The sequence below is a fragment of the Streptomyces sp. NPDC033178 genome (assembly GCF_055577685.1).
In genome coordinates this window covers 56,446-148,428 of record NZ_JBVIPT010000018.1, presented here as the reverse complement: position 1 = coordinate 148,428, position 91,983 = coordinate 56,446, and the positions used below count along the sequence as shown (strand labels likewise).

General features: G+C 69.4%; 86 protein-coding genes and 3 pseudogenes (1 of these 89 only partly in view). 46 read left to right on the top strand and 43 right to left on the bottom strand.

The genetic code is table 11. The annotated features are described in order from the left end of the window. Positions 1-171 precede the first annotated feature (171 nt). Complete coding sequence (locus ACZ5VQ_RS36855) at positions 172-1,452, top strand: MFS transporter (RefSeq protein WP_469108757.1); 1,281 nt, start codon at positions 172-174, stop codon at positions 1,450-1,452. Positions 1,453-1,617: 165 nt separating this feature from the next. Here ACZ5VQ_RS36855 and ACZ5VQ_RS36850 read toward each other — a convergent pair whose 3' ends face one another. The 8 genes from ACZ5VQ_RS36850 to ACZ5VQ_RS36815 all read right to left on the bottom strand — a co-directional run bounded on the left by ACZ5VQ_RS36850 (position 1,618) and on the right by ACZ5VQ_RS36815 (position 8,441). Beyond that, positions 1,618-2,142, bottom strand: coding sequence for a flavin reductase family protein (locus tag ACZ5VQ_RS36850; protein ID WP_469108756.1), 525 nt, complete (start codon positions 2,140-2,142; stop codon positions 1,618-1,620). Then, complete coding sequence (locus tag ACZ5VQ_RS36845; protein ID WP_388368890.1) at positions 2,142-2,630, bottom strand: NADPH-dependent FMN reductase; 489 nt, start codon at positions 2,628-2,630, stop codon at positions 2,142-2,144. Before ACZ5VQ_RS36845 ends, ACZ5VQ_RS36850 begins: the two co-directional genes overlap by 1 nt. Before the next feature lie 228 nt (positions 2,631-2,858). Further along, entirely contained in the window at positions 2,859-3,683 is an 825-nt protein-coding gene (locus ACZ5VQ_RS36840; protein ID WP_469108755.1) for an aldo/keto reductase, read from the bottom strand. Positions 3,684-3,719: 36 nt separating this feature from the next. Further along, complete coding sequence (locus ACZ5VQ_RS36835) at positions 3,720-4,526, bottom strand: siderophore-interacting protein (protein ID WP_469108754.1); 807 nt, start codon at positions 4,524-4,526, stop codon at positions 3,720-3,722. Between the two features lie 23 nt (positions 4,527-4,549). After that, a complete protein-coding gene (locus tag ACZ5VQ_RS36830) occupies positions 4,550-5,122 on the bottom strand; it encodes a TetR/AcrR family transcriptional regulator (protein ID WP_469108753.1) in 573 nt (190 codons plus the stop codon). Between the two features lie 132 nt (positions 5,123-5,254). Continuing rightward, positions 5,255-6,769 carry an aldehyde dehydrogenase family protein gene (locus tag ACZ5VQ_RS36825; RefSeq protein WP_469108752.1) on the bottom strand — a complete coding sequence of 505 codons (1,515 nt, stop codon included), beginning with the start codon at positions 6,767-6,769 and terminating at the stop codon, positions 5,255-5,257. Between the two features lie 255 nt (positions 6,770-7,024). Beyond that, entirely contained in the window at positions 7,025-7,624 is a 600-nt protein-coding gene (locus ACZ5VQ_RS36820) for a TetR family transcriptional regulator (protein WP_469108751.1), read from the bottom strand. Between the two features lie 118 nt (positions 7,625-7,742). Next, complete coding sequence (locus ACZ5VQ_RS36815) at positions 7,743-8,441, bottom strand: TetR/AcrR family transcriptional regulator (RefSeq protein WP_469108750.1); 699 nt, start codon at positions 8,439-8,441, stop codon at positions 7,743-7,745. 215 nt (positions 8,442-8,656) lie between these two features. Here ACZ5VQ_RS36815 and ACZ5VQ_RS36810 point away from each other — a divergent pair, with 215 nt between their 5' ends. The 5 genes and pseudogenes from ACZ5VQ_RS36810 to ACZ5VQ_RS36790 form a co-directional block, all read left to right on the top strand. Next, complete coding sequence (locus ACZ5VQ_RS36810) at positions 8,657-9,979, top strand: cytochrome P450 (protein WP_469108749.1); 1,323 nt, start codon at positions 8,657-8,659, stop codon at positions 9,977-9,979. A gap of 15 nt (positions 9,980-9,994) precedes the next feature. Next, positions 9,995-10,570, top strand: coding sequence for an aldehyde dehydrogenase family protein (locus ACZ5VQ_RS36805; protein ID WP_469108748.1), 576 nt, complete (start codon positions 9,995-9,997; stop codon positions 10,568-10,570). Beyond that, positions 10,501-10,776, top strand: a pseudogene (locus ACZ5VQ_RS36800) (SDR family oxidoreductase); the annotation flags it as partial. The gene ACZ5VQ_RS36805 and the pseudogene ACZ5VQ_RS36800, both read left to right, overlap by 70 nt. Before the next feature lie 42 nt (positions 10,777-10,818). Continuing rightward, a complete protein-coding gene (locus ACZ5VQ_RS36795; protein WP_469108747.1) occupies positions 10,819-11,016 on the top strand; it encodes a ferredoxin in 198 nt (65 codons plus the stop codon). Position 11,017: 1 nt separating this feature from the next. Continuing rightward, a pseudogene (locus ACZ5VQ_RS36790) lies at positions 11,018-11,542 on the top strand (NAD(P)/FAD-dependent oxidoreductase); the annotation flags it as partial. Here the strand turns inward: ACZ5VQ_RS36790 and ACZ5VQ_RS36785 are convergent. The 5 genes from ACZ5VQ_RS36785 to ACZ5VQ_RS36765 form a co-directional block, all read right to left on the bottom strand. Then, the gene (locus ACZ5VQ_RS36785) at positions 11,472-12,161 is read right to left on the bottom strand and encodes a TetR/AcrR family transcriptional regulator (RefSeq protein WP_469108746.1); all 690 of its coding nucleotides are present in this window, start codon (positions 12,159-12,161) and stop codon (positions 11,472-11,474) included. The pseudogene ACZ5VQ_RS36790 and the gene ACZ5VQ_RS36785 overlap by 71 nt on opposite strands. Positions 12,162-12,254: 93 nt before the next feature. After that, positions 12,255-13,580 carry a Gfo/Idh/MocA family protein gene (locus ACZ5VQ_RS36780; RefSeq protein ID WP_469108745.1) on the bottom strand — a complete coding sequence of 442 codons (1,326 nt, stop codon included), beginning with the start codon at positions 13,578-13,580 and terminating at the stop codon, positions 12,255-12,257. After that, positions 13,577-14,152 (bottom strand): hypothetical protein, encoded by a 576-nt coding sequence (locus tag ACZ5VQ_RS36775; protein ID WP_469108744.1) that lies wholly within the window; start codon positions 14,150-14,152, stop codon positions 13,577-13,579. Before ACZ5VQ_RS36775 ends, ACZ5VQ_RS36780 begins: the two co-directional genes overlap by 4 nt. Before the next feature lie 7 nt (positions 14,153-14,159). Beyond that, positions 14,160-15,026 carry a carbohydrate ABC transporter permease gene (locus tag ACZ5VQ_RS36770; RefSeq protein ID WP_469108743.1) on the bottom strand — a complete coding sequence of 289 codons (867 nt, stop codon included), beginning with the start codon at positions 15,024-15,026 and terminating at the stop codon, positions 14,160-14,162. Beyond that, positions 15,023-15,988 (bottom strand): carbohydrate ABC transporter permease, encoded by a 966-nt coding sequence (locus tag ACZ5VQ_RS36765; protein WP_469108742.1) that lies wholly within the window; start codon positions 15,986-15,988, stop codon positions 15,023-15,025. The genes ACZ5VQ_RS36770 and ACZ5VQ_RS36765 overlap by 4 nt, the downstream gene beginning before the upstream one ends. Positions 15,989-16,236: 248 nt before the next feature. Here ACZ5VQ_RS36765 and ACZ5VQ_RS36760 point away from each other — a divergent pair, with 248 nt between their 5' ends. The 3 genes from ACZ5VQ_RS36760 to ACZ5VQ_RS36750 are packed head-to-tail and all read left to right on the top strand — an operon-like array spanning position 16,237 to position 19,896. Next, positions 16,237-17,562: an ABC transporter substrate-binding protein gene (locus ACZ5VQ_RS36760; RefSeq protein ID WP_469108741.1), complete on the top strand. Its 1,326-nt coding sequence runs from the start codon at positions 16,237-16,239 to the stop codon at positions 17,560-17,562. Between the two features lie 24 nt (positions 17,563-17,586). Then, a complete protein-coding gene (locus ACZ5VQ_RS36755) occupies positions 17,587-18,915 on the top strand; it encodes an enolase C-terminal domain-like protein (protein ID WP_469108740.1) in 1,329 nt (442 codons plus the stop codon). A gap of 30 nt (positions 18,916-18,945) precedes the next feature. Further along, positions 18,946-19,896, top strand: a complete 951-nt coding sequence (locus ACZ5VQ_RS36750) for a glycosyl hydrolase (protein ID WP_469108739.1) — start codon at positions 18,946-18,948, stop codon at positions 19,894-19,896. A gap of 44 nt (positions 19,897-19,940) precedes the next feature. On the opposite strand, the gene ACZ5VQ_RS36745 is transcribed toward ACZ5VQ_RS36750, so the two are convergent. Beyond that, entirely contained in the window at positions 19,941-20,945 is a 1,005-nt protein-coding gene (locus tag ACZ5VQ_RS36745; protein WP_469108738.1) for a LacI family DNA-binding transcriptional regulator, read from the bottom strand. A 285-nt stretch (positions 20,946-21,230) separates the two neighbouring features. Between ACZ5VQ_RS36745 and ACZ5VQ_RS36740 the strand changes: the two genes are divergently transcribed. The 8 genes from ACZ5VQ_RS36740 to ACZ5VQ_RS36705 all read left to right on the top strand — a co-directional run bounded on the left by ACZ5VQ_RS36740 (position 21,231) and on the right by ACZ5VQ_RS36705 (position 31,399). Next, positions 21,231-22,118 carry an alpha/beta fold hydrolase gene (locus tag ACZ5VQ_RS36740; RefSeq protein ID WP_469108737.1) on the top strand — a complete coding sequence of 296 codons (888 nt, stop codon included), beginning with the start codon at positions 21,231-21,233 and terminating at the stop codon, positions 22,116-22,118. A gap of 58 nt (positions 22,119-22,176) precedes the next feature. After that, entirely contained in the window at positions 22,177-23,010 is an 834-nt protein-coding gene (gene hpaH, locus ACZ5VQ_RS36735) for a 2-oxo-hept-4-ene-1,7-dioate hydratase (RefSeq protein ID WP_469108736.1), read from the top strand. Next, entirely contained in the window at positions 22,997-23,764 is a 768-nt protein-coding gene (locus tag ACZ5VQ_RS36730) for an aldolase/citrate lyase family protein (protein WP_469108735.1), read from the top strand. Before hpaH ends, ACZ5VQ_RS36730 begins: the two co-directional genes overlap by 14 nt. Before the next feature lie 39 nt (positions 23,765-23,803). After that, positions 23,804-25,261 (top strand): aldehyde dehydrogenase, encoded by a 1,458-nt coding sequence (locus ACZ5VQ_RS36725; RefSeq protein WP_469108734.1) that lies wholly within the window; start codon positions 23,804-23,806, stop codon positions 25,259-25,261. 60 nt (positions 25,262-25,321) lie between these two features. Then, positions 25,322-26,191 carry a 3-carboxyethylcatechol 2,3-dioxygenase gene (locus ACZ5VQ_RS36720; protein ID WP_469108733.1) on the top strand — a complete coding sequence of 290 codons (870 nt, stop codon included), beginning with the start codon at positions 25,322-25,324 and terminating at the stop codon, positions 26,189-26,191. A gap of 332 nt (positions 26,192-26,523) precedes the next feature. After that, positions 26,524-27,888 (top strand): TetR/AcrR family transcriptional regulator, encoded by a 1,365-nt coding sequence (locus ACZ5VQ_RS36715; RefSeq protein ID WP_469108732.1) that lies wholly within the window; start codon positions 26,524-26,526, stop codon positions 27,886-27,888. A gap of 585 nt (positions 27,889-28,473) precedes the next feature. After that, a complete protein-coding gene (locus ACZ5VQ_RS36710; protein WP_469108731.1) occupies positions 28,474-30,054 on the top strand; it encodes an AMP-binding protein in 1,581 nt (526 codons plus the stop codon). 199 nt (positions 30,055-30,253) lie between these two features. Further along, positions 30,254-31,399, top strand: a complete 1,146-nt coding sequence (locus tag ACZ5VQ_RS36705; RefSeq protein ID WP_469108730.1) for a thiolase C-terminal domain-containing protein — start codon at positions 30,254-30,256, stop codon at positions 31,397-31,399. A 652-nt stretch (positions 31,400-32,051) separates the two neighbouring features. Here the strand turns inward: ACZ5VQ_RS36705 and ACZ5VQ_RS36700 are convergent. The 4 genes from ACZ5VQ_RS36700 to ACZ5VQ_RS36685 form a co-directional block, all read right to left on the bottom strand. Next, the gene (locus ACZ5VQ_RS36700; RefSeq protein WP_469108729.1) at positions 32,052-32,975 is read right to left on the bottom strand and encodes an SDR family NAD(P)-dependent oxidoreductase; all 924 of its coding nucleotides are present in this window, start codon (positions 32,973-32,975) and stop codon (positions 32,052-32,054) included. Between the two features lie 65 nt (positions 32,976-33,040). After that, complete coding sequence (locus ACZ5VQ_RS36695; protein ID WP_469108728.1) at positions 33,041-33,463, bottom strand: Zn-ribbon domain-containing OB-fold protein; 423 nt, start codon at positions 33,461-33,463, stop codon at positions 33,041-33,043. Position 33,464: 1 nt separating this feature from the next. Next, complete coding sequence (locus ACZ5VQ_RS36690; protein WP_469108727.1) at positions 33,465-34,274, bottom strand: enoyl-CoA hydratase/isomerase family protein; 810 nt, start codon at positions 34,272-34,274, stop codon at positions 33,465-33,467. A 46-nt stretch (positions 34,275-34,320) separates the two neighbouring features. Beyond that, positions 34,321-34,509 (bottom strand): hypothetical protein, encoded by a 189-nt coding sequence (locus ACZ5VQ_RS36685; RefSeq protein ID WP_469108726.1) that lies wholly within the window; start codon positions 34,507-34,509, stop codon positions 34,321-34,323. Positions 34,510-34,770: 261 nt separating this feature from the next. Between ACZ5VQ_RS36685 and ACZ5VQ_RS36680 the strand changes: the two genes are divergently transcribed. Together ACZ5VQ_RS36680 and ACZ5VQ_RS36675 are read left to right on the top strand one after the other, a co-directional pair. Beyond that, a complete protein-coding gene (locus ACZ5VQ_RS36680; RefSeq protein ID WP_469108725.1) occupies positions 34,771-35,550 on the top strand; it encodes an enoyl-CoA hydratase/isomerase family protein in 780 nt (259 codons plus the stop codon). A 434-nt stretch (positions 35,551-35,984) separates the two neighbouring features. Then, positions 35,985-37,637, top strand: a complete 1,653-nt coding sequence (locus ACZ5VQ_RS36675; RefSeq protein WP_469108724.1) for a bifunctional 3-(3-hydroxy-phenyl)propionate/3-hydroxycinnamic acid hydroxylase — start codon at positions 35,985-35,987, stop codon at positions 37,635-37,637. 118 nt (positions 37,638-37,755) lie between these two features. Here ACZ5VQ_RS36675 and ACZ5VQ_RS36670 read toward each other — a convergent pair whose 3' ends face one another. The 3 genes from ACZ5VQ_RS36670 to ACZ5VQ_RS36660 form a co-directional block, all read right to left on the bottom strand. Then, positions 37,756-38,709 carry a zinc-binding dehydrogenase gene (locus ACZ5VQ_RS36670; protein ID WP_469108723.1) on the bottom strand — a complete coding sequence of 318 codons (954 nt, stop codon included), beginning with the start codon at positions 38,707-38,709 and terminating at the stop codon, positions 37,756-37,758. Positions 38,710-38,861: 152 nt separating this feature from the next. Then, positions 38,862-39,434, bottom strand: a complete 573-nt coding sequence (locus ACZ5VQ_RS36665) for a cysteine hydrolase family protein (RefSeq protein ID WP_469108848.1) — start codon at positions 39,432-39,434, stop codon at positions 38,862-38,864. A 124-nt stretch (positions 39,435-39,558) separates the two neighbouring features. Then, entirely contained in the window at positions 39,559-40,683 is a 1,125-nt protein-coding gene (locus tag ACZ5VQ_RS36660) for a M24 family metallopeptidase (protein WP_469108722.1), read from the bottom strand. A 291-nt stretch (positions 40,684-40,974) separates the two neighbouring features. Here ACZ5VQ_RS36660 and ACZ5VQ_RS36655 point away from each other — a divergent pair, with 291 nt between their 5' ends. The 3 genes from ACZ5VQ_RS36655 (at position 40,975) to ACZ5VQ_RS36645 (ending at position 43,960) form a co-directional block, all read left to right on the top strand. Next, the gene (locus ACZ5VQ_RS36655; protein WP_469108721.1) at positions 40,975-41,889 is read left to right on the top strand and encodes a LysR family transcriptional regulator; all 915 of its coding nucleotides are present in this window, start codon (positions 40,975-40,977) and stop codon (positions 41,887-41,889) included. A gap of 127 nt (positions 41,890-42,016) precedes the next feature. Continuing rightward, complete coding sequence (locus ACZ5VQ_RS36650) at positions 42,017-42,532, top strand: flavin reductase family protein (RefSeq protein ID WP_469108720.1); 516 nt, start codon at positions 42,017-42,019, stop codon at positions 42,530-42,532. 63 nt (positions 42,533-42,595) lie between these two features. Continuing rightward, positions 42,596-43,960 carry an NtaA/DmoA family FMN-dependent monooxygenase gene (locus tag ACZ5VQ_RS36645; protein ID WP_469108719.1) on the top strand — a complete coding sequence of 455 codons (1,365 nt, stop codon included), beginning with the start codon at positions 42,596-42,598 and terminating at the stop codon, positions 43,958-43,960. 186 nt (positions 43,961-44,146) lie between these two features. Here ACZ5VQ_RS36645 and ACZ5VQ_RS36640 read toward each other — a convergent pair whose 3' ends face one another. Beyond that, positions 44,147-44,338: a ferredoxin gene (locus ACZ5VQ_RS36640; protein ID WP_388368768.1), complete on the bottom strand. Its 192-nt coding sequence runs from the start codon at positions 44,336-44,338 to the stop codon at positions 44,147-44,149. A 254-nt stretch (positions 44,339-44,592) separates the two neighbouring features. Here ACZ5VQ_RS36640 and ACZ5VQ_RS36635 point away from each other — a divergent pair, with 254 nt between their 5' ends. The 3 genes from ACZ5VQ_RS36635 to ACZ5VQ_RS36625 all read left to right on the top strand — a co-directional run bounded on the left by ACZ5VQ_RS36635 (position 44,593) and on the right by ACZ5VQ_RS36625 (position 47,640). Beyond that, positions 44,593-45,456: a mycofactocin-coupled SDR family oxidoreductase gene (locus tag ACZ5VQ_RS36635; protein WP_469108718.1), complete on the top strand. Its 864-nt coding sequence runs from the start codon at positions 44,593-44,595 to the stop codon at positions 45,454-45,456. 15 nt (positions 45,457-45,471) lie between these two features. Next, positions 45,472-46,290 carry an NAD(P)-dependent oxidoreductase gene (locus tag ACZ5VQ_RS36630; RefSeq protein ID WP_469108717.1) on the top strand — a complete coding sequence of 273 codons (819 nt, stop codon included), beginning with the start codon at positions 45,472-45,474 and terminating at the stop codon, positions 46,288-46,290. A 132-nt stretch (positions 46,291-46,422) separates the two neighbouring features. Then, the gene (locus ACZ5VQ_RS36625) at positions 46,423-47,640 is read left to right on the top strand and encodes a cytochrome P450 (RefSeq protein ID WP_469108716.1); all 1,218 of its coding nucleotides are present in this window, start codon (positions 46,423-46,425) and stop codon (positions 47,638-47,640) included. A gap of 23 nt (positions 47,641-47,663) precedes the next feature. Here ACZ5VQ_RS36625 and ACZ5VQ_RS36620 read toward each other — a convergent pair whose 3' ends face one another. After that, positions 47,664-48,470 (bottom strand): FadR/GntR family transcriptional regulator, encoded by an 807-nt coding sequence (locus tag ACZ5VQ_RS36620; RefSeq protein ID WP_469108715.1) that lies wholly within the window; start codon positions 48,468-48,470, stop codon positions 47,664-47,666. A 315-nt stretch (positions 48,471-48,785) separates the two neighbouring features. On the opposite strand from ACZ5VQ_RS36620, the gene ACZ5VQ_RS36615 reads away from it, so the two are divergent. Next, complete coding sequence (locus tag ACZ5VQ_RS36615) at positions 48,786-50,018, top strand: CaiB/BaiF CoA transferase family protein (protein WP_469108714.1); 1,233 nt, start codon at positions 48,786-48,788, stop codon at positions 50,016-50,018. A gap of 66 nt (positions 50,019-50,084) precedes the next feature. Here the strand turns inward: ACZ5VQ_RS36615 and ACZ5VQ_RS36610 are convergent, their stop codons facing one another. Next, positions 50,085-50,378, bottom strand: a complete 294-nt coding sequence (locus ACZ5VQ_RS36610) for a hypothetical protein (RefSeq protein ID WP_469108847.1) — start codon at positions 50,376-50,378, stop codon at positions 50,085-50,087. A gap of 736 nt (positions 50,379-51,114) precedes the next feature. On the opposite strand from ACZ5VQ_RS36610, the gene ACZ5VQ_RS36605 reads away from it, so the two are divergent. Both ACZ5VQ_RS36605 and ACZ5VQ_RS36600 read left to right on the top strand, forming a co-directional pair. After that, positions 51,115-51,693 carry a TetR/AcrR family transcriptional regulator gene (locus ACZ5VQ_RS36605; RefSeq protein WP_469108713.1) on the top strand — a complete coding sequence of 193 codons (579 nt, stop codon included), beginning with the start codon at positions 51,115-51,117 and terminating at the stop codon, positions 51,691-51,693. Positions 51,694-52,135: 442 nt separating this feature from the next. Beyond that, the gene (locus tag ACZ5VQ_RS36600; protein WP_469108712.1) at positions 52,136-53,290 is read left to right on the top strand and encodes an FAD-dependent monooxygenase; all 1,155 of its coding nucleotides are present in this window, start codon (positions 52,136-52,138) and stop codon (positions 53,288-53,290) included. Between the two features lie 161 nt (positions 53,291-53,451). Here the strand turns inward: ACZ5VQ_RS36600 and ACZ5VQ_RS36595 are convergent, their stop codons facing one another. The 3 genes from ACZ5VQ_RS36595 to ACZ5VQ_RS36585 form a co-directional block, all read right to left on the bottom strand. Then, the gene (locus ACZ5VQ_RS36595) at positions 53,452-54,927 is read right to left on the bottom strand and encodes an aldehyde dehydrogenase family protein (protein WP_469108711.1); all 1,476 of its coding nucleotides are present in this window, start codon (positions 54,925-54,927) and stop codon (positions 53,452-53,454) included. Positions 54,928-55,157: 230 nt separating this feature from the next. Continuing rightward, positions 55,158-56,186 (bottom strand): acyl-CoA dehydrogenase family protein, encoded by a 1,029-nt coding sequence (locus tag ACZ5VQ_RS36590; protein WP_469108710.1) that lies wholly within the window; start codon positions 56,184-56,186, stop codon positions 55,158-55,160. Between the two features lie 13 nt (positions 56,187-56,199). Further along, complete coding sequence (locus ACZ5VQ_RS36585; protein ID WP_469108709.1) at positions 56,200-57,372, bottom strand: acyl-CoA dehydrogenase family protein; 1,173 nt, start codon at positions 57,370-57,372, stop codon at positions 56,200-56,202. Between the two features lie 431 nt (positions 57,373-57,803). Here ACZ5VQ_RS36585 and ACZ5VQ_RS36580 point away from each other — a divergent pair, with 431 nt between their 5' ends. The 5 genes and pseudogenes from ACZ5VQ_RS36580 (at position 57,804) to ACZ5VQ_RS36560 (ending at position 63,264) form a co-directional block, all read left to right on the top strand. After that, on the top strand, positions 57,804-59,192 hold the full coding sequence (locus ACZ5VQ_RS36580) for a thiolase family protein (protein WP_469108708.1): 1,389 nt from the start codon (positions 57,804-57,806) through the stop codon (positions 59,190-59,192). Continuing rightward, a complete protein-coding gene (locus tag ACZ5VQ_RS36575; RefSeq protein WP_469108707.1) occupies positions 59,189-60,085 on the top strand; it encodes an alpha/beta fold hydrolase in 897 nt (298 codons plus the stop codon). Before ACZ5VQ_RS36580 ends, ACZ5VQ_RS36575 begins: the two co-directional genes overlap by 4 nt. A gap of 2 nt (positions 60,086-60,087) precedes the next feature. After that, positions 60,088-60,414 (top strand): annotated as a pseudogene (locus ACZ5VQ_RS36570) (2-oxoacid:acceptor oxidoreductase subunit alpha); the annotation flags it as partial. Between the two features lie 259 nt (positions 60,415-60,673). Then, entirely contained in the window at positions 60,674-61,594 is a 921-nt protein-coding gene (locus ACZ5VQ_RS36565) for an LLM class F420-dependent oxidoreductase (RefSeq protein WP_469108706.1), read from the top strand. Between the two features lie 119 nt (positions 61,595-61,713). Further along, complete coding sequence (locus tag ACZ5VQ_RS36560) at positions 61,714-63,264, top strand: class I adenylate-forming enzyme family protein (RefSeq protein WP_469108705.1); 1,551 nt, start codon at positions 61,714-61,716, stop codon at positions 63,262-63,264. Between the two features lie 66 nt (positions 63,265-63,330). On the opposite strand, the gene ACZ5VQ_RS36555 is transcribed toward ACZ5VQ_RS36560, so the two are convergent. Continuing rightward, the gene (locus ACZ5VQ_RS36555; protein ID WP_469108704.1) at positions 63,331-65,475 is read right to left on the bottom strand and encodes an acyl-CoA dehydrogenase; all 2,145 of its coding nucleotides are present in this window, start codon (positions 65,473-65,475) and stop codon (positions 63,331-63,333) included. Between the two features lie 503 nt (positions 65,476-65,978). Between ACZ5VQ_RS36555 and ACZ5VQ_RS36550 the strand changes: the two genes are divergently transcribed. The 5 genes from ACZ5VQ_RS36550 (at position 65,979) to ACZ5VQ_RS36530 (ending at position 69,715) form a co-directional block, all read left to right on the top strand. Then, positions 65,979-66,815, top strand: a complete 837-nt coding sequence (locus ACZ5VQ_RS36550; RefSeq protein WP_469108703.1) for an SDR family NAD(P)-dependent oxidoreductase — start codon at positions 65,979-65,981, stop codon at positions 66,813-66,815. Positions 66,816-66,919: 104 nt separating this feature from the next. Then, a complete protein-coding gene (locus ACZ5VQ_RS36545) occupies positions 66,920-67,711 on the top strand; it encodes an SDR family NAD(P)-dependent oxidoreductase (protein ID WP_469108702.1) in 792 nt (263 codons plus the stop codon). A 31-nt stretch (positions 67,712-67,742) separates the two neighbouring features. Further along, positions 67,743-68,201 carry a nuclear transport factor 2 family protein gene (locus ACZ5VQ_RS36540; protein ID WP_469108701.1) on the top strand — a complete coding sequence of 153 codons (459 nt, stop codon included), beginning with the start codon at positions 67,743-67,745 and terminating at the stop codon, positions 68,199-68,201. Positions 68,202-68,358: 157 nt separating this feature from the next. Next, positions 68,359-68,928, top strand: coding sequence for a DoxX family protein (locus tag ACZ5VQ_RS36535; protein WP_469108700.1), 570 nt, complete (start codon positions 68,359-68,361; stop codon positions 68,926-68,928). A 289-nt stretch (positions 68,929-69,217) separates the two neighbouring features. Further along, positions 69,218-69,715 carry a PaaI family thioesterase gene (locus ACZ5VQ_RS36530; protein WP_469108699.1) on the top strand — a complete coding sequence of 166 codons (498 nt, stop codon included), beginning with the start codon at positions 69,218-69,220 and terminating at the stop codon, positions 69,713-69,715. 579 nt (positions 69,716-70,294) lie between these two features. On the opposite strand, the gene ACZ5VQ_RS36525 is transcribed toward ACZ5VQ_RS36530, so the two are convergent. The 6 genes from ACZ5VQ_RS36525 to ACZ5VQ_RS36500 form a co-directional block, all read right to left on the bottom strand. Then, on the bottom strand, positions 70,295-71,122 hold the full coding sequence (locus ACZ5VQ_RS36525) for a crotonase/enoyl-CoA hydratase family protein (protein ID WP_469108698.1): 828 nt from the start codon (positions 71,120-71,122) through the stop codon (positions 70,295-70,297). Positions 71,123-71,197: 75 nt separating this feature from the next. Beyond that, complete coding sequence (locus ACZ5VQ_RS36520; RefSeq protein ID WP_469108697.1) at positions 71,198-71,503, bottom strand: hypothetical protein; 306 nt, start codon at positions 71,501-71,503, stop codon at positions 71,198-71,200. 14 nt (positions 71,504-71,517) lie between these two features. After that, the gene (locus tag ACZ5VQ_RS36515; protein ID WP_469108696.1) at positions 71,518-73,032 is read right to left on the bottom strand and encodes a class I adenylate-forming enzyme family protein; all 1,515 of its coding nucleotides are present in this window, start codon (positions 73,030-73,032) and stop codon (positions 71,518-71,520) included. A gap of 238 nt (positions 73,033-73,270) precedes the next feature. Then, the gene (locus tag ACZ5VQ_RS36510) at positions 73,271-74,041 is read right to left on the bottom strand and encodes an SDR family NAD(P)-dependent oxidoreductase (protein WP_469108695.1); all 771 of its coding nucleotides are present in this window, start codon (positions 74,039-74,041) and stop codon (positions 73,271-73,273) included. Between the two features lie 709 nt (positions 74,042-74,750). Continuing rightward, entirely contained in the window at positions 74,751-75,185 is a 435-nt protein-coding gene (locus ACZ5VQ_RS36505) for a MaoC/PaaZ C-terminal domain-containing protein (RefSeq protein ID WP_469108694.1), read from the bottom strand. Beyond that, entirely contained in the window at positions 75,182-75,631 is a 450-nt protein-coding gene (locus ACZ5VQ_RS36500; protein WP_469108693.1) for an FAS1-like dehydratase domain-containing protein, read from the bottom strand. Before ACZ5VQ_RS36500 ends, ACZ5VQ_RS36505 begins: the two co-directional genes overlap by 4 nt. Positions 75,632-76,459: 828 nt before the next feature. On the opposite strand from ACZ5VQ_RS36500, the gene ACZ5VQ_RS36495 reads away from it, so the two are divergent. From ACZ5VQ_RS36495 to ACZ5VQ_RS36485, 3 genes are all read left to right on the top strand, one after another. Next, the gene (locus ACZ5VQ_RS36495) at positions 76,460-76,852 is read left to right on the top strand and encodes a Zn-ribbon domain-containing OB-fold protein (protein ID WP_469108692.1); all 393 of its coding nucleotides are present in this window, start codon (positions 76,460-76,462) and stop codon (positions 76,850-76,852) included. Next, positions 76,849-78,033 carry a thiolase family protein gene (locus ACZ5VQ_RS36490; protein WP_469108691.1) on the top strand — a complete coding sequence of 395 codons (1,185 nt, stop codon included), beginning with the start codon at positions 76,849-76,851 and terminating at the stop codon, positions 78,031-78,033. Before ACZ5VQ_RS36495 ends, ACZ5VQ_RS36490 begins: the two co-directional genes overlap by 4 nt. A 121-nt stretch (positions 78,034-78,154) precedes the next feature. Further along, positions 78,155-79,369: an amidohydrolase family protein gene (locus tag ACZ5VQ_RS36485; RefSeq protein WP_469108690.1), complete on the top strand. Its 1,215-nt coding sequence runs from the start codon at positions 78,155-78,157 to the stop codon at positions 79,367-79,369. A gap of 177 nt (positions 79,370-79,546) precedes the next feature. Here the strand turns inward: ACZ5VQ_RS36485 and ACZ5VQ_RS36480 are convergent, their stop codons facing one another. Continuing rightward, on the bottom strand, positions 79,547-80,323 hold the full coding sequence (locus ACZ5VQ_RS36480; protein WP_469108689.1) for a hypothetical protein: 777 nt from the start codon (positions 80,321-80,323) through the stop codon (positions 79,547-79,549). 621 nt (positions 80,324-80,944) lie between these two features. On the opposite strand from ACZ5VQ_RS36480, the gene ACZ5VQ_RS36475 reads away from it, so the two are divergent. Both ACZ5VQ_RS36475 and ACZ5VQ_RS36470 read left to right on the top strand, forming a co-directional pair. Beyond that, positions 80,945-81,163 carry a hypothetical protein gene (locus tag ACZ5VQ_RS36475; RefSeq protein ID WP_469108688.1) on the top strand — a complete coding sequence of 73 codons (219 nt, stop codon included), beginning with the start codon at positions 80,945-80,947 and terminating at the stop codon, positions 81,161-81,163. Further along, entirely contained in the window at positions 81,160-81,948 is a 789-nt protein-coding gene (locus ACZ5VQ_RS36470; RefSeq protein WP_469108687.1) for an SDR family NAD(P)-dependent oxidoreductase, read from the top strand. The genes ACZ5VQ_RS36475 and ACZ5VQ_RS36470 overlap by 4 nt, the downstream gene beginning before the upstream one ends. A 219-nt stretch (positions 81,949-82,167) precedes the next feature. On the opposite strand, the gene ACZ5VQ_RS36465 is transcribed toward ACZ5VQ_RS36470, so the two are convergent. The 4 genes from ACZ5VQ_RS36465 to ACZ5VQ_RS36450 all read right to left on the bottom strand — a co-directional run bounded on the left by ACZ5VQ_RS36465 (position 82,168) and on the right by ACZ5VQ_RS36450 (position 86,243). After that, the gene (locus ACZ5VQ_RS36465; RefSeq protein WP_469108686.1) at positions 82,168-83,370 is read right to left on the bottom strand and encodes an NAD(P)/FAD-dependent oxidoreductase; all 1,203 of its coding nucleotides are present in this window, start codon (positions 83,368-83,370) and stop codon (positions 82,168-82,170) included. A gap of 1 nt (position 83,371) precedes the next feature. After that, a complete protein-coding gene (locus ACZ5VQ_RS36460; RefSeq protein WP_469108747.1) occupies positions 83,372-83,569 on the bottom strand; it encodes a ferredoxin in 198 nt (65 codons plus the stop codon). A 502-nt stretch (positions 83,570-84,071) separates the two neighbouring features. Further along, on the bottom strand, positions 84,072-84,890 hold the full coding sequence (locus tag ACZ5VQ_RS36455) for a coniferyl-alcohol dehydrogenase (RefSeq protein WP_469108685.1): 819 nt from the start codon (positions 84,888-84,890) through the stop codon (positions 84,072-84,074). Between the two features lie 57 nt (positions 84,891-84,947). Continuing rightward, complete coding sequence (locus ACZ5VQ_RS36450) at positions 84,948-86,243, bottom strand: cytochrome P450 (RefSeq protein ID WP_469108684.1); 1,296 nt, start codon at positions 86,241-86,243, stop codon at positions 84,948-84,950. Between the two features lie 222 nt (positions 86,244-86,465). Here ACZ5VQ_RS36450 and ACZ5VQ_RS36445 point away from each other — a divergent pair, with 222 nt between their 5' ends. Further along, a complete protein-coding gene (locus ACZ5VQ_RS36445) occupies positions 86,466-87,071 on the top strand; it encodes a TetR/AcrR family transcriptional regulator (RefSeq protein WP_469108683.1) in 606 nt (201 codons plus the stop codon). 33 nt (positions 87,072-87,104) lie between these two features. Here the strand turns inward: ACZ5VQ_RS36445 and ACZ5VQ_RS36440 are convergent, their stop codons facing one another. Beyond that, entirely contained in the window at positions 87,105-87,737 is a 633-nt protein-coding gene (locus ACZ5VQ_RS36440; protein ID WP_469108682.1) for a TetR/AcrR family transcriptional regulator, read from the bottom strand. 187 nt (positions 87,738-87,924) lie between these two features. Between ACZ5VQ_RS36440 and ACZ5VQ_RS36435 the strand changes: the two genes are divergently transcribed. Further along, positions 87,925-88,689, top strand: a complete 765-nt coding sequence (locus ACZ5VQ_RS36435; RefSeq protein WP_469108681.1) for an SDR family NAD(P)-dependent oxidoreductase — start codon at positions 87,925-87,927, stop codon at positions 88,687-88,689. Positions 88,690-88,854: 165 nt separating this feature from the next. Next, positions 88,855-89,472 (top strand): mycofactocin system transcriptional regulator, encoded by a 618-nt coding sequence (mftR, locus tag ACZ5VQ_RS36430; protein ID WP_469108680.1) that lies wholly within the window; start codon positions 88,855-88,857, stop codon positions 89,470-89,472. Here the strand turns inward: mftR and mftF are convergent. The 3 genes in view from mftF to mftD are tightly spaced (at most 41 nt apart) and all read right to left on the bottom strand, a layout consistent with a single transcriptional unit that may run on beyond the window. After that, a complete protein-coding gene (gene mftF, locus ACZ5VQ_RS36425; protein WP_469108679.1) occupies positions 89,469-90,884 on the bottom strand; it encodes a mycofactocin biosynthesis glycosyltransferase MftF in 1,416 nt (471 codons plus the stop codon). The genes mftR and mftF overlap by 4 nt on opposite strands. Beyond that, on the bottom strand, positions 90,881-91,660 hold the full coding sequence (gene mftE / locus ACZ5VQ_RS36420) for a mycofactocin biosynthesis peptidyl-dipeptidase MftE (protein WP_469108678.1): 780 nt from the start codon (positions 91,658-91,660) through the stop codon (positions 90,881-90,883). Before mftE ends, mftF begins: the two co-directional genes overlap by 4 nt. 41 nt (positions 91,661-91,701) lie before the next feature. Further along, on the bottom strand, positions 91,702-91,983 hold the 3' portion of the coding sequence (gene mftD / locus ACZ5VQ_RS36415; protein ID WP_469108677.1) for a pre-mycofactocin synthase MftD. The gene runs 918 nt beyond the window's last position; the window shows 282 of its 1,200 coding nt (coding positions 919-1,200); the start codon falls outside the window, past its right edge; the stop codon is at positions 91,702-91,704.

Here is a 91,983-nt window from a genome sequence, read left to right as displayed (position 1 = left end):
CGCACGCATCCCGTTTTCTCTGTCCTTTCTCCCCCCCCCCCCCCCCCTCCACCCCCCCCCCCCCCCCCCCCCCCCCCCCCCCCCCGACGCACGCACGGAGGAACGACACAGGGGACCGACACAACGGCACAGGGCACCGACATGGGGGACCGAGCCGAGAGAGGCCGACGCATGACCCGCACTCCTGCCCGCGATTCCGACGTGGGCAGCCCCAATGTCCCCAACGCCCGCAACGCGCCCGCAGTTCCGATCGGGCCGGAGGCGGGCCGCTACGGCTGGGTGGTCGTCGCTCTGGCGTTCACGATCCTGAGCCTCGTCGGCGGCCTGACGTTCTATGCGATGTCGGCGTACATCAATGCGCTGGTGAGCGAGCGCGGTTTCTCGCTCCAGGTCGCGTCCGCGGGCCCGACGATGTCCGCGGTCTTCGGCGGGTTCGGCGGCCTCGCCACCGCGCGGTTGATGAGGACGGTGTCGACTCGTCTCATCATGGCCGTCGGCGCGCTCGGTCTCGGCGTTTCGGTGTTCGGCATTGGATCCAGCCACGCGGTCTGGCAGTTGTGGGGTGCCTTCGCGCTGTCCGGCTGGTTCAGCGCGATGACCTCGGTCATCCCCGTGTCGTCGTTGGTCGCCCGATGGTTCCCCGACGCCCCGGCCCGCCCTCTCACGCTCGCCATGACCGGCCTGTCGGTCGGCGGTGCCGTCGTCCCGCCCGCGGTACTGGGGGTACTCGGCGCGTACGGCCTGACCATCGGCAGCGCCGTCCTCGGCGGCACTGTGGTCGTGCTGATCGCCGTGGCGGTCGTCTTCGTCAAGGAGCCGCCCGCGCGCCCGGCTGTCGCCGCGTCCGGCGTCGTCCCCGGCGAGCGTCCCTCGCTGACCGAGAAGCGTTTCGTCCTGCTCTTCCTCGGGATGACCTGTCTGTTCCTGTCTCAGGTCGCCACCACGGCACATCTCGTCCGGCTCGCCGAGGAGGACGGCATTGGGGGAGCGGCCCTCGCCGTGTCGATCCTGGCGCTCGGCAGCTTCAGCGGCCGGATCGTCGGCATGCCGCTGCTGCCGCGGATCGGCCTGCGCAGGCTCGCCGTCGGCGTGGGCACGGTCCAGGCGGCAGGGCAGCTGGTGCTGTCCCTTTCCCACACGGAGGTCCAACTCTGCGTGGGCACGTACCTCCTGGGACTGGCCATGGGCAACGTCTCGATCCTGCAGTCCCTGTTCACCATCGAGGCGTACGGCCTCGATGCCTACCCGTGGGTCCTCTCCCGGTTGAGCCTGGCCGACCCGATCGGCGCGGGCCTCGGTCCGCTGCTGGTCGGGCTCATGCACGGCTGGTTCGACGGCTACCAGTGGGCGCTGATCACGATGGGCGTCCTCTCGGCGCTCGGCGCCGTCGGCCTCTTCCTCACCGGCGTCGACAGCCCGTCCAAGCTGCGTCGCAGGCACGGGCGGCGTTAGCCGTCGCCGCGGGGCATGAACGAGGAGCGGGGGGGGGGGGGGGGGGGGGGGGGGGGGGGGTGGTGGGGGGGGGGGGGGGGGGGGGTGAGGGGGGGGGGGGGGGGGGGCCCCCCCCCCCCCCCCCCCCCCCCCCCCGCTCCTCGTTATGCGTTATGCCCGAGAGCCCTACGCCGCTTGCGGCGGACGCACCGGGAGAAGCCGGCGGAAGCTGCTGTTGTGGAAGACCATCGGCGCCACGTCCGGGTTCGCCTGCAGGGCACAGATCCTCAGCAGGACCACGTCGTGGTCTCCGGCGGGGACTTGGTCGTGCACCTCGCACTCCAGCCACAAGGTGGATCCGTGCACGAACACCGCACCCGACTCCGCGGCTTCCCAGGAGACGTCGGCGAACCTGTCGCCCTTCTTGGACGCCAGCGCCGAGACCTCACCGGTGTGCCCCTCGGCGAGGACGCTGACCCCGATCCGGGGAAGGGCCGCCAACGTCGGCCAGGTCGTGGACGTGTGTGCCACGCAGACCGAGACGAGCGGGGGTGCGAGAGACACGGACGTGAAGGAGCTGGCCGCCATGCCCTGAGGGACACCGTCGAGCATGCCGCACACGGCCGTCACACCGCTCGGGAAGCATCCGAAGGCCCGCCGCAGCACGGCCTGGTCGAAGAGCATGTCGGTCCTTTCCACGCTGCTGGTCATCACGACGCCTCCGTCGGAAGCACGGCGCTCGCGCGCTCTAGCCATGCTGTGAGCTCGGGAGTGTCCTCGTAGGCGGAGTCGAGCAGATACAGGCCCGGGGTCGGGCACGAGCATCCGATCTCGACCAGCACCGGCTTGAGCGACAGTTCCACGGCCAGTGCATGGTGCGGGGCGGCGCCCAGCATCAACGGCACCGTGGTGACGCCGCCGAGTTCACCGGCGCCGAACTGGTCGAGGAAGAGCTTGAGGAGGCCCGTGTAGGTGGCCTTGAAGGTTGGAGAGGCCACGACCAGCAGGTCGGCGCTCTTCACCTGGTCCTTCGCCGCGGCGACCGAGGGATCGCCCCAGCCGAGCAGCCCCGGTCCGAGGTCGGCGACGTCGACGACCGCGTCGGGCTCGGCGCCGGTGAGCCGCTCGGCCAGCAGCTCCGCGGCGTGCCGTGTGCGTGAGCGAGGTTTTGGATTTCCGACTACTACGACCGTGCGCATCAGCACTTCCTCGTCGACGGGGGTGTTGCTCTCACACCACGAGTCAAGAAGAGGGATATTTCCCGACGGCATCACGTGTATTGCGCCACCGATGCGCTGGGCGCCGACGCCCCCGCCCCCAGTTGTACGAGGTCCGGGACCGGCTTTCCGCCGTCAACTCGGTCGATTACGCCGCCTCGAACTCGTGCTGCGCCGGGGAGGAAGTCGCCCGCTCGGCCTGAACCGCCGTCAGCCGACGTAGTCCCACGTGGAGGGATCCTCGCCGATCCGGGAGCCGGTGTCGAGGGTGTCGATGACGGCCAGGTCCTCGGCGTCGAGGTCGAAGTCGAAGACGTGGAGGTTCTCGGCGATCCGGGCGGGTGTGGCGGACTTGGGGATGACGATGTGGCCGAGCTGCACGTGCCAGCGCAGCACGATCTGCGCGGGCGTCTTCGCGTGCTTGGCGGCGAGGGCGGCGAGTGCCGGGTCCTCCAGGAGGCCCTTGCCCTGGCCGAGGGGGGACCAGGCTTCGGTGGCGATGCCGTGGGCGGCGTGGAAGGCGCGCAGCTCGGCCTGCGGAAAGCCCGGGTGGAGTTCGATCTGGTTGACTGCCGGGACGACGGAGCCCTCGTCGAGGAGGTGCTGGAGCTGTGGGACGGGGAAGTTGGAGACACCGATGGCCTTGGCACGGCCGTCGGCGTAGAGCTTCTCGAAGGCGCGCCAGGTGTCGAGGTACAGGCCGCGCGAGGGCAGCGGCCAGTGGATCAGGTAGAGGTCGACGTAATCCAGCCCGAGCTTGTCCAGCGAGCTGTCGAAGGCGTGCAGCGTCGAGTCGTAGCCGTGATCGGCGTTCCAGAGCTTGGAGGTGACGAAGAGTTCCTCGCGGGGCACGCCGGAGGCGGCGATGGCCTCTCCGATCTCCTTCTCGTTTCCGTAGATCGCGGCGCTGTCGATGCTGCGGTAGCCGGCTTCGAGCGCGGTGGTGACGGCGTCGGCAGGGACCGGCCAGGTGCCGAAACCGAGCTGCGGCAGCTGGACGCCGTTGTTCAGGGTGATGACGGGGACGTTGCCCATGATCAGGTGTTCCTTGCGTTGATCGGACTGCTGCCCTCAGGGGCTGCTCTTGCCGTGCTTCCAGTAGCCGAGGAACGAGACATCGGTCTTGGGGACTCCCTGTTCCTTGACCAGGTATCGCCGTAGGCCTGTGGCGAGACCGCTCTCTCCCGCAACCCAGCAGTAGATGCGCTGATCCGGGGGGAGCTTCCAGGAGGACGACGTGACCGTCTCCAGGGCGAGTCGTCCCGGGACGGCGCTGTGGTTGTCGCGGGGCAGCCAGTGCACGGCGACTCCGGCGGGTGCCGAGACCGGTCGGATGTCCTCGCCGGTCGGCACCTCCAGATAGGCGTCTGCGACGAGGTCCGCAGGGGCCTGTTCCAGGATTGCCAGGAGAGCCGGTACGGCGCTCTCGTCGGCCACCAGCAGTTGTGACTGAGCTGTCGGCGTGGGGAGGTACCCGACTCCTTCGGCGAACAGTCCCACCGGGTCTCCCGGGCGGGCACGGGAGGCGAACGCCGAGGCGGGGCCCGCGTCGCCGTGCAGGGCGAACTCGATGTCCACTTCGCACTCGTCGGGGCGGAAGGCGCGCACGGTGTAGTTGCGCACCCAGGGGCGGGCGGCCGGCCGCATGACCATGTACTGCGCCAGCCAGCCGTTGTGCGAGGCGGTCGGCATGGCGAGTTCCTGCTGGCCGTCGCGGCGGAAGAACAGGCGGATGCCTTGATCGAACCCCATGGGGTCGAAGTCCGCCAGGTCGGGACCCTGGACGGTCAGGGTGACGAAGCTCGGGCTGATGCGTTCGGTGCGCGAGACCGCGGCGCGGAGCATCCTCCGCTGGGCCGGCGCCTTGAGCTTGGGCACGGTGTCTCCGGTGGGCAGGGGTGTCAGGCGGGGTGTGCGAAGGCGGGGAGGATGACTTCGTCCGTCAGGCGTTCGAGATACGCGTCGGTGACGGGGTCCTCCACTACGAGAAGCCGGTTGACCAGCACGCCCTGCGCCAGCTCGTTGAGCCAGGAGAGGTCCACGTCGGAGCGCAGCTCCCCGCGGGCATGGGCCCGGTCGATGACCTCTTCCCACATGTCGTCGAAAGGCTGGGCGATCTGACGGTCGGTCGCCTCGCGCAGGTCCGCGTCACGACGACCGGCATCGAGCAGGGTGCGCAGCATCGCTGCGTCCCGCCGCAGCCAGTCGCTGACCAGCCCCAGGGCCTCCAGCACGTCGGCGCGGAAGTTGCCCTGGTCCGGCACGGTGAAGGAGAAGTCCACCCGGCGGCGTACGGCCTCGATGACCAGTTCGTGCTTGCCCGGCCAGCGTCGGTAGAGCGTCGACTTGGACACACCCGCTCTGGCTGCCATGGCGTCGAACGTCAGCCGGTCGAAGCCGACCTCACTGAGCAGCTCGACGGCCACGGTGAGGATGTGGCGCTCGCGCTCTCTGATGCGTGCTCTGGACTGCATAGTACGAGACTGTACCGTATCGTTTAGGTAAGGCAACCCTTAGTGTGAGCGGCAAAGCAGTGCCAGGCCCGTCGCTACCGCTCGGTTTCGCGACGAACCTGGCAAGGTGCCCCAACGCGTTGACTGCGGGGGTCAGCTGGTGAGGAAGGGGGCCCGGGTGAGGGCGGCGAAGACCGACTTGGTCTGCAGGTAGGGGTCGAGGCCCTCGGCGCCGAGTTCGCGGCCCCAGCCGGACTGCTTGTAGCCGCCGGCGGGCAAGGAGTTGTCCAGGACATAGTGGCAGTTGAGCCAGACGAAGCCGGCCTGGAGCCTCTTGGCGAGCAGGTGGGACTTGTTGATGTCCTTGGTCCAGATTGCGGCGCCGAGACCGTACGTGGTGTCGTTGGCCAGCTCGACGACCTCGTCGATGTCGTCGAAGGGGATGGCGGTCAGCACCGGGCCGAAGATTTCTTCCTTGATGACGCGGGCGCCGGGGTTGGGGTCGGCCAGGATCGTGGGCTGTACGTAGTAGCCCTGGTCGCCAACGCGTTCGCCGCCGGTGACTAGTTCGGCGCCTTCCTCGATGCCGCTGGCGATGAGGGACAGTACGCGGTCGAGCTGCTTCTGCGAGACGATCGGCCCGATCTGGGTTGTGGGGTCGGAACCGGGGCCCACCTTCAGGCCCTTGGCGATTTCCGCGATGCCGTCCACGACCTGGTCGAAGACCGAGCGCTGGACGTAGAGCCGGGAGCCCGCGGCGCAGATCTGGCCGGAGTGCATGAAGATGGCGTTGGCCGCGCCCGCGATGGCGGCATCGAGGTCGGCGTCGTCAAAGACGATGACGGGGGACTTGCCTCCGAGTTCCAGGGTGACCTTCTTGAGGTTGCCGGCGGCGGCCTTGACGATCAGCTTGCCGACCTCGGTCGAGCCGGTGAATGCGATCTTCGCGACCTTGTCGTGCGCGGCCAGCGCGGCGCCCGCCGATTCGCCGTAGCCGGTCACCACGTTGATGACGCCGCGCGGCACGCCGGCCTCCTCGAACAGCTCCGCCAGCCGCAGCGCGGTGAACGGGGTCTCCTCGGACGGCTTGATCACCACCGAGCAGCCGGCCGCCAGCGCGGGCGCCAGCTTCTGCACGGTCAGCGTGCTCGGCGCGTTCCACGGAATGATCAGTGCGCACACGCCGACCGGTTCGCGCAGCGTGTAGGAGTGGAACTGCGCCTCGGGCGAGGAGATCTCGCTCGTGATGCCGTACAGCTTGGTCGCCCAGCCCGCGTAGTAGCGGATCGTCTCGGCGGCGGTCGCGATCAGCACGTTCGCCATCGGTATGACCATGCCGTTGTTCAGCGACTCCAGCGCCGCCAACTCGGTCGCGTGCTGCTCGATGAGGTCGGCGGCGCGCCAGAGGATCTTCTGCCGGGTGGCGCCGGACAGCCCCTGCCAGACCCGCTCGTCGAAGGTGTGCCCGGCGACGGCGACGGCACGGTCGACGTCGGCCGACTCCCCGTCCGGCGTCGTACCGATCAGCGCGCCCGTGCTCGGGTTGAAGACGTCGATCGTCTTGCCCGATAGTGCAGGAACGCGCTCCCCGTCGATCAGCATCGGCTGATCACCCGAGCCGGGGATGCCCGCTGTGTCTGTTCCTTCATTCGCCACGGCTGTAGTCATGGGGGTCTCCTTCTTGGAGCTGCTGACTCATGTGCGAAAAATTGCACCAAGTGCAAATTCCACACTGATGCAAGCTACTGCACTGAGGGCATTCTTGCGACCGGTGCAACCTTTTTTGGGAGTGCTCCCTCTCCTGTCGGAGTCGCGGAAAATGGCTGGCAGCGGCCGGGAGTGGCCGTTGATGATGTGACCCCGGGCGCCGGACGAGGCGCGGCGAGGGGGTGGGTGTGGGTGAAGGGGGTGCCTACTGGCGAGTTACGGTGCCATCTCCGACTGCACCGTCTCGAAAGCCTCGTTCAGATGGTCGCCCAGCGGGCCGCGATGTTCCTCGGCGCTCCAGGCTTCGATGGCGAGGCGCAGTGTGCCGACCCCGACCATGGCGATGAGCCGGAGTGCGTGCTGCCGGTCCGGGCTCGGCCAGCGTTCGGCCAGAGCGTCTACGATTGTCTGCTCCTGGCGCTCGTAGTTGGCCTTCTTGCGCGCGAGGAGCGTCTCCGTCGACCGCATCAGCCGATCGATCGCCAGGGCTTCGTCCGTCTCGTAGCGAGTGGCCAGCCGGGCCAGGGCCCGGCGTACCACGGCCAGTGGCGTGGGCAGGGGCGGCTGTTCGGTGACGGCGGTGCGCAGTGCGTCCTCCAGGCCGGCTTCCCAGGTTTCGAGAACGCCGTCCTTGGAGTCGAAGTAGGAGAAGAACGTCCGGCGGGAGACGTTCGCGGCGGCTGCGATCATGTCCAGGGTCGTGGCGTCGAAGCCGTTGGTCAGGAACAGTCGCATGCCGACATCGGCGATGCGCTGGCGTGTCTCCCGCCGCTTCCGCTCGCGCAGGCCCTCGCGGGCCACCTCCCTGCCTGTCATGCATGTGATCATACAGCCCGTTGCACTCACTGCTATATTGCACCTGGTGCAGTATTCTCGGCCGCCGTCGTCGCCCCGATGTCATCGGCCGCTACCGGGCAGGCGGCAGCGCCGAATCCTATGGATGTCGATCCGGCCGTGGTCCGAAGAGTGTCAGCAGCAACGATTCGCGCAGAGCGTCGAGTTCTGTGCGGCCGAGGGGTTTGGCCGTGTCCGGGATGTTCCAGTAGAGGCCGAACTGGCCGTGGAGGCCGCTCCAGAGCAGTTTCGCCGTCTGTTCGGCATCGAGTGAGTCCTCGGCGGCACGGACGGACTCGGGCAGGCAGGGGGCGACGGCCTCGATCCAGGCGTCCAGGATCACCCCCATCGGGTGGACTCGGGCGTCGGGGAGGGGCGGGAGATCCGGGCCGATGCGGAAGAGCAGGTGATAGCGGCGGGGCTCGGAGGTCGCGATCCGGCTATAGGCGTCGATGACGGCGCACAGGCCCGCCCAGGGAGTGTCGGAGGGAGTCGACCGCTGTGCCGTGCGCATGTCTTCGGCCATGGTCGCGTACACGCCGTCCAGCAGCGTCCACATGAGCTCGGCCTTGTCCTTGAAGTGTTTGTAGATCGCGGGCGCCGTGACGCCCGCCTCGCGCGCGATACCCCGCAGTGAGATCTCCTCCGGCAGCTCGCCCTGCTCCAGCAGACGCTCGGCGGCTTCCAGGATCTCCTGGCGCAGACGGCTGCCCTCACCCCAGCGGTTGGGCACCCGTGACGGCTTGGCCGGTGTACTTGTGGGAGTGCTGGTCTGCTCGCCGGACCGTCCTCCACTCATCGTTGGCTCACTCCTCGTGCCCGGTGGCGTTCTCTTCGTACTCGTCCGTGTCGTCCCGTCAGTGTCCGTGCGCGGTACTGCCGTGTCCAAATCGAGCCCCTTGGGGATTCGCTGCCCGCCTCGATGCTTTACGGTGTTCTCCAATATAGTTTACAGCGTTTACCAAATTCGTGATCCGTAATCCTCCCCGTGACCCCCATGGAGGCACTCGCGACATGTCCGAACCCACTGGCGCCCAGGACCGCGCCCAGGGAACAACGACCTGCCCTGTCGGCGGCAGCCGCATCGACGACCGTACCCGGGAGCTGGTCAGGCAGCTCGCCGGTGGCGACGACCGGCTCACCTTCCCGCTGGCGCGGTCCGTGCCCTTCGACCCGCCGCCCGAGTACGGCACACTCCGCTCCCTCTGTCCCGTCGCCCCGGCCCGTCTCCACGGTCACGACGCCTGGTTGATCGCCAAGTACGACGATGTCCGCGAGGCGCTGGTCAACCCCGACCTGAGCGCCGACATCACCCGCCCCGACTACCCTCTGAGCCCCGCTGGGAAGGCGAACGCGGCCATGGCCGGCTCCGGCCTGCCGTCCTTCCTGCGCATGGACCCGCCGGTCCATGACGAGTTGCGCCGTCTGGTCACCCGCGACTTCATGGTCAAACGGATAGAGGCCATGCGGCCCAGGATCCAGAAGCTGGTCGACGACCTGATCGACGAGATGCTGGCCGGACCCAAGCCCGTCGATTTCCTGGAGGTGCTCGCCTCGCCGATGCCGAACACCGTCATCTGCTGGCTCCTGGGTGTTCCGCAGAGCGACCACGACTTCTTCCAAGACCGCACGCAGTACCTGTTCAAGCGCGGCGTCCCCGACGACGTGCGCTTCGAGAAGCTCAGCGGGCTCAACGACTACATCTACGGTCTGGTCGACTCCAAGAACGCCGATCCGGACCTCGATCCAGGGGCCGACATCGTCAGCCGCCTCGTCGTCGAGCAGCTGCGCACCGGGAAGATGGACCGTCGAGGTGTCCAGGGCATGGCCTTCCTCATGCTCGTCGCGGGGCACGAGACGACAGGCAACATGGCCGCGCTCGGCACCCTCGCACTGCTCCGCAACCGTGAGCAGTTCGAAGCGCTCGGCAAGGACCCCTCGCTCGCGCGGGGAGCGGTCGAGGAGCTGCTGCGCTATCTGACCATCCTCAACGAGGCGAACTGGCGGGTCGCCGCCAGGGACACCCTGATCGCGGGCCACCACATCAAGGAAGGCGAGGCGGTCATCCCCCTGACCTTGTCCGCCAATCGCGACGACGGCCACTACGAGAACCCCGACATCCTCGACATCCGGCGCGGCGCCCGCGACCACCTCGCTTTCGGCTTCGGCATCCACCAGTGCCTCGGCCAGCCGCTCGCCCGCGTAGAACTCCAGGTCTTCTACGAGACGGTGGCCCGGCGCATACCGACTCTCGACCTCGCCGTACCCGTCGAGGAGGTCCCCTTCAAAACCGATGTCGACATCTACGGCGTCCACGCCATGCCCGTCACGTGGTGACACCCGTCCACCGTCGTGACGACGTGGATCCTCGTCCGCGGTGCTGCAAGGAGATGGACGTGTGACTCCCCAAGGCCTCACCCAGGGAGCAGAATTGGCCGAACAGGCCTGCTTGTCGACAGCAGCACCGAAGCCGTCTTCCCGAACATCAACCCGGCCACAGAGGCGCTCCTCGGCCACACCTTCGACGCATCGGCGCAGGACATCGACCGGGCCATCACGGCGGCCCGCCGCGTCTTCGACGAGACGAACTGGGCCACGGAGCACGCCTTTCGCAAGCGCTGTCTGCTCCAGCTCCAGGACGCCCTGGAAAGAACCGCGAGCTGCTGCGCTCCGTACTGGTCGTCCACCGTCACCTCGCAGGCCGGTTCGCGCTGGGCCGACAACATCGGAACCCTGCTGCCCCTGGTGTGGACCGAGGGTTTCGCCGACGCCCAGGACTGGCTGGAGAAGCACCCGGACGAGATCGCCATGCCTACCCGGCGTCCAAGGAGGCCGTGGCCATCTGAACCCAGTACGCGGCCGTGGTGCTCGGTGCGAAGGGCATCCGAGCCAACGCGATCCTGCCCGGACCGACGGTCACTCCCATGACAGCCGACTTCGAGGCCATGCTGGGCAAGGAGTTCTGGGACGCCTTCCCGATGCACCTCGGCCGCCCGGCCACCCCCGAGGAGCAGGCCAATGTCCTTCTCTTCCTGGGCAGTTCGGCCGCCTCCTGCGTCACCGGCGCCCTCCTGACGACCGACGGCGGAACCAGCGGCGGCGTCGCCACGGGCCTGCTCCGGACCTTCCGCTGAACCCGATCCCCCGCACAACGCAAGCGAGTTGGAGAACCACCCATGAAAGTCGAGGTCGACGTTCCGAAGTGCGTCGCCTCCGGGCAGTGTGTGCTGATCGCTCCGGAGGTTTTCGACCAGCGGGATGACGATGGCATGGTCGTCCTGCTGGATGAGAACCCGGCGCCCGGACTGCACGATGGTGTACGCGAGTCCGCGATGGTCTGCCCGGCGGCGGCCATCCGGCTGCGGGAGGTGTGAGATGGAGCGGGTTGTCATCGTCGGTGCCTCCGCCGGCGGACTGGCGACCGCGGAGACCCTGCGCAGGCAGGGTTACGAGGGCACCGTCACCCTGATCGGCGACGAGCCGCATCTCCCGTACGACAGGCCTCCGCTGTCCAAGCAGATCCTCAGCGGAGAGTGGGGACCCGACCGGCTGCCCCTTCGCTCACCGGAGGACATCGGCGCCCTCGACCTGGATCTGCGGCTGGGCGGCGCGGCCGTGGGCGTGGACGTCCAGGACCGGATCCTGGCCCTGGCCGACGGGTCCACGGTCGGCTACGACGCCCTGGTCATCGCCACCGGAGTCCGGCCCAGGCGGCTGCCGGGCGGTGAGGGCGTGCGCGGGGTGCATGTGATCCGCACCCTGGAGGACGCGGCCGCGCTGAAGGAGCGGCTGGCCCCGGGGCGGCGTCTGGTGGTGGTCGGTGCCGGATTCATCGGCGCCGAGGCGGCCGCGGTCGCCCGCGGGCTCGGCATCGAGGTGACGATGCTGGAGCCGGCACCGGGCCGTCGGCCAGGTCCGGCAGCAGGGTGTTCAGTGAGGAGTCGTCGAACAGACTGTGCGCCAGGGCCAGATTGCCGTGCAGCCCGGCCCAGAGCGTGTGCGCCGCCTGCTCCACCGGCATCGCGAGCCCGTAACCCTCCTTGTGGCATCGGTGGAACGCCCCCCGGAAGCCGTCCGGCACCCTGCGGGTCGGATGTCCGGCGATCCGGGCGGCGTCCACCTCGGTCTGGCGTACTTCGAACATCAGCCGGTAGTGGCCCGGATTCGCCAGCCCGAACCGGCAGTACGCGTGCGCCTGCGCACGCAGCCGCTCCCGGGCTCCTCGCGCGGCGGCCTCGGCGTCGTCCGCCGTCATCCGAGCGGCGAGGTCCTCGTACTTGTCGTCGAGTGCCGCCCAGAGCAACTCGGTCTTGTCGGTGAAGTGCAGGTAGATGCTGGGCGCCGACACCCCCACCTCCGCCGCGACCGCACGGACGGTGAGCTTCTCGATGCCGCCCCATTCGGCCAGCAGACGGTTCACCGCCGCCAGGATGTCCCGGCGCAGTTGCTCGCCCTGCCCCCGCGGGCTGCGCCCCCGGCCCGCTCTCGCTCCGCCACTGGTCGGCTCTGCCTCGACCACTGCATATCACCTCTCCGGGTGAGCCTACGTGGGCCAGGCTGGGACGGGCACCGAGATCGACGCGGGCAGGTTCGTGACCGTCGGCCAACGGGCTCACATTGTGAGCACGTCCCTGGCCCTTACCGGCAGGCCCGTCTCGAAGGACTGGTTCGCCGCCAGCCCCGTGACCAGGGACCGGGCTCCGTCGGCCGCGTCGGCTGCCCGGCCCAGCGGGTCCGGGGCGCGCTCCCCGAAGAGGTCGGCGAGCATGCGTACGTCCCCGCCGCCGTGGCCGCCCTCGCCGGTGGGGACCTTCAGCTCGCGCGGCCGCTCCCAGAACCGGCGCAGCAGCAACTCGGTGCGCCCTGCCGAGTCGTCGGTCACCTCGCCGTGCAGGACGGCGGACGTGCCGTCCGTCCGCACGTCGGGGCGGGCCCAGGTGGTCTCCTCGACCAGCAGCTCAAGTCGTCCCTCGCTGCCGTTGAAGGCGATCCGGTAGCCCTCCCAGGGGGAGTACGCGGTGAGGTGGTACGTCAGCGTGGCACCGGAGGCATAGCCGACGAGGACCGCCATGTCGTCCTCGATGGTCACTCCGGGTCCGAAGACGTTCTGGTCGCGGTGGTAGCCGTCCTCGTGCTCGGCGTCCAGATACAGCGACTTGAGCACGGGCGAGTCCGCCAGGCGTACGGCGAAGGGGTCGCCGTCGGCCGCCGGGGAGCCGTGGGCGCGGGCGTAGGGACGGGCCAGGCCGCGGCGTCGGCCGGCCTCGTCACCGTAGAAGAAGAGACCGCCCCGGGCGTACACCGTCTCGGGCTCGCTGCCCAGCCACCAGTTCACCAGGTCGAAGTGGTGCGTCGCCTTGTGCACCATCAGGCCGCCGGAGTTGGCCTTGTCGCGGTGCCAGCGGCGGAAGTAGTCGGCGCCGTGCCGCAGGTCGAGCAGCCACTCGAAGTGCACCGAGCCGACCTCGCCGATCTCACCGGCGGCGAGGCTCTCACGCAGGGCCGAATGCACCGGGTTGTAGCGGTAGTTGAAGGCGACCCGCACCTCGCGTCCGGTGCGCCGCTGGGCGTCGAGGATGCGGCGGGCGCGGCCGGCGTCGGTGGTCATCGGTTTCTCGGTGACGACGTCGCAGCCCGCTTCCAGGGCCTGGACGATGTAGTGGTCGTGGGTGCGGTCCACACTGCACACCACGACGAGGTCGACGCGTTCGCGGCGCAGCATCTCCGCGAAGTCCTCGGCCGGGTAGGCGGGCACGGAGGTGTCGAGCCAGTCGTTGTGGACGGCCATCCGGTGGGCGTTGACATCGCAGAGGCCGACCAGTTCGATCCGGTCCGCGTAGGGAGCGTCCGGACCGGCCAGCGCCTGGGTGAAGAGCCGGGCGCGGGCGCCCAGTCCCACTACGGCGCAGCGGCGGCGGTGTGCGGTGCCCGAGGTCATGCGGTCTCCGTTCGGGAAGGTGGGAACGACAGCGGTCGCCAGGTGTCGGCGGCCGTGGCGGCGAGAGCGAGTGGGCCGAGCACGATCAACAGCAGGACGGGGGACATGGCGAGCAGCACGGCGGCGGCCACCACGGACCCGGCCAGCAGCGCGAGGACGAGCGGCTGTTGGGGCATCGAGCGGAACACGGCGATGCCGACCGTCCGCCAGGCGGTGCCCTCGCGCCAGCCGGCCGCGCACCGCAGCCCCAGCGCCGCCACGACTGCGGCGGCCACGGCGACGGGGGCGCCCAGGCCGGGCCCGTGGGCGTCCAGCGCGAGCGCGTCCAGCCACAGCAGGGCCAGCACGGCGCTCGGGACCAGCCAGACGGCGTACCCCGAGCGCAGCACTCGGTGCAGCGCGATGAGCAGCTGACGTGGCGTCACCCCCGGTCCGCCGTAGGCCTGTTGGCGCAGCACTGTGCAGCCGGCGACCAGGGCCGGGAAGGCGGTGACCACCGGGAGCGAGCAGACCAGCAGGAACACGCCGAGCAGCAGACAGTCGGCGAAGGGAGCGAACCAGGAACGGCGCATATCGGTGTCACCCCTTCAGCCCGGACGTCTGGACGCCCTCGACCAGCAGCCGCTGGAAGGCGAGGAAGAACAGCAGCACGGGGACGAGCGTGAGCACGGACATGGCGAACATCGGGCCGTAGGCGGCGCTGCCGGACTGGTCGACGAACGTCCGCAGGCCCAGCTGGAGTGTGTAGGTCTGCGGGTCGGCGAGATACATGAGCTGGGGGAGGAAGTCGTTCCAGCTCCAGATGAACGAGAAGATCGTCGTGGTGACCAGGGCGGGCTTGAGCAGCGGCATGATGACGTGCCAGAAGGTGCGGTACGGGCCGCAGCCGTCGAGTACCGCCGCCTCGTCGAGTTCGCGGGGCAGGCTCCGGATGAACTGGACGATGAGGAAGACGAAGAACGCCTCGGTGGCCAGGAACTTCGGCAGGATCAGCGGCAGATAGGTGCCGACCATGCCCAGCTTCTGGAAGATGATGTACTGCGGGATCAGTACGACGTGCAGCGGCAGCATGAGCGTGCCGATCATGACCGCGAAGTACAGGCCGCGACCGCGGAAGCGGAGCCGGGCGAAGGCGTAGGCGGCCAGCGAGCACGACAGCACGTTGCCGACGACCGTGCCGACCGAGATGAGCAGCGAGTTGCCGAACAGCCGCCACAGCGAGATGCCGCTGACCCCGTCGGCCGCCTTGGCGTAGTTGCCCGGGGTGAAGACCTCGGGGACGGGGTTCAGATTCGAGATGATCTCGGTGCCGGACTTCACCGACGCGGTGAGCAGCCACAGCACCGGGTAGAGCAGGACGAGCCCGATGGCCACGCAGACGATGTGCCAGAGCGCGCCGCGCAGGGGAGCGGTGGCCGTGGTCGTGGGTGCTGCCGTGGTGGTCATGACGCGTCCTCCTGTCCGTAGAAGACCCACATTCGGGAACTGCGGAAGACGAGGAACGTGACCAGTGCGATGACGGCCAGCAGGACCCAGGCCATCGCGGAGGCGTATCCCATGTGGAAGTTGGTGAAGGCCTGTTCGTACAGGTAGAGCGAGTACAGGAGCGTCGAGTCCGAGGGGCCTCCGGTGCCTCCGCTGATCACGAACGCGGAGGTGAAGGACTGGAAGGAGTGGATGATCTCCAGGATCAGGTTGAAGAAGAGGACCGGCGTCAGCATCGGCAGGGTGATGGAGAAGAAGGTGCGTATCCGGCCGGCGCTGTCGATCGAGGCCGCCTCGTACAGCTCTTTCGGTATCTGTGTCAGCCCGGCGAGGAAGATCACCATGGGGGCGCCGAACTGCCAGACCGTCAGAGTGATCAGTGGATACAGGGCGTAGTCCGGATTGTCGGTGAGGCCGCCGATGTGCAGACCGAAGAAGGCCATGGAGCGGTCGGTGAGCCCACCGGTGGCGAACAGGGAACGCCATACCAGGGCGACGCTGACACTCGCGCCGAGCAGTGACGGGGCGTAGAACGCGGCACGGTACAGGCCGACGCCGCGGCGGGCTCGGTTCAGCAGCAGCGCCACGGCGAGCGCGGCGGCGAGCTTGAGCGGGGCACCGACGAGGACGTATCGCAGGGTGACGCCTATGGAGGCGAGGAACCGGTCGTCCTCCAGCATGTACCGGTAGTTGGCCAGGCCGACCCAGTGCGGGGCGGCGAAGAGGCCGTAGTCGGTGAACGACAGGTACAGCGAGGCGAGCATCGGGCCCAGGGTCAGTGCGACGATGCCGATCAGCCAGGGGGCGAGGAAGACATGCGCCGAGAGGGCGTGTGAACGGCGGCGTCCGGCCGAGGAGTTGTCGTCGGTGACGCCGCCGCGTGGTCGGGGCAGCGGGCGGGGCGGGGCGGTTGCCTGGGCCATCGTGGGTGGCTCCTCCACAGTGAGGATGGATGACGGCGGCAACGTTTGCATGCGTCTCTGGCTGCGACAAGAGGTGCGACGTGACCTATTCATTCCCTGTTTCTTTGGGAGTTGGCATTGACGCGGCTCCATCGGCACGCGTAACTTCCGGGCCATCCAGAAACAGGATGGCAACGTTTGCACTGCTCCTCCGCCCCTGCACCGGTTCTCCCGCCGCCCCCCAACTCCCCGTCGAGCGAAGGCCCGCGATGCCAGCGATACGCCGTACGCCCACCTCTGCCTCCACCACGCCCCCGCCCTCGCGCCGCCGGGTCCTCACCTCGCTCGGCGCCCTCGGTCTTGGCGCGGCCACCGTCGGCTGCGGCGCCGGACAGACGTCTGCCGATGGCACGGTGACGCTCAACCTCCAGTGGTGGGGCGGCGACGACCGCAATGTCGCCACCGCCAAGGCGATCCGGCTCTTCGAGCGCCGTCATCCGAAGATCAAGGTCACGACCTCGTTCAGCGGATACCAGGCCTACTTCCAACGGCTCGCCACGCAGGTCGCGGCCAACAGCGGCCCCGACGTGCTGCAGATGGACTACTACCAGCTGCGCGCGTACGCCGCCGACGGACTGATCGCCAACCTGGACGGATCCGAGTTCTCCGGCGTTTCCCTCGGCCGGATACCCCGCACCTATGTGAACGGCAACCGGCTCGGAGACAAGCTGTACGCGGTACCCACAGGGATCTCCACCCAGGCGCTCTTCGTCGACCCCGCGATCTGGCGCAAGGCGGGCATCGGCCTTCCCAAGGCCGGCTGGACCTGGGACGACCTGCTGGACGAGGTGGGACCGGCCCTGAAGCGGGCCGCGCCCGACCGGGCCGCGATGACCGACTTCGGCGGCTACAGCGAGACGTTCAACGTCTGGCTCGTCCAGCGCGGCAAGTCGATCTACAAGGCCGACGGCTCGCTCGACTTCACCGTCGCCGATCTCACCGCGTTCTGGGAACTGACCGCACGACTGCGGGACAAGGGCATCTTCACCCCGCCCAACGTGACCGCCTCCTACGACGGTTCGACGGACAGTTCCCCGCTGGTACGCAAGCTGGCCACCGCCGAGTTCAACATCACCTCCACCGCCACGCCCTACTTCCAGGCCTACGGCGACGTCGCGGCCATCCCCTTCCCGACCCTTTCGGCCGGCGCGCCGCTCGGGCTGACCGCAGGCGCGGGAGCGATGTGCGTACAGCAACGCTGCGCACACAAACGGGAGGCGGCGCTGCTGCTCGACTTCCTGCTCAACGATCCGGCGGCGGGCGGGATCCTCGGCGTGGTGCGCGGACTGCCGCCCAACCGGAGGGTCATGGACCGTCTCGCCTCCAGTCTCACGGGCGGTGACCGCGTCGTGTACGAGTACGTGGTCGCGCTGGAGAAGCGGTTCGCGCCGGCTCCCGTACCCCCGTCCGGTTCCGATGAGGACAAGCTGGAATTCAGGCGGGTCTACGAGGATCTGCTCTTCGGCAAGCAGGACGTACGGGGGGCGGCGGCCAAGATGGTCGACAAGTACCACACGACCGTCCCTCAGGGCTGAGTTGCGTACCGGAGGCTCTCGCGCATGATCATTCGGGAACTACGGGTCACCCCCACAGCCTTCCGAGATCCCCCACTCCTCAACGCCGACGGCGTGCACGAACCCCATGTGTTGCGTGCGGTCCTCGAACTGGTCGTGGACGACGGCCGCGGCGGAGAAGTGACGGGCCTGAGCGAGTGTGTCGGGCACGCCTGGCAGCTGGACTGGCTGGAGTTGGCGGGCTCGCGCCTGTCCGGCACCGGTGTGTACGAGACGGCGGGGTTGGCCCGCCTGGTCGGGGAACTCCTGGCCGGGCGCGTGGATGGCGTCGCGTACGGGCCCGACGCGCCCTGGCGGCGCTGGGCCGACCGTACCGGCTCGACCGGGTCTCGCGGGCCGGCCCCGATTCCCGCGCCCGCCTTCGACGTACGGCGTGTGTACGCGGCGCTGGAGGTGGCGTGCCTGGACGCGCAGGGGCGGCTGGCGGGCGTACCGGTGGTCGACCTGCTGGGCGGCCGGGTTCGTGACGCCGTCCCCTACAGCGGCTACCTGTTCTACAAGTGGGCCGGACACCCGGGCGTCGGCGAGGACGAATGGGGTGCGGCTCTGGACCCGGGAGGCATCGTCGCCCAGGCGAAGCGCATGGTGGACCGGTACGGATTCCGGTCGCTGAAGCTGAAGGGCGGGGTCTTCCCGCCGGACGAGGAGACCGCGGCGGTCCAGGCGCTGCGCGCCGCGTTCCCGGACCACCCGTTGAGGCTCGACCCGAACGCCGCCTGGACCCTGGAGACCGCCCTGTCGGCGTCCGGTGAGCTGGCGGGTGTCCTCGAATACCTGGAGGACCCGGTGGCCGGCGTCGAGGACATGGCTGCCGTCGCCGCGCGTACCTCGCTCCCGCTCGCCACGAACATGTGCGTGACCTCGCTGGAGACCGTACGTCCCGCACTGGAGCGTGGAGCCGTACGGATTGTGCTCGGCGACCACCACATCTGGGGCGGGCCGCGCGCCACCGTCGCGCTCGGCGCCGTGTGCGAGGCCGCCGGCTGGGGGCTGTCCATGCACTCCAACTCGCACCTCGGGATCAGTCTCGCCGCCATGACCCACGCGGCGGCGGCCACGCCCGCGCTCGACCACGCCTGCGACACGCACTACCCGTGGAACGCGGCGGAGGACGTGGTGGTGCAGGGCGCGCTGACGTTCATCGATGGGTCGGTGCAGGTGCCACGCGGTCCGGGACTCGGCGTCGAGCTCGACCGCGCCGCGGTGGACCGGCTGCACGCCACGTACCTCTCGCTGGGACGCGAGCACCGCGACGACGTGGCGTATCTGCGCAGCGTGGTACCGGAGTTCGACCCGACGCTGCCCCGGTGGTGAACCCCGGTTGGCCAAGGACATGGAGGAAACATGACCGCACCCCTGTTCAGGGACCCCATCCACGACGGTGCGGCGGATCCCACCGTCATCTGGAACCGCGCCGAACGCCAGTGGTGGATGGTCTACACGAACCGCCGGGCCGACGCGCCCGGCCCGCGCCAGTCCTGGTTCCACGGCACCGACCTGGGTGTCGCGTCCTCCGCCGACCGGGGAGCGAGCTGGACCTACCGGGGGACCGTCCCCGGTCTGGAGTGGGAGTTCGGCCGGAACACGTTCTGGGCCCCGGAGATCCTCTGGCACGAGGACCGCTACCACATGTACGTCAGCTACATCCGCGGTGTCCCCGCCTACTCGGGCCGGGACACCCGCACCATCCATCACTACACCTCGGCCGACCTCGTGCGCTGGGAGCACCACGGGCCGATCTCGCTCGACACCCGCCAGGCCATCGACGCCTGCGTCCACCCGAGGCCCGGCGGCGGCTTCCGCCTCTGGTACAAGGACTCGGTCGCCGGACAGCACACCTACGCGGCCGACAGCGACGACCTCTACACCTGGCGCACTGTTGGCCCGGTGATCACGGAGATCCCGCACGAGGGGCCGAACGTCTTCGAACTCGGCGGACACACCTGGCTCGTCGTCGACGCCTGGGACGGCCAGCGGGTCTACCGGTCGGACGACCTGGACACGTGGGAGCGCCGCGGGATCATCCTCGACAAGAGCGGCTCACGCCCGGACGACCAGGGCCCGGCCCTGCACGCCGACGTTGTCGTGCACCCGAACCGCCAGGAGCCCGGCGGCCCCGGCGACTTGGCCACGATCTTCTACTTCACCCACCCGGATCGCGAGGGCCGCAACGAGGAGACGTACGCGGACCGCCGGTCGGCCGTCCAGGCCGCCACACTCCGCGTCGTCGACGGGACACTGGTGTGCGACAGGGACGCGGACGACGAGATCGACCTCGGCATACCGGACGACTGAGGCCCTGAGGCCTCCAGGAACTCGGTGCGCGGTCGCGCGGTCCGCTACGGCCGCCCGATCGCCGCCGTCGACCCGCGCACCACCAGATGCGTCGGCAACACCCGCTGCAACGGCTCGACATCCTCGCCCGCCGGGGTACCGAGAATGCGAAACAGCAGATCGACCGCGGCCCGCGCCGCATGCGCCTTGGGCACATGGACCGTGGTGAGCGGCGGCGCGGCCATCCCGGCCAGCGCGATGTCGTCGCAGCCCACCACACTCATCTCGTCCGGCACCCGCACCCTGCGCGCGGTGAACCGGCTGATCAGACCGAAGGCGACGATGTCGTTGAAGGCCACCACCGCGGTCGCCCCGCTGGCCAGCACCACGTCGGCGGCGCCGGTGACGCCGCCGTCGAAGTGCGGGGCCACGCTGCCGACCTGGATGATCTCGACCTTGTCGGACGTCGACATGGCGTCGATCCCGGCGGCCCTCTCCTGCGCGGTCCACGTGCTGCGGGGGCCGCCCACATAGGCGATGCGGCGATGACCGAGGGCATGCAGGTGGGTCAGCGCGTCCGTCATGCCCTCGACCAGGTCGGCGGTGACACTGGCGAAACCGGGCTCCTTGCGGTGCAGCAGGATGATCGGCTTGTCGGTGACGCGGTTCAGTGAGCGCAGTTCCTCGCTGCTCAGCTGCGGAGCGGCCAGCACCAGGCCGTCCACCTCGGGGGTGAGCGTCCGGATCGCGTCCATCTCCAGGCCCTCGTCCCGTTCGGTGTCGCTGACGAACACCGTGTGGCCCAGTCCCCGGGCACGGGCTTGTACGCCCTTGCAGATGTCCGCGAAGAACGGGTTGAGCAGGTCCGGGACGATCACGCCCACATGTCCCGTACGACCGGTGATCAGGCCCCGCGCGGCCCGGTTCGGCCGGTAACCGAGCCGATCCGCGGCGGCCCGTACCCGCTCGCGCGTGACCTCACTCACCGTCCCCCCGGGCGCGAGCGCCCGGGACACCGTGGACGGGGAGACCCCGGCCTCCTTCGCGACTTCTCGAATCGTCACCTGCACGTGCCGAGGTTGACACCCTTGTCCACGTGCGTCAACGCATGATCGAGAGGCTTCTCCGTGGCCGACCGCCCAGTCCGTGTCGTGCCGCGACGCGGTGGCTGACAGTGCCCCGCGCAGAAGAGTACGAAGTCGTCAGAATCAGGCTGCTGTCTATCACGATGTGGCGCTGCCCTCAGCGGTTGGCACTACGGGTGAAACCTGCGCTGGACCTAGACGACACTAATGTCAGATGTTAGCGTCTCCATGCTGCTCATGGCTGCTGGACTCGGCGGAGAGAAAGAAGACATGACTGAACAGGCGACGACGACTTCCGCTGGATACCGGAGTATCTGGACCGAGTTGCGCGATGTCGCCTTCACCCAGGCATGGGTGAAGGCCGACGGGGTCAGCACCCGTTACGTCGAGGCGGGACCCAAGGACGCACCCGCGATCGTGATGCTTCACGGCACCGGTGGGCACTGGGAGACCTTCGTGTCCAACCTCGGACCGCTGTCGAAGCACTTCCGCTGCGTCGCCGTCGACATGGTGGGCAACGGCTTCTCCGAGAAGCCGGATTACGACTACGAGATCGCCGTGTACGTCCGTCACGTCGCGGCGATCATGGACGAACTCGGCGTCGAGAAAGCCTCGTTGATGGGCACATCGCTCGGTTCGTGGGTGGCGGCGCGGTTCGCCCTCACCCATCCCGACCGCACCGAGAAGCTGGTCCTGATGTCTCCGGCGGGGCTGATCGCGACGGCCGGCAACATGGCGCGGGTCCGCGCCGAGCGGACGCGGGCGGTCGAGAACCCCGACTGGGACTCCATCAAGGCGATCTTCGAGAACCTCATCGCCGAGGAGCGGAACCGGATCCCGGACATGATCGCGCTGCGGCAGGCGATCTACCGGCTTCCCAAGACGCGGGAGGTGATCGACCACGTCCTGATCCTGCAGGATGCGGAGGTCCGCGAGCGGAACCTGCTGACGGAGGAGGAGTGGGCGGCCATCGAGGCACCGGCGCTCGTGATCGCCTCGGGCAAGGACCACAACGAGTACCGGAGCACGGCCCGCCAGGTCGCCGGGATCATCCCGAACGCCGAGGTCCTGGAGATGCCGCACGTCCGCCACTGGCCGCACTTCGAGGATCCGGCCACCTTCAATGCCGCTGTCCTTGGCTTCCTGCAAGGGAGGTGAAGGATCGATGAGCGGGAAGGCCCTCCCTATGGTCCGGCAGCCTGCGGTCCGGAAAGACGTGCGGACCCTCGATGACGAGTGCGTGCGCGAGATCGCCACAAGGCTGCGCCAGGCCGAGGTCACCCGCGCACCCGTCCGGCAGCTGTCCCTCGAGTACCCGCGCATGACGATCGAGGACGCCTATGCAGTCCAGCACGCGGGTGTCGGCCTGAAACTCGCCGAAGGCCGGCGGCTCCTGGGCCGCAAGATCGGCCTTACCTCGCGGACGATGCAGCAGGCGGTGTCGATCGATGAACCCGACTACGGGGCGTTGTACGACGACATGTTCTTCGAGGACGGCACGGAAGTCCCGTACGGCAGGTTCATCAAACCCCGCGTCGAGGTGGAGCTGGCCTTCGTGCTGGGGGACAGCCTGAAGGGGCCGGGGTGTACGAAGTTCGACGTACTCCGGGCTGCCGAGTACGTCACCCCGGCGCTGGAGATCCTGGACGCGCGCGTGCAGATGACCGACCCCGAGACGGGTCACACCCGCACCATCGTCGACACCATCGCCGACAACGCGGCCGACGCGGGGCTCGTCCTGGGCGGGCGCGTCGTCCGCCCGATGGACATCGACCTGCGTTGGGTGTCGGCCCTGCTCTACCGCAACGGCGTCATCGAGGAGTCCGGAGTCGCGGCGGCGGTGCTCAACCATCCGGCCAACGGGGTGGCGTGGCTTGCCAACAAGCTCGCGCCGCACGGCGTGTCGCTGGAACCCGGCCAGGTGATCCTGGCGGGATCCTTCACCCGCCCCGTCCACGCCTACGACGGTGACACCTTCCACGCCGACTTCGGCCCGCTGGGGAACATCACGTGCCGGTTCATGGGGGAGGCGCCGGATGTCCACGACTGATCGGGCTTCCTTCGCGGAGGTGCTGCGCGGTGGTACGCCGCAGATCGGTATGTGGGTCGCTTCGGGCAGCCCCCTGGTGGCGGAGATCTGTGCCGGCAGCGGCATCGACTGGCTGCTGATCGACAGCGAGCACGCGCCGAACGACGTCCGTTCGCTGCTCCCGCAGTTGCAGGCGTGTGCCGCGTACGACGTACAGGTCGTGGTCAGACCGCCTGTCGGTGACACGGTCATGATCAAGCAGTTCCTCGACATCGGCGTGCGCAACCTGCTGATCCCGATGGTCGAATCGGTGGACCAGGCGCGGGAACTCGTACGAGCCACGCGTTACCCGCCGGCCGGCGTCCGAGGTGTCGGCAGCGCACTGGCCCGGGCGTCGCGGTGGAACCGCATCGCCGACTACCTGCCGACGGCGGACGACGGGATCTTCCTGACGGTCCAGATCGAGTCCCGGCGTGGTCTCGAAGCGCTTGAGGAGATCGTCTCCGTCGACGGGATCGACGGGGTCTTCATCGGGCCCGCGGACCTGGCAGCGTCGATGGGGCACCTCGGGAAGCCGGACCATCCGGACGTCGTGGCTGCCGTGGACGACGCCGTCAAAACCATCAGCGCGCTCGGCAAACCGGCGGGTGTCAACGCGTTCCAGCAGGCACGGGCACGCGAGCTCATCATTCTGGGGGCCCGATTCATCCTCGTGGGTGCCGATGTGGCGCTGCTTGCCCGTGGCAGCGAGGAACTCGCCGTCCGCTACCGCTGAACCGGCCCCTGACCATCTCGTCCAGTTGAGAGAAGACACATGGAACGCTTCGGAATGACGATCGGCGGCGAACCGCGCCCGGGCCGGACGGCTTTCACGACGACCGATCCGTACACCGGCGAGCCGTGGGCCGAGGTCGCGGAAGCGACCGAACAGGACGTCGCCGACGCCGTGCATGCGGCGCGTGCGGCCTTCGAGGGCGAGTGGGGTGCGATGCCGGGCCGCGACCGGGCCCGGCTCCTGCGTCGGCTCGGCGAACTGATCGCGGAGGCAGGGGACGACCTGGCACTCTGCGAGACCCGGGACAACGGCAAACTGCTCAGGGAGATGTCCGGCCAGGTACAAGCGCTTCCGGCGTACTACGACTATTACGCCGGCCTCGCGGACAAGATCGAGGGCCGGGTGGTGGACACCGGGCGCCCCGACTTCTTCGGCTATGTGAGCCGCGATCCGGTGGGCGTGGTGGCCGCGATCCTGCCCTGGAACTCACCCCTGCTGTTGCTGACCTTCAAACTGGCGCCCGCGCTCGCTGCCGGCTGCACCGTCGTGGCCAAGCCGTCCGAGCAAGCCCCCGTGTCGGTCCTGCGCCTGGCGGGGCTGTTCGAGCGCGCGGGGTTCCCGCCGGGCGTCTTCAACACGGTCAGTGGCGCCTCGCGTCAGGTGGGCGAGTGGCTGGTCAGGAACCCGGACGTGAACCGGGTGTCGTTCACCGGTTCCGAGATCACCGGCGCGGCGGTCGCGAGCGCGGCGGCACAGCACCTGGCGCCCTCGACCCTGGAGCTGGGCGGCAAGTCCGCCAACATCGTCTTCCCCGACGCCGACCTGGAGGCCGCTGCCAACGGGCTGGTCGCCGGCATCTTCGCGGCCGCCGGGCAGACCTGCATCGCGGGTTCCCGCGCGCTGATCCACGAAGAGGTCTACGACGACGTGGTCGCGAGGGTGGCGAGCCGCGCGGCGACCATCACGATGGGGGACCCGAAGGCCCCGGAGACCGAGATGGGCCCCATCTGCTTCCCGGGGCAACTGGACAAGATCCGTGGCTTCGTGGAGGCCGCCCGGTCCGATGGCGCGACGGTCCGTGCCGGCGGCGGTGACCGGGGGATGGGAGGCCTCTTCTTCGAGCCCACGATCATCACGGACGTCACCAACGAGTCCGCCGTCTGCCAGGAGGAGATCTTCGGTCCGGTCCTCAGCGTCCTGCGGTTCAAGGACGAGGAAGAGGCGGTGGCGCTGGCGAACAGTTCCCGCTACGGCCTGGCGGCGGGGATCTGGACCGCTGACGTCCGACGGGTCTTCCGGATGACCAGGCGACTGCATGTGGGAACCGTCTGGGTCAACGCCTACCGGACGCTCAACTACGCGATGCCGTTCGGCGGGGTCAAGAACAGCGGCTTCGGCCGGGAGAACGGCACCGAGGGGCTGGGGGAGTACCTGGAGGACAAGGCCGTGTGGATCGAGACCACCGGCAACACCCGTGACCCGTTCGTGCTCGGCTGACGGGCTGCGCCGCGGCGTCACGAACAGGAGCGACGGCCGCCGACAACGAAGGGGCATTCCATGGCAACCGAGAAACTGGTCGTCTGCACCAGCCACAGCCCCGGTATGGAGCGCGACAAGGAACACGTCCAAGGACTCGGGTTCCGTGCCGGCCTGAAGGAAGCACGGCGCCTGGTGGCCGACTTCGCGCCCGACTGTGTGGTGCTGGTCGGTGGCGATCACCGCCGTACGTTCCGTGAGATCGTCCCGGCCTTCGCCGTCGCCCTCTCCGCCGGGATCATGGCCGAGGCGGGGCATCCCAGTGCCCGCCTCAAGGTCCCCGAGGGCATCGCTCGTGGCCTCGTCGAGGATCTGCTCGCGAAGAATTTCGACGTCAGCGCCTGCCGCGACGTGGAGTTCGATCATGCTTTCGCGCAGCCGCTGTGCATCCTCCTGGGTGGCCTCGACGTGGCACCAGTCATCCCGGTCGCCGTCAACTGCGCCACCCCGCCCCTCCCTTCGGCCTCGCGCGTGCTCGCGTTCGGCCGTGCGATCGGCGAGTTCCTCGATCGGCAAGAGGGCCGGATCCTCGTCATCGGCAGCGGCGGGCTCTCCCACTCTCCCCCCAGTCTTGAGGTGGAGACATACGATCTCAGCGACGAGGAGCGGGCTCGCCTGATCTTCGAGGGGGCGGAAGCGGCGAAACACAAGATCCGCCCGGAGTGGGACGAGGCACTGCTGCGCGCACTGGCCAACTGGGGAGAAGAGAAGCTCGTCGAGCTTGTCGACAACGCGACCGAACTGGCCGGTGTCGGCGCCAACGAGGTCCGCACCTGGCTGACCGCCGCTGCGGCAGGCACTCATGCCCTTGAGACCATCGCGTACGAGCCGGTCGCCGACTGGATCACGGGCATGGGGGTCACGGCGTCGACGACGCCCAGCCGCCAGTAGGGGCCGCGCGCCTACGCATCGCGTTGCGCGTCGGTGCGCGATGACCAGACGCAGCCGTGTCGACGCCGTGCGCTCTTTGGCTGTAGGGGGCCCGGATTGCCTTCCTTTGAGTGCGGTCTGACGCAGACGTCACGGTAGGCTGGTTCATGAGCCGGCAAGGCGGGGCGCTCCTTCCCGGGGCGTGGCCGCCGACCGGAGCTGTCCGAAGCGAGGGAGTGTGATGTCGGAAGAGCTCGAACGCGGAGAGACCCTGGTGCAGAAGGGCACGGCTACGTCGGGAGCGGTGCCTGGCACGGCCGTTCAGGCGCCCGAGCCGGGGCTGTGCTGACGCCATGTCCAGCGAGGAAATTCTCCGGCGGGCGAGCTACGGCCCGAGCAGTCCTGTTGTTGGGGAGCGTGGCGCGCGTACGCGCCAGCGCATCGTGGATGTCACGCTCGAACTCTTCGCCGCCCACAGCTTCCATGAGACGTCGGTGGACGACATCGCCAAGGCCGCGGGTGTCTCCCGGGCCACGCTCTACCAGTACTTCGGCAGCAAGGACGAGATCTTCATCGAGCTGATGGAGGAGTGCGGTTCGGCGCTCATGCGCGTGGTCCGGCGCCTGGGCCCGCTGGGAGCCGACCTGCAGGGTTTCGACAACCTCCACTGGTGGCTGGGGGAGTGGGCCTGGGTCTACGACAAGTACGCCACGATGTTTGTCCAGTGGGCTCGCGTCGACTCCTCGGAGACGTCACTGAAGCCCATGATCAACAAGTTCGTCGACGCTTACGCGGCCAGGGTCGCCAAGCGCCTGGAGTCCTCCGGAGTCGAGGGTCTGGAGCTGCGGCACGCAGCCGCTGCCCTGGAGGCTCTGGTCAACCGGTTCAATTATCTGCGGCATTCGCCGGTGACCGCCGGGCTGGACCGGGACGTGTTGCTGGACGGCCTTGCGGTGGTCGTGCAGCTGGTGCTGTTCCCCGAGACCTCGGCCCAGGTGCTGGCCAGTCTGGAACTGGAGTCGGGGGAAACGGCACAGCAGGTGTTGCCCGAGAGGTTGCCGCGGGTGCGGGCCGAGAGGTTCGACGACCTGAGCGCACGAGCTCGCCGCACGGTCGAAGTACTGATCGACGCCGCGTGCCGCATTTTCGCCGTCCGCGGCTACCATGCCGCCAACATCGACGCCGTCGTCGCCGAGGCGGGCTTCGCCCGAGGCACCTTCTACAAGTACTTCCGCGACAAGCTCGACCTCCTGACGGCCGTCGCCGAAGAGGCGTGCGGGGACCTGGTCGAGGTGCTCGCGCGGTTCGCGGACATCCGCCCCGGCCCCGGCGCCCATGACGCTCTGCGGGCCTGGCTGCGCGCATACCTGCCGGTCCACAGCCGCTACCTGGGGGTCATCCGGGTGTGGGCGGAGCGGCAGCCCGAGGACCCCACCCTCACCTCCTTGTCGCTCCAGGTGGCTCACGAGTTGGAGGCCGCTCTCGCCACAGTGCTCGGCCGTCTCAAGCGGCCGTACCCGTTGAACATCAAGGCAGCGGTGCTGGTGTTGCACGTCATGCTGGAGCAGGTTCCCGTGGCCGTTCCTGAAGGGGCCGGCGGGGCGAGCGAGGACGAAGTGATCGAGATCGTGGCCCTCTTCATCGAACGAGGACTGCTGAACGGCAAACCGGTCTCCCGCCGCCGTGGTGGCGCCTCCACCGCGAAGAAGTCCGCGTAGCCGGCAGGGCGGTCCGCTCGAGTTGGTCCGTGGTGAGGCTGCGCAGGGCGGCGCGGCCCGTCTGTTCCAGGACCCGCACCGCGTGTGGCGTACCGGGGACGGAATGCCCGCCCCGGGTCTTGTCGGCCCGACAGTGATCTGACATGATGTTCATCAAACGTAACGGCGTCCTTTTGCATAGCGTGTGAATGAGCCGTACTTCTTCTGACGGCTCTGTCCCTTGGGAGGAACCGCTCCACGAACCCGTTCTCGCTTGCGTCAACGGCATGGCCGCGGTCGACACCTCTGAGACGCCACGCACAGAGGAAGCGCGAGACAAGAAGCAGTTCGAGAGCCGAACATGACGCACGCCCGAGGTGAGCTGAGCCGCGCCGGGTGAGCGCGCAGCCACTCCCTGACGGTCGCCGGCACGCTCGGTCCCGCGATGGTGTTCGGTTACCTCGCCGGCCGACATGCGGCTGCCACAACCGCGAGCCGGTCATGACGGTCCAGGTGGTGGCGCCGGCCACCGAGCGGGACGAGGCGCCCGGCCGTTGCGACGGGGACCAGCGGCGCTCCGGCCGATATCTCCGAGGAAGTGACTCAGTGACTTTGGCAGACGCCTCCGGCCCTCACCTGACCGCCGGCCGCCTGTGGGACCTGGTGACCGCCCGCGCCCAGGAGACCCCCGACGGCCTCCTCGTGGTCGACGAGCGCCGCCGCCGGATGACCTTCGCCGGGTTCCGCGAGGCAGTCGAGCGGACCGCGGCCGGCTTCGCCGCCCGTGGTGTCCGCGAGGGCACGGTGGTGTCCTGGCAGCTGCCCAGCTGGATCGAGACGATGGTGCTCACCTTCGCGTTGTCGCGGCTCGGCGCGGTGCAGAACCCCATGGTCATGATGCTGCGCGAGCGTGAGGTGGATTTCATCTGCCGTCAGGTGGGGGCCGAGTTGCTGATCGTGCCCGAGGAGTTCCGCGGCTACGGTCACGGCGCGATGGCCCGTGCCATCGCCGACCGTCAGCCGGCACTCAAGGTTCTGGTCGCCGACGGGACGCTGCCCGAGGCGGACCCGGCCGGCCTTCCCATCGAGCCGGTCGGCCCGCCCGTGCGCTGGGTCTTCTACACGTCCGGCACCACCTCGGACCCCAAGGGAGCACGGCACACGGACGCAGGTCTGGTCGCTGCCACCACCACCTACTGCCGCCATGTCGGACCGGGGCCGGAGGACCGGATCGCCGCTCTCGCCCCGATCGCGCATGTGGGCGGCGTCCTGCACGTCCTTGCCGCGCTGATGTCCGGGGCCGGGCTCATCCTCACCGACGTCTTCGAGCCCGCCGCCACGGCGCGGCTGCTGAGCGAGGAGGGCATGACCTACGGCGGCAACGGCACCCCGTTCATCCAGGCGTTTCTGCGCGAGCAGCGCAAGGACCCGACAAGGAGGCTGTTCCCGTACCTCAAGGCGTTCCTCATCGGCGGGGCACCGCGGCCGGAGTCACTGCACCACGAGACCCGCGACGGTCTCGGCGGCAGGGGCATCGCCTCGGGCTACGGGCTCACCGAATGTCCGTTCTTCGCCTGGGGCAGCCCGCTCGCCGACGACCACACGATGGCCACGACGGAAGGCCGTCCGGGCCCGGGGGCGCAAGCGCGTATCGTCCGCCCGGACGGCAGCCTCGCCGGGACGGGCGAACGCGGGGAGCTGTGGATGAAGGCTCCGCAGCTGATGGTGGGCTACGTCGACTCCACCCTCGACGCGGAGGCGTTCGACGCCGACGGCTGGTTCCGCACGGGCGACGTCGCGTTCCTCGACGTGAAGGGTTGCCTCACGATCACCGGACGGATCAAGGACGTGATCATCCGCAACATGGAGAACATCTCCGCCCGGGAGGTGGAGGACCAACTGGTCACCTACCCCGGGTTGCGGGATTCGACGGTCGTCGGGCTGCCCGACCCGGCGACGGGCGAGCGGGTCTGCGCGGTGGTGGTCCCGGAGGACCCCTCGGCCCCGCCGACGCTGGATGACGTGTGCGCGCACCTGCTGGCGCGCGGGCTCAACCGGCGGAAGCTTCCGGAGCAGCTCGAGACCGTCGACGAGTTGCCGCGCAATGCCATGGGGAAGGTGGTGAAGGCGGCCCTGGCCGAGCGGGTCACGAAGGCGGGGCAGGGGGACAGCCGCCCGGTGGGTTGACCGGAGGGAGAACGCCACCTCGTACGCGCCCTTTCCGACATGATCATCACCCAGGTGGTGTTGCCGCACCGCCGAAACAGGTCTTCCCAAGAAATTGATCTGACGTTACTGTCACTCCAGGCGTCCGAAACCAGGAACGACGAGGGAGTGTCGCCATGAACACCCACAAGGGCTCACCCCACGAGCTCGGAGTCCCCCGATGACCCGGCGCGCTGTCATCGCGGGTGTGGCCCTGTCCGACACGGGACGTGTCGACGACCTGTCGCCCTATGCGCTGACCGCGCAAGCCAGTAGGCGGGCAGTGGCCGACGCCGGCCTGACGCCTTCTGACATCGACGGGTTCTGTTCCACCGGACTTGGGGGACTGGCTCCCGTTGACGTGGCGGAGTATCTCGGCCTGCAGCCGCGGTGGTTCGACTCGACCGCCGTGGGAGGTTCGACCTGGGAGGTGATGGCGGCGCATGCCGCCGACGCCATCGCCGCCGGCCACGCCGACGTCGTGCTGCTGACGTACGGCTCGACGGCCCGGGCCGACATCCGCCAGAAGCGGCGTACCGCCAGCCTGAGTTGGGGGACCCGAGGCCCGCACCAGTGGGACGCGCCCTTCGGTCACACCCTGATCTCCAAGTACGCGATGGCGGCCCGCCGTCACATGCACGAGTACGGCACCACGATCGAGCAGCTGGCTGAGATCGCGGTGTCCGCGCGCTTCAACGCCAAGGACAATCCCGAGGCCTACTACCGCGAACCGATCACCGTTGACGACGTGCTGTCCGGGCCGGTGATCGCGGACCCGTTCACCAAGCTGCACTGCTGCATCCGCTCCGACGGCGGCGCGGCCGCCGTGATCGTGGCCGAGGACCGTATCCCCGATCTCCCGAAGGCCCCGGTGCGGATTCTCGGTACCGGTGAAAGCCTCAGCCACCTCGCCATGAGCCAGTGGGCCGACTTCACCACGGGGCCGGCCGAGGTCTCCGGCCGGCTCGCGTTCGAGCGGGCGGGTGTCCAGCCCGAGGACATCGATGTCTGCGAAATCTACGACGCCTTCACCTACATGCTCCTTGTCACTCTGGAGGACCTCGGGTTCAGCAAGAAGGGTGAGGCCGGGCCCTTCGTGGAGAGTGGTGCGCTGCGGTTGGGCGGTGCTCTGCCAACGAACACCGACGGCGGCGGGCTCTCGGCCTGCCACCCGGGACAGCGCGGCCTGTTCCTGATCGTCGAGGCAGTCCGGCAGCTGCGCGGCGAGAGCGGGGCCCGGCAGGTTCCCGACGCGAAGCTCGCGTGTGTCAGCGGGACCGGAGGGTGGTTCTGCTCCAGCGGCACGATGATCCTCGGCGTGGACTGAGACATCGGCGGCCTGCCCACGCTTCTGCCGTGCCCAGGCGGTTGTTCCGCGGGGAAGGGCCGAGTGCCCTGCCGGTCGGGCGCATTGCGGAGATGACCGGCCGAAGGGGGCGACCCGTGGGCGCATCGCGCCGCGCCGCACGGCCTCCACGGGAACGACGCCGATGACCCGGGCCGTGCCCAACGATCCGTGGCGTCGCGTGGCGTGCCGCAGACCAGACCGGCCCGGGCCGTGCGTGGCGACGGCGTCCCTGGCGACGGCGAGTGCACTCGCCGCGACCGTCCTGGGCCTTTGCGCCCCGATGCTTGATGGGGAGCGCTCGGCGCCGTGGCCGTTCGGCGGCGGTGGGCCCGTGTTCAGCGGGCCCAACCCCGTCACCTCGGAGTCGGCTCCGACGCGATGCCGTGCCCTCGACGGGCCGTCCACGCGGGCCGACGCTCGATGACGCGGCGACTGCGTCCTCGACGTCCTTCAACAAGGATCGACCAGCGCCGAGCGTCGACGCAGCCGCCGGTGAGGGCCGGATCGAGGACGAACGTCAACGGAGTCGCCGGGAACAGAGGTTGCCTCCGGGTTCGCCCATGAGGCCGCGCTCCCGCTCTCGGATGCCGAGTTCGGCGAGCCCCGTAGCGCTGATCGTCATGACGGGGCGTCAACTGGGGAGGCGGAGGCCGGCGGCTCGGGTCCGGAACACGTCGGTGGCCATCACCGCACCCAGTCCGGTGGCGTCCCAGCGCTTCCCGCCGTTGCTGACGGTCCGCGCCTCGGTCCAGCCCTCCATCAGGTGGATGTGCTCACCCATGGCCCGGATCACCTGGCCACTCACGTGCGCGGCCTCCTCGCTCGCCAGCCAGGCGACGACGGGGGAGCACAGCGACGGGTCCTTGGAGTCGAACTCGTCCTCGGTACGCTCGTCCGGCTCGAATGGTGTCGCGTGACCGGGCAGGGAGGCCGAGATACGGGTCGTACCGCCGGGGCCGATCACATTGGTCGTGACACCGATGCCGCTCAGCTCAAGGCTGAGGGTCAAGGACAGTCCCACGACCGCGGCTTTGGCCGCGGCGTAGTTCGACTGGCCGAAGTTGCCGAGGAGACCGGCGCCGGAGGTGGTGTTGATGATGCGGCCGTAGACCTTTCCGTCGCCGGCCTTCGCCTGGGCCCGCCAGCGCTGGGCCGCGGCGTGGCAGGTGAGCCAAGTGCCCCGGACGTGCACCCGCATCACCAGGTCGAAGTCCCGGGCCGACATGTTCCAGATGGCACGGTCGCGGACGATGCCGGCGTTGTTCACCAGGATGTCCAGCTTCCCGAACTCGTCGTAGGCCTGCTCGACCAGTTCGGTGGCCTGCTGCTCGTCGCCGACGTCCGCGAGGTTGGCGACGGCGTGGCCGCCCCGCTCCTTGATGATTTCCACGACCTTCTCGGCGTCGCGGCCGCTGCCTTCGCCGCTGACCGATGTGCCGAGGTCATTGACGATGACGGCGGCGCCGTGCTTGGCGAGCTCCAGCGCGTGGCCGCGACCGATACCGTGGCCGGCGCCGGTGACGACGGCCACCTTTCCTTCGAGCAGGCGGGACATGCATGTGCTCCTTGGGCTCTTGGAGTGGGGATGCGGAGCGACGGCAACGAGGCCGGACGCTTCAGTCAGTCTCCGGACCGCGGATCCGGACGGAAGACGACGGCTGTCACTTCGTCGGTCACCTCGGTGAACTCGGCGACCAGAGGCATGCCGATCGAGAGTTCGTCAGGCGAGCAGCCGACGATCGTGGTCATCAGGCGGGGGCCCTCGGCGAGGTCGACGACCGCCGCGACGTAGGGAAGGCGCTCCTTGAACGGGAGCAGGTCGTTCACGAAGACCGTGGAATACGTGTAGAGGGTTGCTCGACCGCTGGCCGGCCTGTCCGTGAGGTCCTCGCTCCAGCACTTCGGGCAGAACGGCCGAGGGTAGTGGTGGTCTTGACCACACGAGTTGCAGTGGACGAGGAGGAGATCGCCGTCCTTGGCCGCCGTCCAGTAGCAAGCCGCTTCGCCCTCGATGGTCGGCAGATCGTTTCGAATCGTGGACATGTCACCACCCGGTGAATCGCGGAGCGCGGCGCTGCATGAACGCGGCTGTGCCCTCGGACGAGTCGTGTGCGTACGACTGCATCTCCTGTGCCATCCCCTCCAGCAGGAACGACTCGTCCCTGTCGGCGTCGAGGGAACGGTTGAAGAGCTTCTTGGTCAGGGAGATGGCGCTGGTGGGGGCGGCGGCCAGCCGCTGAGCGAGCTCGTCGACGGCCGGCTGGAGCTGTTCTGCGGGAACGACGCGGTTGACCAGGCCGAGTTGGAGCGCCTCCTCGGCGGGCAGCCGGTCTCCGAGGAAGGCCAGTTCTTTCGCCTTCTGCAGACCGATCCGGCGGGGCAGCAGATAGGCCCCGCCGGCATCGACCACCAGGCCGCGCAGGACGAAGGCCTCGATGAACGCGGCCGACTCGGCTGCCACGACCAGGTCGCAGGCGAACGCCAGATGAGCTCCCAGGCCGGCCGCCGGTCCCTGCACGGCGGCGATCACGGGCTTGCCGCAGTCCAGGACGGAGGCGATCAACTGCTGGGCTCCGCCCATGATGCGGCGCGTCACGCCACCCACCCGCTTCTCCGCATCGCTGTTCCCGATGCCGCCCACGTTCGCCCCGGAGCAGAAATGCTTCCCGGTGCTCGCGATGACGACGACGCGTACCTCGGGGTCGGTGTCGGCCTGGTTGAGCAGCTCGATGATGTGGTCCCGCTGCTCGGAGGCGATCGCGTTGGCGGTCTGCGGGTTGTTCAGCACGATCCGCAGGACGCCCGCGGAGATCTCGTGCAGCACCAGGTCCTCTGCCGGGGCCTGTGTTGTCATGATCAATGTCTCCTGCCAGTGCGGCTGATCGGGGACTGGAGGCGCCTCAGGACGGTGCGGCAGCGGGCCTGTCGAGCACGAAGGCGGAGCCTGTGCTGATGCCTGCGCACATGGCCGCGGTGCCCATGACGGCCGTTGTCAGGCCGCCGGCGCCGTGGCGGCCCACCGCGATGCCGGGGATGGTGATCTGTCCGATGGCGGTCCTGCGGTTCGAAACGACTGCGGCTTCGGTCATGGCCGCCTCCCTGGGGCGTGTGGTGATGCCGCCGGGGTGGACCGGCGCCAGCATCCGGCTATGATCCGAACATAGCGCACTCTGACAGTGATGGCACCAAGGATTGCTAGCTTACTCTCTCCTGTGGAATGACGAGGGTCGTGAACATCTGACATCCTTGGCACCATTTTGCAGGCGAGCGCGGCCGAAGGGTGGCATCCCGGCCCGGGCTGTCGCCGCACTCGGAGAAAACGCGGCCCCGCAGTCGCCGAGAGGAGCACGATGACAGGCGCTGACAATGCGACGATCAGCTACGAACTGGTCGACAACGTCGCGACGGTCACACTCAACCGTCCGGACCGCTACAACTCCTTCAACGAGCAGATGACGCTCGAAGTGCAGCAGGTCTGGCAGCGGGTCCGCGGTGACGACGACGTCCACGCCGTCGTGGTGCGCGCGGCCGGCGACAACGCCTTCTGCGCGGGGCTGGACGTCCGGGACGGGCCCTGGTGGGAGGACGTCAACGTGTGGAGCCGCGAGGACCCCGGCGTCAGGCTCGGGCCGAAGCAACAGGGGGTCTGGAAGCCGGTGGTGGCCGCCGTGCACGGGATGGCCGCCGGCGGTGCGATGTACTTCCTCAACGAGTCCGACATCATCATCTGCTCCGACGACGCCACGTTCTTCGACCCGCACGCGAACGGCGGCATCGTCTCCGCTCTGGAGCCGGTCGGCATGCTGCAGCGGGGAGTTCCGCTCGGAGACGTGCTGCGCTGGGCTCTGATGGGCAACGAGGAGCGCATCGGCGCCGAGACCGCGATGCGACTGGGCATCGTGACCGAGGTGGTGCCGCGCGAGGAGCTCTGGAAGCGGGCCGACGACATCGCCCGTCAGATCGCCGCGCGGCGACCGGAGGCCGTCCAGGGGACCGTTCGAGCCATCTGGGAGGCCGTCAACCAGCCGCCGGCCGTCACCCGCGCCAACGGCCTGCTGTATGCACACCTGGGCAACGGTGACGCGCGGCCGCAGATCGAGAAGAACAAGCAGAAGCCCAGGATCCGATGAGAGATGCGGGCGGCGGCAGCCCGCTCATTCGCCGATCGTGATTCTGACGTAGACATTCATTTCTCTTCTGCCGGGTCGAGGGTGGAGGGGGTCATCCCCGTGGTGCGGCCCCGGGGCGGCGACACAGGCTGCCGAGAACCTTCTCAGGTGGCCCCGGAGTCGGCGCCGTCCGGGCCGGCGATGGGTTCCTCCCCGACCGGTCGTGAGCCCAATTACTTGAACTGGCCAGGTAGTTGCATCGAGCACGCCTCGGCCTGGGACGGTGGACGCCCCAGCCGCCGTTCCCGCGAATCGGTCACTCTCAGGATCGCCGCTGCCGATGCGATCGGTACGGCCCGCGTGGACCCACTTGCCCGGCATCGAGGGTGGACAAGGGCGCACACATGTTCCAGACTTCTATTCTGACAACTGCGTCTAGTACAGGGCGGGCTTCAATGACCCCATCGAACTCTGTCGATGTTCTCGTCGTCGGCGCGGGCCCGTGCGGCATGACGCTGGCCAACCTGCTGGGGGTGTACGGGGTCTCGTGCATCCTCATCGACCGCGATACAGAGGTGCTCGACTTCCCCCGTGCCGTCGGCATCGACGACGAGTCCCTGCGCAGCTACCAGGCGGCCGGTCTGGTGGATGACGTCCTCAAGGACGTCATCCAGAACACGGCGATCCGCTACTACACCTCGTGGGGACGCCTTCTCGCCCACGTCAGCCCGAGCGGCCGCCCGTTCGGCTGGCCCAGGCGGAACCTCTTCCTGCAGCCGCTGTTCGAGGCCACTCTCCGCCGCGGCGCGCGGCGATTCCCTCGCATCGACATACGTCTCGGCCATGAACTCGTCCACCTGGAGCAGGAGGACGAGGGCGTGCAGGCCACCGTGAAGTCGGCTCAGGGCGAGCCGGTCACGCTGCGGGCGCGCTACCTGGTGGGGGCGGACGGCGGCCGAAGCACCGTGCGCCACGAGGTCGGCGTGCCCCTGACCGGCACCACGGCTCCCGTCCGATGGCTCGTCGTCGACGTCGCCGAGGACCGGATGGAGGGCCTGTACTCGGCGGTCCACTGTGATCCGGTCCGCCCCGTCCTCACCATCCCGCTGCCGTACGGGCACCGCCGCTTCGAGTTCAAGCTCAGGGCGGACGAGGACGAGGACGGCGTCACCCGACCGGCGAACATCCGGGCGCTCCTCGCCCCGCTCTACGGCTCGACAACGCTGCCCACGGTCCTGCGCGGCCGCGTCTACCTCCACCACTCGCGGATCGCCGACACCTTCGGCTCCGGCCGGGTATTCCTGGCAGGCGACGCAGCACACCTTCAGCCCCCGTTCTTCGGCCAGGGGATGAACTCGGGAATCCGCGACGCCACCAATCTGGCGTGGAAGCTCGCTGCCGTAGTCTCCGGCAGGGCCGGCGAGCAGTTGCTGGAGACATACGATGCCGAACGCCGCGGCCACGCCGCACAGATGGTGGGCTTCGCCACCCGGATCGGCCGCATGTACAGCCCCTGGAACAAACTGACCGAGCGGCTGCGCACCCTCGTGTTCCGGGCCGTCAGCCGTGTGCCCGGCGGCCGCGACTACATCCTGCAGATGAAGTACAAGCCCATGCCCCGGTATGCCACCGGGGCACTGGCCGCCGACCCCGCACGTCCGCGAAACCATCCCGTGGGCAAGATGTTCATGCAGCCGTACGTCGAGACCGGCTCCGGAGCGAAGGCGAAGCTGGACGATGTGCTCGGCCCCTGGTTCGCGCTCGTCGGCGTGCGGTTCGACCCGGCGGAGCTGCTCGGCCCGGAGGACCTCGCGTGGTGGCGGGCGCTCGGCGGAACGCTGATCCAAGTGGACTGGCCGCGCTCCGAGTCACGCCCGCTGAACGGAGGCGCCCAGGCCGGCCGGCCGCGGGCGGACACGGGCACCGAGGTGGTGGAGGACGTGGACGGGGCTTTCCGCGAATGGCAGGCGACCCGGCCGGGTGACGAGTTCTTCGTGCTGCGTCCGGACCGCTATCTCGCCGTGGTCAGCGACCGGCGCGGAGCCGCGGCGGCACTGCGGGACCTGCGGGACGTACTCGGCGCTCCGGACCCGGAAAGGGCCCGCTGATCCTTCTCGGCCGAAAGCCCCCGATGCGGTGGAGACCGTCCCGGCCACCCACGTCCGGACCCGCGAGTCAACGGCAGAGCCCGATCATCTACGGTCCCGGATGAGAGTGGCCGGCTCGTCAGGCGTTGAGAGAGGCGACCAGACGGCCGACGACGCCGCCCTTGGCGAGGCGGTCCAGGCCCTCGGGGATCTCGTTGAAGGTGATCGAGGTGAGGGTGGGGTTCAGCTCGCCGGAAGCCAACATCTCGTAGACGCCCTTGATGTCGTCGGTCGTGCCGCCCAGGGAGCCGATGAGGGTGACCCGGTGGGTGACGAGAGCCGAGGTGTTGATGGTGGCCTCCATGCGCCCCAGACCGACCTGGACGACCCGGCCGCCCTGCCGGACCACCTCGACGGCTCCCGCGGTGGTGGTGCCGAACCCCGCGAAGTCGACGATCACGTCGAGGTTCTCGTCGGCGAACTCCGTGACATCGCTGACGATCTTCGTGACGCCGATTTCGTCGCCCAGCGGCCAGACCTGCTGGTTGGGCTCGGCGACGTAGACCTCGCAGCCGCGCAGCACGGCGATGCGGGCGCCGATCTGCCCGAGGCCGCCGAGTCCGACGATGCCGATCCGGTCGCCCCGCTTGACGCCACCCGCGGTGACAACGGCGTGGTACGAGGTCATTCCGGCGTCCGTACCGGCGGCGGCTGCCTCGAAGCTGAGCGACTCGGGCACCGCGACCAGGGACTTGACGCCGGTGGTGCACTTGAAGGAGTAGCCGCCGTCATGGGTGTAGCCGGGGGAACTGGAGCCCTCCGCGCTGGGGCAGACACCGACGCGGTCGCCGACCTTCCATCCCTCGACGCCTTCGCCGACCTCACTGATCACACCGGCGATCTCGTGGCCGGGGGTGATCGGGAGCTTGCCCAGCATGGGCAGCCAGCCCTCGTCCTCCAGCAGACCGACGTCGGAGTGGCACAGACCGGCCGCCTTGATGTCGATGACCACGTCGCCGGGGCCGGCGGTGGGCTCGGGCACCTCATTGAGGACCAGCGGCTCGTGGGTGTTGGTGAATTGCCAGGCCTTCACGGGGAAATTCCTTCCTGTGCGGGCGACTGCCTCCGAGGACGGCCGTCCTCCGTTCTCGGCAGTGCCCTGTCCAACTCGGACGAACTGTGGACTTGATCAGACAGCGACCGCCGCAGACACTGCCCCGGCCGGTGCCGGCCGGGGCCAGTCGACTACTGCTGAAGTGCCACTTCCTGCAGCCACTCCGCTGTGGTCAGCACCGTCGCTCGACGCGGAGGCTGCTTCGCCAACTCGAGCAGAGCGGGGTGGAGATCGGGATCAGGGTCTGCACAGGCGTCGCTGAGGACCGTCACGCCGAAGCCCTTGTCCGTCGCCTCACTCATCGTTCCGAACACGGTGCCGCCGGTCGTGATACCGGTGATGACCAGGTGGTTGATGTCCAGGCTGCGCAGGACCGCGTCGAGGTCGCTGCCGTGGAAGGCGCTGATCCGCACCGCACGGAACACGTAGTCTCCCTCTTGGCGGGCGACCTTCTCGTGCTCGCGGTCCGAGACGCCGAGGACAAGCTGCCCGCTCGCCGCGAGCGGCACGCGACTCTCGTCGTCAAGCTCCGGATAGCCCGGGCGGTAGCCGAGGTTCGAGTACATGACGGGGACCCCCGCCTTGCGCGCCCCCTCAATCGCGTGGGCGATTCGGTCAACCACGTCAGGGTCGACCATGAAGGCGATAGCGGGTTGTACATGCAACACCATCAGCGCGGTGCGACTGGCGGAGCGGCTCTCCATGACCACGTACGTATCTCCTTTTTGCTGCGGCTACGCGACTGAGCTGACAAAGCTCGACTGTTGAGGACTGCGGTGGCTCGCCGTGTCCCGGCCGGCCCGTTGGATCGAGAGGTCGGCGGCCCGGCTACAGCTGCCTGATGTCGTCGAGCGACGTCGCCTGCAGCCGCTCCGGCTCGCCTTCGGTCACGAGATACGTCTCGCCACTCAGCATCATGTCGACGTGGTCGGAACGCAGCATGGGGTGCGCGACCAAGGTCATCCCGGGCTCGAACAGGAACGGCTCGTTGCCCACGCGCGGCTCGGTGATGTCGAGCCCCAGCAGGTGGCCGATGTTCCCGTCGGTGGAGCCGTACCCGTCCGCCGCAAGGGAATCGCACATCGCCTTCGCCGCTGTGGTGGCGTCCACCCCGGCTCGGACGTGTTCGAGAGACGCCCGGCGCGCCTTGACGATCGAGTCGTGAGACCGCTGGATCTCCGGGTCGGCCGGACCGATGGATATGGCGCCGGTCAGCTGGGAGTAGTACCCCTCGATCCGCGGCGAGATCTCGAGGCTGAAGACGTCTCCCTCCGCCAACGGCTCGGACATCCGGTACCAGTTGAGCAGCGGCGTCGGGAAGAGGATGACGACGAGCGAGCCGTAGTACGCGTCGAGCGGAGCATCGCAGCCGTGGCCGACAAGGTAGTGCTGAATGTCGCCGAGGATCTGTCGTGGCGAGCGGCCCACTCGTACGAAGTCGGCAGCGTTGTCCCAGACCTCGTCGGCCAGTTGGGCGCTGGACCGGAGAATCTCCAGCTCTTCCTTGCTCTTGACGTAACGCAGGGCCTGCACATCGTGCAGCACCGAGTGGGTCTCGATCTCCGAGCCGGCCTGGCCGAGAGCGGTGACCCAGGGTGCGGTGTCGCCCTCTCCCACGCTGACGCCGACACGCCGTGCCCCGTGGGCCGTCAGCCAGTCGACCACACGTGTCGGCACAGCATTCCTGCTGGGCTGCTCATGTACCACCTTGAGCGAGCCACCCGCGATCTGCTCCGTCGAGCTCGGCCGGAACCCTCGCACGACCAGCTCGTTGGCGCCCTCGCGCGAGAGCAAGTAGTACGTGTCGTGCGACGGCATCCACGCGCCTGTCAGATATATCATCTCGGGGCTCTGCGGCACCCCGCGCACGACCATCGCGTCCAGCCCACGTTCTTCCAGGATCGCCTGCGCCCTGGACCGACGGCGGGCGATTTCCTCCACACTGATGCGCATTGCGACTCCTCGCTGCCAGCAGAGTTGGTGGTGCTCGATAGGTGCGACTCGACGCCGCAAGGTTACGACGGTGTCAGATTCGGTTCGATGCGCGTGGGTGCCCAGCGTGATCTTGCGCGGCCGTCGGACCGTCCCGCAGGTCGGCGGCGCTCCTACCCGACACGGTTTCGTGAGCGGCACCGGTCATGGCATTGACCTTACCCGCGGTGTCGCACAGGATGAAGCGCAAGATTTACCAGTACATATGCATGCCATGCATAGGCGACCTCCGGGACGAGGTGCGATGAACCCATGGATCTGGACAAGCTTTCCCATGCCGTAACTGTGGCCCGCGAGGGCAGTCTGTCGGCTGCGGCAAAAACAATTCCCATGTCGCAGTCGGCCCTGACCCGCAGCATTCAGTCCCTGGAGAAAAAGTACGGGCTGAGGCTGTTCGAGCGCAGCAAAAACGGCGCCAAGCTCACCCCGGAGGGGACGGTCTTCATCGCGGCGGCGGAGGAAGTGCTGTGGAGCTCACGGCGTGCCGACGAGCGCCTCATCGCCGTCGCCACTGGGCAGAACTCCACCGTCCGTTTCGGCGCGGGGCCGGTCATGACAGCCTGCATCCTGCCCCGCGTGCTTCCCCGCCTCGCGAACATGAAGGCGCACTTCCAGATCCGCACGGGTTCGAATGCCAGCCTTCGATCGCTGCTCAGCCAGGGCGAGATCGACTTCTTCGTCGGCGGGGCGCCGGCGGGCTCGGACCACTTCTCCTCGGCGTACGGGTTCCGCCTCCACCCCACCTGGACCGAGACGGGGTCGACGGAGATCTTCGTCCGGGCCGGCCATCCGCTCACGGAGGCGTCATCGCCCCTCCAGGACCTCTCTCGTTACCCGGTGGCCTGCGCGTCGTTCACCCGAGACCGCCTCGGCACCGACGGCTTCCACGCCCTGGGGCTGCAGCGGCCGTCGGTGGAGGTCGACGACTACCACGTTCTGACCGCCCTGGTCTGCGCGTCGGACTTCCTGCTGATCGGGACCCCGACCGTGCGGGAGATGCGGCCCGCGCACGAGATGACCATGCTCTCGCTGGATACCCGCGGCATGCTCCAGGCGTGGAACTGGGCCGTCGTCTCCCATTCCCGGGTCCCGCTCTCGGCTGCCGGTTCGGCGCTCGTCGACGTGCTGGGCGAGGAGTTCGACCGGATCCAGGCGCACTCGGACTGATGCCGTCGAGCAGGAGCTCCGGGGCACGGTGGGAGTGGTTCTCGCCCGGGCAACCATGCACGCCGTGCAAGTATGCCGCCGTATTTTGCACTTTTCACTGAACAGCACCGCCGTTAACGTCGGATGCATGAGCCAGGTTTCTTACGAGAAAGTCGAGACGGATGCCGCCGCTCTGGACGGACGATTCCGCGAGACAATGGCAAGGGTCGCGGCATCTGTCGCGGTGGTGACGGCAATTGACGGTGACGGGCCGCACGGAACGACAGTCAGCGCTTTCATGTCCCTTTCCATGTCGCCGCCCATGGTGCTCGTCTCGCTGAACCGAAATTCCCAGTTGCTGGAAATAGTCCGGAACACCGGACGCTTCGGCGTCAATGTCCTGAGTTCGGACCAGAGCGCGCTCGCCAACGGGTTCGGGCGCAAGGGCCGCGACAAGTTCGCCGGCATCGGCTGGTCGGCCGACCACGGTGTCCCGCGGCTGCCCGGCACCGCGGGCTGGGTGGCCTGCGCGACCACGTCCCTGGTCCCGGCCGGCGACCACGAGCTCGCGCTCGGGCTCGTCCTGGAGGCCGAAAGCGAGCCCGCGTTGTGGCCTCTCACCTACCACCTCCGCACCTTCGGTACGCACGTCCCAGCCGCATAGCCGACTGTGCCCCCGTACTCCCCATCTCGCCTCCTCCCACATCACGTCAGGAACAGGAACCCCATGCGCAAAGACACCATGCTGCTCGCGGCGTTCACTCAGGCCTCAGTCACCCAGACCGGTGTCGGAGCGTGGATGCACCCCGGCAGTGACCCGCACGTCCTCGACGCGGACTACTACATCAACCTCGGGCGCGAGGTGGAACGGGGCGGATTCGACCTGATCTTCTTCGACGACCGGCTGGCCGCGCCCGCCGCCTACGGTGGCTCTGTGCGCGAGGCCGTGCAGCGCGGCTCCCGTGTCATCAAGCTGGACCTGCTGACCATCCTCACCCTGGTGGCGGCCAACACGAGCCGCATCGGTCTGGGCGCGACGTACTCGACGACCTACTACAACCCGTACCACGTCGCCCGCGCCTTCGCGACGCTGGACCACATCTCCAAGGGCCGGGCCGTCTGGAACATCGTCACCTCGCTCAACGCCGAGGAGGCCGCCAACTTCGGCGCCGGCGAGGTGCTTGAGCACGACCAGCGCTACGACCGCGCCGACGAGTTCCTGGAGATCGTGACCGGCCTGTGGGAGAGCTGGGAGAAGGATGCGATCCAACTCGACCGCGAGACCGGGGTCTTCGCCGACCCGGACAAGGTCCACCAGCTCAACTACCGGGGGAAGTACCTGTCCTCGCAGGGCCCGCTGACGGTGCCCCGCCCCCCGCAGGGCTGGCCGGTCCTGCTGCAGGCCGGACAGTCCGGCCGCGGCCGGCGGTTCGCGGGACGCTGGGCCGACCTCATCTTCGCCGCCTCGACCGAAATCGACGGGGCCAAGAAGAGCTACGCCGCCCAGCACGAGGTCGCCGCCGAGGCCGGCCGGACGGCCCCGCCCGCCCGCATCCTGCCGTGTGCCCAGGTCGTCGTGGGACCGACGGAGCAGGTGGCCCGCGAGAAGAAGTCGTACCTGGACAGCCTGAGCAACCCTGTCGAGGGACTCATGCAACTCGCCGAGCTGGCCGACGTGGACCTCTCCACCTTCCCGCAGGACGAGCCGTTCCCGGACGACCTGCTCGACCGCGTCACCGGCTCGAAGGCCATCATGCAGAACCTGCTGGCCGGCACCGAGAAGACGTTCGGCCGCAAGCCCACGCCTGCCGACCTCGGCGCCTTTTTCGCCGGCCGCACCGGCGGCCACCAGTTCGTCGGCGATCCGGGGCAGGTCGCCGACGAGATGGCCGAGTGGTTCCACGGGTACGCCTGCGACGGCTTCGCGATCGCGCAGAACGACAGCCCCGGCAGTTTCCAGGACTTCGGGCGGTACGTGGTCCCGGAGCTCCGCCGGCGCGGGCTCGTCCCCGAGGTCGACGGCACGCCCCGTACCGTCCGCGACCGTCTCGGCCTTGGGACACGGGTGTCCCGGAACGCCGACCAGGCGTAGCGTCACCGCCGTTCCGGTCGCCCAGGAGCTGTCCGGCCGATCACGGTGGAGGACAGCAAGGGTGCCCTCATCGCCCGCCGGTCCAGCAGCGTTCATCAAGGAGCCGACTGGCTCCAGCAGTTCATCAACCCGTCGGAACAGTTCGGACACCGCGCGGGATCGGGTGACGTGTCCGGTGAGCCATCCTCAGTCCTCCAGCGTGATAGCCCGTTCCGGGCAGTCCTGGGCGGCGGCGCGGGCCTGCCTCTCGGCTCCGGCGGGTACCTCGCGGGAGGCGAAGGCGACGTAGCCCGAGTCGTCGATGTCGAAGAGCTCGGGCGCCGTCGCGTTGCAGCGGGCGTGTCCCGAACACTTGTTCTGATCGACAGTGATCTTCATGCCAGCTCCTGGGGTTCTCGGTCATGGTGAGGGCAGTGGCGGCGCAGGTTGTGGTGGCGGTGCGTCAGATGCCGACCGCGGCCGGGCCCTTGGACAAACAGCCAGTGGATTGGACCACCTGCGCGCCGGACGCCGCGCCCTCATGGTCCGTCTGCCCGGGATGACTTCGCAAGACTTCCTGCACGAGTCTTCCCACCAATATAGCTAGCTGTTTAGATCGAAGGATGGAAGAAGCCCCGCGAAGGGAGTCCGGCATGGGCCGCGTTGCCGACAAGGTTGTTTTCATCACAGGTGCCGCCCGGGGGCAGGGACGGGCGCACGCGCTGGCCCTGGCTGCCGAGGGCGCGGACATCATCGGCGTGGACATCTGCGCGGACATCGAAACGAACAGGTACGCCCTGGGCACCCCCGAGGACCTCCAGGAGACCGCCCGGCTGGTGGAGAAGGCGGGCCGCAGGATGGCCTACCGCACCGCCGACGTCCGGGACCCGGGGCAGTTGCGGGAGGCGTTGGACGCGGGGGTCGCCGAACTCGGCGGCAGGCTGGACGCGGTGGTCGCGCAGGCGGGCATCTGCCCGATGGGGAACCCCGACCCGCAGGCCTATCTGGACGCGATGGCGGTCGACTTCAACGGCGTGGTGCATGCCGTGCAGGCCGCGCTGCCGCACCTGGGCGAGGGCGCCTCGATCGTCGCCACCGGAAGCCTGGCCGCGCTGCTGCCCGGGGCGGCGGACAGCCCGGAGACCGGACCCGGCGGCATGGGTTACACACTGGGCAAGCGATTCGTCGCGCAGTTCGTCAACGACCTGGCGATCGTGGTCGCGCCGCGGAAGATCCGGGCCAACGCGGTACACCCGACCAACTGCAACACCAACATGCTCAACAGCGATGTGATGTACCGGATTTTCCGGCCCGACCTGGAGAACCCCTCCCGCGAGGACGCCCTGCCCTCGTTCCCTGCGATGACCGCGATGGGAGTGCCCTTCGTGGAGCCGGAGGACATCGCGCAGGCGGTGCTCTTCCTGGTCTCGGACGAGTCGCGGTACGTCACCGGAATGCAGATGCGCGTGGACGCCGGCGGCTACGTGCGCAACCGGCCGCAGCAGCCCACCTTCTGACCGGGGAGGCATGAGGTGGCAACCATCGGGTTCACCGGCGCGGGGCGGATGGGGCGGCCGATGGTCGACCGCCTCGCGGCGGCGGGTCATCAGGTCGTCGTGCACGCGCGCCGTGAGGAGGCCAGGAAAGAACTGACCGCGGCGGGCTTCACCGCGGTCGAGGACGTCCGCGAGGCTGCCGCCTCTGCGCAGACCATGCTCGTCTGCCTGTTCTCGGATGCGCAACTGACGGAACTCGCCCCGGCGATTCTGGACGCGCTGCCCCGGGGCGCCGTGCTCGCCTCGCATGTGACAGGCGCCCCCACCACGCTGGAGAGGCTTGCGGAGCGGGGCCGGACACGCGCGGTGGAGGTGGTCGACGCCCCGGTCAGCGGCACCCCGGAGGACATCCGGGCCGGCCGGCTCACCGTCCTGCTCGGCGGCAGCGCGGAACCGGTGAAGCAGGTCACGGACACCGTGTCCGCCTACGCCGATCCGGCACTGCACACCGGGGTCCTGGGCACCGCGCTGAAGGCGAAGCTCGTGAACAACCTGCTCTTCGCGGCCAACGCCCAACTACTGGCCGCAGCAGCGGAGCTGGCGGAGACTCTCGGCATCGGCCAGCGGTCGCTGCTCGACGTCCTGGCGTGCTCCAGCGGCGGCAGCCGGGTGGGCGAATACTCCGCTGTACGCGGAGGCATCACCGTGTTCGGCGCCGAAGCCGCCCCGTTCATGGCCAAGGACGTCGCCGCCTGCCGAACTGCCGCGCGCGAACTCGGCGTCCGGCCCGGCCTGCTCTTCGACGTCGTCTCGCGCGGCCCTCTCCCGCTGGCCACCCCCGACAGCGACACGTGACCGCGCCCTCAACAACCGAAGCCCATGCCCCGCACCTGCCGGTTCCCCCACCTGTGGCACGGCGTGCGAGCCCGCAGTCCGAATCCGTGCCGGCCGGGCCATCGGATGCACACCACCTTCGAGGAGGAATCAGTGACCGACACCAGGAGTACGGGGAAATGCCCCGTCGTCCACTTCGACCACGCCATCGGCGACGGGCCGATCCACGGGCTGGTGACTGAGCTCGACCGGATGCGCGCCCAGGCCCCGGTGTTCCGCAGCGATCACGGCGAGCACGGCTACTGGGTGCTGACCAAGCACGAGCTGATCCTGGAGGCTTTCCAGAGCCCGGACGTCTTCTCCAGCCGCGCGATGGTCGTCAACAACCCGGATCCGGAATACCTGTGGATACCGGAGATGCTGGACCCGCCGGACCACACGGCCTGGCGCCGACTGCTCGGACCGTACTTCTCGCCGGGCAGGGTGGCCACGATGGAGGAGGGTGTGCGGCGCCGCTGCGTCGAACTCGTGGAAGGGCTCAAGGACCGCGGAGAATGCGATTTCGTCAGCGATTTCGCCCAGCAGTACCCGACCACGATCTTCCTCCAGCTGTTCGGGCTGCCCCTTGAGGATCTGGACACCTTCCTGGCCTGGGAAAACATGATCATGCATCCGGGGGCCGAGCAGAAGCTCGGCAAACCGGGGGAGACCCACCATGAGGTGAGGATGCGGGGGATGGGCGAGGTGATGGGCTACTTCACCGACCTGATCGCCCAGCGCCGCGTGCAGCCCCGCGACGACCTGATCAGCTCCGCTCTCACCTGGCAGATCGACGGGAAGCCGGTGGGGCAGGAGGAGTTGCTCTCCTTCTGCCTGCTGATGTTCATGGCCGGACTGGACACGGTGACCCAGACCCTTGGCTACTCCTTCCACCACCTCGCCACCCACCCCGAGGACCGCCGGCGGGTGGCCACCGAGCCGGAGGTGGTCCCGCTGGCGATCGAGGAGTTCCTGCGGGCCTACGCGATCGTGATGCCCGGCCGCCTGGTCACCCAGGACACGGACTTCCACGGCTGCCCGTTCAAGAAGGGCGACATGGTGCTGCTCCCGGTCAACTCCGCCACCCGGGACAGCGCGGTCTTCCCGGACGGCGAGGAGGTCGTCATCGACCGCTCGCCCAACCCGCACATCGGCTTCGGCAGCGGCCCGCACCGCTGCCTCGGCGCCCACCTGGCCCGCCGCGAGCTGCGCGTGGCCATGGAGGAATGGCACCGCGCCATCCCCGACTACCGGCTCGCCGACGGCGCGCGCGTGCGTGAGCACGGCGAGCAGTTGGGCATCGACACCCTGCCGCTGGTGTGGGACGTCTGACCGGAGGCCGCGGCGGCCCCGGCTCACTCGCGGACGAGGGCCGGGCGGTCGGTCCGCGGGTAGAGCCGGTAGAGCTCCGGGCGGCCGGAGATCGCGTCGCCCTGGAACCGGGCCATGTGCTGGTGGCGGGCCCACAGTTGCTCGGCGGCGTCGCCGTCGCCCGCCTCGATGGCGTCGACCAGCTGGGAGTACCACACCGCCGCGGACTTGATGACCGCACGGACGACGCCGTCTCGGGTGCCCTTGAGCGATGCCACGTACGAATCAGGGAGGAGGGTGGAGAGCAACTCGCCGATCATGGCCAGCGTGGTGTTCCCGGACACCTTCATGATCAGGAGGTGGAAGCGTGCGGCGAGCACGCCGAACTCCTCGATGTGCGTGCAGGATTCCACCTCGGTCACCAGTTCGCGCAGCTGGGCGATGTCCTCCTCACTGCGTGCCTGCGAGGCGAGCCGGGCCGCGCCCGGCTCGATGACGGACTGCGCGTCCTTCAGATCGTGGAGGGTGACGCCGCGCGCCTGGAGATGCACGCCGACCAGCCGGGCAACCGGCGCGAGCGGCATGCTGCTGACCACCGGGCCGCCGTTGACGCCCCGGCGCACCTCCACCAGTCCGTCGGACTCCAGTACCCGCAGCACTTCGCGCATGGTGGGGCGCGCGATCTGGAATGCCTCCATCAACGCGGTCTCCGACGGCAGGGCCTGACCGACGGGCAGCTGACCGTTCGCGATCATTCCGCGGATCTCGTCCGCCACGGTCTCGAAGACCCGACGGTTGCCGTTGCCCTGCCTGTTGCCTGGGTCGCTCCGCTTGGAATGCGGTACGGGCACTGCTCCTCCTTCTGTTCGTGCCGGGGATCGCCGCAAGTCGTCTCCGCGGGCCTTGCGCCGGTCGGTGGTGTCGGCCGGCGGGTAAAGCAGTCAGCGCATTCGCACCGATCCGGCGTTGGGTCGATGATGACACGCAGATCCGCCCGGCTCACGTGCGCGGGTGCCGTGGCAGGTACGGCCGGTGATTCGGGCCAACTTGCTGCAGGTCTCCGTGCGTCGCCGAGGTGTTGCAGGTCACACGTAAAACAGTAAGCTATTTCAATTGCGTGTCAAGACAATGCTGTTGACGCAGAGAAACGGACCGAGGAGGCATGGATGGACAGGCCCATGGAGGGTGTGCGCGTCCTGGAGGTCGCTCAGTTCACTTTCGTTCCCGCGGCGGGCGCGGTCCTTGCGGACTGGGGCGCGGACGTGATCAAGGTCGAGCACGCGGAGACCGGTGACGCTCAGCGCGGGCTGGTCCGGGTGATGGGTCTGGAAGCGATCTCCGGGGACACGACCTTTCACCCGATCATGGAGGGCCCGAACCGGGGCAAGCGCAGTATCGGCCTGGCCCTGGAGAAGCCGGAGGCGATCGAGGTCCTCTATGAACTCGCCCGCGCCAGTGACGTCTTTCTGACCAACTTCCTTCCCGGCGCCCGCAAGCGCCTGGGCATCGAAGTGGACGACATCCGCGCCGTCAATCCGGACATCATCTATGTGCGCGGCAGCGGCTTCGGCAACCGTGGCCCTGACGCCCTGAAGGGTGGATACGACTCCACGGCCTACTGGTCCCGCGGCGGCAGCGCCGCCGGGGTCACCCCGCCCGACGCGGACACGCTGATCGAAATGCCCTCCGGCGCGTACGGCGACTCGATCGGCGGGATGACCATCGCCGGCGGCATAGCCGCCGCGCTGTACGGGCGGAAGACGACCGGCCGCACATCCGTGCTGGACGTCTCGCTGCTCGGCGTCGGCGCCTGGGCCACCCAGTACTCGGTCAACCAGGCCCTGATGATCGGCGGCCCGCCGCCGTCCCGGCCCCCGACCAAACACGGCGCCCCGACCAACCCGCTGGTGGGCGCCTACAAGACCGCGGACGGGCGTTGGCTGATGCTGTGCATGCTGCAACCCGGCCGGTACTGGCCGGAGTTCTGCCGGACCGCGGGCCGCCCCGAGCTGGCCGTGGACGAGCGCTTCGACAGCGCGGAGAAGCTGATGGCCAACGCGGCCGAGGCCGCGGAGATCGTCGCCGAGATCATGGCATCGCGCCCGTACGACGCGTGGGCGGAGGCACTGTCGGTCGGCGAGGGGCAGTGGGCACCCGTGCAGGGGCCCTGGGACGTCGCCAACGATGCCGCGCTGCGCGCCAACGACATGATCGCGAAGGTGGTGGACGCCGAGGGATTCGATCGCGAGCTGGTCACCAACCCGGTCCAGTTCGACGAGAAAGGCGTCGAGCTGACCCGCGCCCCGCAGTTCGCCGAGCACACCGACGAGATCCTGCGCGAACTCGGCCGAAGCGACGACCAGTTGATCCAGCTGAAGATCGCGGGTGCGGTCAGCTGAGACAGGCGTCGTGAAGACCCGCCGAGGATCACCGGATCGCCGCCGATGCGGGCGGTCGTGATCTGCTCACGGGTCAGGCCGACGGCAGGGTCGGCGAGGACGACGCGGCCTCCAGGACGCAGGCGATGCGGTCGGCGATCGCGAAGATGCGGGTCTGGCCCCTGTCCCACGAGGACGACGCGGATGCCGGGCAGGGCCGTGCAGAGCTGGTCGTCGACCAGCGGCGCGAGGCCGATGGGCCACCTCGTCGAGGAGCAGGCGCGGCTTGCCCACCAGGGCGCGGCCGATAGCCACAGCTCGCTGCTCGCCTCCGGAGAGCCGGGCGGCCCTGCGGGAGCGGCGGTCGGCGACGAGCGGCATCATCTCGTACACCTGCTTCGGGTCCAACGGGCCTTCGCGGCGGGTGGCGGCGCCGGCCCGGAGGCTCTCCTCGTCCCCGAGGGACGGGAGGAGCCGCTGCCCCGCTGGGACGAGGCCGATGTCCTATGCGGGAGCGGCGGATGTCGGGAGGGCGGTGACGTCCTCGCCGTCGAAGCTGAGGGTGCCGCGGAAGGGCTTGAGGGCCCTGGTGACGGTCCGCAGGCCGGTGGACTTGCCGGCGTGCCGTTGGTGCCGACAAGGGCGAGGAGATCACCTTCTGGCAGGACCGGCCGACCCCGCACCGCTGGATGGCGGAGGTGCGGGTGACGTCGCGGCCCCTCCGTAGTCCCGCGCCCCCGCAGGGCTAAGCGCTCGGCACGCGCCCAGTTGTTTGGGCAGTCACACGCCCGCCGTACTCCAGCGCATTGGCAAGCCCGAGATCGCCAGGCTCGCCGCACGCGTCGGCCCCGGACTCCGGTTCCAACTGCTCCTCCTCTGCCCTGACCGGCCGGGCTTTCTCCGCGCGGAGCCGACCGAGTTCGTCCTCGGTGCCGCTGGTCCGCAGTTCAACGCCCAACGACGCAGTCCCTTCTGCCTCGTGCACCCATACGTGCGGAGCCTTGTGGTTGATGTCGAGGTGTCGGCGACGGAATCGAACGAGCGCCTCGGGCGGCCCACCCCATGAGGCGTGAAGTTAGGGGTACCTAACTTAGACGGTACGATGTAGTCTCATCATGTGCTGTCTACGACACGAACCGCCGCACGGGACCGCCGCGTCCTCGCTGCCGCCGTCGAACTGCTTGGTGAGACGGGCGTTGACCAATTCACCTTCGACGCTCTCGCAGGCCGGGCCGGCGTCTCCAAAGCGACCCTGTACCGGCGTTGGCCCAGCAAGAGCGAGTTGATCGCCGAGGCGGTCCGCCGACGGGTCGGGCTCTTCCTCATGGAGTTCGACCGTCAGAGCTTCCGAGGCGACGTCCTGCACGTCCTGACGGAGGTGACGGCGTGGCTCGTCCGGGACGCGGCCGTCCTGCGCACGCTGACCGACGCCAGCCGACGGGACGACGCGCTGCGTGAAGCCGTCGAGCGCCGACTCGCGTGGCCCCTGGACGCCGTATGGGAGGACGTTCTCGACAGGGCGCGTACCAGAGGGGAACTCCGCTCGGACGTGGACCTGTCCTGGCTCAATGAGCTGTGCCAGGCCGTTCTGTTCAACCGGATCCTCGTCGTTGGTGACCCTGTCACCGAAGCCTTCCTCCAGCGGCTGACCGACGAGATCATCGTCCCCACCTTCACCGGCAGCCCACCCACCTGACCTGATCCGCCTCCAGGAGCGGCCATGCCCAGGATTCATGACAGGCGCGGACCGGCCGACGGCACGGGGTCCTTGGCCAAGGGCTGACCGTTCGGCCTGGATCAGCCCGGGGGCTCCAGGCAGCCGGCCGCGCCGACCGGCCGCAAATCGGTGTCCTTCCCGGTCTTGGCCGGGCGACCGTGTCCTCCTTGGCGGGGCACTGCACAATCCCCAGGCCCTGGGCGCAACAACAGCGGATACCGCCGAGAGCCGGTGCCGGCAAAGGCCCGTCCCGCGATCGACGCTCCGCAGGCGCCGAGACGCTCGCCGGCGGGTTTCCCACAGCGAGATTGTTCTTCCCCCTCCGGTCGGCCGCTGCAAGTCACCCACGCGGCACGGCTCTGGTCTCCCCGGCCGGTGATGGCACGGGGGCACCCCACCCCGAACCCGAAGGAGTACAGACATGATTCCCCCCACAACGGAGAACAGCACCAGCGTTCTCATCTCCGGCGCCAGCGTCGCCGGCATCACGACCGCCCACTGGCTCCACCATCACGGCTTCGACGTCACCGTGGCCGAACTGGCACCCGCTCTGCGTCGCGGAGGTCAGGCGATCGACGTCCGTGGACCTGCCCTGGACATCGCCGAGCGGATGGGAGTCCTGGACACCATCCGCGGTCGCGCCACGGGCCTGCGCGGCATGACCATGGAAGACCGGCACAACAACGAGACCTTCCGCACCACCGAGGGGACCGCGACCGGCGGAACGATAGACAGCCCCGACGTCGAGATCATGCGCGACGAGCTGGTCGGGATACTCCACCAGACCACGGCCGACTCCGTGGAGTACCTGTTCGACAACGCGGTCACCGGTGTTCGGCAGGAAGAGAACGCGGTCCACGTCACCTTCAAGAACAGCGCTCCGCGTGCCTTCGACCTGGTCGTCGGTGCCGACGGACTCCACTCCACCGTACGCCGCCTGGTCTTCGGCCCAGAGGATCAGTTCACCCGCAGCGCCATCGGCAACAGGTACATCGCGCTCGTCAGCACTCCGAACTTCCTTGATCTCGACCACTGGGAGATCATCCACCGCAGCGAGAGCGGCCACATGGGTGGCGTGATGACTGTCCGCAACAACAGCGAGTTGCGGGTATTCGCCATCCTCCTCACGGACGAACGGATCACGTACGACTACCGGGACATCGAGCAGCAGAAGCAGATCGTGGCCGATCAACTCAGTGGCGAGGGCTGGAAGTTCCCCCAAGTCCTGGAGTACCTGAAGGAGGGCGCGTCCGGCTTCCACTTCCAGCCGATGGACCAGATCCACATGGACACCTGGTCCCAGGGCCGCGTGGCCCTGGTCGGGGACGCCGCTTTCAGCCCGTCACCCGCGTCGGGGCAGAGCGTGACCGTTGCCATGGTCGGCGGCTATGTTCTGGCGGGGGAACTCGCCGCCGCGCGCGACCACCGTGCCGCATTCGCCGGCTACCAGGACGAGCTACGCGGATACGTTGCCGACAACCAGGAACTCGCCCTGACCAACGTGACCAAGGCTCTCGCCAGCGACTATCAGGACTTCGGCAAGCCGGTCGGCTCACTGGTCCTCAAGACCTACTGACGCTCTGCCTCCGCGCCGTACTCGGCGAACCGGCGCCCTGGTGCTGGTCGATGTGATGCCGCGGGTGGCGGCGACGCGGTAGCGAGCGGACCTTCTCGCCATCACCCGCGGCCGGCCCGTGGGACGTTCGGCTTGCCGCACACCGCACCGGTGATCCGGTGTCAGCCCTGTGCGGCGCTCCAGGTGATGGTCTTGGTCTGGAGGTACTCGTCCAGTCCGGCCTCACCCCATTCGCGGCCCAGGCCGCTCTGCTTGTAACCGCCGAAGGCGGCGTGCGGGGTGACGGCGCCGCCACCGCCGTTGATCCCGACGGTCCCGGTGCGGATGCGCTTGGCGATCTCGTAGCCGTGCGCGGGGTCCTTCGTCCAGACCCCGCCGCTCAGGCCGAAGTCGCTGTCGTTGGCGATCCGCACGGCCTCGTCGTCGTCCCGGAACGGGATGACGACGCCGACCGGGCCGAAGAACTCCTTCTGGGCGACCGTCATGGAGTTGTCCACGTCGACGAAGAGGGTGGGTTCGACGAAAAAGCCCTTCTCCAGACCGGCGGGTCGGCCGCCGCCGTAGGCGAGCCGGGCGCCCTCCTCGGCCCCGGTACGGATCAGGGACTCGACCCTTTCCCGCTGCGCGGCACTGATCAGCGGGCCCATCACGGTCTTCGGGTCGAAGGGGTCGCCGACCCGGATCCCGTCCAGCGCGGCCGTGACCATCCCGATGAGCTCGTCCTTGCGGCTCTCGTGCACCAGGGTGCGGGTGAGCAGCGCGCAGCCCTGGCCGGCGTGCATCGTGATCCCCATGATCACGTCACCCACGGCCCGGTGCAGGTCGGCGTCGGCGCAGATGATGTTGGCGGACTTGCCGCCGAGTTCCAGTACGACCTTCTTCATCGATGATGCCGCCTGGGTGTAGACGTGTCGGCCGACGATGTCCGAACCGGTGAAACTGATCAGGTCGACCATCGGGTGGGTGGTCAGCTCCTGGCCCGCCTGCACATCGCCGGTGACCACGTTGAGTACTCCCGGGGGCAGCCCGGCCTCCTCGGCGATCTCGGCGAAGAGGAACGCCTCCAGCGGGGTGGTGGGTGCGGGCTTGAGCACCACCGTGCAGCCGGCCGCCAGGGCCGGGGCCAGCTTCATGGTGTTGAGGAAGAAGGGGAAGTTGTAGGCGGAGATCAACGCGGCCACCCCGAACGGCTCGCGGCGGATCACGCCCTGGCCGATGCCCGCGCCGGGGGTGATCGTGGGCCGCATCGGGCGCTCCCACTCGAACCCGAGCATGGCCCGCTCGGCCATGTCGCGGAAGTGCGTGATCGGGATGCCGGCCTGGATGCTCTCGGCCAGCCACCGCACCGATCCCGCCTCGCGCATGTTCAGTTCGATGATCTCGTCCCGCCGACGCTCCATGACCTCGGCCATGCGCAGCAGCACCGCGGAGCGCTCCTTGACCGACATGGTCGGCCACGGCCCCCGGTCGAAGGCACGCCGCGCGGCCTCGACGGCGCGGACCACGTCGGTTCGGGTGGCCTGCGGGACGAGACCGATGACCTCCTCGGTGGCCGGGTTGAGGACCTTGAGGTCCTCACTGCCATCACTGTCCTGCCAGACGCCGTCGATGTAGAGCGGGTATGTGCGCGCGGACATCGCATCTCCTCGTCGTGGGTGTCGTGGGTGTCTGATGACGTGACCGTGCCTCGGCGGTCAACTGCCGCGGCGGTCGCCGGAAGTTCGGGTTCCGGTGTCGGACCGATGGGACAGCGGTTCGTGAGTCCGAGGCCCGGAAGTTGAGGCGGTGGCCGTCAAGGCCCTCGTGCCGCGGCCCGCGTCGGAGAGCGCGGCCCCGGCGACACCGGTCCTGCGTGCTCCGTTCCCCGTCACTGGGCCGCCCCTTGCGCGAGCAACTCGGCCAGTACGTCGGTCGGCTCGGCGAGCAGGTGGTTCAGCACGTGGGCGCGCTTGAGGTAGAGGTGTGCGTCGTGCTCGTCGGTGAATCCCATGCCACCGTGCAGTTGGATGCATGCGGCGCCATTGGCGATGGCCGCCCGGCCCGCGACGGACTTCGCGGCCAGCAGCTGGAAGCGGGCGTCCGGGCGCGCCGAGCCGACGCTGACCGCGGCGAAGAGCGTCTGCACCACGGCGGCCTCCGACCGTAGGGCCATGTCGACGCAGGCGTGCTTGACGGCCTGGTTGACGCCGATCGGCCTGCCGAACTGCACACGGTTCTTGGCGTGTTCGGTGGCCAGCTCGGCGCTCGCCTCGGCGACCCCGGCCAGCATGGCGGCGTTGAGGACCATGGCACGGGCCTGGAGCGACTCGGTGGCGGCGGGCAGCCACTGGGACACCTCGGTGGTCTCCAGCGTCGCGGCGGCGAGCCGGGTGCCCGGGTCGATGGACTGGATCACCTCGGCCTGTCTGGGGTCCGGGGCCGCGAAGAGCCCGGCGCCGTGGGCGGTCACGACCAGCAGATGATCGCAGTCGACGGCATCGACGAGGTCGAAGGTGCCCTTGATCCCGTCCGGCCCGATCGCGCCGTCGCCCCGCAGTTCCGCCAGGCCCACCAGCGTTCGGCCGGATCCGATCCGGGTGGCGAGGTCCGCGTCGCCGCACTGTGCTGCGACGCGTGCCCCGAGCGTCGCGGCGAGGTAGGGGCCCGGTGCGAGTTGCCGGCCCAGCTCTCGGAAGAGCAGCGCCTCGTCCTCCAGGGGACGCCCCGAACCGCCGTGGCTGACGTCGAGACCGAGCGTCAGCAGGCCGATCCCACCGCCCGCCGCCCACTGCTCGCGGTCGACCGCACAGGGCTCGGCGACGCGGGCCCGCAGCGTGGGTATCGGTTGCTGGCCGGTGAGGAACTCGCGGGCAAGGCCCAGGAGTTCGAGCTGTTCCTCGGTTGGCAGAAGGTCCATGGTGTGTCCCCTTTCACCTGGGCAGACCGAGGACCCGGTCCCCGATGATGTTGCGCTGGATCTCCGACGTGCCGCCGCCGATGGAGCTGGAGAAGGCGTACAGGTAGTTGCCGACCCAGCGGTGTCCGTGATGCCGCGCGCCGCGGCGCAGCGCTTCGGGACCGACGATGTCCATCGCCAGCGCGGCGACGTCCTTGTAGAGGTTCGAGTAGTGCAGCTTGAGCATCGAGCCCTTCGGACCCGGGGTGTCGGACTGCATGCTGCGGCAGATGCCCACGTAGGTCATCGCCCGCAGCGCCGCGACGTCGGCACGCGCCCGTGCCAGCCGCCGGGCCGTCTCGTCGTCGGCGAGGGCGGGTCGGCGACGGTCGGGGCCCACGTGGTCGCGTGCATGGTCGATGAGGTCCTCGACGATCCGGGCCAGATGGACCTGGGAGGCGGTGAACGCGGTGCCACGCTCGAAGGCGAGGGTGGACATCGCGACGCTCCAGCCGTTGCCGAGACCACCGACCACGTTCGTCAGCGGGATGCGCACCTCGTCGTAGAAGACCTCGCAGAACTCCGCCCCGCCGTCCATCGTGCGGATCGGGCGGACCTCGATGCCGGGACTGCGCATGTCGCAGACGACCCAGGTGATGCCCTGATGCTTGGTGCCCGAGGAGTCGGTGCGCACCAACAGTTCCTGGTAGTCGGCCGAGGCGGCGAAGCTGGTCCACACCTTCTGCCCGGTGACGACGAGTTCGTCGCCGTCGATCTCCGCCCTGGTGCGCAGCGAGGCGAGGTCGGAGCCCGCCTCCGGCTCGGAGAAGCCCTGGCACCACACCACCTCGCCCCGCAGGATCTTCGGCAGGTGGAGGTTCTTCTGTTCCGGGGTGGCACGGGTGATGAGTGTGGGTCCCGCGTGGCTGAGCCCGACGAAGCAGGCGTCGATCGAGGGCAGCCCGTGCGCGGCGTACTCCTCGTACCAGATGAGTTGTTCCGCCAGGGTGGAGCCGCGCCCGCCGTACTCGGACGGCCAGGAGATGCCCGCCCAGCCTCCCTCCCACTGGGTGCGCTGCCAGGCGAGGTCGTGCTCGCGGATGCCCTGGGCGTCTTCGGGCCGGGACGCGCGGGGTTTGTTCTCTTCCAGCCAGGTGCGTACCTGGTCGCGGAACTCCAGCTGCTCAGTGGTGAAGTCCAGATCCATGGGGCCTCCTCGACAGGGGCGTTTCCGAAGGCCCCCGTAGGTAGGGGCGAGAGTCAGAAGTGAACTTGTTGTCTACATCATGCGTGCTCACAATCAGTCATGTGAACAGCAAGGAAGGCTTCAGATTTGATGGTGACGAGACTGTCATAAGCCATTGTTTCTGACAGTTGTATCCGCTATGACTATGAGGGGCCGCCCGCTGATTGGCAACCATCGTCCGGAGCGGCTCACAACTCGTCGGTCAAGGGACAGGGCGTCGGTGCAGATGTGTGGACGAGCGGGTGCGCCAGGGGGAACCGTCGCCCTGTCGAGGACGCGGAGAGCGTCAATCACATCTCTGTGGCCCGGGAGTCGGCCGGCCTCTGCCGGGCCCTCAGGACCGCGCCGGGTCCCGAACTCGACGGCGCACGGCCGGTCAACGGTGTCTCCGCGTGGTCGTCTCCGCAGGGAGCACGGGCGCCGGCGGCAACGGGCGCGAGAACGGCATCGGCGCCGTCGAGGACTTCACCGATGCCACGGGGGTCCGGGTGGAGCTGGGCGGACAGACCAGGGACCCGTTCGGGCTCGGCCGAGCCGAGCCGCAGCGCATCAGCCAAGGAGCGCGGATGTATCGATCAGGCATACCGGCGCCGGTCATCGTGGCCGGGGCCAGGACAGCCGTCGGCCGGGCCTTCAAGGGCAGCCTGCGGGACACCACGGCGATGAACCTCGCGCGTGTCGTCGTCGAGGAGGTGCTGCGCCGCTCGGGACTGGACGCAGCGCTCATCGATGACATCATCCTCGCCGAGTCCAACTACGGCGGCGGCGACCTCGCCCGGTATGCCGCCGTCGAGGCGGGCATGCACCAGGTGCCCGGACAGGCCGTCAACCGGCACTGCGCCGGCAGCCTGACGGCCATCGGAGACGCGGCGGCGGTGATCGCCGCCGGGGCCGAGCGGGCCGTCATCGCGGGCGGCGTCGAGTCGACCTCGACCGCGCCGGTGCAGAAGTTCCGGGTCCCCGGCACCGAGGACTCCTTCGCGGAGCGGTGGATGTCGCCGTCGCATCCGGCCACGCCCGAGGCGTCCAACCGCGACATGTCGCTCACCGTCGGCTGGAACACCGCCCGTGAAGTGGGCATCACCCGTGAGGAGATGGACGCCTGGGCGGCCCGCTCCCACCAGCGGGCGATCGCCGCCATCGACACGGGCGCGTTCACCGAGGAGATCGTCCCCGTACGAGCCCTGCGCCCCGACGGCTCCTTCGCCGACTTCGCCGTCGACGAGCACCCCCGCCGCGACACCAGCGTCGAGAAGCTCGCCGGGCTCAAGGTCCTGCACCCCGAGATCGAGGGTTTCTCCATCACCGCGGGCAACGCCGCCGGTCTCAACGACGGGGCGGCGGCCGTCGCCGTCACCGACAGCGCGTTCGCCGCGGAGCAGGGACTGACCGTCCTCGCCGAGATCCGCGCCTGGGCGGCCACGGCGATCGAGCCCGCGCGTACCGGCCTCGCCGTCCTGGACGTCATCCCCAAGGTGCTTCAGCGCGCCGGTCTCGGAGTCTCCGACATCGCGCTGTGGGAGATCAACGAGGCCTTCGCCTCCGTGCCGGTCGCCGCGTGCAAGAAGCTCGGCATCGACGAGGAGCTTGTCAACACGGCGGGCAGCGGCTGCAGTCTCGGCCATCCGGTGGCCGCCTCCGGTGCCCGCATGGTCGTCACGCTGCTGCACGAACTGCGGCGGCGCGGTGGCGGGTACGGCGTCGCGGCGATGTGCGCGGGCGGCGGCCAGGCCGGCGCCGTCCTCCTCCACGTTCCCGGCGAGCGGCGGCAGAGGGCATGACCTGCACCCACATCGAGCTTCCCGGCTCGGGGGTACGGCTCGCCGCCGACGTATGGACCTCCCGCGGGCGCCGCTCCCCGCACCACGGTCTGGTCGTCCTGCTGCACGGCGGCGGGCAGACCCGGCACTCGTGGCGGCGCACGGGGGAGCGGCTCGCCGCCGCCGGCTGGGTCGCGGTCACTGTCGACCTGCGCGGCCACGGCGACAGCCAGTGGGCCCCCGACGGAGACTACGGCGTAAGTGCCAACCTGACCGACATCCGCATCCTGGTGGCCGAGCTCAAGCGGACCCGGGGCGACCTGCCGGTGGCCCTGGTCGGTGCCTCCCTGGGCGGCAAGGCCGCGCTCCTGGCCCTCGGCGAGGACCCGGGACTCGCCCGGGCACTGGTGATGGTGGACATCGCGCTGACGGTCGAGGCCAAGGGCGGCAACCGCATCAAGCAGTTCATGCGGGGCGCACCCGACGGGTTCGGCTCGCTGCGGGAGGCGGCGGACGCGATCGCCGCGTACAACCCGCATCGCAAGCAGCCCGGTTCGCTGGAGGGGCTGAAGAAGAACATGCGCGAGCGGGACGGCCGCTGGTACTGGCACTGGGACCCCGCGATGGTCGCGCCCCACCCCCAGGCCGCCGACTCCGCCGTTATCCACCGCCGCTCCCGGCACGCCGCTCGCAGGCTCACCTGCCCGGTGTTGCTCGTGCGCGGCAGGGAGTCCGACGTCGTCTCGGACGCCGGCGTTACCGAGATGCGGGATCTGATCCCCGACCTGACGGTCACCGACGTCCGCGAAGTCGGGCACATGGTGGCCGGCGACGACAACGACGTGTTCTCCGAGCGTCTCCTCGACTTTCTCGACCAGGCGATACCGCCCGCATCCGCGAAGGAAGTGGGCTGACCATGCACCCGCACGACGCTCCCGGCGACGGCGTTCCCGGCCATGACGTTCCCGGCCGCGCCGCCGCGGCCGTCGAGAAGCTCGACCGCGTCGTCATCCGCATCGCCGGCGACTCCGGCGACGGCATGCAACTGGCCGGCGACCGGTTCACCGCCGGCGCCGCCGTCTCCGGCAACGACCTCGCCACCCAGCCGAACTTCCCCGCCGAGATCCGCGCGCCCCAGGGCACACTGCCCGGCGTCTCCAGCTTCCAGATCCAGATCGCGGACCACGACGTGCTCACCGCCGGCGACCGGCCCGACGTCCTCGTCGCGATGAACCCGGCCGCGCCACGACGCCCACACCGACGATCCCGAGTACGCCTACGCCCTCTCCCGGCTGTCCGGGCAGAACCTCGAACACACTCTCACGGGCGTCCTGCGTGCCGTCCAACGCCCCACGTACGACGAACTGGTGCGCTCCCGGACCACGCGCGCCTCCGCGGGCGAGACCACCTCGCGGCTCCAGCGGACGCTGCGAGGTCACCACACCTGGACCGTCCGCTGAGAAAGACATGACCATGGCATTCGATGGGCGGGAGCGTGACCTGTGGCGCTGAAGTTCAACCTCACGTTTCCCATGCGGGCGGTCAAGCACTACGAGCGCTGGATCGGTGGCGGCGGGGGCCTGGGCGCGGTCGCGCGCGTGGTCGAGGAGGCCGGCTTCGACGCGGTCTCCATGAGCGAACACCCGTATCCGGACCGCAAGTGGCTTGCGGGCGGCGGGCACCATGCCTTCGACCCCTTCGTGTCGCTGAGCATGATGGCCGCCGCCACCGAGCGCCTGCGGGTGATCACCTATGCGATGGTGGCCGGCTACCGCAGCCCTTTTCTGGCGGCCAAGTCGGCGGCCAGCCTCGATCTGCTCTCCGGCGGCCGGCTCACACTGGGGATGGCGTCCGGTTACCTGGAGCCGGAGTTCGAGGCGCTCGGCGCCGACTTCGGACGACGCGGCAAGCTCCTCGACGAGGCGATCGCCGCGATGCGCGCCACCTGGGCGGGGGAGGAGCACCACGGTCCGGAGTACGGCGTTCAGGGGCATCTGGCGCTGCCCGGCCCCGCACAGCAGGGCGGGCCACCGATCTGGATCGGCGGCAACAGCGCGGCCGCCCAGCGACGCGCGCGGGAACTGGCGGACGGCTGGATGCCGATGGCGCAGTCCGCGCAGATGGCCGAGATCACCCGGACGCCACCGCTGACAGACCTCGCGACCCTGCGCCGGATGGTGAGCGAGCAGAACGCACACCGGGCCGAGGCGGGCAACCCCCGGGCAGACATCTCGTTCGTCACCTTCGAGAACGACCTGTTGCGCAGCGCCGACGTGACGGCGTTCTGCGACGCCCTGGAGCCGCGGCTGGACGACTACGCCGACGCCGGAGTCACCTGGATCACCATCGAGCCGGCCAGCCGCAGCTTCGCCGACTTCCAGGCCGATGTCACGACGCTGGGCCGACGGCTCCTGAAGCACTGAGCTGCCGCGCGACGCCGTGAACAAGGTCCTCAAGGCCACGCTGCATGCCGGCTTCACCCGCTGAGCCCGGATCGCGCGGCTACCGCAGGTACTCAAGGAGAGGTGCGTGACACGACAAGGTGTCCACGACCGGCAATGAGCAGCAGTCCGGCGCCATGACGCGCGCCCTCGTGCCCCCGCTGCGCGGCGAGGCCGCCGTCCTGGGGGAGGCCCTGGCCGCGGCGGCACGGCAGTTCGGCGAGCGCGAGGCGTACGTCGACGGCGCCGACCGGATCACCTTCGGTGGCTGGCACCGGCAGGCGGACTCGGTGGCCGCGGAGCTGGCGGCACGCGGGGTCCGGCATGGGGACGTGGTGGCACTGATGCTGCCCTCCGGCATCGACTTCGCCGTCGCCTATGCCGCGATCCTGCGGCTCGGCGCGGTGGCCACCGGCCTCAACACCCGCCTGGGCGCCCAGGAAACGATGGAAATCCTCGGTCGCTGCGGGCCCGTCCTGGTGATCAGGGACGCCGGTGCGGACCTGCCCCCCGTCCCCGCCCGCTTCCCGCTGATGTCCCGCGAGGAACTCACCGCCGCCCGAAATGGGGCGCCGGGCTCCTTCCCACGGGAGCAGGTGGCGCCGGACGACCCGGCGGTCATCATCTGGACCAGCGGCACGACCGGGGCGCCCAAGGGCGCGTGGTTCGACCACTGCGGCCTTGCGGCGGCGGCCGTGACCTCGGGGGTGATGAGCGCGCCGTTCGACCGCCGGTTGTTCGCCACCCCGTTCGCACACGCCGGATACATGGCGAAGGTCTGGGACCAACTGACGTGGGGCATCGCGCTGGTGATCAGTTCCGTACCGTGGAAGGCCACCGCGATGGCGGACCTTCTGGAGAGTGAACGCGTCACCGTGGGGGCCGCCGTGCCCACCCAGTGGACGAAGCTGCTGGAGGAGCCAGGCATCGAGCACCGCGCTTTCCCGCATCTGCGGCTGGGCATCAGCGCCACCGCCCCGGCCCCGCCGGAACTGGTAGAGGGCGTCAATCGCGTGCTCGGCACGCCGCTCGTCGTGCGCTATGCGATGACGGAGTCACCCAGTATCACCGGAACGGATCCCGGCGACCCGACGGAGGTGCAGTTCCGCACCGTCGGACGCCCGCAGACCGGGGTGGAGGTGGAGGTCGTGGACGACGACGGGCACGCTCTGGCGCCCGGATCGGTCGGGCGCGTGCGGGTGCGCGGCGCCTGTGTCATGCGCGGCTACTGGCGCGACCCGGTGCGCACGGCGGAGACGCTCGACGACGAGGGTTGGTTGCGTACCGGCGATCTGGGCACCTTCACGTCCCAGGGCCACCTCGTGCTGACCGGGCGGTCCACCGACGTCTACCTGCGCGGGGGGTACAACATCTACCCGCTGGAGGTCGAGAACGTACTCGGCGAGCACCCGCGGATCGCCCGCGTAGCGGTGGTGGGTACCCCGGCCCCGGTCATCGGCGAGATCGGCGTCGCGTTCGTCGTGCCCCGGGAGGCGGCTGACCCGCCACGCCTCGACGAACTGCGCGCCTGGACCCGTCGCCGGCTCGCCGACTACAAGGCCCCGGACCGACTGGAGATCGTCGACGCGCTGCCCCTGACCCCGATGCTGAAGGTGGACCGGACGGCGCTGCGGGGGCTGGCTGCTCTGTGAGGGCGCGGAGTTGCTCCCGGAGCCGAGGTGAGGTCCGGAGTCCCTGCGCTGGGGGCGCCCGCCCGGTCACTTCCTCTCGCGGGGCAACTTCAGTACGCGCTCGGCGATCTGGTTGCGGCTGATCTCCGAAGTGCCTCCGCCGATGCTGAGCCCCCTGCTGTAGAGGAGCGCGCCGACGACCTCGGGCTCGGCTCCCGTCAGGGCGGTCGGCCCGCACAGAGCAAGGGCCAGCGAGGTCGCACGCTGGGCGTGCTCCGCCGACAGCAGCTTGCCGATGTTCCCGTCGGTGCCGCCATCGAGACCCTCGATCGTCGCCTGCACCTGTCGCAGGTTGAGCATGGTCATCGCGGCTTCCTCGGCGATCACCTGACCGAGACGCTGCCGCAGCGGTCCGTCCGCGCCGCCGTGGCGTACGGCCAGGTCCGTCAGGACCCCGGCGTCGACCGCGGTGCCGCCCTGGCCGGTACCGATGCTCACGCGCTCGTTGCCGATGGTGGCGCGGGCGACGGTCCAGCCGGCGCCCACCTCGCCCACCACGTCCGCGTCGGGCACGAACACGTCGTCGAGGAAGACCTCGTTGAACGCGGATGCCCCGGTCATGTCCCGCAGCGGCCGGATCTCCACGCCCTCGGCGTGCAGATCGACGACCATCATCGTCACCCCGGCGTGCTTGGGTGCCGACGGGTCGGTGCGGACGGTGATCAGTCCGCGGTGGCAGCGCTGGGCGTCACTCGTCCAGGTCTTCTGGCCGTTGAGCAGCCAGCCACCCTCGGTCCTGCGGGCGGCTGTGCGGATGGCGGCCGCGTCCGACCCGGCCTCGGGCTCGCTGAACAGCTGGCAGAACCGCAGCTCGCCGCTGAGGCCGGGCCACACCCAGCGCTCGCGCTGGGCCGGGGTTCCGTGCTGCACCAGGGTCGGCAGGATCCAGGCGCCGACGCCCAGGTCGGGCTGGTCGACGCCGCGCAGTTCCTCCTCGACGACCAGCTGCTCCACCGGCCCGGCGGATCGGCCGAAGGGGCGTGGGTAGTGCGGGACGAGATAGCCGGACCGGGCCAGCGCCGCCTGCCGCTCCCCGGCGGGCAGCGTGTCGAGTTCGGTGCGCAGCGCCCGGACCTCGGCCCGGAACGACGCGGCCTCCTCGGGGAGTTCGGGCACCGCGGCCACGGAGCAGGCGGCGACCGCGCCGGTGACGACGTCGTCCGTGGCCCGCGCACCGAACAGCGTCTCCAGCGCCAGCGCGCGCTTGAAGTACAGGTGGGCGTCGTGCTCCCAGGTGTAGCCGATGCCGCCGTGCAACTGGATGTTCCGACCCGCGCAGTGCGTGGCGGCGGGCAGCGCCTGGGCCGCGGCGAGGGCCGCGGCGTACGCACCCTCCTGCGCCGACAGCGCGGGCCGGGCGGCACCCCACGCGGCCGCGGCGGCGAGTTCGGCGGCGACCAGCATGTCCGCGCACTGGTGCTTGACGGCCTGGAAGGATCCGATCGGGCGGCCGAACTGCTCACGGGAGAGGGCGTGGTCGCGGGCCTGCGACGTGCAGGTGTCGGCGATGCCCGCGGCCTCGGCGGCGGCCAGCGTCCTGGCGACGCGCACCGCCTCCGCGTACGCACCGCGCAGTACCGCGGACTCGTCGACCGGGACGGCCGCGCAGACCACAGTGGTCACATGCCGGGTGGGATCGAGGCTGTCGCCCTCCCGCACGGTCAGTCCGGGGCTGTCGTGGTCGAGTACGACGACATCGGCACCGACCGCCAGCACCAGCAGGTCGGTGATGCCCGCGCAGAGCGCGGGCATCTCGCCGTCGAGTTGCCCGTCATGGAGCGAGAGTGCGTCCGGCACCAGGCCGATCGCGGCCGTGGTGACGCCGGAAGCCAGTACGGGCAGCCACTTCGCTCGTCGCAGGGCGTCGCCGGCCCGGTCGATGACCGCCGAGGCGATCACGGTGGACAGGAAGGGGCCGGGAGCGACCACCCGCCCGAACTCCTCGACCACGACGGCCGTTTCGGCGAGGCCGAAGCCCTGGCCGCCGACCTCCTCGGGCAGATGCAACCCCAGCCAGCCGAGTTTTTCGAGCTGCGGCCAGTACGCCGGAGGCGCACCGGATCCCCCGTCGAGCGCCTCACGCGCCGGACCGGTGCCGCCCTGGGCCGTGAGGAAGGAACGCGCCACCTCCGCCAGGCTCCGGTGGTCGGCGTGGACTGCGAGAGATGCCATCGAGTGTCCCCGGTGTGTGGTGGATGCCGGATCGGCGGGGAGCCTTGGCCGCAGGCCGCGGTGCGAGGCCTGCGGCTGTCCCCTGCGGGGCCCGCATCCCAGGGCAAGCTCATCCCAGCCGTGCGTCACGCCAGCGTATCTGACGCACCCGTCATGTCAAGGGAAGGTGTGGTGCGTCAAAGTCTCCACGTTGCCTCGTGCCAGGGCGGGTCAGGGTGTGGTCGCCTTCCGCCCATCCGGAGCTGGGGCCTCAACGGGGAGAATTTCCAACTCATACGGGTGTGGAAGTCGAGCATCGGCGTGACGGCCCGCGAGCGGGTCCACTGCCCAGTGCGCCGGACGGCTGGAAAGCCCGGTCCTGCACGAGTCTTGTCTCGCCTCCTTGCGGGGGCTACTTTTCTGACGTCGTGTACTTCTGATGCCGAGGAACTTCGTGTCCGTGCTGCCGGTGCGGACTACGACGGTTCTGTCGGCTGATTGTTGTGGCAGCGGAGGAGCGAGGCATGGGCGCTGGGCCTGACGGGATCGACGGGGCGCGGTTACTGGAGAGGTACGGCCCCTGGGCCGTGATCGCGGGCGCCTCGGAGGGCATGGGCCGCGACTACGCCCGCATGCTCGCCGGGCATGGACTCAACTGTGTCCTGGTCTCACGTCGCAAGGCGCTGCTCGACGAACAGGCCGCCGGCCTCGAACGTGACCACGGGATCCGGACCCGCGTGATCGCGCTCGACCTGTCCGAACATGACGCCGCCCAGCGCCTGTTCGACCTGACGTCCGACCTCGACGTCGGGCTGTACATCTCCAACGCCGGTGCCGATCCACGCGGCGCCTACTTCCTGGACTGCCCGATCGGCGACTGGCTGGGAATGCTCCAGCGCAACACCGCGACGGTGATGGGCTCGTGCCACCGTTTCGCCACCGCGATGAAGCGGCGCGGGCACGGCGGGATTCTGATCATGGCCTCCGGCGCCGGACTCGGCGGCGGACCGCGGTTGGCGGTGTACTCGGCGACCAAGGCGTTCGAGATCGCGTTCGCGGAGTCGCTCTGGTCCGAGCTGGGACCGCATGGCATCGACGTGACCTGTCTCGTCGCGCCGGCGACCGACACGCCAGCCCTGCGGCGGCTGCTCGAACGCAGTGGGCTGAAGCCCGAGGGACTGTTCGCCTCCGAGGAGGTCGCGCGTACCGGACTGCGCGAGCTGGGCCGCGGCCCGACCTACATCTTCCCGTTCGCGGACGTCACGCCGGAGCAGGCGGCAGCCCACAGTGAGGCCCGCCGGGAGCGGGTGGAGAAGGTGGCGCGCTCTTCGGCCGCGATGTTCTACGGCAAAGACGACTAGCGATGCGCGTCAGGGGCGCGCCGCCGCCGGTCGCCGCTTCGCCGCCGCCTTCGTTCGACGCTTCGCCCATACGTCGCTTGGAACGAAACCCCTGAGGAGCCCTGATGAGCGCTGCCCTGCTCGACCTCACCGGCAAGGCCGCTCTGGTCACCGGTGGTGCCCGCGGCCTCGGACTCGACATCGCCAGGACGCTCGCCGCCGCGGGCGCCGCCGTCATGATCATGGACTTTCGTGAGGCCGAGGGACTGAAGGCCAAGGCCGAACTCAGTGCCGAGGGGTTTTCCGCCGGCTTGGTGCTGGGTGACGTACGTGTGGCCGCGGACGCCACCCGCGCCGTGGCGGCGACGGTCACCGCCTTCGGCTCGATCGACATCCTCGTCAACAACGCCGCCGTCTTCAGCGTGATCCGCACCGACCGGCTCACGGAAGACGAGTGGAACCGCGTCATCGACATCGACCTCAAGGGCACCCACCTGATGTGCCAGGCGGCCATGCGGGCCATGCTCGACCAGCCCGACGCCTCCTGCCGGATCGTCAACATCGCGTCCGTGGGAGGTATCGCCCCCGTGGTGGCCGACGGACTCATGGTCCACTACAACGCCGCCAAGGCCGGGGTCATCAGCTACACCCGCACCCTGGCCAAGGAGCTCATGAGCAGCGGGATCCGCGTCAACTGCGTGGCGCCCGGCTCGATGGGCCTGACGCCCGGAAACCAGGAGGTCCTGGTGGACGCGACACCGGAGCAGACCGAGAAGTTCGCCGCCGTCAGCACCGCAGGAGCCCAGACGTCGACGGACGAGGTCGCTCGCATGGTCCTCGCCCTCGCCAGCCCCCTCGCGGACGGCATGCGAGGCCAGACCGTGGTCGTCGACGGCGGCCTGCTCCTGATGCCTTAGGGCCGCCCAACACCGCGACGAAGGAGACACTGTGGACAGTAGGCCCGACCCCGGGCGCCGTAGCGCCGAACCCGCCGTGACCGCAGCGGTCGGCGAAGTGCTGGTGCGATACGCGACCGGCATCGACCGCCGTGACTGGGAGTTGTTCCGCAGCTGCTTCACCGAGGACTGTCGGGTCGACTACGGCAAGATGCCCACCGGGGAAGTCCTGCAGTGGACCCGCGCCGAGGACATAACGGCGTGGATGGAGGCGGCGCACCGGGACATGGGCCACACCCTCCACCGCATCACCAACCAGCGCGTCGAGGAGGACGACGGCGGCCGGGTGACGGCGTGCTGTTACGTGGATGTGCTCCTGACCACCCCGGACGGTCGGCTCATCATGAACGGGGTCGGCTTCTACAACGACCGCCTGGTGGCGACCACCGACGGGTGGAAGATCGCGGAGAGACAGTTCACCTCCGTCCTCATGAGGCCCGGCCAGACATGAGCAGACCGGCGGTCATCCTGCCTGGGCACTGCTGTTCGCCCATCTCGAGATCGAGTCCACGGTGGACGTCTGCCGAGGCGTCCTGCGGGCACCGACAGCGATGCGGGACGCAGGTCATTCACGAGGGTGGATCAATACCATTTCAGGAGGCCGTCGCGTGACGGATCCCATCACCTCACACCAGCCGCGCGCCGTCGGTTCAGGAACGGGAACCGACCTTGCCGCACTGATTCTGCGCGGCACCCTGGGCCCGATGCTCTTCGTCCACGGGTGGAACAAGGTCGCGGGCCCCGGGGGACTGCGCGGCACCACGGGGTGGTTCGAGTCGCTGGGGCTCAAGCCCGCGGCCGTGCACGCCCGACTCGCCGCCGCCACGGAGATGACGGCCGGCGCTGCCCTCACGGTCGGCGCCGCCCACCCCCTGCCCGCCGCGGCTGCCATCGGTCTGATGACGGTCGCGGGGCGTACCGACCACCGCGGCAAGGGGTTCTTCGTCTTCAAGGGCGGCTGGGAGTACACCGGTGTCGTGGCGGGTGCCGCCGTGGCGCTGGCCACGCTGGGCCACGGCAGGTACTCGGTCGACCGCTTCCTGCCCCGCCGCCGTGCCGGACTCCGCGATGCCCTGCTTGCCGTGGGCCTGGGTACGGCGGGAGCCGCGCTGCTGCTCAAGGTCTCCTACCGGCCCGATGAGTCGCCCGAGCCGGAGATGACCACAGAGACTACGTGACGAGCATCAGTTGCCGATCCGCCGCGCGGTGGCACCTCCCGGCGGATCGGCCCGGTTCCCGGCATCGCATGCCCTCCGCCCGCACCCCGCGAGCCTGCGCTCACTCGATGACCAGCGTTGCCGCGATCGAAGAGAACTGGTATATCTGACGACCATGTCACATTCATTCGTGGATGCCGGACCGGCTGGGAGTGCGGAGGCGTGGACTGCGCGGCCGGCCACTCAGGGGCCCGACGCGCAGGCGTTCGGCGCATTCATCGAGGCCGTCAGAAGGCTTCAGACGGCCGTGGTGACCGTCGCTCCCCCCGCCGTGGTGACCGCGGACCTCCTCAGCTCGCTGCGACGGATCACAGAACGCCTCGAAGAGTACGAAGTCCTGGAAGACGAGCGTCTCGTGGCAGCGGCGGTGCTCTTCGGACCGGGCCACCCGCTGCTCGTGCCGTACACCCTCGAGGCACTGGACGACCGGTCGCTGCGGGCGAGGGTCACGTTCGGCACGGAGCATCTCGGTGGGAACGGCGCGGTGCACGGCGGCTTTCTGCCCCTGCTCTTCGACGACCTGCTCGGCACGTTCGTCAGCGCCAAGGGGCAGCAGGGTTCACGTACCGCATTTCTGACAGTCAACTACCGTAAGATCACGCCCATCCACCGCGAGCTGCAACTCGACGCGACGATCGACAGGATCGACGGCCGCAAGACCTTCGTCTCCGGGCGGCTGCGCGACGGCGAGGACCTGCTGGCCGCCGCCGAGGCACTGTTCGTACAGCTGCGGCCCGGCCAGCCATGACGGACGACACCGGGGCGAAGTCGACCGGTACTCCCGACGAGCCGGTCGCGCGCTTCATGGAGGAACGCGCGCGCGGTGTGGAGCTGTTCCATCGTCCGGTTCCACGACTTCGGGCGGCCGGAGACGGTCGAGCTGTTCGCCCGCGAGGTCGCCGCGGTGGTCCGTGGCGCAGGCGTCGGCAGGCTCTCGTCCCCGTCCCGGGACGAGAGCCCATCCCGATCCCGGACAGCAGGAGGACACACTGACGCTGAGCGGGTGACCGATGGTCCGCGCGAGCCGCAGCCCCGCCAGGGAACGTGACAAGGAGCGGGTCTCCGGAACGTCAAGCGCGCCGCCGCTCCCTCGGCGAGGCGGAGCACCGGCCGTCCAACGCGCGGTGGGTAGGTTCCGGTCGGGAAAGGGTGCGGCTCGTTGCCGATGGCTCGGCCGCGGCGACCGCAGGAAGCTGACGGACGGTGCCGCTTCACGCCTGTGTCCTGACCGTCGCCCGCCGGCCTTCGGGGTCGGGAATACCGGGAAGAGAAGAGCGGTGGAGCGACGTGAACATCGCTCCACTGCTTCTTGCGTCGTACGCAGCGACTACCGCCCCCGCCACACCGGCGCGCGCTTCTCGACGAACGCGAGGGCGCCTTCCTTCGCGTCCTCGGAGGCGACGATGAGCGGCAGGGCCTGCGCCGTCGCGGCCCAGCCCGGTTCCTCCCGGGGGCGTTCGCCCGCCGGTCCCTGCGCGAGGGCGATCCGCTTGTGGGCCTGCACCGCCAGCGGGGCGTTGGCCGCGATCGTGCGGGCCAGGCCGAGCGCCGTATCCAGGACTTCGGGGCCCGGCACCACACGGTTGACGAGGTTGAGTTCCGCCGCGCGGCGCGCGGTGATCGGCTCGCCGGTGAGCAGCAGCTCCATCGCCACCACTGCCGGCAGTCTGTCCATGAGCCGGAACGCCCCGCCTGCAGCGGCGACCAGCCCCCGTTTGACCTCGGGCAGGCCGAACTGCGCGTGCTCGGCGGCCACTACGAGGTCGCTGGCCAGCGCGAGCTCCGTACCACCCCCCAGCGCAAGGCCGTTGACGGCGGCGATCGTGGGCTTGCTGATGGCGTGTGAGACGTAGCCGGCCAGGCCCCAGTGCTCCCGGCCGGGCGGAATCACCGGTTCGCCCCGGCTGATGGCCTTGAGGTCGGCCCCGGCGCAGAACGCCTTGTCGCCGGCTCCGGTGAGCACCACCACCCGTACCTCCTGGTCGCGCTCCGCCTCCTCCAGCGCGTCACCGACCCGGATGCACATCTCGGCATTGACCGCGTTGCGGGCGGACGGACGGTTCAGGGTGATGAGCATGACGGCGTCCAGCCGTTCCACCAGCGCTGCCGGCTCCGCTCCGGCAGCGCCGGCTGTGGGCGGGTGCTCCGCGTTCATGAGTCTCCTTCGACGAGGGTTGACCGCGGACCGCCGGCCAGGGTCCTCGGACCCGCCGCAGCCTGTTCGCGCCGCTCAGTCACTGGAGGGCAGCGGTTTGGCGGTCTTGAGCGTCAGCGTCTTGCCGTCGAGGGCGAGCGAGCCCGCACCGGCGTGCGTGACGAGGACCTCGACGGTGTTGTCGTCGTCCGTGTAGCGCTTGCCGAGGAGGCTGCCCTCGGCGAAGCCGGCGTCGATCGCGAATCCCCGCGCGGGATCGGCGGTGAGGTCGATCATGGGGTGACCACCACAGTGCAGTACGGCGTCCGCGTTGTTCCCGCGCACCACGATGACCTCCGTCCCGCAGACCTGGCTGCGCAGACGGGCTCCGGTTTTCAGCATGCTGTTCTCCTCCGTCACCGGTGTGAACCCGCCTCGGCGACAATCCCGGCGACGATGTCCTTGCGCAGGATCTTGCCGGTGGCAGTGGCGGGAAGCGTGCCCTGGAAGATGACACGGTCGGGGGTGCGTGAGCCACGCAGCCGCTCGCGCACGTACTGGCGCAACTGTTCCTCGTGGAGTTCGGCCCCGTCCTCGACGACCACGGCGGCGACGATGGCCTGGCCCCAGTGGTCGTCCGGTATCCCGACGACGGCGACGGAGCGCACCTGCGGGTGGGTGACGAGCACGTCCTCGATCTCGGCGGGTGCGATGTTCTCGCCGCCGCGGATGATGGTGTCGTCGCCTCGTCCGACGATGAACAGATAGCCGTCTGCGTCCTGGTGGGCCAGGTCGCGGGTGGGGAACCAGCCCTCGCTGTCCAGCACCGATGCGGAACCCAGGTACTCGCCGGAGACCTGCGCTCCGCGCACCCACAGCTCGCCCTGCTCGCCGGGCGCCACGGGGTCGCCCACGGGGTCACGGATCTCCGCCTCGATGCCGGGCACCGGCCGGCCGATGGAGGCGAGCCGGGCTTGCACGAGTGGGTCGGTGCTGTTCAGGGCCGCCCGGTGGTCGTCGGGGCCGAGCAGCGCGATGGTCGAGCTGGTCTCGGTGAGCCCGTAGGCGTTGACGAAGTCGGCCTCGGGGAAGGCGTTGAGGGCCGCTTCGAGGGTGGGGCGGGGCATGCGCGACCCGCCGTAGGACAGGGTCCGCAGCGTCGGGACGTCGGCGGTCGCCCCCTTCGGCAGGCACTGCACGATGCGTTCGAGCATCGTCGGCACCACCATCGCCGACGTCGCGCCCTCCTCGCGGGCGAGGTCGATCCAGCGCCGCGGCTCGAAGTCCGGCAGGTAGACCATCCGGCGTCCGGCGTAGAAGTTCGTCAGAACCGTGCCCGTACCCGCGACGTGGTAAGGCGGGACGCTGATCAGCGCGGCGTCCGTCCCGGCCGCGGAGGCGAACTCCACCGTACCCATCACGTAACTGAGCAGATGGCTGTGGCGCAGCACGACGCCCTTGGGCACCGAGGTCGTGCCGCTGGTGAACAGGACGATGGCGGGATCGTTCGGGTCTACGGTCCGTGGCGGCAGAGGCTCTTCGGTGCGGGCCCGCACCCGGGCCATGAAGTCGTCGGTGGTGACGAGCCGGGCGCGGGACGAGGCGGCGGCCACGCGGTAGCGGGGCTCCACGATCACCAGCGCCCCCTCGATCCGGTTGATCAGTTCGGTGAGCTGGACGTGGCCGAGGCGGTAGTTGACGGGGGAGAAGGGGATGCCCGCGTGGGCCGCCGCGAACAGCAGCGTGGACTGCTCGATGCCGGACCCGGCGAGGAACACGACGTGCTCGGCGTCCGACTCCTGCAGCAGGGTGCCCGCCCGGGCCACCGAATCGGCGAACTCCTGGTAGGTGTACGTCGTGCCGCCGGTGGTGACGGCCGCGCGGTGGGGATGGCCGGAGGTGGCCATCTCCAGGATCAGTGAAATGCTCATGTGAGTTCCGATCGAGGGGCGCGATGGCGGGCCGCTCGTCTCCGCGCGCCCAGCGGCGGCGACGGTGCGGGATGCGGGCCCGGTCCGACCGTGCGACGGCCCGGTCCGCGATCGAGGGCCTTTCCCCAGCCCGGAGTGGGGGCACCTGCCGGCGGTAGCCGGGGGAGTGCGTGCCAGACGCCGCGGGGCAGGCTCCACATGTGACAACAGGCCCTGGCGGCAAGGCGCGCACGGCGCGTCACTTCGGCTGGAAGCGAAGCGCTCCGTCGAGGCGGATGACCTCGCCGTTGAGGTAGTCGTTCTCGGCGATGTGCTGTACCAGCGCCGCGTATTCGGCGGGGCTGCCCATCCGGTTCGGGAAGGGCACGGCTGCCCCCCAGCGCTGTTCGGCCTCCTCCCGCTCCATACGGAAGGCGGGCGTGAAGAAGGTGCCCGGCGCGATCGCCATGACGCGCACGCCGACCTTGGTCAGGTCGCGGGCCGCGGGGAGCGTGAGCCCGACGACCCCGCCCTTGGCCGCCGAGTACGCGGTCTGGCCGATCTGCCCCTCGAAGGCGGCGATGCTCGCTGTGTTGACGATGACACCGCGCCCGCCGTCCGGGCCTGCCTCGTTCCTGGCCATCGCGGCGGCGGACAGCCGCAGCACGTTGAACGTACCGTTGAGGAAGAGGTTGACGTACCACTGGAACTGTTCGAAGGACGCGGGTGACCCGTCGCGGCCCACCACCCGGGAGGCGTCCGCACCCCCGCCGTGCGCGCTGACCGCGATGCCCAGGGGCGCGAGGGCGGTCGCCGCGGCGACCGCTCCGTTTACGTCGCCCTCGTCGAGTACGTCGGTATGTACGTATTCCACGCGGCCGCCGAGTTCGTCGGCCAGGGCTTTGCCACGGCCGTCGTCCAGGTCCGCGATGATCACTGCCGCGCCCGCGGCGGTAAGCCTGCGGACGGTGGCTTCGCCCAGTCCGCCGGCTCCGCCGGTGACGAGCGCCGAAACCCGACTGATGTCCATGCCGGAAGTCCTCTCTGCGACTCGGCCGCCGTGACAGCGACCAGAACCGGGAATCTAAAGTGACATACTTGTTAGAAGCGTGCAACCGTCAGATGGTGGTCCCTTGTTCGTCGCTGAAAGTGGCTGACATGCTCTGGTGAGGCTTCGGAGGCTATCCCCGCCGATGGAGTCCTGAAGTGGATGAATTTGTCAGATCAAGGTGCTGCGGGGGGGGATTTGGTTGAAGGAGCCGCGACGGATGCGGAACGCGAGCTGATCGGTGATCCGCTCGTAGGGGCCCGTGTGCCCGTGTGCCCGGCCGGCGTCTCGACGACGACCGTGAGGCCACGTCCGTGCCGCTCGCGTCGGAGACCCGTCCGGTGTGTGGGAAGAGGCACGGAGCGTGTGGTCGGCGCCGGCGTGGAGGTTTGCCACTGCGACCGGCTCGATTCCGGGAGGCTCGACCGCGGCGAACGGTTGGCGCGGTGGTTGCACCCGCCGAGGCGTTGAGGGACCTCAGGCCGCCCTCGGTGTCCACCGCTGCCACCAGCTACCACCGGACGAACATCGTCCGGTGTCGGCCGAAGGCCCGACGCCCTTCGTCCGGCCACCAGTCGCGGTTGCCGAAGAGCCCCGGCACGGCGTTCGTATCCCGCCACGTGTCGAGGCGCCTCGGAAGGGCGAGCCGGTCGGTGGGCGCGAACCGGTGGGCGGATGAGCGGTATCGGCGTCACGACGCCGGGGCCGCGGGCAGCAGGAAGTCCGCCGAACCGCTGATGGCCACCCCGCCGGTCTGCCGCGTGCAGGTGAGCGCCACGGTGACCAGATCGAAGCCCTCTCCGCCGGGGGCGACCGTGGTGACCTCGCCGGCGCAGGTGAGCTCGTCGCCCGGCCACACCTGCTCGCGGAAGCGGACCTGGAAGCGGCGGACACGCTCGGCGCCGAGCCAGTCCGTCGCGAAGGTGGCCAGCAGCGCGGCCTGGTGCATGCCCTGGGAGAAGACCGAGGGATGGCCCGCGGCCCGCGCCTGAACATCGTCGTAGTGCATCGGGTTGAGATCGCCCGAAGCCCCCGAGTAACGGACGAACATCATGGTCGTGAGCGGCCCGAACCGGCGGGGCGGGGCGACCGTTCCCTTGTCGTACGTGAGAGACGTCGTCGTCACCCGGCCCCCTCCTTCGCGGCCGTCTCGATGTAGGTCGCCCGGGCCTCGGCGACCAGGTCCCCGGCGGGGGAGCGGAATTCGGTGCTCACCACGGCGAAGCGCATTTCGCCGCCACGCCTGCCGGCCTTCGTGTAGTGGTCGACCAGACGCTCGCGGGCGATCAGAGTGTCCCCGGCACGCGGAGGTGGTCCGTGGAAGACGTACTCCTGTTCCCCGTGCAGCAGCCGGGCACGCTCGAAGCCCGTCTCGATCCGCCCGCCCTCGGGGGCCCAGCGGGCGGCGCCGGCCAGGAACGTCGGCGGGACGACGGCCTCAGGCCCTTGAAAGGCGGGGTTCTCGGACTGCATGGCGGCGGCGAACTCGCTGATCTTGCCGCGCTCGACGGGCACTTCGTACTCGGCGCCAGTCGCGCCGACCGGCGAGGGCTGTGGGGGCGGGGCGGTCACTCGGCCTCCTGGAAGAAGGGATGGCGTACGCAGAACAGGAACCAGGGGTACGGCATCGAGTCCATGACGACTATCTGACGTCATGTACATTATTTGGTGCCGCGTTTCCTGTCGAGGGTCGAGGTGGGATCCGTGTGCCCGCAGGCTGCTCACGTCATCCATGCTTCCTGCTCGGCTTGGGAATTCTGCGGACTTGTCGGTGTCCGCAGCGAGCCCGGCCCGGCTGATCTGCTGCACGTCGCTGACGTTGCCACAGGGCGCTGACTCGCTACTTTCTGACGGAACCGTCTTAACGCTGCCTCTGTCGCCGGCTTGTCGCCCGCCGAGGTAAGCGCAGAGAGCCGATCAGTCTCGACGATTCGTATAGCACTGTCAGAGAACGCTACAAACAACTGACCATGACGAGATGCTTGCGGCCACGGCGGACCACCTGGCCGTGGCCGCCGACGGCGGGTAGATCTGCGGGTCCTTGCCCTGGGGTACAGGCGTCGCAACACATGGCGGGCGACGCGACTGCAGTACGTCAGCAGCGCAGAGTCGCAGATCAAATCACTCACACGAGAGTTCCGAGCCGATGCGGTCCCGGCGTTCGCGGCCCATGTGCGCCGCTCGTGACTCCCACGCTCCACGGGGGTGGCGATCCCGGCCGTCCTCAGCTCACTCGTGCCGGACTGTTTCGTGACACGACTATCAGATGTTACGGTCCGAAGGATCGGCGACCCAGGTCCGGGGAGCCGGTCGACCGGGCTTCGCCTCGCCCGCAACGGCATGGCGCACAGTGCCGCAGTTGATTCCCGGAGGAATCCCATGTCACAACAGTCGGGCCGCATGCTTCCGGAAGTGACCGAGGAGTCCCGTCCGTTCTGGACCGGTGGCTTCGACCAAGCCCTTCTCATTCACCGCTGCCGCTCCTGCCGGCAGTACTTCCACCCCCCGGTCGGCGCGTGCTTCCGCTGCCGTAGCCGAGACGTGGGACCGGAGAAGGTGTCCGGCAGGGCGAGAGTCGCCGCCTACACCGTGAACCACCATCCGTGGTTCGACGCATTCCCACCGCCCTATGTGATCGCCGCCGTCGAACTCGACGAGCAGCCCGATGTCCGGCTCACGACCTGTCTGGTCGCGTGCGACACCGAGCAGATCACGGTCGGGATGCCTGTCGAAGTGGTCTTCGACGAACAGGGCGACGTCGCGCTCCCCTTCTTCCGGCCGGTGACGTCATGACCTTCGCCGACGACCATGTCGTGGTCACCGGCATAGGGCAGTCCCGGATCGGCCGACGCATCGGCCGCAGTGGCATCGACCTGGCCCTGGAAGCCGCCGAGGTGGCCGTCCGGCACGCCGGCCTGACCTTCGACGACATCGACGGAGTGGCCAGCTATCCCGGCCCCGTCGCGGCGGAGGACGGATTCGTGGGGGCGACCACGCACGACGTCCGAGACGCCTTCGGCCTGCGCACCCGCTGGCACACGAGCTCGGTCGAGACCTCGGGCCAGCTCGGCACCCTGCTCGACGCCGCCGCGGCCATCGCGACCGGACGCGCCACGCACGTGCTCTGCTTCCGGTCGGTCTGGGAGGCCACGGCGCAGGCGAGGGGCCGGGCCGCCGCCCTGACCGGAAAGGCGCAACGTGCCTCAGGGCACGCGGAGTTCCGTGTGCCGTTCGGCGCCGCCTCCCCGGCGAACTGGATCGCCATGTATGCCCAGCGCTACATGCACGACTTCGGGCTGACCAGGGAGCAGATCGGCAAGCTGGTGGTCAACACCCGCACCAACGCGGGCCACAACCCCCACGCGATCTACCGCGAGCCGATGACGCTGGAGGAGTACCTCGACGCGCGGCTGATCTCCTGGCCGCTCGGCCTCTACGACTGCGACGTCCCGTGCGACGGCGCGACCGCGATCATCCTCTCCCGCCGTGAGGAGACCGCCGGTCTGCCGAACCCGCCGATCTCGATCGAGGCCGCCGGGGCCGCACTGTACGAGCGCCACACGTGGGACCAGCGGGCCGACCTGACCACCATGGCAGCGCACGACGCCGCGCAGTCCATGTGGGAGACGACGACGATGACCCCGTCCGACGTCGACTTCGCCACGCTGTACGACGGCTTCAGCTATCTGTGCACCCAGTGGATCGAGGCGCTCGGCTTCTGCGAACACGGCAAGGTCGGACAGTTCCTCGACGACGTCGACTCCTACCGCCTGGGCGGAACCCTGCCCATCAATCCGCACGGCGGCCAGCTGTCGGCGGGACGGCTGCACGGCTACGGCTTCCTCCACGAGGCCTGCCTGCAGCTGTGGCGGCAGGCGGGGGAGCGGCAGATCACCAAAGACGTGAGCACCGCCGCGGTGGGAATCGGCGGCGGGCCCGAAGCGGGTTGCCTGCTGCTCCACCGGGCCGGCTGAGCGTCCGTGCCGCGCGGAGCACGTCTGCGCCCTGCCGCACACGTGCGTACGAACTCGAAGGAGACAACCGACACCTCAGGGACGGGCCCGGTCCGGTTGTCATCGAAGCTTGGGAGGAAACATGCCGCTTCAGGACCACATGCAGCTGATATCGGTGGACGACCACCTGATCGAGCCGCCGTCGCTGTGGACGGACCGGCTGCCGAAGAGGTTCCAGGATGACGGGCCGCGGATCGTCGAACTGGACATGAGCGAGAACACGGGCGACGACGGGCTGGCCAGCGCCCTCCTCAACGCCGGCCGAGGGGCCGGTAAGGGAGCGAAGCGGCTCGCGCAGGTCTGGTCCTACGAGGGGAGGGTGTACCCGAACATCGGCCTGAACGCGGTGGCGGGCAAGCGGCCCCAGGAGTTCGGCATGGACCCGACCCGCTACTCGGACATGCTGCCGGGCTGCTATGACGTACACGCGCGCGTCACGGACATGGACATCGACGGTGTCCAGGCCGCTCTCTGCTTCCCCACCTTCCCCCGCTTCTCCGGCACGGTGTTCCTGGAGGGCAAGGACTCCGAACTGGCCCTGCTGTCGGTACGGGCGTGGAACGACTTCCACCTCGACGAGTGGGCCGCCACCTACCCCGACCGCTTCATCCCGATGATCATGCTGCCGCTCTGGGACCCCGAGGAGGGAGCGCGGGAGATCTACCGGTGTGCTGCCAAGGGTGCGAGGGCGATCACCTTTCCGGAGAACACGGTCGGACTCGGCCTCCCGTCGTTCTACACCGACCACTGGGACCCGGTCTTCCGCGCCGCCGAGGAGACCGGCATGCCGCTGTGCATGCACTTCGGCTCCTCGGGCAAGCCACCCATCACCTCTCCGGAGGCGCCGATGGCGGTCATGATCGCGCTGTTCGGCACCAACTCCATGGACGCGACGGCCGACCTGCTGTTCTCCGAGGTCTTCTACAAGTTCCCCGAGTTGAAGGTGGCCCTCTCCGAAGGCGGCATCGGCTGGGTCCCGTACCTGCTGGAGCGCATCGACCTGACATGGGAGAAGCACCGCTGGTACCAGAACGTCAACAAGGAGGTCCGTCCCTCCGACCTGTGGCGCAAGCACATGTACGGATGTTTCATCGAGGACCTTGAGGGCGTCGTGCGGCGGGAGAAGGTCGGCATCGACAACATCATGTGGGAGTGCGACTACCCGCACTCGGACTCCAACTGGCCCAAGAGCCGCCAGTACGTGACCGAGGTGATGGAGGACGTGCCGGACGACGAGGTGCACAAGATGGTGGAGCTGAACGCCCGGCGTGTTTACAACTTCCCGCGCTCCGAGTAATTCGCTGAGGAAAGGCATTGTCATAGGGCGGTCGTGCGTGCCTATTGTGCGCGAGCACGGCCGTCCCTCTGGCATGCCGAAAACAATGCAACCCCCGGTTGAGTGTCAGAAATGCATGTGCCAGGATGGGTAATTGCGTTCTCCATTTATGGTCACTAAGTTTCACGGCATGGCCGATCAAACAAATGCCGTTCCCGTGGTCGAGCCGGTAGGCGATCCGCTCACCAGGGGGTTCAAGGACAGCTGGGACTTCGACCAGGACGATGTCTGGCTGAACACCGCGCCCCTGAACGGCTTCCCCCTGCACCCATGCTCGGAGGTGGTGCGCTGGGGCAGCACCGCGTTGGCGGGAATCGTCGGCGGCAAGCTGATGGGGCAGGCCACCCACGTCCAGTCCGCGTAGGACCGCGGATCGGGGCGGGTGGGCAGTTGCAGGCGCAGCAGCGCCCGGCCCACATCGTCGGCACGTTCGATGGTGGCCTGCTGCCCGTCACACGCGGACAGCAACAGCATCCGCGCGATCCGGGGCGCGCTCTCCACCTCGAAGACATCGACCGGCATCCGGCCCTGCTTGATGGCGAAGGCGGCGATCTGCCGGGTCCGGCCCTTGATGACGCTGGACGGCAGCGACTGCCCGCCGGGCACCGCCGCACGCACCGCCTCCCACTCCTCAGCGGTCCGCTTGGCGGGGTCCGCGGGCCAGGTCGCGATGACTGCGGTGGTCAGGTCGGCGCGCCACTTCGCCGCGCGCAGCGTCCGCCCGGCCGTCTCCTGCGCCATCCGCACGATGCGGTCGTTGACCCGGATGCCCTCGGGCGGGCCGACGGTCCAGCCCAGGCGGCGCAGGGCCATCCAGACATTCGACGGCAGCGTGCGGCCCCCGGCATCCTCACCGGCGGCCAGCACGTCCACGTCAGCGGTGTTCCAGTGCTCGGCCAGCAGGGCGGCAGCCATGCCGGACACCAGATCAGCAGCCCACCCCACCCTCCCCCCTCTCGGCTTCGCTCGAGCGGGGGGACCCCCATCGCCAGCACAGCAGCCGACAGGACTTCGCCCGTCTTCTCCACTACACCCGCACGCAGCAGACCACGGGCACAGGCGGTGCGGGCAGTTTCGCCCTCGCCGAACGGCAGCTTCCGGCTCACCGAACCCCCTCCCCGCCCATGATGCTGTCATCCGACCAACGACACTCCCGCGAAAGGGTCATGCAATCGACCCTCGTACCCACATGCGACACCAGCGCCGGACGGACGGCATGACACCAGGAGATGACGAATCACCATGGATACCTAAGGAAATACGGGAGCCCTGAGGAGACGACGGGATGCGGCGCGGGAGCGCCGACTTCGTCCTCGATGACGCCGGTGTCGCCCGGGAGTGTCATGTGTGTCAGACAACCTCTGGGAGCAAGGTGATGCCGAGCTGTGTCACCTAGCGCTCTACAGGGGAAACCTGCATGTCAGAAGCGTTGACGCCCGGGCGCTCCACGCTTAGTGTACGGAGCGTCAGAAATGCGATATGTAGCGTCGGCACCGGACCCTTGGCCGGGGCCGTCCTCAGGCCCTGGAGCTGAGCATGAGCCACGGACGGGACATCGCGGCGGCCGACTGGACCGACGACGACCTGCTGACGCGCGACGAGGCGAGCGGTCGGCTGAAGGACGAGATCGCCGAGGTCCGCGAGCGTCTCACCATGCTGGAGAGCGGCGGGTCCGGCGCACCCGGCGCCGCAGATTCCGTACTCCTGCTCACCCGCCGCCTCTCCGCGCTGGAGAAGCTGTACGGCTCGCTGTGACGGGCGAGAGGCTGCGCGGCAAGGTGGCGCTGATCTCGGGGTCCACGAGGGGCATCGGACGCTCCGTCGCCGAGCACTTCGCCGCCGAAGGAGCCCGCGTCATGGTCGCCGGGCGCACGGTGGACCGCGGCGAGAAGGTGGTCGCGCGCATCCGGGAGGCCGGCGGCGAGGCCACGTTCCAGTATCTCGACATCGCCGACGAGCGATGCGTCCGCGAGGCGGTCGAGGCCACTGTGGAGCGGTACGGGGAGCTGCACACGCTGGTGAACAACGCGGCCCCGACCGGCGTGGTGGCCCGCACCGTCAAGCCCATGCACGAGTACACGACGGCAGAGTGGGACGCCATCGTGCGTGACACGCTCACCGGCTCCGTGTTCTGGATGACCAAGTACGCTTGGCCGCACCTCGCCGCCGCTGCGGGCGCCTCGGTCATCAATGTCTCTTCGGGGCAGTCCGTAGCGGGCTTCAAGGGATTCAGCGCCTACGGCGCGGCCAAGGGCGCGGTGAACAGTCTCACGCGGACGCTCGCGGTCGAGGGCAGCGCCGACGATATCCGTGCCAACTGCCTGATCGTGGGGCGGGTCGTCGCCCTGCGCGGCGACTCCGGGCTGCACACCGGCAGTGGCCGGCTGACCAGGATCGGTCAGCCGATGGACATCGCCTACGCGGCGACATGGCTGGCCTCGGACGAGGCCACGTTCGTCACCGGCGCGACGGTCACTGTGGACGGCGGGTTCTCTGTCAACGGTGACGCTGCCTCCGATTCCGAGAGGTCCCTCGCCTGAGAGGGACCGCATTCAGTCCGTCGCCGGGCTCCCGCCCGCGGTGCTCCAGACGCGGTGCAGGACCGGAAGATCCAGGATCCCGCGCCGGAGACAACCGCACGGCCGGAGGCAACCGCACGCCGACTCGACGGCTCCCCGTTCCGTCCCGGATGAGCGGTCGAGCGCAGCGACCGCCCCGCGCGCCGGCCGTGCCCTGCGTACCCCAGGGCACGGTCCGTGCTACGCCGCGAGCCCGTCGCCCACCGCGGCGCTCCACTCCTGCCGGGTGGTGATGGCGGTGCGCCAGGTGCGGATGGTCTTGGGCGGCATGCCGACCGAGAGGGCGCCGACCAGGTGGCGGCCGGTGCGGTAGGCGGCGGTGAAGCGGCGTGAGGCGAGATCGCCTTCCACGACGGTGACTTGGTCGTGGCCGCGCAGGTAGCCGTACGCCTGGATCTTCATGTCGTACTGGTCGGACCAGAAGTACGGCACCGGTGCGAACGGCTTGCGGGCGGCGGGGTCGAGCAGGTTGCGGGCCACCGCCATGCCCTGCTCGGCGGCGTTGGTGCGGTGCTCGATCCGCATCGGCGTTTCGAACAGCGGGTTGTACCAGCGGGCCACGTCGCCGACCCCCCACACGCCCGGCGCCGCCTGGCTGTACTCGTCGCAGACCAGGCCGTTGCCGAGGGTGAGTCCGCTGCCCTCCAGCCATTCGGTGTTGGGATGCGTGCCGATGCCGACCACCACGTCGTCCGCCGGTACGGCGGTCCCGTCCGCCAGGGCGACCCCGGTGACCTGTCCGTCGGACGAGAGGATCTCCCGCACCATGACGCCGGTGCGCAGATCGACGCCGTGCTCGTGGTGCGCCTGGGTGAGGGTCCGTCCGATGTCCTCGCCGAGGGCATGGGCCAGCGGCACCGGTGCCGGCTCCAGCATCGTCACCTCGATGCCGAGCCCGCGGGCGACCGCGGCCGCCTCGGCGCCGATGAATCCGGCACCGACCACCACCAGACGCCGCCCCGGGGCCAGCCGTTCCTTCAGCGCGGCCGCGTCCTCCAGGGTGCGGATCACATGCACCCCGCGCACGCCCTCGCCGCCCGGCAGCCGCCTGGGCCGGACTCCGGTGGCGATGACCAGGGCGTCGTAGCCGACCGTGGACCCGTCGGCCAGGGCCAGGATCCGGTCCTGGACGTCCACGCCCACGGCCGCGCCGCCCAGCCGCAGATCCAGGTCGAGGGCGCCGATGTCCTCCGGTGAGCGAAGGGGCAGCCGGTCGGGTTCCCACTCTCCGCTGAGGATCTGCTTGGACAGCGGAGGCCTGTCGTAGGGGAGATGCGGCTCGTCGCCGATCAGGGTGACGGTGCCCTCGTAACCCTGCCTGCGCAGGGTCTCCGCGGTCGCCAGTCCGCCGGCGGAGGCACCGACGATGACAACCCGCTCCATCTCACACCTCCCGCAGCCGGATGGCCGCCGCCGGGCAGACCATCGCGGACTCGCGTACACCATCGTGCAGTCCGGGCGCCGGGTTCTCATCCAGCAGGACGACCATGCCATCGTCATCCCGCTGGTCGAAAACCTCGGGCGCGATCAGCACACACTGCCCGGAGGCGACGCACTTCGGAACGTCGACCTCGACTTTCATGGTGGCCATGAGGGATCCGCCTTTCAGGTGGGTGACTCGGGGGGGGCGCCCCGCACGGGGCTTGTGCGGGGCGCCGCAGTGGGGTGCAACTGCCCGTCGAGGAGCGCACATACGGTCGTTCAGGTCGATCGTGTGATGGTCGGCGTCCGGGCTTGCGGTGCCCTGCGCCGTCCGGGTTGGCGTTGCCGTGCGATCTGGGACGCTCGGCACGGCGCCAGTGTGCGGGCCCCTGCTCCACCGGAGTGATGGTTCAGGGCCTCCCCGTCGCCTCTGGCCGTATCCACATGGCCAGGTCGTGCGGGGCTGTATCCATCAGCGGCCTCCGGTCGCGGGGGCCTCCCGGGGTCGGACCACGGACGGGATCCGTGTTGCCGCCCCTGGGTCGAGTACGCCGGGGACCCTGGGGGTACCTCCCACGCCCTTGAGGCAGTGGGGGAGCGCCCAAGACCGTTCGGGGCGTGCGGCTGAGCGGGCTCTACTCCCGCTCAGTCCAAAGGAACCTTTAGTTGGGGAACGGCATTTCGAGCAGACCGGTGAAGACGCCACCCATTGTGCCGCCGTCGGTGATCACCGGGGCTCCGGTGACGCAGGAGGCGGCCGAACTGCCGAGGAAGAGAAGGACATTGGCCTGCTCGTCGGGGGTGGCCGGGCGGCCCAGCGGGATCGGGAAGGAGTCCCAGAAGTCCTTTCCGACCGCGGCCTCGAACTCGGCCGTCATCGGGGTGATCGTCGGCCCGGGCATCGTGCAGTTGAGGCGGATGCCCTTCTCGCCGAGCGCCACCGCGGCGTACTGGGTCCAGATGACCGCGGCCTCCTTGGACGTGACGTAGGCATGGGCGATCTCGTCGGGGTGCTTCTCGCACCACTCCCGGCCGCCGTCGAATCCTTCGGAGCGGACCAGGGGGAGCAGGGTCTCGACATTGCGCATCCAGCCCGACCCGGCCTGGGAGGCGATCGTGGTGACCGATCCGCCCGGCTGGATGTAAGGGACGACGGCCTCCGTCAGGTGCCGTACACCTACGAAGTTGATAAGCACGGTGTCCAGGTTCGAGGTCTTGTTGCTGGGCACGCCGACGCAGTTGAACAGGTGGGTGACCGGGCCGCCGATCTCGGCGACGGCGGCGGTCATCGCCTCCGGGTCCTTCAGGTCCGTGGCGTGGAAGACAGCGCCGGTGTCGGTGTCGGGGGCCTTGAGGTCCAGGACATGGACCTCGGCGCCCAGCGCGGTGAGCTTGGCCACCAGCGCGGCGCCCATGCCCGCGCCGCCGCCTCCGCTGACGATGACGCGGGAGCCCTTATATCCAAGATCGATGGAAGCCATGTCTGTTGCCCTTCTGGATTTTCGGATGGTTTGCGGGTGCCTGACGGGGAGCGGAGGTCACCAGGTGACGGGGAGGGACCAGACGCCGTAGATGTCGGCGTCGGTCTTGAAGGAGACCTCCTCCAGCGGTACGGCGAGTCGGAGGGTCGGTATGCGCCGGGCCACCGTCTCGTAGAAGACCTGGAGTTCTACGCGGGCGAGCGGCTGGCCGAGGCACTGGTGGATGCCGTAGCCGAAGCCGAAGTGGTCGCGGACGCCGCGGCGGATGTCGAGGACGTCGGGGTTGTCGTAGTGGCTCTCGTCACGGTTGGCGGAGAACGTCAGCGGCTGCACTCCCTCGCCGGCCTTGATCTGCCGGCCGCCGATGACGGTGTCCTCCTTGGCGAACCGGTAGTTGGGGTCGTCGTTGATGGTGAGGTACCGCATCAGTTCCTCGACCGCGCCCGGGGCGAGGCCGGGGTCCTGGCCGAGAGCCTTGAACTGCTCGGGGTTCTGGAGCAGTGCGAGGGTGCCGAGCGCGGCCTGGTTGCCGGTGGTCTCGTGCCCGGCGACCAGCATGAGCATGGCCATGGCCTGGACCTCGTTGCGGTTCAGCCGGCCGCTGCGGAGCTGGTCGTGGACGAGGCGGCTGATGATGTCGGCCTCGGGGTCCAGGTCCGGGTCGTCGATGCGCTGATTGACGAGGCCGAATACATAGCCGTTGAGCTCCACGGTCTTTTCCATACGCACGTCGTCGGGGACGTCGCGTTTGAAGGCGTACCTGGTGCGGTCCTCGAAGAAGGCGTGGTCGCTCTGGGGTACGCCGAGCAGCCAGCAAATGACGGTGTTCGGCATCGGCGAGGCGAGCGCCTCGAAGAGGTCGGCGGGTTTGGGGCCGGCCAGCATCTCGTCGATCAGGTCGTCGACCAGCTTCTGGATCCGGGGCCTCATGGCCTCGACGCGCTTGACCATGAAATCGCGGGTGAGCATGCGGCGCAGGTCGTCGTGCTCAGGCGGGTCCATCTTCAGGAAGGACCCGATGTTGCCGCCGCCCGCCGCCTCCACGCCGGCCTTCATGCCGGGGGTGAGCGGGAAGTGGGGGTGCGTGATGTCGGCGCTCAGCGCTTCGTTCTGCAGTGCCTCACGGACGTCGTCGTACTTGGTGATCAGCCAGGCGTTCTTGCCGTACAGCGTGGCCGGGGCGACCGGGCACTTCGAGCGGAGCGCGGCGTACTCCGGGGGCGGGTCGAAGGGGGTGGAGCGCTGCATCGGGAAGGGGAGCCGGTCGTTGCTGCCTGAGAGGTGCTTGATCAGCTCGCGGGTGCGGTCGTCGATGCGGTCGTCACCGTGGTCCTGAACGGTTGTTCCTGTCATCTCGCATACCTCCGCCGTTGTGGGGGATGAGGCTTGAGTAAGCACTGATTACTTACTGGCTAACACCGTAAACCAACTGGGCTGGACGGGGCAGCCCCGGGGGGATGTTTTCCTGGACCCGCAGGTTGTCCGAGACAGGCAGGGGCCGGAATGAGAGGGGTCGAGCGGTCGATGAGTGCTGGTCAGGCAGATGCGGCCGTGGAGAATGCGGGTCGGCCGCGAGTGCGTAATCCCCGGGGTGAGGGGCAGCGGCTGCGCCAGGAGATCCTGGATGCCGCCGGGCGGCTGCTGGAGGAGGGCGGGCAGCCCGAGTCGGTGTCGCTACGGGCCATCGCCCGCGAGGCCGGTGTCACGTCCGCGGCCGTCTACAAGCAGTTCAAGGACAAGTCCGAGCTGATGTGGGTACTGCTGGACGAGGTCTACGAGACCTTGGCGGAGAAGATGCGTGCGGCACGGCTGGCGGCACCCGCCGACGATCCCTGGGCGGGTCTGAATGCCGCCATGGACGCGTACTGCCAATACGCGCTGGACACCCCGCGCCGCTACGAGCTGCTGTTCCACACGGGCCCCGCCCTTCCGCCTCCCGAGCGGCCCGGTCGCCACCCCATGAGCAGGCTGCTGCGCGCCTGGCGGCAGGCCGTCGCTCCCTGTGTGGACGAGGAGGGCGACCGCGTCGGCCCGCTCACCGCCGATCGGGTGGCGAAACTGCTGTGGACCGGCCTCCATGGCCAGTTCGGGTTGTGGCGGAACGCCCCGGAGGCCATCGACGAGAAGGAACTCAGGGCCTTGCGCGACTCCCTGTTGTTCGCGCTCTTCGGGCGCTGCTGACCGAGCCGGCCTTGCGCCGGATGGCCCCTCCCGTCAGAGGGGCAGGCTCGCGAGGGCGAAGTGCACGGTGCGGCTGATGGCATCGGTCCTGCTGAGGTCTTCCCGCTCGGGCCGGTGCCAGGCCCATTCCTCCACGGCCACGCGAAGCACCCCGTTCAGCATGACGGCCTGCATCCGGGGGGCGAGGTCGTCCGGTGCGTGACCGGTGCGTTCCGCGAGGATCCGGGCGAAGACGGGCTCGGCGTCGTGATGGACCTGGAGCCACACCGCGCGCAGACCGGCCTCGTCGCGGGTGAGGCGTACCAGGTCACCCACCGCTGCGGTGTCCGCGGCCCCGGGTGCGGGAAACGGTGTGGTCTGCCCGAACGCCTCGCGCAGGGGGCGGTCCCGTGGCCACTCGCGCATGAGGCGGGCGGTGGCGTCCAGGCCGCCCGTGAGCAGCGGGCGTACGCACTCCTCTTTGGAGGCGATGTGGCGCCACAGGGTGCGGACGGACACTCCCGCGGCTCGCGCGATCTCCTCGACGGTGGTGTCGGCGACACCTTGGGCGGCGAAGAGCCGCACCGCTTCGCGGGCGATGTCCATGCGCACGGCGGCCTTCTGGGGCTCGGAACGCGGCGGTCGTCCCCGCCGTGGTCCGGCCCCGCCCTCGCCCCTCTTCGCCATGCCGCTCCTCACCTCTTCGCATGTCCTGAGCTGTCGTTCCCGGTGTGGGTAACGAGCCTGCCGGGACCATGATCCTCCGGCAAACATTAGTGGCACGCCATGCCAAGAAAAGTGTACGGTGCATCGTGCGAGAGCTGGATGCCGGCACGTGCTCCAGCCGCACCGCACGAGTGCAAGGGAGCACCACATGAACAGCAACGCATTCGAGGGACGCAGCGTCATCGTCACCGGCGGGGGGTCGGGCATCGGGCGGGCCACCGCCCTTCGGTTCGCCGGGCAAGGGGCGAAGGTCCTCGTGGCGGACATCAACGCGCAGTCCGCGAAGGACGTTGTCGAGGAGATCGAGTCGGCGGGCGGAACGGCGAGAGCGGTCATCGGTGACCTCAGCGATCAGACTGTCGTCGACGAGGTCGTGGCCGTCGCCGTGGAGACCTTCGGTGGCCTGGACGTCCTGGTCAACAACGCCGGGATCATGGACAGCATGGCCGCCGCGGCCGACGTGGACGACGCCGAGTGGGAGCGGGTACTGCGGATCAACCTGACTGCGCCGTTCCTCCTCACCCGCGCTGCGCTTCCCCACCTGCTCGCGGCCGGCAAGGGCGCGATCGTCAACACGGCCTCCGAGGCGAGCCTGCGCGGCAGCGCCGCCGGCGCCGCCTACACCGTGTCCAAGCACGGCATCGCGGGTCTCACCAAGTCGCTCGCGGTCATGTACCGGGACAAGGGCATCCGGGCCAACGCCATAGCCCCCGGCGGAACCGTCACCAACATCAAGGTCGACGCCGAGCAGGGCGCGCTCGGCCCGGGGGTTGTCGGCAGCTACATGAACAACATCGGCCGCCCCGCGCAGGCCGACGAGCAGGCCGCCGCGATCGTCTTCCTCGCCTCCGACGCGGCCAGCAACATCAACGGCGTGATCCTGGCCGTCGACAACGGGTGGTCCGCCGTCTGACGGCAGGCGGACTGCGGCGTCAAGGCGGACGTGGCGCCGCTTGTGTTCGACGAGGGTGGCCACCGGCCTGGAGAACACCGGGCCGCGGCTCCTGCCGGAGGTGCGCGGGCGTATGTTGTGGGGGTCGCGCCGGGCCGGAGGCCATCGCCGGGGGAAGGGGATCCTGTGGAGTCGCGTTCCAGCAGGGTGATCGCCGGCACGTCGGCCAGGAGCGGGCGTCCACGTGCCACGTCGCGAGCCGATCTGGAGCGGTTGGGCTTCGAACTGTTCGCCCGTCAAGGGTTCGACGAGACCACGGTCGACGACATCGCCGGTGCGGCCGGCATCGGCCGACGTACCTTCTTCCGCTACTTCTCCTCCAAGAACGACCTGGTGTGGGGTGACTTCGAACAGCAACTGACCAGGTTGCGACAGCTGCTGGACGCGGCACTCCCGGGCACTCCTGTCATGGACGCTCTGCGGGAGGCCGTCGTCGAGTTCAACCGGTTCGACGCCACCGAGGTGCCGTGGCACCGGCAACGTATGGAACTCATCCTGACCGTGCCCACTCTCCAGGCCGACGCCACCCTGCGATACGCCGCGTGGCGCGCGATCGTCACCGAGTTCGTGGCGAAGCGCATGGGTGTGCGGGCCTCCGATGCGGTGCCCCGGCTCTTCGGGCACACCCTGCTCGCCGCGGCCATCGCGGCGTACGAACACTGGCTGGCCGAGGAGGACGCCCAGTTGGGCGACCTGCTCGACATGGCCATCCGACGGGTCACCGACGGACTGGGCATGGTCTAGGGCCGGAGGACGCGGGGGCGGAGGGCAGTCGTGGAGCGGCCTTTGAGGGCGGAGATCCAGACGCCCGTGCCGTACGCGAGGTCGTCGAGACGGCGGGCGACGCTGTAGCGGACGAGGTCGAGGTGGGGTGTGTCGCGGTGGTGTTCGAGCACGACATCGGTGAAGGCTGCCACGGCCGTGGCGCGACGCATGCGGCGTGAGACCAGGCAGCCGACGGCCGTGAGCGGCCACCAGTGGCGGGTCAGCAGCGCCGCTCCCTGGGCCAGGGCGGAGACGGCGCCGGCGGTGGTGAGCCGCGCCGCATGACGGACCGGGTGCCCGGTGCTCTTCAACGTGCCGGCGATCCGAGCGGTGGTGATGGCGCAGAGGGATCCGGCGACGGGGAGGGACCAGCGGCGTTGGGCGAGCAGGGCGAGGAGCAGCGCCGCGCTCCACGGGGCGAGCACGGCGGGGGCGATGCTCTGGGGATGACGTTCGGCGAGGGGGTGGGCGCCGGTGCCGTAGACGGCCTTGCGCAGGAACCAGTCCGTGAGGCCGACCCGGTGCTCGTGGGCGGCCTCGACGGATGGTTCGTACCGAATACGGCGGTCTGTCCGGACCATGCGCCAGCACAGGTCGACGTCCTCACCCACGCGCATCCGGTCGTCGAAGCCGCCGAGTTCGGTGAGGACGTCGACGCGGGCGACCGCGCAGGCGCTGGGGGCCCAGGAGACGGGTGTGCCGGGACGTACGGCGGCCGGGTGTGCCCCCAGGTCGAGGGAGGACCGGGCGTGTTCGTAGCGGCCGAGCCAGCGGGCGGACTCGGTGGTGGCCAGGCCGGCGATCCGGGGCACGGCCATGGCGACGCGGGGGTCGGCGAAGTGCCGCAGCAGGGTGGGCACCGTCTCGGGCGGCAGGACGATGTCGGAGTCGACGAAGGCCACATAGGGCGTGGTGACCTGCCGCAGCCCGGCGTTGCGGGCACCCGCAGGGCCGAGGTTGACGGTCAACGGGACCAGTTTCGCGTGGTGTTCAGCGGCGACGGTCGCGACGAGGTCGGGGCGGCGCGAGGCGTCGTCCACGACGATGACCGGGCTGCCTGAGGGGATGCCGGCCAGGAGGCGGGCGAGTTCCCGGGGTCGGTCGCGCACCGGGATCACGTACGTGCAACTCGGATCGTCCCCGGGGCCGGGCGCGGGGTGCGGTGGCAGGGCTTCGACTGCCGGGTGGGCCTGGCCGGTCTCCAGCAGGCGGTCGGCCAGGACCGCGCTTGCCGCGTCCCGCACGCGTACCGTCCGCCCGGCCAGGAGCGGCCGGGCCCGGGCGCTGAGCCGGAGCAGGCGGGTCGGGTGGCCGCCGAGGAGGGCCTGGCCGTCGTCGAGCACTCGGGTGTGCCGGTCGAGAGTGATCACGAAGCCGTACGGGAGCGTCATGGGTGCGCCGCCTTCCTACGGGGAGCAGGGTGCGCGGGGGTGCCTGCGGCCGGCGGTGCGGAGGCATCGGGCCTGTCGACGAGGCGGCCCCGGTCGTCCGTTCGGCCTGCCGCGACACGGCGTACGGCGGCGGACACCGTCGACTCGAACGACGCGCGTCCCTCCTCGGCCGTGGCGCCGCTCGGGTCCCCGAGTACTCCGCTGGGGGACACCGCGCGCACCCCACGCGCGATCAGTTCCGGCATGACGACGTCCAGCGGACGGGTGTCGCCGGGAACGGCTTCGTACAGACGGACGTCGGCGGGGGCCAGATGCAGCATCACGGAGGTCTCCGCTCGGCCGGCGTGCGCGTCGCCGCCGGGGAACTCACAGCCGAGCCACGCCACGTCGTGGCCCTCACCGCGGAGTTGACCGACGGCGGCGTCGAGCGTGGGCACATTGCCACCGTGGCCGTTGACGAACACGATCCGGCCGGCCCAGAGCGACAGCGACCGCACGGTCTCCACCAGCACGACGTGCAGCGCCTCGTGTCCGATGGAGACCGTCCCGGGGAAGCCCGCGTGCTCGCCGCTGGCACCGTAGGCGATGGCCGGGGCCGGCAGTACGGGACGATGTGCCGGGCCGGCCGCCAGCCGTTCCCCTGCCGACCGTGCCACGGACTCGGCGATGACCGTGTCCGTGTTCAGCGGCAGATGCGGCCCGTGTTGCTCGGTGGACCCGACGGGGACCAGTATCAGCGCGTCGTCCGGGACGGCCGGCCAGACCGAGCGAGCCAACTCCGCTTTGCCAGCTGGTTGTTGAGTGTGCGGTGACATCGCTAGCCCACCGGGCCGGCGGCGCGCGGAGCGCCGAGGGTGCGTGTGAAGCCGTCCGGGACGACCAGGTCGTCCGGCGACAGCTCGTGGACGGAGGAGTGCCCCAGGCCGAGCACCGCGGAGTCGAGTCCGCCGCGCAGGATGTCCAGTACGTTCTCCACGCCCGCCTGCCCGTTGGCGGCCAGGCCCCACAGGTAGGCGCGGCCGATCAGCACCGCACGCGCGCCCAGCGCGAGGGCCTTGGCGACGTCGCCGCCTCGCCGTATGCCGCCGTCGAGCAGGAC

Excerpts from the sequence above, each read along its gene's own strand:
- ACZ5VQ_RS36855 (WP_469108757.1), top strand. The coding sequence starts at position 172 with ATGACCCGCACTCCTGCCCGCGATTCCGACGTGGGCAGCCCCAATGTC.
- ACZ5VQ_RS36850 (WP_469108756.1), bottom strand. The coding sequence starts at position 2,142 with ATGACCAGCAGCGTGGAAAGGACCGACATGCTCTTCGACCAGGCCGTG.
- ACZ5VQ_RS36845 (WP_388368890.1), bottom strand. The coding sequence starts at position 2,630 with ATGCGCACGGTCGTAGTAGTCGGAAATCCAAAACCTCGCTCACGCACA.
- ACZ5VQ_RS36840 (WP_469108755.1), bottom strand. The coding sequence starts at position 3,683 with ATGGGCAACGTCCCCGTCATCACCCTGAACAACGGCGTCCAGCTGCCG.
- ACZ5VQ_RS36830 (WP_469108753.1), bottom strand. The coding sequence starts at position 5,122 with ATGCAGTCCAGAGCACGCATCAGAGAGCGCGAGCGCCACATCCTCACC.
- ACZ5VQ_RS36825 (WP_469108752.1), bottom strand. The coding sequence starts at position 6,769 with ATGACTACAGCCGTGGCGAATGAAGGAACAGACACAGCGGGCATCCCC.
- ACZ5VQ_RS36820 (WP_469108751.1), bottom strand. The coding sequence starts at position 7,624 with ATGACAGGCAGGGAGGTGGCCCGCGAGGGCCTGCGCGAGCGGAAGCGG.
- ACZ5VQ_RS36815 (WP_469108750.1), bottom strand. The coding sequence starts at position 8,441 with ATGAGTGGAGGACGGTCCGGCGAGCAGACCAGCACTCCCACAAGTACA.
- ACZ5VQ_RS36810 (WP_469108749.1), top strand. The coding sequence starts at position 8,657 with ATGTCCGAACCCACTGGCGCCCAGGACCGCGCCCAGGGAACAACGACC.
- ACZ5VQ_RS36795 (WP_469108747.1), top strand. The coding sequence starts at position 10,819 with ATGAAAGTCGAGGTCGACGTTCCGAAGTGCGTCGCCTCCGGGCAGTGT.
- ACZ5VQ_RS36780 (WP_469108745.1), bottom strand. The coding sequence starts at position 13,580 with ATGACCTCGGGCACCGCACACCGCCGCCGCTGCGCCGTAGTGGGACTG.
- ACZ5VQ_RS36775 (WP_469108744.1), bottom strand. The coding sequence starts at position 14,152 with ATGCGCCGTTCCTGGTTCGCTCCCTTCGCCGACTGTCTGCTGCTCGGC.
- ACZ5VQ_RS36770 (WP_469108743.1), bottom strand. The coding sequence starts at position 15,026 with ATGACCACCACGGCAGCACCCACGACCACGGCCACCGCTCCCCTGCGC.
- ACZ5VQ_RS36765 (WP_469108742.1), bottom strand. The coding sequence starts at position 15,988 with ATGGCCCAGGCAACCGCCCCGCCCCGCCCGCTGCCCCGACCACGCGGC.
- ACZ5VQ_RS36760 (WP_469108741.1), top strand. The coding sequence starts at position 16,237 with ATGCCAGCGATACGCCGTACGCCCACCTCTGCCTCCACCACGCCCCCG.
- ACZ5VQ_RS36755 (WP_469108740.1), top strand. The coding sequence starts at position 17,587 with ATGATCATTCGGGAACTACGGGTCACCCCCACAGCCTTCCGAGATCCC.
- ACZ5VQ_RS36750 (WP_469108739.1), top strand. The coding sequence starts at position 18,946 with ATGACCGCACCCCTGTTCAGGGACCCCATCCACGACGGTGCGGCGGAT.
- ACZ5VQ_RS36740 (WP_469108737.1), top strand. The coding sequence starts at position 21,231 with ATGACTGAACAGGCGACGACGACTTCCGCTGGATACCGGAGTATCTGG.
- ACZ5VQ_RS36730 (WP_469108735.1), top strand. The coding sequence starts at position 22,997 with ATGTCCACGACTGATCGGGCTTCCTTCGCGGAGGTGCTGCGCGGTGGT.
- ACZ5VQ_RS36725 (WP_469108734.1), top strand. The coding sequence starts at position 23,804 with ATGGAACGCTTCGGAATGACGATCGGCGGCGAACCGCGCCCGGGCCGG.
- ACZ5VQ_RS36720 (WP_469108733.1), top strand. The coding sequence starts at position 25,322 with ATGGCAACCGAGAAACTGGTCGTCTGCACCAGCCACAGCCCCGGTATG.
- ACZ5VQ_RS36715 (WP_469108732.1), top strand. The coding sequence starts at position 26,524 with ATGTCCAGCGAGGAAATTCTCCGGCGGGCGAGCTACGGCCCGAGCAGT.
- ACZ5VQ_RS36705 (WP_469108730.1), top strand. The coding sequence starts at position 30,254 with ATGACCCGGCGCGCTGTCATCGCGGGTGTGGCCCTGTCCGACACGGGA.
- ACZ5VQ_RS36700 (WP_469108729.1), bottom strand. The coding sequence starts at position 32,975 with ATGTCCCGCCTGCTCGAAGGAAAGGTGGCCGTCGTCACCGGCGCCGGC.
- ACZ5VQ_RS36695 (WP_469108728.1), bottom strand. The coding sequence starts at position 33,463 with ATGTCCACGATTCGAAACGATCTGCCGACCATCGAGGGCGAAGCGGCT.
- ACZ5VQ_RS36690 (WP_469108727.1), bottom strand. The coding sequence starts at position 34,274 with ATGACAACACAGGCCCCGGCAGAGGACCTGGTGCTGCACGAGATCTCC.
- ACZ5VQ_RS36685 (WP_469108726.1), bottom strand. The coding sequence starts at position 34,509 with ATGACCGAAGCCGCAGTCGTTTCGAACCGCAGGACCGCCATCGGACAG.
- ACZ5VQ_RS36680 (WP_469108725.1), top strand. The coding sequence starts at position 34,771 with ATGACAGGCGCTGACAATGCGACGATCAGCTACGAACTGGTCGACAAC.
- ACZ5VQ_RS36675 (WP_469108724.1), top strand. The coding sequence starts at position 35,985 with ATGACCCCATCGAACTCTGTCGATGTTCTCGTCGTCGGCGCGGGCCCG.
- ACZ5VQ_RS36665 (WP_469108848.1), bottom strand. The coding sequence starts at position 39,434 with ATGGAGAGCCGCTCCGCCAGTCGCACCGCGCTGATGGTGTTGCATGTA.
- ACZ5VQ_RS36660 (WP_469108722.1), bottom strand. The coding sequence starts at position 40,683 with ATGCGCATCAGTGTGGAGGAAATCGCCCGCCGTCGGTCCAGGGCGCAG.
- ACZ5VQ_RS36655 (WP_469108721.1), top strand. The coding sequence starts at position 40,975 with ATGGATCTGGACAAGCTTTCCCATGCCGTAACTGTGGCCCGCGAGGGC.
- ACZ5VQ_RS36650 (WP_469108720.1), top strand. The coding sequence starts at position 42,017 with ATGAGCCAGGTTTCTTACGAGAAAGTCGAGACGGATGCCGCCGCTCTG.
- ACZ5VQ_RS36645 (WP_469108719.1), top strand. The coding sequence starts at position 42,596 with ATGCGCAAAGACACCATGCTGCTCGCGGCGTTCACTCAGGCCTCAGTC.
- ACZ5VQ_RS36640 (WP_388368768.1), bottom strand. The coding sequence starts at position 44,338 with ATGAAGATCACTGTCGATCAGAACAAGTGTTCGGGACACGCCCGCTGC.
- ACZ5VQ_RS36635 (WP_469108718.1), top strand. The coding sequence starts at position 44,593 with ATGGGCCGCGTTGCCGACAAGGTTGTTTTCATCACAGGTGCCGCCCGG.
- ACZ5VQ_RS36615 (WP_469108714.1), top strand. The coding sequence starts at position 48,786 with ATGGACAGGCCCATGGAGGGTGTGCGCGTCCTGGAGGTCGCTCAGTTC.
- ACZ5VQ_RS36610 (WP_469108847.1), bottom strand. The coding sequence starts at position 50,378 with ATGCCGCTCGTCGCCGACCGCCGCTCCCGCAGGGCCGCCCGGCTCTCC.
- ACZ5VQ_RS36600 (WP_469108712.1), top strand. The coding sequence starts at position 52,136 with ATGATTCCCCCCACAACGGAGAACAGCACCAGCGTTCTCATCTCCGGC.
- ACZ5VQ_RS36595 (WP_469108711.1), bottom strand. The coding sequence starts at position 54,927 with ATGTCCGCGCGCACATACCCGCTCTACATCGACGGCGTCTGGCAGGAC.
- ACZ5VQ_RS36590 (WP_469108710.1), bottom strand. The coding sequence starts at position 56,186 with ATGGACCTTCTGCCAACCGAGGAACAGCTCGAACTCCTGGGCCTTGCC.
- ACZ5VQ_RS36585 (WP_469108709.1), bottom strand. The coding sequence starts at position 57,372 with ATGGATCTGGACTTCACCACTGAGCAGCTGGAGTTCCGCGACCAGGTA.
- ACZ5VQ_RS36575 (WP_469108707.1), top strand. The coding sequence starts at position 59,189 with ATGACCTGCACCCACATCGAGCTTCCCGGCTCGGGGGTACGGCTCGCC.
- ACZ5VQ_RS36555 (WP_469108704.1), bottom strand. The coding sequence starts at position 65,475 with ATGGCATCTCTCGCAGTCCACGCCGACCACCGGAGCCTGGCGGAGGTG.
- ACZ5VQ_RS36550 (WP_469108703.1), top strand. The coding sequence starts at position 65,979 with ATGGGCGCTGGGCCTGACGGGATCGACGGGGCGCGGTTACTGGAGAGG.
- ACZ5VQ_RS36545 (WP_469108702.1), top strand. The coding sequence starts at position 66,920 with ATGAGCGCTGCCCTGCTCGACCTCACCGGCAAGGCCGCTCTGGTCACC.
- ACZ5VQ_RS36525 (WP_469108698.1), bottom strand. The coding sequence starts at position 71,122 with ATGAACGCGGAGCACCCGCCCACAGCCGGCGCTGCCGGAGCGGAGCCG.
- ACZ5VQ_RS36520 (WP_469108697.1), bottom strand. The coding sequence starts at position 71,503 with ATGCTGAAAACCGGAGCCCGTCTGCGCAGCCAGGTCTGCGGGACGGAG.
- ACZ5VQ_RS36515 (WP_469108696.1), bottom strand. The coding sequence starts at position 73,032 with ATGAGCATTTCACTGATCCTGGAGATGGCCACCTCCGGCCATCCCCAC.
- ACZ5VQ_RS36510 (WP_469108695.1), bottom strand. The coding sequence starts at position 74,041 with ATGGACATCAGTCGGGTTTCGGCGCTCGTCACCGGCGGAGCCGGCGGA.
- ACZ5VQ_RS36495 (WP_469108692.1), top strand. The coding sequence starts at position 76,460 with ATGCTTCCGGAAGTGACCGAGGAGTCCCGTCCGTTCTGGACCGGTGGC.
- ACZ5VQ_RS36490 (WP_469108691.1), top strand. The coding sequence starts at position 76,849 with ATGACCTTCGCCGACGACCATGTCGTGGTCACCGGCATAGGGCAGTCC.
- ACZ5VQ_RS36485 (WP_469108690.1), top strand. The coding sequence starts at position 78,155 with ATGCCGCTTCAGGACCACATGCAGCTGATATCGGTGGACGACCACCTG.
- ACZ5VQ_RS36480 (WP_469108689.1), bottom strand. The coding sequence starts at position 80,323 with ATGGCTGCCGCCCTGCTGGCCGAGCACTGGAACACCGCTGACGTGGAC.
- ACZ5VQ_RS36475 (WP_469108688.1), top strand. The coding sequence starts at position 80,945 with ATGAGCCACGGACGGGACATCGCGGCGGCCGACTGGACCGACGACGAC.
- ACZ5VQ_RS36465 (WP_469108686.1), bottom strand. The coding sequence starts at position 83,370 with ATGGAGCGGGTTGTCATCGTCGGTGCCTCCGCCGGCGGACTGGCGACC.
- ACZ5VQ_RS36460 (WP_469108747.1), bottom strand. The coding sequence starts at position 83,569 with ATGAAAGTCGAGGTCGACGTTCCGAAGTGCGTCGCCTCCGGGCAGTGT.
- ACZ5VQ_RS36455 (WP_469108685.1), bottom strand. The coding sequence starts at position 84,890 with ATGGCTTCCATCGATCTTGGATATAAGGGCTCCCGCGTCATCGTCAGC.
- ACZ5VQ_RS36450 (WP_469108684.1), bottom strand. The coding sequence starts at position 86,243 with ATGACAGGAACAACCGTTCAGGACCACGGTGACGACCGCATCGACGAC.
- ACZ5VQ_RS36440 (WP_469108682.1), bottom strand. The coding sequence starts at position 87,737 with ATGGCGAAGAGGGGCGAGGGCGGGGCCGGACCACGGCGGGGACGACCG.
- ACZ5VQ_RS36435 (WP_469108681.1), top strand. The coding sequence starts at position 87,925 with ATGAACAGCAACGCATTCGAGGGACGCAGCGTCATCGTCACCGGCGGG.
- mftF (WP_469108679.1), bottom strand. The coding sequence starts at position 90,884 with ATGACGCTCCCGTACGGCTTCGTGATCACTCTCGACCGGCACACCCGA.